At 62.8% G+C, this 113858-nt stretch carries 106 protein-coding genes and 3 pseudogenes (2 of these 109 cut by a window edge); 32 read left to right on the top strand and 77 right to left on the bottom strand.

What is annotated here, in order from left to right:
• From BVH01_RS11520 to msuE, 7 genes are all read right to left on the bottom strand, one after another.
• A protein-coding gene (locus tag BVH01_RS11520) for an ABC transporter substrate-binding protein (RefSeq protein WP_075930439.1) crosses the window boundary here: on the bottom strand, positions 1–492 show its 5' end (the start). 834 nt of this gene lie to the left of the window's left edge; only the first 492 of its 1326 coding nucleotides appear in the window; it begins with the start codon at positions 490–492; its stop codon lies off the left edge, out of view.
• A gap of 67 nt (positions 493–559) precedes the next feature.
• Positions 560–1627, bottom strand: a complete 1068-nt coding sequence (locus BVH01_RS11525; RefSeq protein ID WP_075930440.1) for a branched-chain amino acid ABC transporter permease — start codon at positions 1625–1627, stop codon at positions 560–562.
• A gap of 12 nt (positions 1628–1639) precedes the next feature.
• Complete coding sequence (locus tag BVH01_RS11530) at positions 1640–2521, bottom strand: branched-chain amino acid ABC transporter permease (RefSeq protein ID WP_075930441.1); 882 nt, start codon at positions 2519–2521, stop codon at positions 1640–1642.
• Between the two features lie 21 nt (positions 2522–2542).
• On the bottom strand, positions 2543–3325 hold the full coding sequence (locus BVH01_RS11535) for an ABC transporter ATP-binding protein (protein WP_075930442.1): 783 nt from the start codon (positions 3323–3325) through the stop codon (positions 2543–2545).
• Between the two features lie 9 nt (positions 3326–3334).
• Entirely contained in the window at positions 3335–4465 is a 1131-nt protein-coding gene (locus BVH01_RS11540; protein ID WP_075930443.1) for an AMP-binding protein, read from the bottom strand.
• Positions 4466–4476: 11 nt separating this feature from the next.
• Entirely contained in the window at positions 4477–5568 is a 1092-nt protein-coding gene (sfnG, locus tag BVH01_RS11545) for a dimethylsulfone monooxygenase SfnG (protein ID WP_075930444.1), read from the bottom strand.
• Between the two features lie 26 nt (positions 5569–5594).
• Positions 5595–6155, bottom strand: a complete 561-nt coding sequence (gene msuE, locus BVH01_RS11550; protein WP_075930445.1) for an FMN reductase — start codon at positions 6153–6155, stop codon at positions 5595–5597.
• Between the two features lie 337 nt (positions 6156–6492).
• Here msuE and BVH01_RS11555 point away from each other — a divergent pair, with 337 nt between their 5' ends.
• The gene (locus BVH01_RS11555) at positions 6493–7731 is read left to right on the top strand and encodes an acyl-CoA dehydrogenase family protein (RefSeq protein WP_075930446.1); all 1239 of its coding nucleotides are present in this window, start codon (positions 6493–6495) and stop codon (positions 7729–7731) included.
• A 252-nt stretch (positions 7732–7983) separates the two neighbouring features.
• Here the strand turns inward: BVH01_RS11555 and BVH01_RS11560 are convergent, their stop codons facing one another.
• From BVH01_RS11560 to BVH01_RS11610, 11 genes are all read right to left on the bottom strand, one after another.
• Positions 7984–8370, bottom strand: a complete 387-nt coding sequence (locus BVH01_RS11560) for a hypothetical protein (RefSeq protein WP_075930447.1) — start codon at positions 8368–8370, stop codon at positions 7984–7986.
• A 9-nt stretch (positions 8371–8379) separates the two neighbouring features.
• Positions 8380–9612: an SfnB family sulfur acquisition oxidoreductase gene (locus BVH01_RS11565; protein ID WP_075930448.1), complete on the bottom strand. Its 1233-nt coding sequence runs from the start codon at positions 9610–9612 to the stop codon at positions 8380–8382.
• A gap of 159 nt (positions 9613–9771) precedes the next feature.
• A complete protein-coding gene (locus BVH01_RS11570) occupies positions 9772–11124 on the bottom strand; it encodes an OprD family porin (protein ID WP_075930449.1) in 1353 nt (450 codons plus the stop codon).
• 280 nt (positions 11125–11404) lie between these two features.
• Positions 11405–12184 (bottom strand): ABC transporter ATP-binding protein, encoded by a 780-nt coding sequence (locus BVH01_RS11575; RefSeq protein WP_075930450.1) that lies wholly within the window; start codon positions 12182–12184, stop codon positions 11405–11407.
• A gap of 121 nt (positions 12185–12305) precedes the next feature.
• A complete protein-coding gene (locus tag BVH01_RS11580) occupies positions 12306–13640 on the bottom strand; it encodes an ABC transporter substrate-binding protein (protein WP_075930451.1) in 1335 nt (444 codons plus the stop codon).
• A gap of 66 nt (positions 13641–13706) precedes the next feature.
• On the bottom strand, positions 13707–15047 hold the full coding sequence (locus BVH01_RS11585; protein WP_075930452.1) for an ABC transporter substrate-binding protein: 1341 nt from the start codon (positions 15045–15047) through the stop codon (positions 13707–13709).
• A gap of 82 nt (positions 15048–15129) precedes the next feature.
• Entirely contained in the window at positions 15130–16194 is a 1065-nt protein-coding gene (locus tag BVH01_RS11590) for a branched-chain amino acid ABC transporter permease (RefSeq protein ID WP_075930453.1), read from the bottom strand.
• A 4-nt stretch (positions 16195–16198) separates the two neighbouring features.
• Positions 16199–17080, bottom strand: a complete 882-nt coding sequence (locus tag BVH01_RS11595; protein ID WP_075930454.1) for a branched-chain amino acid ABC transporter permease — start codon at positions 17078–17080, stop codon at positions 16199–16201.
• Positions 17077–17847 (bottom strand): ABC transporter ATP-binding protein, encoded by a 771-nt coding sequence (locus BVH01_RS11600; RefSeq protein ID WP_075930455.1) that lies wholly within the window; start codon positions 17845–17847, stop codon positions 17077–17079. The genes BVH01_RS11595 and BVH01_RS11600 overlap by 4 nt, the downstream gene beginning before the upstream one ends.
• Positions 17844–18815, bottom strand: coding sequence for an AMP-binding protein (locus BVH01_RS11605; RefSeq protein WP_075930456.1), 972 nt, complete (start codon positions 18813–18815; stop codon positions 17844–17846). Before BVH01_RS11605 ends, BVH01_RS11600 begins: the two co-directional genes overlap by 4 nt.
• A 20-nt stretch (positions 18816–18835) precedes the next feature.
• On the bottom strand, positions 18836–20245 hold the full coding sequence (locus BVH01_RS11610) for an LLM class flavin-dependent oxidoreductase (RefSeq protein ID WP_075930457.1): 1410 nt from the start codon (positions 20243–20245) through the stop codon (positions 18836–18838).
• A 144-nt stretch (positions 20246–20389) separates the two neighbouring features.
• On the opposite strand from BVH01_RS11610, the gene BVH01_RS11615 reads away from it, so the two are divergent.
• Positions 20390–20662 (top strand): hypothetical protein, encoded by a 273-nt coding sequence (locus BVH01_RS11615; RefSeq protein ID WP_139317826.1) that lies wholly within the window; start codon positions 20390–20392, stop codon positions 20660–20662.
• Positions 20663–20955: 293 nt separating this feature from the next.
• On the opposite strand, the gene BVH01_RS11620 is transcribed toward BVH01_RS11615, so the two are convergent.
• From BVH01_RS11620 to BVH01_RS11685, 14 genes are all read right to left on the bottom strand, one after another.
• Entirely contained in the window at positions 20956–22578 is a 1623-nt protein-coding gene (locus BVH01_RS11620) for a gamma-glutamyltransferase family protein (RefSeq protein ID WP_075930459.1), read from the bottom strand.
• A gap of 11 nt (positions 22579–22589) precedes the next feature.
• A complete protein-coding gene (locus BVH01_RS11625; protein ID WP_075930460.1) occupies positions 22590–23366 on the bottom strand; it encodes an ABC transporter permease in 777 nt (258 codons plus the stop codon).
• On the bottom strand, positions 23359–24117 hold the full coding sequence (locus BVH01_RS11630) for an ABC transporter ATP-binding protein (protein WP_075930461.1): 759 nt from the start codon (positions 24115–24117) through the stop codon (positions 23359–23361). Before BVH01_RS11630 ends, BVH01_RS11625 begins: the two co-directional genes overlap by 8 nt.
• Positions 24114–25421, bottom strand: a complete 1308-nt coding sequence (locus tag BVH01_RS11635) for an acyl-CoA thioester hydrolase/BAAT C-terminal domain-containing protein (RefSeq protein WP_075930462.1) — start codon at positions 25419–25421, stop codon at positions 24114–24116. Before BVH01_RS11635 ends, BVH01_RS11630 begins: the two co-directional genes overlap by 4 nt.
• On the bottom strand, positions 25418–26482 hold the full coding sequence (locus BVH01_RS11640; RefSeq protein ID WP_075930463.1) for an ABC transporter substrate-binding protein: 1065 nt from the start codon (positions 26480–26482) through the stop codon (positions 25418–25420). The genes BVH01_RS11635 and BVH01_RS11640 overlap by 4 nt, the downstream gene beginning before the upstream one ends.
• An 11-nt stretch (positions 26483–26493) precedes the next feature.
• Positions 26494–28029 carry a class I adenylate-forming enzyme family protein gene (locus BVH01_RS11645; RefSeq protein ID WP_075930464.1) on the bottom strand — a complete coding sequence of 512 codons (1536 nt, stop codon included), beginning with the start codon at positions 28027–28029 and terminating at the stop codon, positions 26494–26496.
• Entirely contained in the window at positions 28026–28814 is a 789-nt protein-coding gene (locus BVH01_RS11650) for a VOC family protein (protein WP_075930465.1), read from the bottom strand. The genes BVH01_RS11645 and BVH01_RS11650 overlap by 4 nt, the downstream gene beginning before the upstream one ends.
• A 4-nt stretch (positions 28815–28818) precedes the next feature.
• Positions 28819–29241, bottom strand: a complete 423-nt coding sequence (locus BVH01_RS11655; protein WP_075930466.1) for a PaaI family thioesterase — start codon at positions 29239–29241, stop codon at positions 28819–28821.
• An 83-nt stretch (positions 29242–29324) separates the two neighbouring features.
• Positions 29325–30338: a zinc-binding dehydrogenase gene (locus BVH01_RS11660; protein WP_075930467.1), complete on the bottom strand. Its 1014-nt coding sequence runs from the start codon at positions 30336–30338 to the stop codon at positions 29325–29327.
• A 17-nt stretch (positions 30339–30355) separates the two neighbouring features.
• The gene (locus BVH01_RS11665) at positions 30356–31339 is read right to left on the bottom strand and encodes an ABC transporter substrate-binding protein (protein ID WP_075930468.1); all 984 of its coding nucleotides are present in this window, start codon (positions 31337–31339) and stop codon (positions 30356–30358) included.
• Between the two features lie 26 nt (positions 31340–31365).
• Entirely contained in the window at positions 31366–32130 is a 765-nt protein-coding gene (locus BVH01_RS11670) for an ABC transporter permease (RefSeq protein WP_075930469.1), read from the bottom strand.
• Position 32131: 1 nt separating this feature from the next.
• On the bottom strand, positions 32132–32893 hold the full coding sequence (locus BVH01_RS11675) for an ABC transporter ATP-binding protein (RefSeq protein ID WP_075930470.1): 762 nt from the start codon (positions 32891–32893) through the stop codon (positions 32132–32134).
• The gene (locus BVH01_RS11680; protein ID WP_075930471.1) at positions 32890–33618 is read right to left on the bottom strand and encodes a GntR family transcriptional regulator; all 729 of its coding nucleotides are present in this window, start codon (positions 33616–33618) and stop codon (positions 32890–32892) included. Before BVH01_RS11680 ends, BVH01_RS11675 begins: the two co-directional genes overlap by 4 nt.
• Positions 33619–34068: 450 nt before the next feature.
• On the bottom strand, positions 34069–35199 hold the full coding sequence (locus tag BVH01_RS11685; RefSeq protein WP_075930472.1) for a cysteine desulfurase family protein: 1131 nt from the start codon (positions 35197–35199) through the stop codon (positions 34069–34071).
• A gap of 217 nt (positions 35200–35416) precedes the next feature.
• On the opposite strand from BVH01_RS11685, the gene BVH01_RS11690 reads away from it, so the two are divergent.
• Positions 35417–35878 (top strand): Lrp/AsnC family transcriptional regulator, encoded by a 462-nt coding sequence (locus tag BVH01_RS11690; protein ID WP_075930473.1) that lies wholly within the window; start codon positions 35417–35419, stop codon positions 35876–35878.
• A gap of 242 nt (positions 35879–36120) precedes the next feature.
• Here BVH01_RS11690 and BVH01_RS11695 read toward each other — a convergent pair whose 3' ends face one another.
• From BVH01_RS11695 to BVH01_RS11715, 6 genes and pseudogenes are all read right to left on the bottom strand, one after another.
• Positions 36121–38637, bottom strand: a complete 2517-nt coding sequence (locus tag BVH01_RS11695; RefSeq protein WP_075930474.1) for a TonB-dependent siderophore receptor — start codon at positions 38635–38637, stop codon at positions 36121–36123.
• A gap of 209 nt (positions 38638–38846) precedes the next feature.
• Positions 38847–39680 (bottom strand): FecR family protein, encoded by an 834-nt coding sequence (locus tag BVH01_RS11700; RefSeq protein ID WP_075930475.1) that lies wholly within the window; start codon positions 39678–39680, stop codon positions 38847–38849.
• Positions 39681–39683: 3 nt separating this feature from the next.
• Positions 39684–40220, bottom strand: coding sequence for an RNA polymerase sigma factor (locus BVH01_RS11705; protein ID WP_075930476.1), 537 nt, complete (start codon positions 40218–40220; stop codon positions 39684–39686).
• Between the two features lie 331 nt (positions 40221–40551).
• Positions 40552–40836, bottom strand: a pseudogene (locus tag BVH01_RS25190) (methyl-accepting chemotaxis protein); the annotation flags it as partial.
• Positions 40837–41850 (bottom strand): annotated as a pseudogene (locus BVH01_RS25090) (PAS domain-containing protein); the annotation flags it as partial. It abuts the pseudogene before it with no gap.
• A gap of 469 nt (positions 41851–42319) precedes the next feature.
• Positions 42320–42910, bottom strand: coding sequence for a TetR/AcrR family transcriptional regulator (locus BVH01_RS11715; RefSeq protein WP_075930478.1), 591 nt, complete (start codon positions 42908–42910; stop codon positions 42320–42322).
• 133 nt (positions 42911–43043) lie between these two features.
• Between BVH01_RS11715 and BVH01_RS11720 the strand changes: the two genes are divergently transcribed.
• The 3 genes from BVH01_RS11720 (at position 43044) to BVH01_RS11730 (ending at position 46195) form a co-directional block, all read left to right on the top strand.
• Positions 43044–44267: an MFS transporter gene (locus BVH01_RS11720; protein WP_075930479.1), complete on the top strand. Its 1224-nt coding sequence runs from the start codon at positions 43044–43046 to the stop codon at positions 44265–44267.
• A 123-nt stretch (positions 44268–44390) separates the two neighbouring features.
• Positions 44391–45476, top strand: coding sequence for an MFS transporter (locus tag BVH01_RS11725; protein ID WP_256562771.1), 1086 nt, complete (start codon positions 44391–44393; stop codon positions 45474–45476).
• 170 nt (positions 45477–45646) lie between these two features.
• Positions 45647–46195, top strand: coding sequence for a hypothetical protein (locus BVH01_RS11730; protein ID WP_075930481.1), 549 nt, complete (start codon positions 45647–45649; stop codon positions 46193–46195).
• 115 nt (positions 46196–46310) lie between these two features.
• Here BVH01_RS11730 and BVH01_RS11735 read toward each other — a convergent pair whose 3' ends face one another.
• A complete protein-coding gene (locus BVH01_RS11735; protein ID WP_075930482.1) occupies positions 46311–46736 on the bottom strand; it encodes a hypothetical protein in 426 nt (141 codons plus the stop codon).
• A gap of 297 nt (positions 46737–47033) precedes the next feature.
• On the opposite strand from BVH01_RS11735, the gene BVH01_RS25195 reads away from it, so the two are divergent.
• From BVH01_RS25195 to BVH01_RS11755, 5 genes are all read left to right on the top strand, one after another.
• Complete coding sequence (locus tag BVH01_RS25195; protein ID WP_371915601.1) at positions 47034–47219, top strand: LasR-specific antiactivator QslA; 186 nt, start codon at positions 47034–47036, stop codon at positions 47217–47219.
• Positions 47220–47495: 276 nt separating this feature from the next.
• Positions 47496–48431, top strand: coding sequence for a LysR family transcriptional regulator (locus tag BVH01_RS11740; RefSeq protein WP_075930483.1), 936 nt, complete (start codon positions 47496–47498; stop codon positions 48429–48431).
• A gap of 136 nt (positions 48432–48567) precedes the next feature.
• A complete protein-coding gene (gene tcuA / locus BVH01_RS11745; protein WP_075930484.1) occupies positions 48568–50022 on the top strand; it encodes an FAD-dependent tricarballylate dehydrogenase TcuA in 1455 nt (484 codons plus the stop codon).
• Positions 50023–50026: 4 nt separating this feature from the next.
• Complete coding sequence (gene tcuB, locus BVH01_RS11750; protein WP_075931013.1) at positions 50027–51193, top strand: tricarballylate utilization 4Fe-4S protein TcuB; 1167 nt, start codon at positions 50027–50029, stop codon at positions 51191–51193.
• Positions 51194–51298: 105 nt separating this feature from the next.
• On the top strand, positions 51299–52273 hold the full coding sequence (locus BVH01_RS11755) for a tripartite tricarboxylate transporter substrate binding protein (RefSeq protein WP_075930485.1): 975 nt from the start codon (positions 51299–51301) through the stop codon (positions 52271–52273).
• A 413-nt stretch (positions 52274–52686) separates the two neighbouring features.
• On the opposite strand, the gene BVH01_RS11765 is transcribed toward BVH01_RS11755, so the two are convergent.
• From BVH01_RS11765 to BVH01_RS11780, 4 genes are all read right to left on the bottom strand, one after another.
• Complete coding sequence (locus BVH01_RS11765; protein ID WP_075930487.1) at positions 52687–55110, bottom strand: TonB-dependent receptor; 2424 nt, start codon at positions 55108–55110, stop codon at positions 52687–52689.
• Between the two features lie 107 nt (positions 55111–55217).
• Entirely contained in the window at positions 55218–56141 is a 924-nt protein-coding gene (locus BVH01_RS11770; protein WP_075930488.1) for a FecR domain-containing protein, read from the bottom strand.
• Positions 56138–56653 carry a sigma-70 family RNA polymerase sigma factor gene (locus BVH01_RS11775; protein ID WP_075930489.1) on the bottom strand — a complete coding sequence of 172 codons (516 nt, stop codon included), beginning with the start codon at positions 56651–56653 and terminating at the stop codon, positions 56138–56140. Before BVH01_RS11775 ends, BVH01_RS11770 begins: the two co-directional genes overlap by 4 nt.
• A gap of 164 nt (positions 56654–56817) precedes the next feature.
• Positions 56818–57996 carry an MFS transporter gene (locus tag BVH01_RS11780; RefSeq protein ID WP_075930490.1) on the bottom strand — a complete coding sequence of 393 codons (1179 nt, stop codon included), beginning with the start codon at positions 57994–57996 and terminating at the stop codon, positions 56818–56820.
• 94 nt (positions 57997–58090) lie between these two features.
• Here BVH01_RS11780 and BVH01_RS11785 point away from each other — a divergent pair, with 94 nt between their 5' ends.
• Positions 58091–58642, top strand: coding sequence for a TetR/AcrR family transcriptional regulator (locus BVH01_RS11785; RefSeq protein WP_075931014.1), 552 nt, complete (start codon positions 58091–58093; stop codon positions 58640–58642).
• 248 nt (positions 58643–58890) lie between these two features.
• Here the strand turns inward: BVH01_RS11785 and BVH01_RS11790 are convergent, their stop codons facing one another.
• The 4 genes from BVH01_RS11790 to BVH01_RS11805 form a co-directional block, all read right to left on the bottom strand.
• Entirely contained in the window at positions 58891–59394 is a 504-nt protein-coding gene (locus BVH01_RS11790; protein WP_075930491.1) for a GNAT family N-acetyltransferase, read from the bottom strand.
• A gap of 279 nt (positions 59395–59673) precedes the next feature.
• Positions 59674–60945, bottom strand: coding sequence for a serine hydroxymethyltransferase (glyA, locus tag BVH01_RS11795; protein ID WP_075930492.1), 1272 nt, complete (start codon positions 60943–60945; stop codon positions 59674–59676).
• Positions 60946–61010: 65 nt separating this feature from the next.
• Complete coding sequence (locus BVH01_RS11800; RefSeq protein ID WP_075930493.1) at positions 61011–61841, bottom strand: YggS family pyridoxal phosphate-dependent enzyme; 831 nt, start codon at positions 61839–61841, stop codon at positions 61011–61013.
• A complete protein-coding gene (locus BVH01_RS11805) occupies positions 61841–63082 on the bottom strand; it encodes a benzoate/H(+) symporter BenE family transporter (RefSeq protein WP_075930494.1) in 1242 nt (413 codons plus the stop codon). Before BVH01_RS11805 ends, BVH01_RS11800 begins: the two co-directional genes overlap by 1 nt.
• 106 nt (positions 63083–63188) lie before the next feature.
• Between BVH01_RS11805 and BVH01_RS11810 the strand changes: the two genes are divergently transcribed.
• The 3 genes from BVH01_RS11810 (at position 63189) to tal (ending at position 67244) form a co-directional block, all read left to right on the top strand.
• Complete coding sequence (locus BVH01_RS11810; RefSeq protein ID WP_075931015.1) at positions 63189–64688, top strand: PLP-dependent aminotransferase family protein; 1500 nt, start codon at positions 63189–63191, stop codon at positions 64686–64688.
• Positions 64689–65221: 533 nt separating this feature from the next.
• Entirely contained in the window at positions 65222–66226 is a 1005-nt protein-coding gene (gene dusA, locus BVH01_RS11820) for a tRNA dihydrouridine(20/20a) synthase DusA (protein ID WP_075930496.1), read from the top strand.
• Between the two features lie 91 nt (positions 66227–66317).
• Positions 66318–67244: a transaldolase gene (gene tal / locus BVH01_RS11825; RefSeq protein WP_075930497.1), complete on the top strand. Its 927-nt coding sequence runs from the start codon at positions 66318–66320 to the stop codon at positions 67242–67244.
• 58 nt (positions 67245–67302) lie between these two features.
• On the opposite strand, the gene rssC is transcribed toward tal, so the two are convergent.
• Positions 67303–67788 (bottom strand): anti-sigma factor antagonist RssC, encoded by a 486-nt coding sequence (gene rssC / locus BVH01_RS11830; RefSeq protein ID WP_075931016.1) that lies wholly within the window; start codon positions 67786–67788, stop codon positions 67303–67305.
• 8 nt (positions 67789–67796) lie between these two features.
• On the bottom strand, positions 67797–68981 hold the full coding sequence (rssB, locus tag BVH01_RS11835; protein ID WP_075930498.1) for a two-component system response regulator RssB: 1185 nt from the start codon (positions 68979–68981) through the stop codon (positions 67797–67799).
• A gap of 210 nt (positions 68982–69191) precedes the next feature.
• On the opposite strand from rssB, the gene BVH01_RS11840 reads away from it, so the two are divergent.
• Positions 69192–69491, top strand: coding sequence for a PilZ domain-containing protein (locus BVH01_RS11840; RefSeq protein ID WP_075930499.1), 300 nt, complete (start codon positions 69192–69194; stop codon positions 69489–69491).
• A 90-nt stretch (positions 69492–69581) separates the two neighbouring features.
• Here BVH01_RS11840 and BVH01_RS11845 read toward each other — a convergent pair whose 3' ends face one another.
• Complete coding sequence (locus BVH01_RS11845; RefSeq protein WP_139315561.1) at positions 69582–70283, bottom strand: VacJ family lipoprotein; 702 nt, start codon at positions 70281–70283, stop codon at positions 69582–69584.
• A 198-nt stretch (positions 70284–70481) separates the two neighbouring features.
• Here BVH01_RS11845 and BVH01_RS11850 point away from each other — a divergent pair, with 198 nt between their 5' ends.
• Positions 70482–71159, top strand: a complete 678-nt coding sequence (locus BVH01_RS11850) for a phosphatase (RefSeq protein ID WP_075930500.1) — start codon at positions 70482–70484, stop codon at positions 71157–71159.
• 98 nt (positions 71160–71257) lie between these two features.
• Positions 71258–71524, top strand: coding sequence for a DUF4404 family protein (locus tag BVH01_RS11855; RefSeq protein ID WP_073267804.1), 267 nt, complete (start codon positions 71258–71260; stop codon positions 71522–71524).
• Positions 71525–71614: 90 nt separating this feature from the next.
• On the opposite strand, the gene queF is transcribed toward BVH01_RS11855, so the two are convergent.
• The 3 genes from queF to BVH01_RS11870 all read right to left on the bottom strand — a co-directional run bounded on the left by queF (position 71615) and on the right by BVH01_RS11870 (position 74072).
• On the bottom strand, positions 71615–72442 hold the full coding sequence (gene queF, locus BVH01_RS11860) for an NADPH-dependent 7-cyano-7-deazaguanine reductase QueF (RefSeq protein WP_075930501.1): 828 nt from the start codon (positions 72440–72442) through the stop codon (positions 71615–71617).
• Between the two features lie 61 nt (positions 72443–72503).
• Positions 72504–73202 carry an orotidine-5'-phosphate decarboxylase gene (gene pyrF, locus BVH01_RS11865; protein WP_075930502.1) on the bottom strand — a complete coding sequence of 233 codons (699 nt, stop codon included), beginning with the start codon at positions 73200–73202 and terminating at the stop codon, positions 72504–72506.
• 114 nt (positions 73203–73316) lie between these two features.
• Positions 73317–74072: a sulfite exporter TauE/SafE family protein gene (locus tag BVH01_RS11870; protein WP_075930503.1), complete on the bottom strand. Its 756-nt coding sequence runs from the start codon at positions 74070–74072 to the stop codon at positions 73317–73319.
• Between the two features lie 107 nt (positions 74073–74179).
• On the opposite strand from BVH01_RS11870, the gene BVH01_RS11875 reads away from it, so the two are divergent.
• Positions 74180–75145: a LysR family transcriptional regulator gene (locus tag BVH01_RS11875; protein WP_075930504.1), complete on the top strand. Its 966-nt coding sequence runs from the start codon at positions 74180–74182 to the stop codon at positions 75143–75145.
• A 245-nt stretch (positions 75146–75390) separates the two neighbouring features.
• Here BVH01_RS11875 and BVH01_RS11880 read toward each other — a convergent pair whose 3' ends face one another.
• On the bottom strand, positions 75391–76911 hold the full coding sequence (locus BVH01_RS11880; RefSeq protein WP_075930505.1) for an aldehyde dehydrogenase family protein: 1521 nt from the start codon (positions 76909–76911) through the stop codon (positions 75391–75393).
• Positions 76912–77187: 276 nt separating this feature from the next.
• Here BVH01_RS11880 and BVH01_RS11885 point away from each other — a divergent pair, with 276 nt between their 5' ends.
• Together BVH01_RS11885 and mqo are read left to right on the top strand one after the other, a co-directional pair.
• Complete coding sequence (locus tag BVH01_RS11885; RefSeq protein WP_075930506.1) at positions 77188–77610, top strand: hypothetical protein; 423 nt, start codon at positions 77188–77190, stop codon at positions 77608–77610.
• Positions 77611–77951: 341 nt separating this feature from the next.
• Positions 77952–79571, top strand: a complete 1620-nt coding sequence (mqo, locus tag BVH01_RS11890; RefSeq protein ID WP_075930507.1) for a malate dehydrogenase (quinone) — start codon at positions 77952–77954, stop codon at positions 79569–79571.
• A 94-nt stretch (positions 79572–79665) separates the two neighbouring features.
• On the opposite strand, the gene BVH01_RS11895 is transcribed toward mqo, so the two are convergent.
• Entirely contained in the window at positions 79666–80394 is a 729-nt protein-coding gene (locus BVH01_RS11895) for an amidotransferase (protein ID WP_075930508.1), read from the bottom strand.
• A 189-nt stretch (positions 80395–80583) separates the two neighbouring features.
• Here BVH01_RS11895 and BVH01_RS24660 point away from each other — a divergent pair, with 189 nt between their 5' ends.
• Positions 80584–80754, top strand: coding sequence for a hypothetical protein (locus tag BVH01_RS24660; protein WP_168177280.1), 171 nt, complete (start codon positions 80584–80586; stop codon positions 80752–80754).
• Positions 80755–80834: 80 nt separating this feature from the next.
• Positions 80835–81101, top strand: a complete 267-nt coding sequence (locus BVH01_RS11900; protein WP_075930509.1) for a PepSY domain-containing protein — start codon at positions 80835–80837, stop codon at positions 81099–81101.
• 538 nt (positions 81102–81639) lie between these two features.
• Here BVH01_RS11900 and BVH01_RS11905 read toward each other — a convergent pair.
• The 4 genes from BVH01_RS11905 to BVH01_RS11920 form a co-directional block, all read right to left on the bottom strand.
• Complete coding sequence (locus BVH01_RS11905; RefSeq protein WP_075930510.1) at positions 81640–82527, bottom strand: AEC family transporter; 888 nt, start codon at positions 82525–82527, stop codon at positions 81640–81642.
• Between the two features lie 101 nt (positions 82528–82628).
• Positions 82629–83426 (bottom strand): transglutaminase family protein, encoded by a 798-nt coding sequence (locus BVH01_RS11910; RefSeq protein ID WP_075930511.1) that lies wholly within the window; start codon positions 83424–83426, stop codon positions 82629–82631.
• Entirely contained in the window at positions 83423–84373 is a 951-nt protein-coding gene (locus BVH01_RS11915) for an alpha-E domain-containing protein (RefSeq protein WP_027905209.1), read from the bottom strand. The genes BVH01_RS11910 and BVH01_RS11915 overlap by 4 nt, the downstream gene beginning before the upstream one ends.
• A gap of 3 nt (positions 84374–84376) precedes the next feature.
• Positions 84377–85786: a circularly permuted type 2 ATP-grasp protein gene (locus tag BVH01_RS11920; RefSeq protein ID WP_075930512.1), complete on the bottom strand. Its 1410-nt coding sequence runs from the start codon at positions 85784–85786 to the stop codon at positions 84377–84379.
• A gap of 364 nt (positions 85787–86150) precedes the next feature.
• Between BVH01_RS11920 and BVH01_RS11925 the strand changes: the two genes are divergently transcribed.
• Together BVH01_RS11925 and BVH01_RS11930 are read left to right on the top strand one after the other, a co-directional pair.
• On the top strand, positions 86151–87185 hold the full coding sequence (locus BVH01_RS11925) for a M4 family metallopeptidase (protein ID WP_075930513.1): 1035 nt from the start codon (positions 86151–86153) through the stop codon (positions 87183–87185).
• A complete protein-coding gene (locus BVH01_RS11930; protein ID WP_075930514.1) occupies positions 87182–87499 on the top strand; it encodes a protealysin inhibitor emfourin in 318 nt (105 codons plus the stop codon). Before BVH01_RS11925 ends, BVH01_RS11930 begins: the two co-directional genes overlap by 4 nt.
• Before the next feature lie 12 nt (positions 87500–87511).
• On the opposite strand, the gene BVH01_RS11935 is transcribed toward BVH01_RS11930, so the two are convergent.
• Positions 87512–87859: a ribonuclease E inhibitor RraB gene (locus tag BVH01_RS11935; protein ID WP_075930515.1), complete on the bottom strand. Its 348-nt coding sequence runs from the start codon at positions 87857–87859 to the stop codon at positions 87512–87514.
• A gap of 320 nt (positions 87860–88179) precedes the next feature.
• On the opposite strand from BVH01_RS11935, the gene BVH01_RS11940 reads away from it, so the two are divergent.
• Together BVH01_RS11940 and BVH01_RS11945 are read left to right on the top strand one after the other, a co-directional pair.
• A complete protein-coding gene (locus tag BVH01_RS11940; protein ID WP_075930516.1) occupies positions 88180–88458 on the top strand; it encodes a hypothetical protein in 279 nt (92 codons plus the stop codon).
• Positions 88459–88640: 182 nt separating this feature from the next.
• Complete coding sequence (locus BVH01_RS11945; protein ID WP_075930517.1) at positions 88641–89192, top strand: hypothetical protein; 552 nt, start codon at positions 88641–88643, stop codon at positions 89190–89192.
• A gap of 54 nt (positions 89193–89246) precedes the next feature.
• Here the strand turns inward: BVH01_RS11945 and BVH01_RS11950 are convergent, their stop codons facing one another.
• The gene (locus BVH01_RS11950) at positions 89247–91325 is read right to left on the bottom strand and encodes an LTA synthase family protein (RefSeq protein WP_075930518.1); all 2079 of its coding nucleotides are present in this window, start codon (positions 91323–91325) and stop codon (positions 89247–89249) included.
• A 184-nt stretch (positions 91326–91509) separates the two neighbouring features.
• On the opposite strand from BVH01_RS11950, the gene BVH01_RS11955 reads away from it, so the two are divergent.
• Both BVH01_RS11955 and BVH01_RS11960 read left to right on the top strand, forming a co-directional pair.
• The gene (locus tag BVH01_RS11955) at positions 91510–92388 is read left to right on the top strand and encodes a DNA-3-methyladenine glycosylase (RefSeq protein ID WP_075930519.1); all 879 of its coding nucleotides are present in this window, start codon (positions 91510–91512) and stop codon (positions 92386–92388) included.
• A gap of 2 nt (positions 92389–92390) precedes the next feature.
• Complete coding sequence (locus BVH01_RS11960; protein ID WP_075930520.1) at positions 92391–92888, top strand: methylated-DNA--[protein]-cysteine S-methyltransferase; 498 nt, start codon at positions 92391–92393, stop codon at positions 92886–92888.
• Here BVH01_RS11960 and BVH01_RS11965 read toward each other — a convergent pair.
• From BVH01_RS11965 to aroC, 3 genes are all read right to left on the bottom strand, one after another.
• Positions 92885–93430: a hypothetical protein gene (locus BVH01_RS11965; RefSeq protein ID WP_075930521.1), complete on the bottom strand. Its 546-nt coding sequence runs from the start codon at positions 93428–93430 to the stop codon at positions 92885–92887. The genes BVH01_RS11960 and BVH01_RS11965 overlap by 4 nt on opposite strands.
• A gap of 46 nt (positions 93431–93476) precedes the next feature.
• Positions 93477–94622, bottom strand: coding sequence for an MFS transporter (locus BVH01_RS11970; protein WP_075930522.1), 1146 nt, complete (start codon positions 94620–94622; stop codon positions 93477–93479).
• 68 nt (positions 94623–94690) lie between these two features.
• The gene (gene aroC, locus BVH01_RS11975) at positions 94691–95782 is read right to left on the bottom strand and encodes a chorismate synthase (RefSeq protein WP_075930523.1); all 1092 of its coding nucleotides are present in this window, start codon (positions 95780–95782) and stop codon (positions 94691–94693) included.
• A gap of 164 nt (positions 95783–95946) precedes the next feature.
• Here aroC and BVH01_RS11980 point away from each other — a divergent pair, with 164 nt between their 5' ends.
• Together BVH01_RS11980 and BVH01_RS11985 are read left to right on the top strand one after the other, a co-directional pair.
• Complete coding sequence (locus tag BVH01_RS11980; RefSeq protein ID WP_083659462.1) at positions 95947–96927, top strand: S9 family peptidase; 981 nt, start codon at positions 95947–95949, stop codon at positions 96925–96927.
• Positions 96928–97032: 105 nt separating this feature from the next.
• Positions 97033–97815: a hypothetical protein gene (locus BVH01_RS11985; RefSeq protein ID WP_075930524.1), complete on the top strand. Its 783-nt coding sequence runs from the start codon at positions 97033–97035 to the stop codon at positions 97813–97815.
• Between the two features lie 308 nt (positions 97816–98123).
• On the opposite strand, the gene BVH01_RS25200 is transcribed toward BVH01_RS11985, so the two are convergent.
• The 11 genes and pseudogenes from BVH01_RS25200 to zwf all read right to left on the bottom strand — a co-directional run bounded on the left by BVH01_RS25200 (position 98124) and on the right by zwf (position 110957).
• Positions 98124–99017 carry a methyl-accepting chemotaxis protein gene (locus tag BVH01_RS25200; protein ID WP_371915602.1) on the bottom strand — a complete coding sequence of 298 codons (894 nt, stop codon included), beginning with the start codon at positions 99015–99017 and terminating at the stop codon, positions 98124–98126.
• Between the two features lie 9 nt (positions 99018–99026).
• Positions 99027–99941, bottom strand: a pseudogene (locus BVH01_RS25205) (methyl-accepting chemotaxis protein); the annotation flags it as partial.
• A gap of 376 nt (positions 99942–100317) precedes the next feature.
• Positions 100318–100977: a ligase-associated DNA damage response endonuclease PdeM gene (pdeM, locus tag BVH01_RS11995; protein WP_075930526.1), complete on the bottom strand. Its 660-nt coding sequence runs from the start codon at positions 100975–100977 to the stop codon at positions 100318–100320.
• Positions 100974–103553: a ligase-associated DNA damage response DEXH box helicase gene (locus BVH01_RS12000; RefSeq protein WP_075930527.1), complete on the bottom strand. Its 2580-nt coding sequence runs from the start codon at positions 103551–103553 to the stop codon at positions 100974–100976. Before BVH01_RS12000 ends, pdeM begins: the two co-directional genes overlap by 4 nt.
• Positions 103550–105289 (bottom strand): ATP-dependent DNA ligase, encoded by a 1740-nt coding sequence (locus BVH01_RS12005; protein ID WP_075930528.1) that lies wholly within the window; start codon positions 105287–105289, stop codon positions 103550–103552. Before BVH01_RS12005 ends, BVH01_RS12000 begins: the two co-directional genes overlap by 4 nt.
• A complete protein-coding gene (locus BVH01_RS12010) occupies positions 105286–106299 on the bottom strand; it encodes a ligase-associated DNA damage response exonuclease (protein ID WP_075930529.1) in 1014 nt (337 codons plus the stop codon). Before BVH01_RS12010 ends, BVH01_RS12005 begins: the two co-directional genes overlap by 4 nt.
• Positions 106300–106406: 107 nt before the next feature.
• On the bottom strand, positions 106407–106565 hold the full coding sequence (locus BVH01_RS12015) for a DUF3309 family protein (protein WP_004373322.1): 159 nt from the start codon (positions 106563–106565) through the stop codon (positions 106407–106409).
• 630 nt (positions 106566–107195) lie between these two features.
• A complete protein-coding gene (locus BVH01_RS12020; protein WP_075930530.1) occupies positions 107196–108014 on the bottom strand; it encodes a shikimate 5-dehydrogenase in 819 nt (272 codons plus the stop codon).
• A gap of 94 nt (positions 108015–108108) precedes the next feature.
• Positions 108109–108768, bottom strand: a complete 660-nt coding sequence (locus tag BVH01_RS12025) for a bifunctional 4-hydroxy-2-oxoglutarate aldolase/2-dehydro-3-deoxy-phosphogluconate aldolase (protein ID WP_075930531.1) — start codon at positions 108766–108768, stop codon at positions 108109–108111.
• A gap of 19 nt (positions 108769–108787) precedes the next feature.
• On the bottom strand, positions 108788–109501 hold the full coding sequence (gene pgl / locus BVH01_RS12030; protein WP_075930532.1) for a 6-phosphogluconolactonase: 714 nt from the start codon (positions 109499–109501) through the stop codon (positions 108788–108790).
• Positions 109488–110957, bottom strand: coding sequence for a glucose-6-phosphate dehydrogenase (gene zwf, locus BVH01_RS12035; protein WP_075930533.1), 1470 nt, complete (start codon positions 110955–110957; stop codon positions 109488–109490). The genes pgl and zwf overlap by 14 nt, the downstream gene beginning before the upstream one ends.
• A 177-nt stretch (positions 110958–111134) precedes the next feature.
• Between zwf and BVH01_RS12040 the strand changes: the two genes are divergently transcribed.
• The gene (locus BVH01_RS12040; RefSeq protein WP_177344614.1) at positions 111135–111995 is read left to right on the top strand and encodes a MurR/RpiR family transcriptional regulator; all 861 of its coding nucleotides are present in this window, start codon (positions 111135–111137) and stop codon (positions 111993–111995) included.
• Positions 111996–112205: 210 nt separating this feature from the next.
• Here the strand turns inward: BVH01_RS12040 and BVH01_RS12045 are convergent, their stop codons facing one another.
• A complete protein-coding gene (locus BVH01_RS12045; protein WP_371915603.1) occupies positions 112206–113408 on the bottom strand; it encodes a maltoporin in 1203 nt (400 codons plus the stop codon).
• Positions 113409–113511: 103 nt separating this feature from the next.
• On the bottom strand, positions 113512–113858 hold the final stretch of the coding sequence (locus BVH01_RS12050) for an ABC transporter ATP-binding protein (RefSeq protein ID WP_075930536.1). 802 nt of this gene lie beyond the right edge of the window; the window shows 347 of its 1149 coding nt (coding positions 803–1149); the start codon falls outside the window, past its right edge; it ends in the stop codon at positions 113512–113514.

Raw genomic sequence — 113858 nt, forward strand, 5'->3', positions numbered from 1 at the left:
TTGGCCGATCCAGTTGACGATGGCCGAGACCTCGGAATACGGATTGAGCTGCAGCGGGAAGGCATAGGGAAACACGCTGCCGTCGGTGGAGTCGGTACGCCCGTGGTTGATGGTGATCAGCGGCAGCTTGTCGGCCGTGGAGCGATCCAGCGTGGCGTAGGCGATGCCCACCGACAGCGGATTGGTGGCCGCAGCCGGCGCACCGTTGAGCCCACCCTTGAGGCGCTCGTAGCACTCCACACCCTTCTCCACCACGTATTCGGTTTCGCACTCGCTCCAGGTCAGCTTGACCCCATTCACACCGCCGTTGGCATTAACGTACTTGAGATAGTCGATGAAACCGCCGAAGAATCCGGTGCCGCCAGCGGCATAAGGCCCGACGCGGTAGCTTTGCAGCGGGAAGTACTGTTCGTTGGCCGCCTGCACGTGGAGTGCGCCAGCGGCGAGGGTTACGGCCAACGCAAGGCGGCCGAGGACGGATCGGGTCGACATCGTGGTTATCCTTTGCAAATCAGAGGGCAGTGTTTTTCGCGGACGGGCGTCCGCTTCGAGGGTTCGCTCAGTAGCGCAACGGCCACCGCCGCGCGCGCTCGCGAAAACGGTGCCAGAGGCGCGCCAGGCCCTCCGGCTCTTTGATCAGGAAGACGATGATCAGCGTGCCGAAGACGATCTTCTGCAGGTTCTCCACCTGCCCGGCATCGATCAGCCCGGCCGGCAGTTGGGAGGCCAGGTTCGACAGCAGCACCGGGAACAGCACGATGAAGGCAGCGCCCAGGAAGTTGCCGAGGATGCTGCCCAGGCCGCCGATAATGATGATGAACAGGATCTGGAACGAGCGGTTCAGGTCGAAGCCGTGGGGCTCCACGGTACCCAGATAGGTGAAGGCCCAAAGCGAGCCGGCAACGCCGAGGAAGAAGCCGCTGATGGCGAAGGCCAGCAGTTTGGTCTTGAGCAAGGGAATGCCGATGACCGCGGCGGCGGTATCCATGTCGCGCACCGCCATCCAGTTGCGTCCAAGTTCGCTGCGTACCAAATTGGTTCCCAGCCAGAACAGCGCACTGACCACCGCCAGGGTCAGCAGGTAGCGCCCCGCCGGTGAAGAAAAGTCATGCCCGGCCACCACCAACGGCGGTGCGCTGATCACGCCAGAAGCACTGTCATTGCTGAACCAACTGAAGCGGGTTAACGCCCATTGCACGAAAAATTGCGCTGCCAGAGTCGATACCAGCAGATAGAAACCCTTGATACGCAGGCTCGGCAGGCCGAAGACGATGGCCACCAGCGCCGCCACCAGGCCACCCAGCAATAGACTGACGATCAGCGGCAGCCCGGCAATGCGCAGCTCGAAGTTGTAGGCAGCAAAGGCGCCAACTGCCATGAACGCCGCCGAACCCAGCGACAATTGCCCGGCGTAACCGGTCAGCAGATTGAGCCCGAGACCGGCCAGCGACAGCACCAGGAATGGAATCAGGATGGCGCTGAACCAGTAGTCATTGCCCAGCAGCGGCACACCGATGAAGACGAATGACAGCAACGCGGCCAGGCCCAGGCGATCCTGGCGCAGACGGAAGAATCGGCGGTCGTTGGCGTAGCGCACGCTGAACTGGCCAGCTTCTTGGTACAGCATGATCGACTCTCCTCAGACCCGCTCGATGGCGCGTTCGCCGAACAGCCCCGCCGGACGCACCAGCAGAAACAGCAGGGCCAGCACATAGGGGAACCAGTTTTCGATGCCGCCGCCGATGATCGGCCCGAGGTAAACCTCGGCGACTTTTTCCGAGGCGCCGATGATCAGCCCGCCGACGATCGCCCCGCTGATCGAGGTGAAGCCGCCGATGATCAGCACCGGCAGAGCCTTGAGCACCACCAGCGAAAGCGAAAACTGCACCCCCAGGCGTGCGCCCCAGAGCAACCCGGCGACCAGCCCGACGAAACCGGCGACGGCCCAGACCACCGCCCATACCCTCGGCAGGCGGATACCGATAGCCAGCGCCGCGCGCGGATCGTCGGCTACCGCCCGCAATGACAGGCCGATGCGCGTGCGGTTGAAAAGCAGCGACAGCAACAGCACCAGCGCCGCGGCAGTACCGGCGGCGAACAGGTCGAACTGCGACAGCAACAGACCGCCCAACTCCAGTGGCTCGTCGCTGATGCCCAGTTCCAGGCCATGCACCTGGGCGCCCCACAGCGCCTGCGCGGCGCCTTCGATGATGTAGGCCAGGCCCAGAGTGGCCATGAATAGGGTAATCGGCGAACGCCCTACCAGCGGTCGCAGCACCGCCCGTTCGATGGCCAATGCCAAGGCCACCATCACCGCCAAGGTGACGATGAACGCCAACCAGAACGGTACGCCGCGTTCCAGCAAACTGACGAAGGTCAGGGCGGCGAACAGCACCATCGCCCCCTGGGCGAAGTTGAATACGCCGCTGGCCTTGTAGATCAGCACGAAGCCGATGGCCACCAGGGAATACATCACCCCCGCCAGCAGGCCGCCGATCAATACCTCAAGAAAAAATTCCATGCAGCACTCCTGGGCGCGGCGCTAGGCTGCCGCCGGGCGGACACCTAAATAGGCAGCGATAACATCGGGGTCATGGCGAACCTGATCGGGCGTGCCATCGCCGATCTTGCGGCCGTAATCGAGCACTACCACATGATGGGAAATACCCATGACCACGCCGATGTCGTGCTCGATCAACACCACCGTGGTGCCGAACTCACGGTTGATCTCGACGATGAAGCGGCTCATCTCGCGCTTCTCCTCGGCATTCATCCCGGCCATCGGCTCGTCGAGCAGCAGCAGACGGGGCTCGGCAGCCAACGCGCGGGCCAACTCAACACGCTTTTGCAGGCCATAGGGCAAGGTGCCGACGACTTCATCACGCCAGGGCTGGATGCGCAGGAACTCGATCACCCGCTCCGCCGCCGCGCGCTGACGGTCGTCCTCACCTGGCGCGCGGCCGATGCGCAGCGCCTGCTCCAGCCAGGAGCTGCGGCGTTTGAGGTTGCGCCCGGTGAGCACGTTGTCGAGCACGCTCATGCCCTTGAAGAGCGCGATGTTCTGAAAGGTGCGCGCGATGCCACCCAGCGCCGCCGCATGCGGGCGCATCACGCGGCGCTCCTTGCCGGCAAAGCGAATGCGCCCCTGCTGCGCCCGGTAGACGCCGTTGATGATGTTCAACAGCGAGCTCTTGCCCGCCCCATTGGGGCCGATCAGCGCACAGATCTCGCCTTCGGCAACGCGAAAACCGATGTCGCTGATGGCCTTGACGCCCTTGAAAGACAGGCTGATGCCTTCCAGTTCCAACAAGGGAGAATTCGACATGACGACGCCTCAGGCTGGCTGCTCATGGCCTTGCGGCCAGGCAGCGATGGATGGACGCAGAGTGCGCGTAGCCTGCCAACGGGGCGTTTCCGGCCAGGCACGTGGCGCAACGCCGAGGGCGGCAAAGAACGCCTGCGCCTCACTCGGCAGCGCTTCGCCGACCAGCAACGGCACACGGGTACGGCTCAGGCCCAGGACATCGCGCAATGGCCTGAGCAGTAACCAGTGGCCAAAGCTGTAGCGCAGCACGCCTTCACGCGCCGTGAGCGCCCAATCCAGCCAGCGCCGCAGCAAGCTGCCAGGCAGCGGTAGGCGCTGCTGCGCCAAGGCATACAGACGGCCGTAGCTCTCATGGGTACCGAGCACCAGGGTCGGCCCCAGCTCCCGGCGATCGTTGTCGCGGGTCGCCAGGCTCTCCGGGAAATTCAGCCGAAAACCTGCCAGCAGCCAGGGCGCCAGCAAGTAGCGAGCCTGGCCGCTGGCAGCGAAGGTACGTGCAGCCAGAGCCTCCTCGGCCGCGGTCAGGCGCTCCTGCTCGATCAGCCCGTGTGCCTCACCGAGCAGTTCGATATGGCTGAGGTATTGCTGCTGAGCCTGCCCTTCACCATCCAGCCGATGGAAACTGAACGCCGGGCGTTCGCCTTGCGCAAGAATCGACAACGCCGAATCAGGCTGCTGCGCCGCCAGCCGGGCATAACTCTGCACGCCGGCATCGGCCAGGCCACGGCCATCGGCATAGAACAGCAGTCGCGGCAACGAATCAGCCTGGCGAACTCGCTCGACCTCCTCCTGGCCTTCGGCGAGTACGAAGCCGGCTTCGAGTTCGCGCAGCAGCGTCAGTTGTTCTTCGGCCGGCGCAAGCGGATCGAGCAGCGCCGCAGTACCGCCCAGCCACTGCGCCGCCAGGCTCGCCAGCAACGCCTCGGGACGCGGTCGGCTGAGGATCACCAGGCTGTCGCCGACAACGAAACCGGCCTCGCGCATGCCGCTGGCCAGCCCCTGCACCTCAGCCAGCAATTGCTCCCAGGTGCGTTCCTGCCACAACCCCAGGCGCTTGTGCCGCAGCGCTACATCACCTCCGCGCTGACGCGCGCGAGCAAGCAGGCTGGCCGGCAGGTTGCTGGCAGATTCCTCGTGCATGACGGCGCCCCTCAGGCCACGGCCAGTGACGCGAGCTTCTCCTGCTCCAGTTCGCGCACCAGCGGAAGTACATGCTTGCCGAAGTACTCGACCTCTTCCTGGAAATGCAGGAAGCCGGAGAGGATCAGGTCGACGCCGACGGCCTTGAGCGCGACGATGCGCTCGGCGATCTGCCGTGGCGTGCCGATCAGGTTGGTCTTGAAGCCATCGTTGTACTGCACCAGGTCTTCGAAGGTGGATTTGGCCCAGTTGCCCTCGCCCTCCGGGCTGGCCGCGCCGGCGTTCTTCACTTCACTACCGAAGCCGTTGACGGCCTCCGGGTCGGCCTTGGCGATGATCTCGGCCAGCACCGCACGGGCCTCTTCCTCAGTATCGCGGGCAATGATGAAGGCGTTCACACCGACCTTCACCGAATGACCGTTGGCTGCCGCCTTGGCGCGGATATCGTCGACCTGGGCCTTGATGCCCTCGACGCTGTTGCCATTGGTGAAGTACCAGTCGGAAACCCGTGAGGCCATGTCGCGCGCGGCTCGCGAGCTGCCGCCCTGAAAGATTTCCGGATGCGGTTGCTGCAGCGGCTTGGGCTTGAGGGTGTAATCGTTGAAACGGTAGAAATCGCCGTGAAAGCTGAAATTGTCCTGCGTCCAGATGCCCTTCAGGGCGCGGATGAACTCCTCGGAGCGGCGATAGCGCTCATCATGATCCAGCCACGGCTCGCCGATGGCGCGGAACTCGCCCTTGAACCAACCGGACACCACGTTGATGGCGACGCGACCAGCGGTGAACTGGTCGATGGTCGCCAGTTGCTTGGCCGCCAACGCCGGTGTCCACGGCCCAGGCAGGATCGCGGCGATCACCTTGAGCGTCTCGGTGGCGGCCAAGAGTGCGTGGCTGATGGTCACCGACTCATGCTGATTATCAGCGCCATAGCCAGCCGTGAAGCGGATCTGCGACAACGCGTACTCGAAGCCTGAACGTTCGGCGATTTGCGCCAGTTTGCGGTTGTAGTCGATATCCCAACTGGTGCGTTGCTCGATCTTGCTGACGACGAGGCCGCCGCTGACGTTGGGTACCCAGTAGGCGAATTTGATCGGTTGGCTCATGACGGTGTCTCCTGTAGCTCGGAAAGTCAGGCCGCGCTGGCGACCGGGATTTGAAAGAACGCCGCAACGGTGTCGAGCACACGCTCGATACGTTCGAACTGCGCAACTTCAGCAAGGCGGTAGTCATCGAAGGCCTCGACGCTGGCGTACAACCCATACGGCAGCGTGTGGGCCTGGAAGAAGGCGAACAGTGGGCGTAACTGGTGATCGATCATCAGCGCATGGCGCTCGCTGCCACCGGTAGCCGCCAGCACCACGGGGACGCCCTTGAGCGAATGGTGGTCGACCAGATCGAACAGGTGCTTGAACAACCCCGTGTAGGAGGCGCGATAGACCGGGCTGCCGACCAGCAGCAAGTCAGCCTGTTCGATGGCCTGCAAGTGAGGCAGCAGATCGGCAGAGGCCGTGTCGCGCTCGAGCGAACCGGACAAGGTGCTGGACAGCTCGGCGATACGCACCCAATGCACGTGCAGATTCGGCAACCTTGCCTGCAGCCTTTGCACCAGGGCCTCCAGCAGCCCGTGAGTGCGCGACGGCACACGCAAACTCCCCGACACCACCACAACCTTGATAACGCTTGCGCTCATACTCACCCCTCCTGCCCCTAGGGCATTGTTCGAGAGAGGTTGAGCAGCAACCGTGCCAACGAATAAATTCTATTTAATTCAATGAGTTGAAATTACTCACCAACAACTTCCACTGCTCCACCGCACGCAAGCTGTTAAAGCACTGACCGTAGACCAACAGCAGCGCCAGAAAGCAGAACTGCCCGCCTTCCAACAGCCATTCAACAAGCTGTTGGTTCAGCTACAGCTCGGCGCTCCGGATCAATCACAATTCATTGATTTATATGCAATTTCATACAGGGCACGGAGTTTGCGAGGGATACGCCGTCAGCAATCGCAACAATCGAGGAGAACTGCGATGACCGCTCAAGCCCACGTGCCACACCTGTCTACCGGCACCGACTACGAACCCCTTGCCGCCCGCTTCCGGCCCATCTTCGCGCGCATCGCCGAAGGTAGCGTGGAGCGCGAGCGCAACCGCAGCCTGCCGTTCGAGCCCATCCGCTGGCTGAAGGAGGCCGGCTTCGGCGCCGTGCGCGTCCCCGTCGAACACGGCGGCGCTGGCGCGTCCTTGCCGCAACTGTTCCAACTGCTGATCGAGCTGGCCGAGGCCGACTCCAACGTGCCGCAAGCGCTGCGCGGGCACTTCGCGTTCGTCGAGGATCGCCTCAATGCCCACGCCAGAGCGCCGCAGGACATCTGGTTCAAGCGCTTCGTCGAGGGTGATCTGGTCGGCTGCGCCTGGACGGAAATCGGCGCGGTGAAGATTGGCGACGTCATCACCCGCGTCTCCCGCCAGGGCGAGCAATGGGTGGTCAATGGCACCAAGTACTACAGCACCGGCAGCATCTTCTCCGACTGGATCGACCTGTTCGCCCGTCGCGATGACACCGGCGCCGACGTGATCGCGGCAATCCGCACCCAGCAACCGGGCATCACCCAGAGCGATGACTGGGACGGTTTCGGCCAGCGCACCACCGGCAGCGGCACCTCGGTGTTCGTGAATGCCGTAGTCGAGGAAGAGAACATCATCGACTTCGCCACCCGCTTCAAATACCAGACGGCCTTTTACCAACTGGTTCTGCTGGCCGTCATCGTCGGCTCCGGCCGCGCCGCCGTGCGCGACTTCAGCCAGGAAACCAGCAAGCGCACGCGGATATTCAGCCATGGCAACGCCCCTGCCGTGAGCCAGGATCCGCAGGTGCTGCAGGTGATCGGCAAAGCCAGCGGCCTGGTCTACGCCGCAGAAGCGGGCACCCTGCGCGCCGCCGAGGCGGCTCAACAGGCCTATCTGGCGCGCTTTAACCATGACGAAACGGCCGAACAGCAGGCCAACAGCGCCGCCGAACTGGAGTCGGCCCAGGCCCAGGTGGCCGCCGTGGAACTGGTACTGCGTGCCACCAGCGACCTGTTCAACACGCTCGGTGCTTCCGGCGCCAGCACCGCCAAACAGCTCGATCGCCACTGGCGCAACGCCCGTACCGCCGCCTCGCACAACCCGGTGATCTACAAGGAACGCATCATCGGCGACTGGCATGTGAACGGTACCGAGCCACCCTATGTCTGGCAGATCGGCGGCGGTGCCAAGCAGTCCTGACGGCATGCATAGGCCTGGAGAGCACTCTCCAGACCTTGAAACCTGATCACGATCCTTTAGTTAGCACAGATCAACGAATAGGCCGGGGCAGCCGGTCGCACGACTCGTGGCAGGGGCTTTAGCCGTCAGCTCTTGACGCCCAAGCAGCGCCAATGGCGGCTAAAGCCCCTCCCACAAATCACCACGCTTTGGCTTGCACCAAGCCGCCAGCCAGCGCCAGCATCAGCCCGGCGAACAACGCCGGGACCCGATTCATGCCTGCCCTCCCAATTCATCGGCCAGGGCGGCGCCGTTTAAGTAATGGTCACCGAGCAGCCGCCGTTGCGTCGGCAATGCCGGCTCGGCACTGTCCGGCTGCGGTCGTGGCAGGCTGCTGCCGACCAGTTCGAAATGCGTCTGCGCTGCCAAACGAGCCGCCTCGGCTGCGGCAAGACGGAAGACAATGGCTGCCGATTGCGAGGTGCCAGCGTGCTCCAGCAACGCGTCGGCAGCATCGATGCGAATGCGCAGTTCGCCGACTGCGGCAATCACTAGCGCTTCGTGACGGGCACTCTGCCCCCGCAGGTAATCGAGCAGCGACGCCTCGGCATAACGGGCATGAGCCAGGTCGCCCTGGCCTTGGGAATGGGGAGTGGACATGGCGTAACCTCAGTTCCAGGAATGACGTTGCGGCTTGATGCCGTTGAGCAGTTGATTGCCGACCAGGTGGTACTTCCAGCGCACCGGGTCATGCAGGGTGTGAGTGCGCGCGTTGCGCCAGAACCGATCCAGCCCCTGGCTGGCCGAGACGCTACGCGTACCGCCCAGCTCCAGCAGGCGGCTGGACGCCTCGAGGGAAATCTCGGTGGACAGCACCTTGGCCTGGCCGACCACCACCGAGGCTTCGGCAACGTGCTCTTCGCTGGGCTCGGCGACGGCGCGGTCGACCGCCTGGCCAGCACGCTGCAAGATCGCTTCGGCCGCTTGCAGGCGCCAGGCCAGCTCGCCAATCAGCGCCTGGCCAAGCGGGTCCTGCCAGCCGTGCTGCAACCCGCTGTCGACCCAGGGCCGTGCCCGGCGCGCCACGCGCAAGGTTTCGGCGAATGCGCCACGGGCGATGCCGGTGTCCACGGCGGCCTGAATGATCTGCGAGATCGGGCCGTCGGCGGTTGGCTGGTCGTAGGCCTTCCAGGCGGGTATCACATCGCTGGCTGGCACGCGTACACCTTCGATACGCACCTGGCCGCTGGCAGTGATGCGCTGGCCGAAGCCGTCCCAACTGTCTATCACCGTCAGGCCGGCGGCATCGCGCGGAACGAAGGCGATGTACGGGCGGCCTTGCTCGTCGACACCCGCGACCGGAACGATATGCGCGAACAGCGCACCGGTGCAGTAGGCCTTCTCGCCGTCGAGCACCGCCGTATCGCCGTCGAAGCGGATCTGCGTCTGGAAGGTGGTGACGTACTGGCTGCGCGCTTCGGAGAAGGCGTTACCGAAACGGTAGCCTTGCAGCACCTTGGCGTAGTAGCGGCGCTTCTGCTCCTCACTGCCGGTCAGGCCGAGGTTGCTGAGCACGCCGAAGTGGTTCTGTGGCAACTGGCCAAGCGACGAATCGGCGGCGGAGATGGTTGCGATCACCTCGCTGAGGGTGACGTACGAGACCCCGGCGCCTCCGTATGCCTTCGGTACGCTGATCGCCCACAGACCGCTTTCGGAGAAGCGTTCCAGCTCCTCCCAGGGTAAGCGTCGCTCGCGGTCACGCAAGGCCGCCTCGCGGGCGAAATCCTCGGCCAGGCGCTGCGCCACTTCGATGGCTTCGGCGTCGTTACGGATGATATGGGCCTCACGCTGCGGTGCCGGGCGAACCTGCGCAGGCAGGTCGGCTGACTGTGTCTGGGTCATGTGCTACTCCATGTGTGACGGATTCCCCAGGGCTACAGCACAGCCCGTACCAACCTGGGAAATCCTTTTGATTCAGCGAGTTGGTGAACCTTTCCGGGCATCGGGAAAGCGCCTGGCGGGGCAAACTGCGGATTGGCTGTTGCCGAGCGAACAGTGATTTCAAAAACTGATATCCAGCGGGTACTCGACGATCAGGCGCAGCTCGTCAACGTTGGATTCGGCGACGTGATCGCCACCGACGCGATGAGTGGCCTGCATCAGGTTGAACGAGAGATTCTTGGCCGGCCCGCTCTGCAGCACGTACCGCAGCCACAGGTTGCGCTCCCAGTGGCGGCCGTCCTCGGTGGCATTGAAATAGCCGTAGGCGCCACCGGCGCGTGTGCCGTCGATGTCGGTACCGCGCACGTAGCGCGCCGTCAGGCTCAGACCGGGCACGCCGAGCGAGGCGAAGTTATAGTCGTAACGGGCTTCCCAGGCGCGCTCGTTGGGGTTGTTGAAGTCGGAAACCTGCGAGGCGGCATCCAGTTGCAGGTCATAGGTGTTCCACACGTAGTCGAACGGCGTGTCGCCATCGATGCGCGTGTAGGACAGCTTGAAGCCATGTGCGCCAGCAGCCAGACCGGCATGCACGCTCCAGGAGTCGTTGTCGATCTTGCCGGCCAGGGCCTGGCCGCTGTCACGGGTGCGGTAATAGTTGAGGCCGGTCTTCAAGCTCAAGTCGTCGCTCAGCGGCTGTACGTAGTCGACGCTGAAGAACGACTGGTTCCAGACGTCGTCAAGACGACTGCTGTGCAGACGGAAATCAAGCTGCTCGTTGAAACGGTAATCGCCGCCCAGGTACACCACATCGTTGGCACCCTTGATGCGCCCGGCATAGACGGTGCCGAGGTCGCCACGGTGGCTGCTGGCGTTGCGGTCACTGCTCGACTCCAGCTTGCCGCCCTGCAGACTCAGGCCATGCAGCGAGTTGTTGTTGAAAATGAAGCCACGCAGGGTCTGCGGCAACAGGCGGATATCGCTGGCATGCAGCACCGGGCTGGTCGGGCTGACATCGCCATAGCGCAGCTCGGTATCGAAAGCGCGCACCTTGAGCGCTGCGCCAACCTTGCCGTAACTGTCCTTCGGCTCACCGTCGAAGTTGCTCCCCGAACGAGACACGATGCCGGGCACGCCGACACCATTGCCAACCGCTCCATTGCCACCATCGAGCTTGAGGCCGACCAGCCCCTGCACGTCCACGCCGAAGCCGACAGTGCCATGGGTGAAACCGGATTGCAGGTTGGCGATGATGCCGTGGCCCCATTCACGATGAAGGCTTTGCCGCTCGCCATCATTGGGGTTGATGGTGAAGTCGCCGTTGCGATAATCCTGGCTGAAGAAGAAGTTGCGGTTGATCACTTGGATCTGCGCGCCGTCGATGAAACCTTCACCATCATCGTTGCCGGCAAAGGCAGGGCTGGCCGACAGGATGGCCAGGGAAAGAGCAGTTCTGCAGTAGGTTGTAGAGCGCATGGCAGTGATCCTTGGAATGATGAGGTCGGCGCCTTTCCAGGCGCTGCAAGTCCAGTTATTCCAACAACCATGCCAAACCATAAAATCATTGCTATTCAATAACTTGAATCAAAAACCCAACAGCCTGGCGCTAGGTCTTGGGAGCAGTCTGCGCAACCGCTGTTGCCGGCGCCACAGCAGTTTCGTCAGGACGAAAAAAACGCGGCCTAGGCCGCGTCAGGTAGAACGTTACACAGTAAGCAAACATTGGGTTAATGCAGGTTTCTCAAGGTATCGCCGCCTACCCGCCGGCCTTGCCGCCCAAGTAAAAATGCTGGATATCTTCCCGCGCTGCCAACTCGGCAGCACAACCCTCTTCCACCACCCGACCGTTCTCCAGGATATAGCCGTAACTGGCATGGCGCAGGGCGACGTTGATGTTCTGCTCGGCAACCAGAAAGCTCACGCCCTCCTGCGCATTGAGCTGGGCGACGATGGCGAAGATCTCCTCGACGATGATCGGTGCCAGGCCCATCGAGGGCTCATCGAGTAGCACAAGACGCGGTTTGGTCATCAGCGCACGGCCGATGGCGAGCATCTGTTGCTCACCACCTGAGGTCAGCCCGGCCTGGGTCTTGCGCTTGGTCTTCAAGCGCGGGAACCAGGCGTAGATCCGCTCCAGATCCTGCTCCAGCTCACGCCGTGTCGGGTTGCGCAGAAAGCCACCACTGCGCAGGTTTTCCTCGATGGTCAGGTGGGCGAACACATGCCGCCCCTCCAGCACATGGACGATGCCCTGGCGCGCCAGCACATTGGCCGCGACACCAGCGGTGTTCTGCCCCTGGAAACGAATCTGGCCTCGGCTGACCTGTGCCCGGTCGGCCTGAACCAATCCGGAAATGGCTTTTAGCGTGGTGCTCTTGCCAGCGCCGTTGGCGCCGAGCAGCGCGACGATATCGCCCTGCCCGACCCGCAGGGAAACCCCGGCCACGGCGAGGATCGCGCCGTCGTAGATCACTTCGATGTCGTTTACCGCAAGCAGCTCCTGGCTCGCGGCGCTCGCTTGGGGCGCACTGCTCATGTCGTCATCCTCCGTTGGGCACCTTCGCGCCCGGTTGTCTTTCGCACCACAAGGCCCTGCGAGGCTCCTGGCAACGCTCATGGTCGCAGCGCACACCTCGCACCCTGCTCACGGCAAGCGGCTACTGCACGCTGCAATCGCGAGGCGTCACACCCTTCTCTTTCGCATACTCGGCCGACTTGGCGTCGATCAACGGACGCAGGGTGACGCGGTCGGCCTGAACCCAGTCGGTGATCAGCTTCCACTGCTGCCCATCCCACTGCTGCACCTTGGCGGCCCCGCCACCCTCGTGGTCGCTGCACGAAAGCTTCAGTGGCTGCATCAGGCCAAGGAAACCGATCTCCTTGAGGCGCGCATCGTCGAGATCGAGGTGCTCGAGGCCCCAGCTACCTTCCTCGCCGTTGAGTGGCCGGTTGCCAAATTTCTTCTGCCCTGCGCGAATCGCTTCGACGGCGATGGCGGCGTTCACCAGGCCGGAGTTGTAGTACACGCTGCCGAAGCTTTTCGGATCCTTGAGGTCGCTCTTGCCCTTGTCGAGGATGTGTTCCTTGATCCGTTGGTGAATGTCGAAGTCGGCACCGCCCGGATAGGGCGTCAGCGCCAGGTAGCCTTTGCCCGCCTCGCCGGCCGGCAGCACGTCCTCATTGGAGCTGGCCCAGATGTCGCCGATGATGCGATCGACCGGGAAGCCGAAACGTGCGGCGGTCTTGATCGCCACCGGAGTAGACACGCCCCAGGTGCGCAGGAATATCCAGTCCGGCTGGAGCTGCCGTACCTGGCGCCATTGCGAAGCCTGTTCATTACCCGGATCGGCGATGGGGATTTGGATGTTCTCGAAACCGTACTTTTCTGCCAGCAGCTTCAACGGCCCCTGTGTTTCCCGACCGTAGGCCGAGTCGTGGTAGACGGTGGCGATTTTCTTGCCCTTGAGCTTGTCCAGCCCGCCTTCGCGCTCGGCCACGTAATTGATGAACGCCGAAGCCTCGCTGTAGAACGTCAGCATCACCGGGAAGTTGTAGGGGAACACGCTGCCGTCGGTGGCTTCGGTGCGGCCGTAGCCAAGGGTGATCAGCGGGATCTTGTCGGCTGCGGCCTTGTCCGCCAGGGCATAGGCAGCCGGCGCGCCATTGGGCTGGTAGACCGCCACCGGTGCGCCATTGAGACCATTCTTGAAGCGCTCGTAGCACTCGATGCCCTTCTCCGCCGTCCACTCGGTCTCGCACTCCTGCCAGACCAGCTTGACGCCATTGATGCCACCTTCCACCTCGTTGACGTAGCGCAGGTAGTCGATCATCCCGGCCCATACTGGAATGCCGCTGGAGGCATAGGCACCGACCCGGTAGGTGGCCAGCGGGAAGAACTGTTCATTGGCCGCCTGGACCGTCACCGGCAGCGCGGGGCAGGTTGCGAGCGCCAGGCCGAAGGCAGCGAAGCTACGTTTCAGGGTTGCATTCATGGTGTCTTCTCTACTCACGTGCCCGACCTGCACAACGGCGGCCAGGCGCTGGTTGTCGATAGGGTCTTATTGCTCGTTGCCGCAGTCGCGTGGGGTGATGCCTTTTTCCTTGGCGTAGGCAGCGGACTTGGTCTCGATCAGCGGACGCAGGGTGGCGCGGTCGGCCTGGATCCAGTCGGTCACCAGCACCCACTTATCGCCATCCCACTGCTGGACACGGGCAGCACCGCCGCCCTCGTGGTCAGAGCAGGACAGTTTCAGCGGTGGCAACAGCCCTTCGAAACCGCTGGCCTTGAGCCGCGCGGCGTCGATGTCCAGATGCTCGAAGCCCCAGCGTGCTTCCTCGCCGGTCAGCGGGCGGTTACCAAATTTGCCCTGGGCAGTGCGCAGTGCCTCGACGGCAATCGCGGCGTTGATCAGGCCGATGTTGTAGTACACCTTGCCGAAGTAGCGCTTGTCCTTGAGGTCGCTCTTGCCGGCATCGAGGATGTGCTGACGCAAACGCTGGTGGATCTCGAAACCGTCGCCACCGGGGAATGGCGCCAGCGCCTGGTAACCCTTGGCCGCCCCGCCTGCCGGAATCACATCAGCCTCTGAACCAGCCCAGACGTCGCCGATGATCCGATCCACCGGGATGCCAAAGCGCGCGGCAGTCTTGATGCCCACGGGAGTGGACACACCCCAGGTACGTAGGAACACCCAGTCCGGTTTGATCTGCCGCACCTGACGCCACTGCGCGGACTGCTCGTTACCCGGATCGGCCACCGGAATCTGGATGTTCTCGAAGCCGTATTTTTCCGCCAGCAGCTTCATCGGCGCCTGGGTTTCACGACCGTAGGCCGAGTCGTGGTAGACGGTGACGATCTTCTTGCCCTTGAGTTTTTCGAAACCGCCCTCGCGCTCGGCGATGTAGTTGATGCCCACCGAAGCCTGACCGTAGTAGTTCAGCAACAGCGGGAAGGCATAGGGAAAAACGCTGCCGTCGGTGGACTCGGTACGCCCGCCCGCGCCATCGATCAACGGGATGCGGTCGGCTGCGCCCTTCTCCATCAGCGCGTAGGAACCTGGCGTACTGTGGGTGAAGAAGAACGCCGTCGGCGCGCCGTCCTTGCCGCCCTTGTGACGCTCGTAGCACTCGACGATACGGTCGACGTTCCACTCGGTCTCGCACTCCTGCCAGACCAGCTTGACGCCATTGATACCGCCCTCCACCTCGTTGATGTAGCGGAAATAGTCGATTTCCCCGGCCCACCAGGGAATGCCACTGGAGGCATAGGCGCCAACCCGGTAGGTGGCCATGGGAATGAACTGCTGGTTATCGGCGGCCTGGGCGATGGCCGGTAACAAGACCTGAGCGCCGAGTGCGAAAAGGCTGGCGAGCAGGTTGCGATGCAAGGTTTTGCGCATGATGTGTACTTCTTGTGCAGTGCTGGAAACCTCCTTTCCCGGAGTCGGGTCAAGGTTCGTGGTAGCGTTCAAATCGTGGGGTTCAGAATCTCAGCGGCCACACCCTGATGCGTTCGCGCAGGTCGCCGAGCAGGCGTACCAGCCCCTCCGGCTCCTTGATCAGGAACCAGATGATCAGGCTGCCGAAGAGAATCTTCTGCAGGTTCTGCAATTGCCCGGCATCGACGTTGCCGTCGAACAGCCATTGCCCGGCGTGGCTGAGCAGAATCGGTGTAAGGCTGATGAAGGCCGCGCCGATAAAATTGCCGGCGATGCTGCCCATGCCACCGATGATGATGATGAAGAGGATCTGGAACGACCGGTTGATATCAAAACTCCCGGCGCTGGCGGTGCCCAGGTAGGCGAAAGCCCAGAGCGCCCCGGCGATTCCCAGGTAGAAAGAGCTGACGGCGAAGGCCAGACGCTTGTAACGATCCACCTCGATGCCGATCACTGCCGCAGCGGTATCCATGTCGCGGATCGCCATCCAGTTGCGGCCGACCTGGCTACGCACCAGGTTGACCGCCACCCAGGTCAGCAGCACCACGCAACTCAGGGTCAGCAGGTAACGGCCGACCGGCGTGGCCACGCTGTAGCCGAACAATTCCAGACGGGGCGCGCTGATGGTGCCGGACGAGGCGTAGTTGTAGAACCAGGGAAACTTGGCGAACACCCACTCCAGAAAGAACTGCGCAGCGAGCGTGGTGACCATCAGGTAAAACCCCTTGATCCGCGAACTGGGAATGCCGAACAGCAAGCCAACCAGACCTGCAATCAACCCACCGCCGACCAGCGCCAGCGGCAAGGGCAGCCCAGGTACACGCAGCAGCAGGCCGTAGGTGGCAAAGGCTCCAACCGCCATGAAACCGGCAGCGCCGACCGAGGTCTGCCCGGTGTAGCCGGTCAACAGGTTCAGCCCCAGCCCGGCCAGCGACAACACCAGAAAGGGAATCAGGATCGCGTTGAGCCAGTAATCGTTGCCCAGCAGGGGTAGCCCGACGAAAGCCACCAGCAGCAACAACGACAACCCCAGCGGCCAGCGGTGGCGTACCAGAATCAGAGGCGCTTCGTCGAAGCTGGTGCGCAGGCGCGAAACGGTAGCGGTCATGGCGTCATACCCGTTCGATGGCCCGGTCGCCGAACAGGCCAGCCGGACGGATGTAGAGGAAGATCAGGGCGAGGAAATAGGCGAACCAGGGCGTGATGCCACCACCTATCAGCGGGCCGATGTAGGCCTCGGCAAGGTTCTCCGCTGCGCCGACGATCAGGCCGCCAACGATGGCTCCGCCAATCGAGGTGAAACCACCGATGATCAGCACCGGCAGCGCCTTGAGCACCACCAGCGAGAGCGAGAACTGCACGCCCTGGCGCGCGCCCCAGAGCAAGCCGGCAACCAGACCGACCACCCCGGCCACAGCCCAGACGATCTGCCAGATGCGGTTGAGGTTGATGCCCAGCGACAGCGCCGCACGGGTATCGTCGGCCACCGCACGCAGCGCCACGCCGATACGGGTCTGGTTGAACAGCAGCGCCAGCACCACCACCAGCAGTGCGGAAACGCTCGCGGCGACCAGGTCGAACTGGCTGATCATGATCTCGCCGACGAACAGCGGGATGTCTTCGATACCCAGATCCAGCGCACGCACCTGGGCACCCATCAGCCCTTGAGCCAGGCCCTCGATGACGAACGACAGGCCGAGGGTGGCCATGAACAGGGTGATCTGTGAGCGATTGACCAGTGGCCTTAGCACCAACCGCTCGATCAACAGCGCGCCGATGATCATCACCAGCACCGTCACGGCCAGCGCCAGGGCGAAAGACAGCCCCTGCTCGTGCAGGCTCACGAAGGTCAGCGCGGCAAACAGCAGCATCGCACCCTGGGCGAAATTGAACACACCGCTGGCTTTGTAGATCAGCACGAAGCCGATGGCCACCAGCGAATACATGGTGCCGGCGAGCAACCCGCCGATCAGGGTTTCCAGAAAGAAGATCATCCGTTTGGCGTCCCCAGATAAGCGGCGATCACATCGGGATTGACCTGAACCTCGGCCGGTGTGCCATCGCCGACCTTGCGCCCGTAGTCCAGCACCACCACGTGGCTGGACAGCCCCATGACCACCTGAATGTCGTGTTCGATGAGAATCACCGTGGTGCCGAGATCGCGGTTGATATCCGCAATGAAGCGGCTCATGTCCTGTTTCTCTTCGGCGTTCATCCCCGCCATCGGCTCATCGAGCAGCAGCAGGGTCGGTTGCGCGATCAGTGCGCGGCCCAGCTCCACGCGCTTCTGCAGGCCGTAAGCCAGGCTGCCCACGGCAACGTCGCGCCAAGGCTGCAGTTCGAGGAACTCGAGCACGCTCTCGGCGCGTTCAGCGAAAGCGCGCGCTTCACGCCGGGCACGTGGCAAGCCCAGCGCCTGCTCGAGAAAAAAGCTGCGCTGAAAACGCGACAGGCCAGTGAGCAGGTTGTCCAGCACGCTCATCTTCTTGAACAGCGCGTTGTTCTGGAAAGTGCGGCCAATCCCGAGCCGCGCAGCCTTCAGCGGGTGTGGCCGGCGCAACGGTTCGGCAGCGAAGTACAACTGCCCGGTATCGGCCTGGTAGACCCCGTTGAGGATATTCAGCAGCGAGCTCTTGCCAGCGCCATTCGGCCCGATCAGGGCGCAGATCTCGCCGCGCCTGACGCTGAACGACAGATCGGAAATCGCCTTCACGCCCTTGAACGACAGCGACACATTGCGTATCTCCAGCAAGGCGCTCATGCCACCCGCTCCAGATGGTCGTGCAGCCACGACAGGCGAGCCGGGCCTTGTAACGCCACACCGGCAGGCGCACTCGGCACCTCGATCCGGCGCAAGCGATGAAAGCCGAGCAAACGCCGCACCCGCTGCTTCAGCCTGCGACGCAAGCCCTGGTGCGAATTCTCCAGCGTCCAGTCGCACAGGCGCCGCCGCCAAGTGCCCGATGGCGCTAAACGCGCATCGATTTCACCAGCCAGCGCCTCGGCGCGCGCAACAGACAGCAGCAACCCGGTCGGGGCGATTTCGCGGCGGTCGCGAGCGGCAGATTCGCTGGTCTCAGGAAAGGCCAGGCCTTCGCCCTGCTCCAACCAGCGGCTCAGCAAATGCCCCAATCCTTCATGCCATTCGGTGCCTTCATCGATCCACAGCACGTCATCCTCAGACACCTGCGCCCAACCCTCACGCTGCGCTACCGGCGCCTCACCGACAAACAGCGCCGACAGTGGCTGCACCTGCCACAAGCCGTTGCTCATGGCATTGGCCTGGGCGGAAAACAGACGCAGTGGCCACTGCTCGACAAGGCCGCTGCCTATCCAGTGCGACACGTTTTCGCGGCGCTGGACGAACGCAAACGTAGGGCGCACCCGGTGCAGTTGCCGTTGCAGCTCATCGCCACGGCTATCGCGGCCAATCACCAGGCTCTGGCCACCAAGCTGGTGGGCAGCCAACGCCAGGATCAGCAAGCTCGGCTCATAGGCGCCGCACAAGGCCAGCCGCGCGCCAGGAGCAAAACCTTGCTGACGCAAGCCATCGGCAACCCGCTCGACCTCGCGCTGCACGTCGATCCAGCGCCAGGCCTTCCACGCACCGAGGCGGCGATGACGCAGGGCGATTTGTGTCGGTCGTTCTCTGGCCCAGCGCTGCAACGCCGTCAGGGCGCTGCCGTCCACCACATCAGGCACCGGCGGATTGAGTTCATGAATGCTCATGCGATGACTCCTCTGCCGACTCAGGCGGGCTCGGCCAGGCTGGCACTGAGGGTTTTGCGCTGCTGGCTGAGGTCGCGATAACCGGCACCAGGATGGCTAGCGGGCAGTCGCGGGCCATCACCGAACAATTTCTCGCGCAGGGTTCCGGAGCGATAATCGGTCTTGTACGCGCCGCGTGCCTGCAACTCGGGCACCAGCAGCTCGACCACATCACGGAAGGTTTCGTGGGCCAGGGCATATGCCAGGTTGAAGCCGTCCACGTCGGTCTCCTCGACCCAGGCCTGCAGCTCGTCGGCAACGGTCTGCGCACTGCCGACGATCAGCGGACCGAAGCCGCCAATGCCAACCCAGTCAGCCAGTTCCTGGACCGTCCACTGCTTGTCCGGGTCGGCGGTAGAGAAGGTTTCCACTGCCGATTGAATGGCGTTGGTGTGGATGTGCTTGAGCACCTGATCCGGCTGGTACTGGCCAAAGTCGATACCGGTCCAGCCGGAAATCAGCGCCAGCGCCCCCTCGTAGCTGCTATAGGATTTCAGCTCCTGCCACTTGGCCTGGGCTTTGGCGTCGGTCTCGTCGACGATCACCGTCTGCAGGTTGAAGATCAGCACCTTGCGTGGATCGCGCCCGGCTTCGGCAGCCCGACGGCGGATGTCTGCCACGGTTTTTTTCAGGATCGCCTTGGACGGTGCGGCGACGAACACGCACTCGGCGTGCCCGGCCGCGAAGTCCTTGCCGCGGCTCGATGCGCCAGCCTGGTAGAGCACCGGCGTGCGCTGCGGCGACGGTTCACAGAGGTGGATGCCAGGCACCTGGAAATGCTCTCCCTGGTGACGGATTTCATGAACCTTGCTCGGGTCGGTGAAGATCCCGCGTTCACGATCACGCACCACCGCCCCCTCCTCCCAGCTGCCTTCGAACAGCTTGTAGAGCACTTCAAGGTATTCATCGGCGTAGTCGTAGCGCGCATCGTGATCGCTCAGGGCCTTCTGCCCGAGGTTGCGCGCACCGCTGTCGAGGTAGGACGTGACGATGTTCCAGCCGATGCGCCCCTTGGTCAGATGATCCAGAGTCGACAGGCGCCGGGCGAAGGGATATGGGTGCTCGAAGGTCAGCGAGGCGGTGAGACCGAAGCCCAGGTGCTCGGTAACCAGCGCCATCGGGGTGATCAACGCCAGCGGATCGTTCACCGGAACCTGGGTCGCCTGGCGGATGGCCGCATCGCCATTGCCGCCCAGCACGTCGTAGATACCGATCACGTCGGCGATGAAGATGCCGTCGAACTTGCCACGCTCCAGCAACCTGGCCAGATCCGTCCAGTAATCCAGATCCTTGTATTGCCAGGCGCGATCCTTGGGGTGCCTCCAAAGGCCGGGCGACTGGTGGCCGACACAGTTCATCTCGAAGGCGTTCAAACGAATTTCACGTGGCATGGGGACTCCTGCTCGATAGGCTCGGCACCTGTCGCGGTGCTGCTTGTAGCTCTATCAACACGATTCATGCCAACTGATAACTCTTTTATTTACATAGAGTTAGATAAAACCAGAAACAAGAGAAATGCATAGACGACCACAGCAATGCTGATTGACTGTTCAGTGGTAAACAGTCAAACGCTTCTGGTCTATTCGATCAGGAACAGCGCTTTGCAGATCGACGGCTCGCACGTGCGCGGTGCCAACCAGCCGGAACACACCACCTGGAACGAAAACGCCACAACTCTAGCTCTTTGCACCAAGACCAATGGCGACATCATCAGCTTGCAGCTCAACTGTGTGCAGTCGCTGGAGCGTCGCGAGATGGTCGAAGCAGCTTTCCGGTGGCCAACTGCAGGTACCGCTGGAGCAGATTAGCGATCAGCAACTGCCGCGTGACATACAGGGCCCAATCGGACTGGCGCAGCGGGCCGCGAGCATCCGCTGTTCATCTGCGCACGGCAGCGAGACCAATCACGGGTATGCACGTCCATCTGGTTTGTGCGACTGAGCAATAGCCTTTGGCCCACCAGATGCCAAAGGCTGAGCAGAGTTACGGCCTGACAGCCGCTCTATGACTCAAGCGCCCACGTGCACGTCTATACGTTTTCTGGGCATGCACCCTTGTGCCGATCAACATCCCTGCACGCGAGTGCTGCCCTGCTTCTGAACTAGAACCCCACAGCCTGTCCGTCTCGCCGACTGTCGCTGGCAGCCACATAGCCATGGGCAGGATCATCCGACAGCCGCCAGATGAACTGCCCGGAACCGAAGTCCATGTATGGGTCTTCCACGGATTTCAGACGGTTGCCCAATCCCTCCAGCCCGCGTACGGCATCGGCATTCATGCTGGCCTCCAGGTCCACCGAGAAATCCCGGTTGACCTTCCAGCGTGGCGCATCGCAGGCCGCCTGGGGCTGCTGCTGGTAATCGAGCATGCGCACCAGGGTCTGTACATGGCCCTGGGGCTGCATGTCGCCGCCCATCACGCCGAAACTCATCTGCGCTACACCGTCACGGGTGAGAAATGCCGGGATGATGGTGTGGAACGGCCGCTTGCCGGGCGCCACCACGTTGGCCGAAGCCGGGTCGCTGGAGAAACCGGCACCGCGGTTCTGCAAGCTGACGCCATAACCCGGCACCACGATGCCGGAACCGAAGCCCATGTAGTTGGACTGGATAAAGGACACCATCATGCCGTCCTCGTCGGCGACGCTGAGGTACACGGTGCCGCCCGACCTGGGCAGGCCGAAGCCCGGGTGGCTGGCCTTGTGCGGGTCGATGGCCCTGGCGCGCTGCGCGAGGTACGCCGGCTCGAGCATCTGCTCGGGCGTGACCTCCATGCTGCGTGGGTCGGCGACGTAGCGGTAAACGTCGGCGAAGGCCAGCTTCATGGCTTCGATCTGCAGGTGCTGAGACGCCGCCGAGTCGACCGGCAGAGCCGCCAGGTCGAAGTGCTCGAGAATGCCCAGCGCGATGAGTGCCGCAATGCCCTGGCCATTCGGCGGGATCTCGTGCACGTCGTAACCACGGTAACGCTGTGAAATCGGCGCGACCCACTCAGGGCGATAGCCCCGTAGATCCGCTGCGGTGAGGTTGCCACCCGTGGCCCGGGCATGGCCGATGATGGCCTCGGCGATCTCACCCTCGTAGAACGCCCGTGCGCCCTGCTCGCCCAGCAGTCGCAAGGTGCGCGCAGCGTCGGCGAAGACGAATTTCTCGCCAGTCTGCGGCGCCCGACCATGGGGCATGAAGGCCTCGGCGAAACCCGGCTGGCCCTGCAGCTCGGGAACCGCTGCCGCCCACTTGTGCGCCACGATCGGGGCGATGGTGATGCCGCGCTCGGCCACCTCCACCGCCGGCGCCAGCACCTCGGCGAAGGGACGTTTGCCGAAACGCTCGTGCAACGCGCCCCAACCGGCTACCGCACCGGGTAAGGTGATCGAATCCCAACCGCGTACCGGCCGTTTCGCATGGCCATGGCCGTCCTCGCCATAGCGCTGGCGGAAGTACTCTGGCGTCCAGGCGCCGGGCGCGGTACCGGATGCGTTGAGCCCGTGCAGCGAGTCGCCGTCCCACACCAAAGCGAAGGCATCGCTGCCCAACCCGCAGGAAACCGGTTCGACCACGGTCAGGGTGGCAGCCGCGGCGATGGCCGCATCCACGGCGTTGCCGCCGGCCAGGAGCAGGCGCAGCCCGGCCTGGGCCGCAATGGGGTGGGAGGTCGACACCACGTTGCGGGCGAACAACGGGATACGGGTCGTTGGGTAGGGGTTGCGCCAGTCGAACGACATGAAACTCTCCTTCAATGTTTACGGGCCCGGGCGGCGCCCGGCTCCCAGAAGATCACGCGGCGCTGAAGCCAGCGCACGCTCTGTGCCCCGCACAGGCCGATGAAGGCCAGCAGGATGACTCCGGCGAACATGGTCGCGAGGCTCATGCTGACCGAGCTTGAAGCGATCAGATAACCGAGCCCGCGTTGGGCCGACAGGAATTCACCGACCACCGCGCCGATCAGCGCCAGCGACACGCCGATCTGCAGGCCGGCGAATACCTCGCCGGCCGCGGCCGGGAACTTCACGTGGACCAGCAGGTAAAGTCGCGAGGCGGAAAAGGAACGGCAGGCGTCGAGCAGCTCCGGGTCGGTACGCCGAATGCCGTTTACCGTGTTGACGAACAGCGGGAAGAAGCAGACCAGCGCCACCAGCACGATCTTGGAAGTCATGCCGAAGCCGAACCACACCAGAATGATCGGCCCCAGGGCGACCTTGGGGGTTGCCTGCAGGCCGATCAGCAACGGGTAGACGAACCGCTCGAAGGTCTGCGATTCGGCCAGCAAGGCGCCCAAGGTGATCGCCAGCAGGCAACCAATGGCATAGCCGCTGAGCGTCTCGCCCAGGGTGACGCCGATGTGTGGCCACAGGCTGCCATCGGCGAAACCGCCAGCCAGCGCCTGGTAAACCGTCAACGGCGCGGGCAGCAGGTAATCGGGAATCTCCAGCAGGCGTACGGACAGGTCCCAGATCAGGATCAACACCGCCAGGCTGGTCAGGGGGTAAAGCACGGGCAGCAGTCTACGCATGGGTGAAGTGCCTTCTCAGCTGTTGGCAGAGTGCGGTGAAGGTTGGATCGACCAGGGTCTCCAGGCTACGGGGCCGGGGCAGCGTGATCGCCACATCGTCGATGATGCGGCCGGGGCGCGGCGACATGACCAGCACCCGATCGGCCAGGAACACCGCTTCCTGAATGCTGTGGGTGATGAACAGCACCGATTTACGCTGCTGGCTCCAGATGTGCTGCAGCTCCAGGGTCAGCGCCTCGCGGGACAGCGCATCGAGGGCCGCGAACGGCTCGTCCATCAGCAGCAGGCGCGGGTCGTGCAGCAGCATGCGGGCGATACCGACCCGCTGCTGCATGCCACCCGACAGCTCGAACGGGTAATCGTTGGCGAACGGCGCGAGGCCCACAAGCTCGAGCAATGCCCGTGCCCGCTGACGCGCCTCGGTGATGGGCAGGCCGAGGGTGCGTGCCGGCAGCAGCACGTTGTTCAGCACGGTTTTCCAAGGCAGCAGATTGGGCTTCTGGAACACCACGCCTGTGTGCCGGCTCGGGCCGTCGATGCCCTGCCCGGCCACGCTGACCTGCCCGGCGCTGGCCTCGAGAAGGCCCGCCGCGAGCTTGAGGATGGTGGACTTGCCGCAGCCAGACGGCCCGAGCACGGCCACGAACTCACCGTCTTCGATGCACAGGTTCACCTCGGCCAGGGCCTGGATCTCGCCACGTCGGGTCTGGTAGGTCAGCCCTGTGTCCTGCAGGGTCAGGGCCGCGCTCATGACTGCGCCTCTTGGGCGCGCAGCGCATCGGCAAGGAAGGCGAGCACGGCGTGCCAGCTTTCGCGGTTGGCCCGGGCATTGGCGACAGGAGTGCCGCCACCACTGATTAGTACCCCGGCGACCGGATGAATCCGCGCGATCTGAGTGGTCGGCACGAACGGAAAGCCGATGGCATGGCCCGCCCCCTCACCGCGCACATGGGTGACCGGCCAGGCATGGCCGGCCGCCTGCAGATCGGCCTGGATGCGCTCGCTGTAGGCGCTGGACGGCCAAAAGCCATCGTCGCTGCCCGAGATGAGCAACACCGGCCCCTTGATACGCTCAACCGGGATACGCGCCGCCTCGACACTGGCAGCATGTGCCTCCACCGCCACGAATGCCGGCGCCTGGCGAATCGCTGCGCCGGGCTCGGAAGGCTGGTCGAAGGCCCGCCAGTCGGCTGCCGGGTTGTCCCGCCAGACATTGCGCAGCGGCTGGCCGCGCCAGGTCCAGGCATCAGCGTCGCGGGCTTGCTCCGGGCGCCCGGCGCGCAAGGTGCCGTGGATCACCGCACTCGGCACGTAGCCGATCACCGCCGATACCCGCTCGGGGAAGGTGGCGCCCAGCAGCAACGCCAGCTCACCACCGCGCGACAGCCCGGCGACGGCGATGAAACCGTGTCGCGGCTGCAGCGTGCGCGCCGCCCAGTTCAGCGCCTGCTCGAAGTACTCCAGTGGCGTGTCGCTGATGTGCTCGGGCAACCCCGGCGCCTTGAAATAGGCCAGCGCCAATGCCGCGTAACCCTGTGCGGCATACAACGCTGCACGTTGTTCCGGCGTGCCGCCGCCCGAGCCATTGAGCACGATGACCAAAGGATGAGGGCCTGCAGCCTCGGGGCTGAACAAGGTTGCGCTGAGTCCCTCTTCGCGAATTTCCCGGCGGCTTACGCCGGGGGCGAGAAAGCGCTGGGTGAGCGTGGCCGAAGCACTGGCCCCTGCGGCGTCGCGGACCTGCAAGCGAATCGACAACGGCTCCAGTCCTTCACTGGCTTGCGGCCTACAGGGCGGGCTCAGTTGCCGCAACGCCCATACGGGTGCCAGCGCTTCCAGCTCGCTCCAGTCGCCATCGAATGGTAGCTGTGCATCGATAGCCAGCGCACCGTCGGCCCCGATGTCGAAGCGGGCTTCGCTCTGCCACAGGCTGCCATCGGGGTGCTCCAGGGTGGTGGTCAGGCGCGCCAGCCCTGGGTTCAGCCCCCCTATGCGAATGCGCCGTGGCTGGTCGATCAGGCCATCGGCAATGTCGATCTCGAACGCCGGGCTCATTGCGCCGCCTCTGCCCGCTTGTGTAGTGCATCACGGTCGAAGTCGTTGAACGCCGGCACGAACTCGTTGGAGAACACCTGCGCCACCGGCACCTCGGCGCTGGGGAACTCGCCGGCTTCGGCCATGGCCTTGACCGCCGCGCGGATCGCCTGCAGGTCGTATTGCCCCGGCACACGCGGGCTGCCGTCCGGGAAGTACAGGGTACGTTGCAGACGCCGACTGAGCAGCGTCTTGGCATCTTCCAGGCCCTTGCCCTGGGCATCGGCAGGCTTGCTTTCCGGGTGCTGGCGCCAGAACGCCTGCACGCAGAACGCCGGATTCACCTCGCACACGAACTGCGCCTCGGTATAGGCACGACCAAAGCGGCGCATCAGGTCCGGGTTTTCGCTGAAGGTGTCCTGGTGCGCGATGAAGCCATTACCGGGGTTTTCCTGAAACACCTCGGGGTACTGGATGCGCCGGGTTTGCGTGCCGGAAAGCTCGAGCATGTCGCCCCAGCTGTTGTTGAAGTTGAGCGCATCCACCTGGCCGCTGCGCAATGCCTGAAAGCCCGCACCGAGCGCGCCGACGGCGACGAACTCGACGTTCTTGCCAGGCTCCAGCCCGGCAACGCGCAGGGCCGCGCGACTGTTGGGCAGCGTGCCCCAGGTCAGGGCGCCGACGCCGATCTTCTTGCCCTTGAGATCGGCCAGGGTCTTGATCGGCGAATCGGCGAGCACCTGGTACTCCAGGGTCTGACTGGGAACACCGTTGTAGAAATAGCGCAGCGGCAAGGGGTTCTTGTTGAAGTGGCTGGAGAGCACCGGTTCAGCCACCGGAAAACCAAAGGTCACCCGCTTGCTGGCGACCTGCGGAAGCAAGGCGCCGGCGCCCTGGAACACCACGGTACTGACACTCAGCCCCTGTTCCTTGAACAGGCCCAGCTCCTGGGCTGCAGCGTAAGGCGCGCCGTCGTGGACGGCTGGTGGAATGGCCAGGGCGACGGTGACCTCGTCGAGGGCATGGGCTTGGCTGGCAACGGCCAGCGTCAGGGGCAGCAAGGAACGGATAGCGAAGCGCATGGTGGTAGGTCCTAGGCAGATTGCGATTCAGACGGTCCGGTGGTCCGGTCACTGTCCAGGAGGTTTCGCCGAGCCCTGTCGAGCAAGGCCTTGCGGTCGATCTTGTGGGTGGAGGCCAGCGGCAGGCTGTCGAGGAACCACACCCGACGCGGATGCTGGTAGGCCGGTGCATGGGCCAGGGCGAAATCCTTGATGGCCCCCTCACCGACAGCACTGCCCTGGCGCCGGACGACGAAGGCCATGGGCTTGAACCCTTTGATCTCGTCCTCGACCGGCACCACACAGGCCTGCTGCACCTCGGGGTGACGCTCGAGAAGCTTTTCCACCTCACCGGGGTAGATGTTCTCGCCGCCACTGACGAACATGTCGTCACGGCGGCCGACGAAGGTATGGAAGCCGTCGGCATCACGGTGAAATACGTCGCCGGTAACATAGAAACCATCGACCGTGAACGGTACGGCCAGATCCGCGCGGTTGTGATAGCCGGACATCAAGCCCAGGCTTTTCAGTTCCAGCACGCCCTCGTCGGCCAGCGCGCCCGCCTCGTCACGCAGGCGCACCTGCACGTCCGGATGGGCATGCCCCACCGACAGCGCCGGGCTGGGCAGGCCCTGGGGGTGAGGCCCGAACACCACCGGCCCGCCTTCGGTGGTGCCGTAGGCATTGATGACCCGCGCATTGGGCAGCAAGCGGTGGATCTGCGCCAGCAGGCTGGCACTCACCGGCGCCGAGCCCATACGCACCACCCGTACCGAGGACAGATCGGCATGCGCCAGCAGCGCCTGCTCGCGCAGCATCATGGCGATCATCGGCGGCACGGCGGTCAGCCAGGTGCAACGGTAGCGCTGGATCGCCTCGATGTAGGCCGCAGCGCCGAACTGCGGCAGCAGCACCGCGGTGGCCCCGCTGGCCAGCACCAGCAGCGCCAGGGCCAAGGCATTCATGTGATACAAGGGCGCGGCGATCAGCGTGCGCTCATCGGCCAGCGGCGTGGCCTGCAATCGGGTGCGCACGATCCACAAGTGGGCGCGGTGGCTCAGCACCACACCCTTGGGTTTGCCGGTGGAACCCGAGGTGTAGAGCATCATCGCCGGCTCGTCGCCCTCGGGCTCGAAGGCGCTGAACGCCCCGGGCTCGGTGAACGCCTCGAGGCCCTCCGCCTCCAGCGACACCCAGGCCCTGCCCGCGGCAACCTGTTCATGGGGCGCATCGCAGAACAGCAGGCGCGCACCACTGTCGGCGATGACGAAGTCGATCAGCGCCTTGGGGAAGCGGTGGTTGACCGGCACCGCCACCAGCCCGGCACGCATGATGCCCAGCAGCGCAGCGATCGATGCCGGCGAATTGAAAGCCAGCAGCGCGACACGCTCTCCGGCCACCAGCCCACGGGCCAGCAGGCCATGGGCGATACCATCGGCCCGTGCATCCAGCTCGGCATAGGTGCAACGCGACTCGTTGAGTTGATTGTCCAAACCGATGAACGCCAGTCGCTCGCCAGTGGCCTGCGAGTCGAGCACGCGGCCCAGGTTACGGGTCTGCGGACTCATGCCAGGCACTCCAGTACGGTGGCGAACGCCGGGATGGCAATCACCACCCGGTCTGCCGCCTGCCGATGGGGCAAACCAAGGCTCGCCGCACGCTGCGCCAGATCCGCCGGGTCACCACCGCGCAAGCCGATCGACACGAAACGCTCCGGCCGCGCTTGTGCGGCCTCGGGCGCCTGAATATCCCGGGTGCGCCAGGCCTGCTCGTCGATGACCTCGAGTGCGAAACGCCCATCGAAGCGCCCCAGGCGCCCGAAGAGTTCGCGCATGTGCACCGGCTGCTCGCTGACCACCGTCAAGCGCTCGATGCTGTGCACGCCATTGGCATGGCCCAGCCACTCGGGCCGCCATACCAGCTCGGGTGTTTCGTGGTGGCAGAAATACACGCGGCCTGCCTCGAACTGCCCAGGCAGCAGCCGGACGGTACCGAAGCGTGCTTCAACAGAGGCCCCATCGACCTCCACCGGCCTGGAGAAATGCTGCACCGGCTGCACCAGAAAACCGGCCTGCACCAGAGCCGCATGGGTGCGGCGCGGGTCTTCACTGGCCAGCACCACGCCATCGATGCCGAGGGGGCTGTCGAGAATTTCCTGCCGCAGACGCTCGCCCCCGACCGGCAAGCCGATCAGCTCCAGGTAGCCCTCGGCGAACATGATCAGGTTGTTGATCGAGCCGAGGGAATGATGCCCACGCGGCGTGAGGGTGAACCCCAACCCCGCGAAGACCTCTGCCGCCCCATCGAGATCGAAGCGCGCGTTGATGACCAGGTGATCCAGTACCGCACTCATGGAATCACGCCTTCGGTGCAGGCGTGGCATAGACCCCGCGGCCACTGGCGACCAGGTTGCCTTCGCCATCGAAGACCTGCGCCTCGGCCACCGAGAACTGCTTGCCGAACTTGATGACCGTGCCCTTGGCACGCAGATCGCCCTTGGCCGGGCGGTGGTAATCGACTCGCAGGTCGATGGTCGGCACGCCCTTGCCGGTCCTGGACACCAGCGCCCAGTCCGCGGTCAGGTCGACCAGTGCGGCAAGTATGCCGCCATGGGTGTAACCACCCTCGACGTTGACCACCCACTCTTCGCGCCATGTCGCACTGAGTTCGATGCTGCCCTCGCCCACCGCTTGAACCTGCAGGCCCAGCCATTGGTGATAGGGGCCCTTGAGCAGTTTGGCCTGAATGTCGGCAGCGCTCGGAAGTGTCGTTTCGGTCATGAGATCAATCCTGTTGAGTGTTCAGAAGGTCGTGCAGTCGCCCGCAAACGGGCGACTGCAAGGTGCTGATCGATGCAAGCCGATCAAGGGGTGACGACCACCTTGCCCAGCACTTCCCGGTCACGGATCAGCGCCAGGCCTTCAGCGGCCTGTTCGAGGGGCAGGACGCGGTCGATGATCGGGTCGATCTTGCCCTCGGCGATCAGGTCGAGCAGGCCGACCAGGTTGTCTTCGTAGAAGCTGTTCGAGCCTTTGATGTTGAGCTCGAAACTCCACACGTAGCGCAGGTCTTCCTTGGGGTCGTGGCCGGCAGTAGCGCCGCACACCAGCAGCGTGCCGCCACGCTTGATGCACTTGAGCGAAGGCAGCCAGGTGTCGCCGCCGGTGAAGTTGATCACCACGTCCACGCCGCCTTCGTAGTTGCGGCGCTGCGGCTTGCCGTACTGGCCGATGGCCCACTTGGAGAAGTCGGTATCGCGGTAGTTGATGACGTGGTCGGCACCCAGCGCCTTGAGGCGCTCGCCCTTCTCGTCGCTGCCGGCACAGGCGATCACCTCGGCGCCCAGCAGTTTGGCGAGAATCACGCAGGCGGTACCCACACCGCCGCTGGCACCGAGGATCAGCACGCGGTCCCCGGCTTTCACGGTGTTGTGGGTGATCAGCATGCGGTGGGCGGTGCCGTAGGCCACCGGCAAGGCCGCTGCCTGTTCGAAACTCACCGCATCGGGAAGGCGGATCAATTGCCGTGCATCGACGCGAGCGTACTCGGCCATGCCGCCATCGACCATTTCGCCCATCAGGCCGACATCGGGTTTCAGCGGGTTGATCAGTACGCGGTCACCGACATTCCACCCCTCCACGCCTTCACCCAGTTCGCTGATGGTGCCGGCCAGGTCGAGGCCGATGACCACCGGCAGCGGCACCTTGATGCCGGGCATGCCCTTCACGGTGAAGACGTCGTGGTAATTGAAGGACGATGCGCCAACGCGAATTACCACGTGTCCGCTGCCCACTGCCGGTATCGGCCTGGTCACGACGCGCAACTGGTCGAGGTCGCCGTGTTCGTCGAGTACCAGGGCTTTCATGGTCTTGCTCACAGTCGTTGTCTCCGTGATTACTGGATGTGTTTGGCTTGGGTGTAGGGTTCGGTGGCGAACAGGTCGTCCTTGAGTTCACCCTTGATCAGGCCGCCTTCGACGAACACCTGATGCTGGCGTCGCAGGGTCTCGATGTCGGCCGGTTCGAAGGCGATACGATTCATGGCATCCCACTGGCCGACGTACACACGGGCATCCTTCTCGGGCAGGTTGGCGCTCTTGCGCAGGATGCGGACGACCTCATCCGGATTCGCCTTGCCCCAGGCGAGCGTGTCGCGCAGGCCGGCGATGACGCGGGCGACAACCTCCGGCTTGTCGTCAACCAGCTTGGCGGCGACCGTGCCGACGCCTATGTACGGCACCGCTTCGGAGTGCGTGAGGGTCTTCCATTCCTCGGCGAAGCTGCCCAGGCGCTTGACCTTCAATTCGTCTTCGAGCTGGGCGATGGTGACCGAACGCAGGGCCGCGCCATCGACCTGCTTTTGCGCCAGGAACTGCGCCAGGCGCGACTCGTTGCCGCCGACCAGGGAGAAATCGTTGGTCTTGATGCCATGGTTGCCGGCCAGCACCGCGCCAGCGATCACCGCCACCGACGAGCCAGCTGGCGACATGCCGATCTTCTTGCCCTTGAGCTCGGCCAGCGAGGTGATCGGCGAGTCGGCCGGCACCACGAACTGCACGTCGGCCGGTTGGGTCGCAGCGAAGATGCGGATCGGCACCCCTTCGGCGGCGGTTGAGAACACCCCGGCCAAGGGAGCGCCGAACGCCAGATCGATGGAGCCGGCCGCCAGTGCGCGAATCGGCGCATTGACGTCGGGGAAGTGCACGAACTCGGCCTCGATGCCGCGCTTGGCGAGGAAATCCTTGGACTCGAGAACCGAGCCGTAGCCCAGGCTCACGCCGCTGGTCCAGTAACCGATGCGGACCTTGTCCGCCGAATGAGCAGCAAGAGGCAGCACCGCGCTCGCGGCGAGGGCCGCGACGGCAATCAACTTACGCATGGAGTGATCCTTGATAGAGGGAGGAACTAGGGGGTTTTCCAACGGAACAGCCGACGCTCAAGAGGCTTGAGAACACCCGCCTCGAGCGACAACATCAGGGCAACCAGCAGCACGGTCCAAGCGAATACCTGATCGCTCTGCACCAGATCCGCGGCTTGGCGCAGGCGATAACCGATGCCATCGGAGGCACCGAGCGTCTCGGCCACCAGCGATACCCGCCAGCCAAAGCCGAACGCCAGGCGTGCGCCGGAAAAGAAGTACGGCAGAATGCTCGGCAGAGAGATCTTCAACAGGATCTGCAGCCGCGACAGGCGAAACGAACGCGCCAGCTCCACGTATTGCCGTTCCACGGTTTTCGCGCCCTGCCAGACGTTGGTCAGGATCAGCGGCATGGCGGTCATGAACACCACGAACACCGTGGTGGCGTCGGAGATGCCGAACCAGATGATCGCGAAGATCGCCCAGATCGCCGACGAAACGGTGTTGAACACTGACAGCACCGGTTCGAAAAAACGCGCCAGTGCCGGGCTGCTGCCCAGCGCCAGCCCCAAGGGCGTGCCCACCAGCGTGGCCAGGGCGAAGCCACTGAACACGCGCCCGAGTGTGGCACTCAGGTCATGCCAGAAGGTGTCGCTGTGCAGCAGATTGCCGAGCGCGGCGAAGACCTTCTCCGGCCCCGGCAAAACGAACGATGGCAGGCGGCTCGCGGCGTACCACCAGAGCAGACCGACTATGGCGATCAGGGCAAAGCGTTGCAGGGCGAGGCTGGAAAATCGCTTGGCGGTTTCCATGTCAGACCTCCAGGCGCAGGCGGCGAACCTGCTCACTGACGGCGGGCTCGGTGGGCACGCGCGGGCGCGGCAAGGCCATCGAATGAATCGCGCGAATGCGACCGGGGCGCGGCTCCAGTACCACCACCCGGTCAGCCAGGACCACGGCCTCCTCCACATCATGGGTGACGAACAGCACCGTCATCCCAGTGAGTGCCTGCAGGCGCAGCAGCTCATCGTGCATCTGACTGCGGGTCTGCGGGTCGAGCTTTGAAAACGGCTCGTCCATCAGCAACACCTGGGGCTTGACCACCAGGCTGCGCGCCAGGGCCACGCGGCTGCGCATGCCGCCAGACAACTGATGCGGCCAGGCTTTCGCGAAGGCCTCCAGCCCCACCAGACGTAACACTTCGGCAACGCGCTGGTCACGTTCCGCCTTAGCGATGCCGATGCCCTCCAGCCCAAAGGCGATATTGGCCTGTACGGTGCGCCAGGGCAGCAGACGATCCTCCTGAAACAGATAGGCGATGCGTCGCCAGTCACTGAACGCCGCCACGCTTTCACCAAAGAGGCGAAGCTGCCCCTGATCCTCAGCCAACAGCCCGGAGACGATGTTGAGCAAGGTGCTCTTGCCGCACCCCGACGTGCCCAGCAGCGCGACTATTTCGCCCTGCCCGACGTCGAAGGAAATATCACGCAGCACCTCGAGTGCATCGAAGCGCTTGCCCACGCCCTGCAGGCTGATCGCCGCTGTCGAAAGGTGCTGCTGCAGCGCCGCGTTCATCGGGCCAATCTCGCGGCCAACAGTGGCAGCGACGCGCCGGCTTCGCTGAGGCTGGCATAGACCTTTTCCAGCGTCATGGCCTGAAAGGTCTCGATGTGCCGGCGGGCAATCAGCTCGGCGCGCTTGCCGTCGCCGTCTTCGAACGCGGCGATCATCGCGTTGTGATCATGCTTGATCTCGGGTTTGGTGCCCTGGACGTTGAAGCCCAGTGCTACCAGGCGAGTCATCTCGTCCATCAGGCCGGACAGTGTGCGCAACAGACGCTCATTACCCGCAGCTCTGGCGATCTCCAGGTGGAATGCCTTATTGGCGTCCATGAACACGTCGATCTGATCAGGCAGCGGCACCGGGTGGCGAACCCGGCAGGCGGCCTCTAGCTCCCGCAGGCGCTCGATGTCGACGCGGCCGACCGCCAGACGAGCAGCCAGCGGCTCAAGCTGCACGCGCAGGGTGAACACTTCCTCGACATCCTTCACCGTCACCGGCGCAACCTGATAGCCCTTACGTGGCAGCGACTGAATGAAGCCTTCGTGGGCCAGGCGAGTAAGGGCGATGCGGCAGCTGCTCTTGCCAATTCCATAGGCCTCCATCAACCCTGGCTCGGTCATCAACGCACCGGGCATCAGCCGGCAGGAGAGGATGTCGCGACGAATGCGAGCGTAAGCCGAATCACCCTGACTGGTGGTGTCGACTGGCTGGAAAGATGATGCAATGGATAACGACATTCGGCAGCCTATCAAGTGGCAGTGAGCAGCTCACAGGGCCGGCCTGTGGTGCCTACGGATAGCCGCTAACCTAGACTAGAAGAGGTCGATTTCGAACGAATTAATTCCGCTATATATATAAACTGGAGGTATAGACTGAGCTTCTCAAGAAAACTTTAGCGTATATAAAAACCGCTAGGAGCCTTATCGTGCGCGGCCTGAAGCTTTGGTTGAGCATGCCCTCACCACCCTCAGGGGTAGCCTCCAGGCGGCGTCTGATAGCCATATTTTTTAGGTGTGCGCGGTCGGCGCAACCTGAGCGCCAGCAACCGATGCGCCTGACGAACATGACTGAAATACGTCTGCCAGGCGTTCTCGTGTGGAGACTTGGCGCGCCGCTGCCGTCACGACATGGCTGATGGGTACGGTGCTCGAACGGCACAAGAGCAGCGTGAAGTGCTGCTCAGCGCATCACTGCGGCAGGCACTGGCGAATCGCATCCGTGGCAGCCTCGACATCCTCGAGCGTGGTGTAGCGCCCCAGGCTCAGACGGATGCTGCGATAAGCCTGGGTTGCATCCAGGCCCAGCGCGAGAAGCACGTGAGACGGCGCATTGCTGGCCGAATTGCACGCCGAGGTGGACGAAAAAGCCAGGCTGCGGCTCAGGCTTTCGACATTGAACCAGGGGTTATCGATGCGCAGATTTAACGTGTGCGGCACACGTTGAGTACCACAGCCATTGAGCTGCACGCCGGGAAGGCTTAGTAAGCCTTCGCGCATTTGCACGCTAAGCTGCGCGATACGCCGGTTCTCCTCGTCCATTACCTCATTTGCTAATGCGAACGCGCTGCCCATGCCCACGATCTGGTGAGGGGCCAGGGTGCCGGAGCGCAGGCCCTGTTCATGGCCACCACCATGAATCTGTGCTTGCACCAGCGGGCGCGCACGCTCCCCCACGTATAGAGCGCCAATGCCTTTGGGGCCATAGGTCTTGTGCGCCGAAAACGACATTAGATCCACCGCCAAATGGGACAGATCGATCTTCACCTTGCCGGTCGCCTGGGCGGCGTCCACGTGAAACAGCGCGCCACGCTGGCGAACCCGCTCGCCGATCGCTGCAATGTCGGTCAGGGTGCCGAGCTCGTTGTTGACGCGCATCAGCGACACCAGCAGGGTGTCGTCACGCAACGCTGCGTCGACCGCATCAGGCTGGATCAGTCCATCACCATCGGGCTGCAACCAGGTAACGTCGAAGCCCTCTAGCTCCAGCTGCCGGGCAGTATCGAGCACAGCCTTGTGTTCCAGGCTACTGGTCACGATATGCCGGCGTCCCTGTGTTGCGGCTGCCACGCCTTTGAGCGCCAGATTGTTGGATTCGGTAGCACCCGAGGTCCACACCAGGTTATCGGCAGTAGTGCCAACCAATTCGGCAACCTGCCGACGCGCCGTCTCTACTGCAACACGTGCCCGTTGCCCAAACGAATGCGAGGATGAAGCCGGGTTGCCGAAAATGGTATTGCGCCCCATGTGGGCCAGCATGTCCTGAATCACGACATCATCGATAGGAGTGGTGGCAGCGTAGTCGAAATAGCGCTCTGTCATGGGATACGGCCTTCTGGGTCGAAAAAACGCCACCTAAAGCGGCGGATCAGAGCGAATATGCTAGGGGAAAGGTACAAGAATAAATTTGATATTTAGCTGCTACCTTCAAGCAGAAAAGAAATTTAATTCCACTCAAAATCATTTCAACGGAATTTATTTCCAATAATATTTGATTAAGTGCTTTTGTTATTCCTCAATCATCTTAACGAGCTACACCATGGATAAGTTCGATCACGCCATCCTCAGTCTTCTGCAGCACGACTGCACCCTCGCGCTGGGCGAAATGGCCGAGCGCGTAGGCCTGAGCAACACCGCCTGCTGGCGACGCGTTCAAAAGCTGGAAGAGAGCAAGGTGATTCGCGCGCGGGTGGCGCTGCTGGAGTCGCGCCATGTCGGTGTACCGGTCACGGTTTTCGCCTTCGTGCGCACCAATCAGCACAATGCCGACTGGCTCAAGCAGTTTCATGACAAGGTGTCGGCCATTGACGAAGTGGTGGACTTCTACCGGCTGGCTGGCGTCACCGATTACCTGCTGCGTGTGGTCGTACCGGACATCGAAGGCTACGACGCGGTTTACAAGCGGCTGATTGAGATACCCGGCATCGCGGATATCAGCTCCAGTTTTGCCATGGAGCGTATCAAGTCCACTACCGCCCTGCCCCTGCCTGCCGGTATCTAGCCCGAAGTGAATAATTGCACCAGTCGGTTGTCACTTACCGAGCCTGAGATCCAGGCCCTGGTAGCCATGCAAAGCCCAGGGATCGCATCCGCTGCCACAAGGGGTATGCGCCATTGACCATTAACTGCGAACAGCCGTGCTCGCGATTCACTTAGCTCACCAGGTGCTGTGTCGTCGGCCCGTTGGGTACGCCGAGCAATACGCCCGCTGTTCACGGCGGGCGTTACAGCATAATTGCCCGCTTACCAGAAGGTTCCACGTAAGGTCAGTGTGAAGTTGCGTGGCTCACCGTAGTAATTGCCGTATTCGGAGGTACCGACACTGGCGTAATAGGTACGATCGAGAAGATTGCGACCATTGAGGGCCACGGTCCAACTCTCATCTATGTCGTACTCGACCATCGCATCGTAGAGCGCGTAGCCCGATTGACTGAAGTCGTAGTCATGGCTATCGACGGCATTACCAGCATTATCGAAACGATATGCCTTGCCCGATACGTAGGTAGGACTGGTTGCCGTTACACCACCGCCGACGCGCCAATCCGAGAGAGAACCTGGCAGGGTATAGACGCTCCACAGCTTGAGCATGTGCTTGGGCGTGATCGTGCTGTGCAACGTCGACTCAGTGTCATTGCGCACCTGGTTATAGGTGTAGCCGGCCAGCAATTGCCAACCTGGCGCAATTTCCCCGCTGGCTTCCAGGTCGATGCCCTTGCTGGTGATCTTGTCCTGAGCGAGGAAGCAGCAGGATCCGCTATAGCCGAACGGTGGATTGGGATAGGCAGGGTCCGTCACTGCCTGATTCTCACGGGTGATGTAGAACAGCGCGGCGCTGACGTTCATCGCGCCCCCGAACAACTCGCCCTTCAGGCCAGTTTCGTAGGCCTTCCCTGTCATGGGCTCGATGGAGGTCGGTGCATCCTCGGGCGCCTGCATGCTCAGCGATTGCGGTTTGAACATTTGCGAATAGCTGGCATAGGCCGACCATTCGTCATTGAGGGCATAGATCACGCCTCCGTAAGGGATCAGCGTCGTCCCCACTCGATCGTGCACTGGGTCATCCGTCGTCCAGCCACCCGTGCCATCGGTATTGGCAGCCGTACTGTATGCATGCTCGAACTTGTAGCGCTGGGCTCGCGCGCCCAGCACTAGCTTGAGGGGATCGGTGAGTTGCAGACGCAGGGTCGAATACGCCCCATATTGCTCTCGGGTGTTGGGAGCGTAGTCACGCCAGAAACCACGGCTCGTTCCAGTGTCCGGCAGCGGAGTAGCGCTCGGATTCCACAGGTCAATCAACCCACCCTTGCCGTTCACGCCCAGCGCCGCGCGCCAGCGGCTGGTGACTTTCTGGTAATCGGCCCCCAACAGCAATTCATGCCGACGGCCGAAGGCCTCGAAACCCCCAGAGAGATTCACATCGAATACCGATTGCTTGCTCCAGCTGGACACGTAGCTGCCCCACCAGTAGGTGCCGGTATCCGTTGTTTCATCCACCGAACCGTAGGGGATGATGCCCTCGGTGCTGGCCGTATTGAAGGAGTGGGTGTAGGAAGTATTGAGTGTCCAATCCTCGTTGAAGTGGTGATCGAGCTTGGCGAACCACTCGCGAGATTCACTATCGCTCCACGCACGGTTGTTGGTGAACCAACGGTGCCGCGGCAACTTCAGGTCACCGCCAGTGCTGTAACGCGGCAAGCCGTCACCCGTGCCATTTTCTTTTACCTTGTCGTAGCTGCCGCCGAGGGTCAGCAGGGTGTCGTCGGTCAGATCGGCTTCGACGATGCCGTACAGGAAGGGCTTCTCGGTGCTGCGGTTGTCCATGAAATACTGGCGATCGGTGTAGGCTGCCACGGCACGACCACGCAAGCGGCCTTCGAATCCCAACGGGCCGGTCAGGTCGACCTCGCTGCGGTAGTTGTCCCAGGAGCCGGCGGAGGTATTGAACTTGAGTTGGTAACTGTCCAGCGGGCGCTTGCGTACCAGATTGACGATGGCGCCTGGATCGCCGCTACCGCCCAGCAGTGCACTGGCGCCTCGCAGCACCTCGACATGATCGTAGGCCGCCATGTCGTACTGCCGCTCACTGTAAAAGGTCCCCACGCCAGTACCGATATCCATGGGCGCGGCGCCGTCTATCTGCAAGTTGTCGATGCCGAAGCCGCGGGAGTAGAACGCCAGGGTGTTGTAGTTGGCATTGCGTAGCGTGATGCCGGGTGTCCACTTCATCGCGTCGGCCAAGGCCGTCATGCGCTGGTCCTCGATCATCTGCTGGCTGATGATCGATACCGCCTGTGGCGTATCCTTGAGGCTGACCGGCGTCTTGGAACCCACGCTGACCAGGCCTGTGGTGTAGGAACCGCTATTCTCGGTGGCCTCCCCCATGCCCTGCCCCTGAATCAGCGTCGCGCCAAGATCCAGTGCATTGCTCGCTGAAACCGGTTCGGCCACCACAAAGCTGCCATCTGCCGTTTTCTCCACGCTCAGGACCGAGCCGCGTAGCAGCTGTTGCAAGGCCTGCTCGACGCTCAGCTCGCCACTCAACGCTGGAGCCCGCAGGCCTTCGGCGCTATCGGTGGCGAACAGTATGCGCGTGCCGGTCTGTTCGGCCAGGGCATTGAGAGCCTGGTCCAGCGGCTGGGCGGACAAATTGACGCTGTGCCTGGCCTCTTGGGCATGCAGGCTGGAAGCCAGCAGGATGCTGGCAGTCAACAGTGACAGCCGGCCAAACCGCGAGCGGCGCGATGGTGCGTTGTTGTTCATGGAGCTCCCCAATGACGCGATCAGAAATGACGTTCACGGGAGAAGGCGGATGAGCGTCGCGGGATGTTGAGGTCGGAATGTGAAAAATTCTCGTTTATTGTTGATAGCACTGTGGCGAGAGCGAACACGGGTCCGATTTATAGGAACGGGCATGCCCGTGATTTAGCGCCCATTGCGCTCACACGGTAGTTCGCAGAACGCTTGTTTCTCTATCGCCCGCTCACCACAACGCTGCCATCGCCACCGCGGCTGAGCATCACCGGCAGGATGGCCGGCAACAGGTCGATCAGTGATTCCACCGCCGCACTGTCGAACTCGCCGGACACCCGCAGCTCGCCAAGACGCGGATCGGCCAGGCGAATCGGTGCCTGGCGGTAACGGCGGATATCGGCGAGCACGTCACGCAACGGTGTGCCATCGAAGCGCAGCTTGCCCTGCTGCCATGCGGTCGCGCGGAGCGGGTCGAGCGAGGTCACAGAGCCCAGCCGCTCGCCACTGGCCAGCAGTTGCTGGCCACCATTCAGGCGCTGCGGTGCAGCCTGAGCCGTCGATACGTCCACCGCGCCGTCAATGACGGCGACAGCCACCCCGCGGCTGTCGCTGCGCACGTTGAACACAGTGCTGATGTCGCGCACCGCCACGCCCTGGCTGCGCACGATGAAGGGCTTGTCGCCCGGCGCCACGGTGAAGGTCGCCTCGCCGTCCAGCAGCTCGAATTGCCGGCTGCGCAAGCGCTGTTCGATACGCAGATGGGTCGCGCTATTGAGGGCGATCCGGCTGCCGTCGGCCATCAGCAAATGGTCACGCTGGCCGTAGGCCGTACGAATCTCGTCGCTATGCCAGGCCGGATCGACGGCCCATAGCAACGCAGCCACTGCAACTAGCGAAAGGCTACCGCCGAGCAGTTGCTTACGCCGCCGCTGGCGGGCCGTCTGCGCCTTGGCCTCCGCCAGCAGCGCTTCGCGAGACGGCACTCGATTGCGCAGTGCCTGCTCGAATGGCGTCAGCGGGTCATTGCCATCAGGGCGGTGGGGTTCGGTCATGACTCAGCGACGTCCTGCCAGGGCTTGGCGCGCCGGTTCCCAGTTCTGGGCGATGCTGCGCATGGCTCGGGCGAAGTGTTGAGTGACCATGTTTGCCGAAATGCCCAGTTCGTCAGCGATCTCACGCTGTGGCATACCGTGGATGCGGTGCAGCAGAAAGACTTGTCGCGCCCGGGCCGGCAGCGCATCGATGATGGCCAACAGCGCCTCGAGTTGCTGTTCGAAATCCAGCGCCGCCGCACCGTCGAGCCCATGCACATGCAAATCGGGTACGTCGGCAGTCGGCTCGAAATAGGCGTCACGGGTGATGTCCGCACGCCGACGGTCGATGGCGCGATTGAAGGATGTACGGCGCAAGAAAGCGAACGGCAGCTTGACCGCCTGCTGGGGTGGCTTCTCCAGTAGCTGCAGGCAAACGTCGTGCACTACATCTCGGGCGAATTGGCTGCCGTGAAAGCGCCGACGAATATAGGCGACCAAGTCATCGTAGTGCAGCGCCAGAGCGCTGATGAGTTCCGAGTTGGGAGGAGACTTGGCCATGAGAAGAATGCGGCTAACTGAAAGTGAGTCGCATTATATATAAACACCCGCAGTTGCCTATCCTGGGCAGACCTTGATTTCGGCCTTTGCAAACATGCATGGTCCTACGGAAGTGAATTTCGTTTTTTCGCTCGTTTGATCAGATTTCGGAAGCGTCGCCGCCCTGCTTTTGGGCAATCTAAGCGCCCGCGCGACGATGGTCCTCGGCCAGAAGATGACCGTCCACGTTCTGCGTGCGCTTGAGCATGACGGCCACAGGCCCCATCAAAGCCGATCAGCAGGAAACTAGGCAGCCGTCGATTCACCCGGCAACGCTTGCCGATCAGGAACGCATCATCTGCGCCGCCTGCTCGGTGGCTTCCGTCGTCCGGGTCGCTAGCTTTCGCACCTCATCGGCCACCACAGCGAAACCTCTTCCCGCCTCCCCGGCTCGGGCCGCCTCGATCGCCGCGTTCAACGCGAGTAAGTTAGTCTGGCTGGCAATGCTCTGGATGGTGCCGACAATCTGCGTGAGCTTCACGATGTTGGCTTCCAGACTGCGCTGGTGAGCTGCCTCGGTCTCGCGCATGGCGTTCTGCTGATGCTCGAGATCAACGTCCACCAAGGCACCGACCACACGCAGCGGCGCGCCTGCGGCGTCACGCTTGGTCTGCCCGCGAGCCCGGAACCAGCGGTACTCACCACTCTTCATCTTCAAGCGGTATTCGATGTCGAAAGGTGTCTTGCCTGAACGGTCGTTCAGGTGGGCCTGGAACGCTTCGAGGCTGTAGGCCTTGTCCTCTGGATGCAAGCGCGATGCCCAGCTGTCCAGCACATCAGGGAACTCCTCAATCGTCTCGAAGCCCAGCAGGCGACGGAACTGCGGCGACCACCAGAACGGGTTCTTCGGGTTGACCGGGTCACCGGCGATCACCTCCATGTCCCAGAGGCCGTCCGAGAGCATTTCTCGGGCAAGCTCGAAGCGAGTGATGATTACATCGTGCTCCTCCTCACGCTGCAGCTCATCGTGGATATCCCGTAGCGCCCCGGCGACACGCAGCGGTACGCCACGGCTATCACGAAGGGTTTCGCCCTGGGCGAAGAACCAGCGGTAGGTGCCATCCTTCATGGCCAGGCGATTTCTGACCCGATAAGGGGTCATGCCGGACTTGTCGTTCAAGTGCCGAGCGAAGGCATCCAGCGTCGCCGCCTTGTCCTCGGGATGCAGGCGGTCGGCCCAGCTGGCCAGTACGTTGGGAAAGTCTCGCTCATCACGAAAACCCAGCATGGCCCTGAGCTGCGGCGACCACCAAAACTGGTTGCGCGGGTTCACTGGGTCCCCTGCTACCACCTCCATATCCCAGAGACCTTCGCTGGAAGCTCTGTTGACCAGATCGAAGCGCGTCTCTGAGGCGCGCGCGCCAGCATCTGCTTCAGCCAACATGCGCCGCGCGGCCGCCAGCTCGCGTTCAAGCTCGGCAATGCGTGCGTCATTCTGCACAGCTTTCTGTTCGCGTGAGGTCCATTCACGCTGCACTTCTACCCAGTTGGCGGCCCTACGGCTGGCCGCGCCTTTGGCGGAGATCGGGAGCGAAGCGCTCAGTTGCTTGAGAGCCTGGAGCTCACTGCGCGGACGAAAGAGATGGAGCATGGTTCGGTACTCGGAGGAAATGCTAGAAATGCCGAATCCATGGCGAACGGGGGTGCTTTTCAGCTGGCTGGCAACGCTGTGCCGGAGATAGATGAGCTGTCAGCGTCGGATAGGACTGACGTGGCAGCGGAAAGGTTGCGCCTTTTTTGCCATCATTATGATATCGAACTTCGCGGGCAGCGCGTGCGACATCGCTAACCGACTTTGCAACTCAGCCTTGAAATGGCGAGCAGGCTCAGCGCCCGGATAGCAAGCGCTGAACTACCCCCTTCAGCTCCATCACAGAGAAGGGCTTGAGCAGCAATTCAGTCTGGCCGCACTTATTACAGCGATTCGAGCTAGCTGTAACTGATGCTGAGTGCGCCGCACCTGCGTGCTTGCGCCCGAGGCGATGTCGAATGGCCAGCCGTCGCCCCTCGACCATCAAGGCATTGGCGAGCACAGCACTGTGGTTCGGTCGACTCGGCTGCTACTTTGAAGTCCGTACTAATAATCCGCGCAGCAGAAGATCCAGAGCGCTGATTCCTCGTTCCAATCGCTTGGAGCTCTCTCGCTCGGCAATCCAGAACGCCGCCTCGGACAAACTGCCATAAATCAGCGATGCCAAAGCCTCGGCATCCGCTTCAGCAACAACACCCTGCTCAATCAGACCTTCGATCAAGCGTTGCATGGACTCGATGCAATGCCGTTGCGCCTCGGGCGAAGCCCCGCCAAGGACAGATCTGGCATCTCGCAGAACCAAACGTTGGATTTCCGGTTCAAGCGCCATTTCCAAGTAGGCCTGGCAGCGTTCTCTGAAACCTTCCCAGGGATCAGCAGCATTGTTGGAGATGGCTCGCAGGCGAGCATCCATTTCCGCGTCGATCTGCTCAACCACCGCGGCCAGTAACCCCCTCTTGTCACCGAAGTGGTGGTATAGCGCGCCGCGGGTAAGACCTGCCTGGGCAGTCAGGTCATCCATTGAGGTATCAGCATAGCTGCACTCGCTGAATACCTTTCGTGCCGTGGCCAACAGCGTGGCCCGGGTTTGTTCCATCTCGGCGCGAGTTCGGCGAGCCATCAAAACTCCTTACATACGGAATGCACGACTGTTTACATACGCGGCGTATGTATATACGATCTTATTCATACACCTCGTATGTATTTTCCGTCCCACTGCGATGCTTTTGCAAGCTGGCTCCATGGAGGGCTTGATGGCTACCCCCTATCGCGAACTTTTCCAAGCACCCGGCACCAAGGCTTTCACGCTCGCGGGATTGGTTGCTCGAGTACCCCTGCCTATGACGGGTATTGGCATTATCACAATGTTGTCCCAGCAATACGGCAGCTACGCGCTGGCTGGAATTGTGTCAGCCACTTTCGTGCTCACTTACGCCCTGGTATCACCGCAGATCTCACGCTTGGTCGACCAGCATGGGCAGCGTCGTGTGCTTCGTGTAGCAACCTTCATCAGCGTCACTGGATTGCTGATGCTCATCAGTTGCTCGTTCTATGGAGCGCCCTATTGGAGCCTCTTCATCGGCGCGCTTTTGGCCGGTTTCATGCCGAGCATGTCGGCGATGGTGCGGGCTCGCTGGTCATGGCTGTATCGGGGCCAGCCCCGTCTGCAAGCTGCTTACTCGCTTGAGACGGTCTTCGATGAAGTGACCTTCATTGTTGGCCCGCCGTTGTCCGTGGGCTTATCGGTCATGGTTCAGCCGCAGGCAGCCTTGGTTGTCGCTGCACTGATTTTGCTGCTCGGTGCGTCCGCGCTCTCTGCACAGCGAGCCACGGAGCCACCAGCTCAGCCTCACGAATCACATGCACATTCGCGATCTGTCATTCGAATGGCGAGCGTACGGCTCCTGACCTTATTGATGGTGGCCATGGGTGTAATCGTCGGGACAGTTGATGTAGTCAGTGTGGCCTTCGCGCAGGACCTCGACCGTCCTGCGGCGGCCAGCTTCGTGTTGTCAGCCTATGCCATCGGTTCCTGTGTATCAGGACTGGTTTTCGGCGCTCTTCAGCTAAAAGCCCCACTTCACCAGCAACTGCTGTTGGGGACTCTGGCCACCACCGCTACCACAGCACCACTGATAGTCGTAGCGAGCATCCCGAGCCTGGCCGTAGCAGTGCTTGTAGCGGGGCTGTTCTTTGCGCCCACCATGATCGTAGCGATGACTTTGATCGAGCGCTCGGTGCCCGAGCAAAACCTGACAGAGGGAATGACTTGGCTGTTGGCTGGACTGAATGTTGGTGTCGCACTGGGGGCTGCCGTATCCGGCCAGCTTGTCGATGAGATCAGCGCTAGAGCCGGATTCTACCTTTCGCTAACCGCAGGCGCCGCCGTGCTGGCCATAGGGCTGCTGGCATGGATGCGACTCCGCGCCGATGCACGGCCCCCATCAAGACAGTGTGACTCCACCCTTTCTATTTAGTCGATTTCAAGGATTCGAATCATGGCTATCTGCTCAGAAACATCCAGAACACGTGCTGCAGAGAACTCGTGGCCGGCGGTAATCGCAGTGGGCTTGGCAACCTTCGCTGTGGTGACTACAGAAATGCTTCCGGTCGGACTGTTAACCTCCATCGCGGCAGCATTGCAGACTACAAATGGAACGGCCGGCTTGATGATTTCGCTGCCAGCACTCTTGGCCGCGGCATTTGCAGCCTTGGTCGTAATCGCCTCTGGGAGCATAGACCGGCGAAAAATCCTATGTGGGTTATTGGTGCTGTTGTTGATCGCCAACATCGCGTCTGCTTTAGCACCCAACATGACATGGATGCTGGCGGCACGTGCATTGGTAGGTTTCTGCATGGGGGGTATCTGGGCGATTGCTGGAGGACTCGCGGCCCGGCTCGTCCAAGCCAATGCGATCGGCCTGGCGACGTCCATCATATTTGGTGGCGTTTCTGCGGCCTCGGTACTGGGTGTGCCACTCGGCGCGATTGTTGGGGAGCATCTGGGATGGCGCTGGGCATTTGCGCTGATGGCCCTCCTGAGCGGATCGATCCTGGTGCTGCACCTTGTCGTTATCCCAGCGCTCCCCGTAATCGGCTCGACAACTGCGCGCCAATTCGTGGAGCAGTTTGGTAATCCCAAGCTGCAAACGGGGCTGCTACTGACCGTACTTCTGGTGGCCGGACACTTTCTTGCATTTACATTCGTTCAGCCCCTCCTTCTCGACGTATCCGGTCTGGATGCACGTTGGATAGGTACGTTACTTTTCGTTTATGGGGCGGCTGGGCTCGCCGGAAACTTTTTAGGCGGCACCAATGCCACTAGCAATACGACCTTGACTTTGGTGGTGATCGCAGCCGGATTGGCACTGACATCAGTAATATTTCTCAGCCTTGGGCACAAGCCGTCTGCAGGAGTCATTGCACTGCTGTTATGGGGCCTGGCTTACGGCGCAGTGTCGGTCTCGCTGATGACACTAATGATGAAAGCGGCGCCGCAGGCAATCGAGACGGCCTCCGCTCTATACGTGGGTACATTCAACATCGCCATCGCCTTGGGATCGTGGATGGGGGGACAGTTGATTGACACCACTGGGCTTACGGGAAACCTCTGGGTGTTTGGCGCATTGGCCACTGCCGCGCTTCTTTTGTCCTTGAGGCTCCACAGGACAGAGAATGCCCCCTAACGAACCTGAGACCTATTCGATCATCACCCATGCGGTTATTGCTTGAATCAGTAAAGCGAGGGCAGCCCTTACCACTCACGAATTAATAGCAATGTATCCAGCTGCTCAGGGTCGACTTCCATAGCGGGCGCTCAATTGGTGGGCGCCCAATACCAGGATCAGTTTTTCCCATGCGATACGCAGCACTTCATCCGCTCAATTTGCTCAACCGGATCAATCGCAACGCCTGCATCGCCCTAACCGCTGTAGCTGGTTTTACGATTTTAGCTGGCTGCGTAGCCAATGATGAAAGCGAGAGCGGCGCTATATCTACCAGCTCTCCGATGGTCTCAACCAGCACCAAACTGTCGCCCCTTAACGAAAGCGACATCACGGGCAACCCGGTGAAGGGAGAGCTTGTATGCACCTTCTCCGCCGGGCGCAGCACGTTCTTTTACGTTGCAGGAAACGTGGCAACCAAGGGTGCCTCAGAGGGGATTCTGAAGTTCGGCGACCGGGTGATGAAGGTCCACGCTCCGGGTGGGTTCGACTCCATGCAACGTGGAAACCTGTTCAAGGGAGAGCGGGTGGTGGCCGAAGTGAAGCTGAAGGAGAAAGCCGATCAGCCTGAGAAAGCTGGAACTAAAGGAGCGGCCTCCTTCCCTGCCGCAACCCTCACCTACATCCGAAATGACAGTGCGATGCGTGCCATTGAGGGCAACTGGGAATGCGGGCCTTGAGCAGGATCGAATTGGCTAGCGGCTCGTATTTTGGGAATGTAGCGTTCTAGCTCCACTGAGCTGCTGAAAGATATACAAAAACAAGAAAGCCCGCGTCAGCGGGCTTTCTTGTTCATTATGGCTCAAAGCGCGTACCGCACGCATGGCAAAGCCAAGTGCGGCGCCACTCTTGCAGCTTGTCATACTGGGAGACGTTGAAATTCCAGTGGCGGACAAAGCCGATCACGCCGACGGCCGCAAGCACCAATCCCATGAGGGATTTGCTCCAGTCAATTTGAGTCAGCTTCAGGCCATCGTACGCAATGATCGCACCGATAACCGTCATGATGACGGGCCCCAGCAGACGCTTGCCCGGGGGCGGGCCTACGCTCGCCGCCAGATCGGTCTGGTGACGAGCATTCGTTTCGACCCTGACAGGGCCGTAACCGGTGTGAGTTTGGTGAGTCGACTGGGTGCGAACAGTACCTGCGGCATGAATAACTGACAGGAGCTGGACATTTTGTCCCTGACAGTGCGGACAGCAGATGGGGTTGTTGCTCATCTCGTGCTCATTCCTTTGATGGGCGGAAAAGCTCATTCTAAAGCAGTTCGCCCATACAACGCACCAATTGGGGTCACTCTATTGCCCCTAGAATCCGATCTCCATCACGCGGTATGCCCCCACGGGAGGAGGTGCATTATTTCCCCCCGCACACCAGTTTGCTCGACTGTTAGGCAGCAGCAAAAATGTGCCTGGCTGGCGACGCTAGGCTATTAAAAATGACCCGGTGATGATATTGACGCCCTTGAGGCCGCCCCATAAGTCAAGCATCAGGCGCTTGCAGACCAGCGGCAGTAGCTGAGCAGCCTCAGCCCTGGGCCAGAAGACGTTGAACCATGCCCTTCAGCTCCTTTACCGCGAAGGGCTTCAGCAGTAGTTCGGTCTGTCCGCTTTTCAGCGCGATCGCCGAGCCCAGGTACTGAAATCGCCTGGGCAGCCGATTGCAGGGAGGCAATCAACCGAAGCGTGAAGCGGGCCCACTAGAAGACGTATCTCGTGCTGAACATCACGTTGCATGGTTCACCGTAATAGCCGGTGAAAAAGGTCGGGGCCGGAGAGCTGAAGTACTGCTTGTCGAGTACGTTCCAACTACGGCTTCTAGCGAGTTGCTTTAGCTGGCTGCAGATGCTGCTTCTCCCATTGCATCGTGGATGTTTGAATGACGAGGTCAGCGTCAGTAGGGAGAGCGCGTTTCTTGTCTCATTCCACGTCCTGCACAAACCGTATTTCCTGCATTTCCCACAGACCGGCGGATAGGCGATGGAGCTTAGACAACTGCGTTACTTTCTCAAGGTGGTCGAGCACGGCAGTCTGGGCCGTGCGGCCCTGGAGCTGAGCGTAGGAACCTCGGCCCTGAGCCAGCAGATAAGCAAGCTGGAGAACGAGCTCAGCACCCGCCTGCTGACACGCAGCAGTACCGGTGTCTCACCCACCTCGGCTGGCATCGCCTTTCAGCACCATGCCCAACTCACCCTGCGCCAGGCGGAGAATGCCGCCCAGGCTGCCCAACGAGAGCGCATGAGCGGCTACGTAAGCGTCGGCTTCGCACCCAGCACGTCCTCAGTGCTGGCTCTGCCGCTGATTGCAGTAATGCGCCAGCGTTATCCGAACATCCAACTTCACCTAGTGGAAATGCTTTCCGGCTATTTGAGTAGCCAGCTGCACGCACGCCAGCTGGATATGGCGATACTTTTCCACGGTGATTCGGGTAGGCGCTGCCGCGTCAGGCCACTTCTCGACGAGAAGCTCTTCTTGATAGCAGCCCCGAACCTGCCTGGTATGCCCACCAGCGACAACGTCAAGCTCGATGAACTTGCACAGTTGCCACTGGTGCTGCCGAGCGTCCAGCACGGCCTGCGCACCACCATCACCAATGCCTTCGCCCATTCGCGCTGCGAACCCACCGTGGTGATGGACATAGATGGGCTGGCGCTTCTGATGGACGCGGTCAAGGCCGGCTATGCCGCCACCATTCAGCCAGGCTCGGTTGCCGCCAGGGCTCGCGAGCAAGGGCTGCACGTCGTGCAGATCAGCGATGCTCACGCAGGCCGGCGCAACCTGCTGGTGTCCCTCCCCGACGACGAGCTGTCACCCGCTGCACTGGCCGCACGCGTAGCGATTCTAGATACCACTCGCGAGCTGGTCGGCAGTGCTCGCTGGCCCGGCGCCCAGTTGCTGGATGAGCATGGCGCCTGACCTCGGAGTGGGTGTTTAGAAATACTGAACACCCCACGCCATTCCTGGCCTTTCGAGCCACCGTGCGCCCTCCTAAAGTCCCTCGCCAGACGGGGAGCCCTATCGTGTAGCGCTCCTCTGCCAACGAGGAGACACGATGATCGATGTTCTGGTTATAGGCGGTGGCAACGCCGCACTATGTGCCGCGCTGATGGCCCGAGAGGCCGGGGCCAGCGTACTGCTGCTGGAAGGCGCCCCACGCGCCTGGCGTGGCGGCAATTCGCAGCACACCCGCAACCTGCGCTGCATGCACGAGGCCCCTCAGGATGTTCTGGTCGATGCCTATCCTGAAGAAGAATTCTGGCAAGACCTGCTCAAAGTCACCGGTGGGCAGACCGACGAGCACCTGGCGCGCTTGGTCATCCGAGCCTCGTCCAACTGCCGCGACTGGATGCGCAGCCACGGCGTGCACTTCCAACCACCCCTGTCCGGCGCCTTGCACGTGGCACGCACCAACGCCTTCTTCATGGGCGGCGGCAAGGCGCTGGTCAATGCTTACTACCGCAGTGCTGAGCGCCTGGGTGTCGAGATCCGCTACGACACCCCCGTCGACGACATCGAACTGGACGGTGATCGCTTCGTCGCCGCGCACATTAGCGCGCGGGAAGTCGATGGCAAGCAGTATCCAGCCGAGCGCATAGAAGCGCGCACCTGCGTGCTGGCAGCCGGCGGCTTCGAGTCCAATCGCGAATGGTTGCGCGAAGCCTGGGGCGTCAACGAACGCGGCGAGTGGCCAGCGGACAACTTCCTGATTCGCGGCACCCGCTTCAACAACGGCGTACTGCTGCGCAAGCTGATCGATGCCGGTGCCGAGACCATCGGCGATCCGACACAGGCTCACATGGTGGCCATCGACGCTCGTGCGCCGCTCTATGACGGCGGCATCTGCACCCGTATCGACTGCGTATCGCTCGGCGTAGTGGTCAACTGCGAGGGTGAACGTTTTTACGACGAAGGCGAGGACTTCTGGCCCAAGCGCTACGCCATCTGGGGTCGACTGGTCGCCCAACAACCTCGCCAGGTGGGGTTTTCGATCATCGATCAGAAGGCCATCGGGCGTTTCATGCCACCGGTTTTCCCCGGCACCACGGCCAACAGCCTGGAAGAACTCGCCAGCAAACTCGGCCTACCGGTCGACGCCTTCGTGAAGACCCTGCAGGCCTACAACAGCGCCTGCGTGGGTAACGACTTCGACCATACCCGCCTCGACGGCTGCCGCACCGAAGGCGTTACGCCAGCCAAGACTAACTGGGCACGCCCCATCGATACCCCACCCTTCTACGGATACCCGCTCAAGCCAGGGGTGACCTTCACCTACCTAGGCCTGAAGACCGACGACACCGCCGCCGTGCACTTCGCTGGCAAGCCAAGCGCGAACCTGTTCGTCGCCGGAGAAATGATGGCGGGCAATGTCCTCGGCAAGGGCTACACGGCGGGCGTCGGCATGTCCATCGGCACTGCTTTCGGCCGTATCGCAGGAAGCCAGGCTGCCGCGGCAGCCGGTCATCGCCGCCATACAACAAGCGACGGAGAATCCCGTGCAATCGCCTGAGATAATACAAATCGCCTCTCCAAGCAAGAAAGCGGAGCAGCAAAACCTGATTCCCCTGCTGAACGTCCACGAAGCCGAAGTCGACCGGCAGATGCACATCTGTAACGCATGCCGTTACTGCGAAGGTTTCTGCGCCGTGTTCCCGGCCATGACCCGTCGACTGGATTTCGCCAAGGCCGACGTCCATTACCTGGCCAACCTCTGCCACAACTGCGGCGCCTGCCTGCATGCATGCCAATACGCCGGACCGCACGAGTTCGCCGTGAACGTGCCGCAGGCCATGGCCAAGGTTCGCCTGAACACCTATGTGGAGTACGCCTGGCCAGCCAAGCTCGGCACACTATACGAACGCAACGGTTTAACCCTGTCGCTGGCTCTGGCAGGCTCGCTGGCGCTGTTCCTGCTACTGACCCTGCTGGTCAAGGGCACGCTGTTTCCTGGGCCGCTGGCCGGTAACTTTTACGTGATATTCCCACACAACACCCTGGCCCTGATGTTCGGCAGCGCCTTTGGCTTCGCCATTCTCGCCCTGGCCATCGGCGTCACGCGCTTCTGGCGGGCGATCAGCCCCGCCGCCGCACAAGCGCTCGCCAGTGGAGCCGCCATTGCGGAAGCCTCCGGTGCGGTGCTCAAGCTCAAGTACCTCGACGGTGGCCATGGCGAGGGCTGCAACAACGAAAGCGACCGCTTCACCCTCTGGCGCCGCCGATTCCACCACTTCACCTTCTACGGCTTCATGCTGTGCCTGGCCTCCACCAGCGTGGCCACGCTTTATCACTACCTGCTAGGCCTGCAGGCGCCCTATCCACTGCTCAGTCTGCCGGTGGTGCTCGGCACGCTGGGCGGTATCGGCCTGCTGATCGGACCTGCCGGGCTGCTGTGGCTCAACTATCGCCGTGACCCGGAGCACGGTGACCGCGCCCAGGCGCCCATGGATCGCGGCTTCATCGTGCTGCTGTTTCTGATCAGCCTGACTGGCCTGGCCTTGCTGGCCTGGCGCGATACCGGTGCGATGGCCCTGCTGCTGGCGATCCACCTGGGCATGGTGATGGCGTTCTTCCTGACCATGCCGTATGGCAAGTTCGCACACGGCATCTTCCGTAGCGCGGCGCTGCTCAAGCATGCGATCGAGAAGCGCCAGCCGGACAACCTCAAGCTCGGCAGCGACTGAGCCGCTACCCAATACCGGCGGGGTGCACCGTGCATCCTACCCGTTGCCCCGACGCCGCCAGCGGTGTCACAGCCTGAACCACAATAAAACTCCACAGGAGAACACATGAAAAACCGCCTCACCTGCGCCGCGCTGCTGACCTCCGGTCTACTTGCCGTCGGCATGACGTTCGCAGAACCCAAACGCCCCGAATGCATCGCACCGGCAAAGCCCGGTGGCGGTTTCGACATCACCTGCAAGATCGCTCAAAGCGGCCTTAAAGAAAGCGGTCTACTAAAGGCGCCGATGCGAGTCACTTACATGCCTGGTGGTATCGGTGCCGTCGCCTATAACGCGGTGGTCGCGCAGCGTCCTAAGGAACCAGGTGTAATTACAGCGTGGTCGAGTGGCTCACTTCTGAATCTGGCGCAAGGTAAATTCGGGAGCTATGACGAAAAAGCAGTGCGCTGGCTCGCCGCTATCGGCACAGATTACGGTGCGATTATCGTACGCCAAGACTCACCTCTGAAAACTCTGGGTGATCTGATCAAGCAATTAGAGAACGCGCCGTCGGAGCTCGTCATTGGAGCAGGCGGTACCGTTGGAAGCCAGGATTGGATGCAGGCAGCTCTCATCGCACGCAGCGCTCATGTCGATCCACAGGCACTGCGCTATGTGGCCTTCGAGGGCGGAGGTGAGCCTATGACTGCATTGCTCGGAGGTCACGTACAAGCTGTCGTCAGCGGTTTTGGCGAGGCTACGGCGCAGATGAATGCGGGCAATGTGCGCATCCTCGCAGTTATGGCCGAAGAGCGACTGCCCGGGAAGCTCGCAGATATCCCCACAGCGAGGGAACAAGGCTATGACGTCGTCTGGCCTATCGTGCGAGGGTTCTACATGGGGCCTGAGGTTAGCGATGAGGATTTCACGTGGTGGCAAGAGCGCTTCGAAACACTCCTCGCGGATCAGAGCTTCGACAAGAAGCGCGAACAGTTTGACCTGTTGCCATTTTTCAAGACCGGCGATGAGCTTGAGCAATTCGTTTATGGACAAGTCGCTGAGTACAAGAATCTGGCTGATGAGTTCGGCTTACTCCGTTGATACTTGGAAACTCCTGGCCACACAGGCAATCGCGCGCTACGCCTTCATGGTAGTGGTCTGTCTGCTAGTGGGAGTGCTCGCAGTGTTGCTCAGTTTGGCTAACGCTTTGCGGAGCGGCATACAGTTGCTGAGCTTTGATGCTGTCCTGGTCTGCCAGTAGCCCAGGACAGCATCTTCTAGCCAAATCCAATGCAAGACATCATGCGGACATCACCAGTTTGAAAGGACCATATTCAAATAGCCCTTGATAAATCCTGACTCCACTACGCATGCGATTCACAATCTGGTAGCAAGAAGTGGCTGGGCAGGCAACAGAGATAGCGATAACGCTCTGGAGAGCGTTTTATACGCATACGACGGAGCTGCAGGGAGCGTATGGCGCAGATTGTCTCTCCATTCGGCCCCTACGCGCTCTAGAAGGCGTATCTCGTACTGATCATCACGTTGCGCGGCTCACCGTAGTAGCAGGTGAAAAAGGTCGGGTCCAGGGAGCTGAAGTACTGCTTGTCGAACACGTTGTTCAGATTTGCAGAGGCGCTCAGGTTCTTGGTGATGTCGTAACGCGCCATCAGATTGAACACCGCATACTGCTCCTGGGTAGCCTTGCCCTCGCTGGTGGTCAGACTTACCCCACTCTGCCAGTTCATCCCTCCGCCGATGGTCCACTGCTGCAACTCACCGGGTAGCCGATAGGTGGTCCAGAGCTTGACCAGGTTAGCCGGCGCTTCGGTTCTGATGCGCTCATGTTCGGCGTCCTTGGTGACGCTGTGGCTGTAGCTCGCACTGACATTCCAGTCGGTCAGTACCTCGCCATAGATTTCCATGTCGATACCGCGTGTCTTGGCGCCTGCTACCGCGCGGTAGGCCGACTCACGCACCGTACCCACAACCGTCTCACCGGTGGCCACGCCGAGGTTGTCCTGCTGAATCTCGTAAAGCGCTACGGCGGTGTTGACCCGGCCATCCATGAACTCGCTTTTCAGGCCAATTTCGTAGTTGTCACCTTCACGAGGCTCGAGGGTTTTGCCGCCCTGGTCGCGAATGGACTGTGGCCGGTAGATCTTGGTGTAGCTGGCATAGACCGAGTGGATCTCGTTGAGGTCGTACACCACCCCCGCATAGGGCGTGACGAAGCCGCTTTCGCGCGTCTCGGCGGAGTTGGACGAGCGTGTATACGGCGGGTTGTAGATGGCCTTTTTCTTGTAGCTGTAGTCGCCGACGCGGGCACCGACAATCAGTGATAGGTCATCCGTGGGTTTGAAGCGCGCCACCAGGTAAGCTGCGTTCTGACGAATAGTCGTATCGTCGTTCATCAGCTTGCCTACCGAGATCGGACGATCGGTGTCGTTGTTCCACTCGTGGATGTTGGCCGGCCGCATTTCCAAGTCATCGTCATCCGGGTCGCTGTAGTCGCGAAACTCCGACCCGCTCAAGCCGACTACCAATTCATGCTCGCGCCCCAAAAGCTGGAACGGTCCCTGAGCCATGGCATCGATACCGAGCTGACGCTGGGAGCCGTAGCCGTCCCCACCATACAGGTACGCGCCCTCGCCTGTTTCGCGATCCGGCGTGCCGCCGCTGAGCGATGCCAGGGAATAATCACGGGTGCTGTACATGTTGTTGACGGCCACCTTCAGTGACCAGTCGTTGGCCAGGCCCTGCTCGAGCGTCGCGAAGGTATTGAGCGTGTTCTGCTGGCGATAGCTCCACCGGGCGCCAGCGTTGGTCGAGCGTGAGAAGTCGGTTTGCCCACCGTCGCTGTAGAACAGCGGGAAGCTGGCAAATGACACGCCGCGCGGGTCGTTCTTCTGGTAGTCGAAGCCCACGGTGAGCAGTGTGCTGTCTGTAAGGTCGGCTTCCAAAATGCCGTAGTAGGTCTGTTTTTCCTGCTGATAGTGATCGATGAAACTGTTGCCCTGCTGATAGGCCACGACCGTGCGCCCGCGCAAGCGCGCATCGTCGGTCAGCGGGCCTGACACATCCAGCTGGGTGCGGTATGTCTCCCACGAACCAGCACCGGCGCTGATCGAGCCCTGGAAATCCGCCGTGGGCCGTTTGCGTATCAGGTTGACGCTGCCAGAGGGATCGCCAGCACCAGTCATGAGCCCGGTGGCGCCCCTGACGATCTCGACCCGATCGTAGATCGAGGTGTCGATCATGCTCTGCGGGCTCGCGCTGGTCTGCACGACCAAGGTGGTGGGAATGCCATCGAGCTGGTAGCTGTCGATGGAATACCCACGCGAATAGATGTTCACCCGCTCACTGTCAATGTTCTGCACGGAAAGACCTGGAGCCTGCTTGAGCACATCGCTCAACGTATTCAGCTGCTGATCGTCGATACGCTGGCGAGTCATCACGCTGACCGTTTGTGGCGTCTCACGTAGCGATAGCGCCAGCTTGGTCGCGCTGTTGGTGGATCCCGTGGTGTACGATCCGGTGCCTTCTGTCGTGGTGCCCAGGCCAGCGGCATTGATGCTGATAGGGCCAAGCTCCGTCACTGCACCACCTTCCGCCTTGGCCAGCACGAACCTGTTCTCGCCAGCCTGTACCACACGTAAACCGCTCCCCTGAAGCAGCTGAGCAAAACCCTGCTCCAGCTCGTAGCTGCCTTGCAGCCCTGGCGAGCGCAACCCAGCGGTATCTTCCGAGCTGAAGGTGATCATCACCCCACTCGCCGCGGCAAATTCGCTGAGCGTTGCCGCCAGGCTGCCGGCAGGAATGTCGTAGTTGAGAGGTGTTGCCCACGCCGGCGCAGCCGCGATTATCGAGCCGGCCAGACACAGTGCAAGGGTGGTCGGCCGGGCACTGCTGATGAAAAAGGTGGTGCGTGCTTGCATGGAGATGTTCCTGTCAGCGTTGGCAATGTGTGCGTCTGATGCGCACATGCAGGTAGAGCCGAAACAGGAATGAAAATCTGTTACCCCTCTTCGCAAAAAATCTCCGATTACACCGCCCGAGCTTCCACCCTTACCCAGTAGCGAGTGAGACGGCGAACCCGGACGGGAAGCGAGTCCTCGAGGTTCGCTAGAGCACCTTCGGTGTCATCAAGGAGGAAGGTTCCCGAGAGCCGTAAGCCGGCAATATCCGGCGAACAGCCGAGGAAACCATGGCGATAGCGGGATAGCTCGGCCAGTAGATCGTTCAGGCGCCAGTCCACTGCTACCAGCATGCCGCGCGTCCACGCCGAGCCCTGCTCGTTGGCCGCCTTCAATAGGCCGATGCTTGCGGCGGTAAAGCTCACCGCCTGCCCCGCCTCGGCGCGTATGGCCTGGCCAGAGGCCAATCGCGGCCGTACCGCCACTGCGTGGGCTTCGACGGATACCTGGGTAATGCTGTCGTCCTGACGCACCGTGAAACGTGTGCCCAGTGCCTCGATTTCGCCCTCGGCGGTCTGCACGCTCAATCTGCGAGCATCCTTTGCGGTCTCCACGAGGATGGCGCCTTGGTGCAGGACGATCAGTCGCTTGTACGAGTCGAATTGCACGTCCACCCGGGTGCCGGTATCGAGCACCAGCAAGCTGCCGTCGGGCAGCGTGGCCCCCTTACGCTGTCCGATACCCGTGCTGTAGTCGACGCTAAATGGTGAAGCCCGATAGCCTCCCCACCCTGTAACGCCGACGCCAAGTAGCACGGCAAGTGTTTTCAAGGCTGCACGCCTTTGCTGCCGCGCCGTTTCGATAGTGGCAGCGGCATAGCCTTCTGGTGCCGAACTCAAGCGTTGGCGCAGCGTTTCCACACGCTCCCAGGCTCTGGCGTGCAGCGGGTCAGATTGAAGCCAGACCTGCCACTCGGCACGAGTGACCTCCGTGGCAGCGCTGTCATGCAGCCGTACATACCAGTCAACCGCTTGGGCGAGTGCCTGTTTCATTCCTCATCCATCAACAGGCAATGCATCAGGCCTTTCGCCAGGTGCTTACGCACAGTGGTAACCGACACGTCGAAACGCTCAGCAGCTTTTTCGTAAGTCAGCCCATCCAGTTGCACAGCAAGGAAAATTTGCCGGGTGCGCTGGCCTAGGCCATCGAGCATGCGATCAATGGCTAGAAGACTTTCCAGAATCATTGCGCGGGTTTCTGCAGACGGCGCCTGCACCTCCGGCATGGATATCAACACATCGAGGTAGGCCTGCTCCACGCTGCGCCGGCGATAGAGATCTATCACCAGGCCACGAGCGATGGTTGTCAGGTAGTGCCGGGGTTGCTGCAGAGAGTTGGCAGTACGCGCAACCAGAACCCGTATGAACGTATCCTGGGCAAGGTCGGCGGCGTCCGCCGAATTGCTCAGACGCTTGCGTAACCAGGCGCGTAGCCAACTGCTGTGGTCACGATACAGGGCGTGCAAATGATCATGGTGAGCGACTTCCGTGTCCGATCTGGACATTGACCTTTACCCGAGCCGGAATGCGAATACGAATAGCTCGCGATTTTACGGCGCCTGGGTCTTATTGGGAAGTGAATCTGCGAGCCCCGACCTCTTTGGGCACAGCCAACGCTTTTAACTGCTAGCAGGTAGCACGAGGCTTGCGAAATGCAGACCCTTGGTTTTCAGCCAGGCTGAACGCAAGGACGTGGAGCGCTGTTACGCATACCGAACAGCGCCAACGCGATCACTCCGGCCAGATAGAGCTGCGCGGCACCGTCCAGGCCAAGCCGCGGCACCAGGGCACTGACTGCCAGGGCCGGCAGGCAGAATGCGAGGTAGCTGAGCACATAGAAGGCGGCCAGCAAGCCGGCACGTTGTGCTGGTTCGGCCAGCGGCAGCACGCTGCGGGTAGCGCCGAGAAAGCCACTGCCGAAGCCGATCCCAGTGACAACGGTCCCCACTGCAAAGAGCCCCAGCTCACCGCTGACGACCGCCAGCCAGAGCAATACCGGTCCCGCTACCAGGGTGCCGGCTCCCAGGCGTAGCAGACGACCCGCAGGCCAGAGGCGAAGCCCGTGCAGGCTCGCAGCGCCGCTCAACGTCAGGCCGGCCACTACCCCGCCTCCGATCAGAATCGAGCTTGTTCCGGTGGCCGCTTTGATCAGGCCCGGCATCAATGAGAGATAGAACCCACCCACGGCCCAAACCGCCAGCTCCAACGGCAACACCTTCCAGAGCACGGCACGTGCCTGAGGTGGCACCGCCAGTTGCGGGCGCAGCGCGGCCAGCAATCCCGGGCGGCGAGGCAGTAGGTCAGGCAGGCGCAACATCAACAGCCCTTGCAGCACGAATAGCAACAGGAAAAGCCGGTAGACCAGCTGCAACGGTGCCGGCGCGAACTCAACCAGCAAGCCGCACCCCAGCGCTCCCCCGGCCATACCCAGCAGTGGTGCCAGGCTGTTCAGCCAAGGGCCGCGTTCACGATCCACGTCGAGCAATGCAGCCCCCAGCGCACTGGTAGCGATGCCAGTGGCGAAGCCCTGTAAGGTACGGGCGATCACCAGGTCCATCAGACCCTGAGCCTGATGGAACATCAGCATGGAGATCACCTCCAGCGCCAATGCGCCGAGGATGATGGGCCGCCGCCCCAGATGATCAGAGAGTCGCCCACCCACCAGCAGCGCGGCGAGCAAGGCAAAGGCGTAGACCGCAAACACCCAGGTCAGCCAAAAGGTGGAAAATCCCCAGGCTTGCTGGTAACTGGCGTAAAGCGGCGTTGGTGCCGCCGAAGCAGCCAGGAATGTGAATAGCAGCGTACCGAGCAGAGTGAGGCGCGCGGTAGAAGAACTCGAGAGCGGCATGGCAAGGCCTAAAGCAAATATTTAGCTTTAAAGCCTGAACTCTTTCACTCACTAAAGCAATGCTTTTGCGTTAATCGAGATGTATCCTGTCGACATGAATACCAAGCAAATCCGCCCCGGAGGCCGTAGCGCCCGCGTCCAGCAAGCCGTTCATGACGCTGTGCTGGCGTTGCTGGACGAACAACCGCGTGAATCCCTGACCGTTCCCCAGATTGCTGCGCGTGCCGGCGTTACGCCCTCTACCCTCTATCGCCGCTGGGGCAACCTGCCAACCCTGCTGGCCGACGTTGATCTGCGCCAGCTGCGACCTGATCAGCCCCCTGTTGATACCGGCAGCCTACGTGGCGATCTTGAATGCTGGCTGGAGTCCTATGTAGATGACCTTGCTTCCACCCCCGGGCAAGCGATGCTCAGGGACGCGCTGGCATCCACCGATCCAGGTTGCGCGGTACGCTGCACCGAGCCGACCCGAGAGCGCCTCGAATTGCTGCTCGAGCGCGCCCATTCGCGTGGGGAAGCTGCGCCAAGCCTGGACGCTCTCATGGATGGCCTGGTCGCTCCACTGGTCTTCCGAACTCTATTCAGTGCCGAGCGCCCCGATGTAGAACTCTGTCGGCGCCTATTAACGGAAGCACTGAGCGAATAAACTCCTGAATAGCTCCGAATTGCGTCTGTAAGTGTGATCTCGACCGGCTTTGGCTACACGAGAATTGAGACGATACGAAACTGGCGGCCACTTTAGCCACGCAGCTTCAATGGCCCCGACGTCAACTTCCAGCGCCCTACCGGCGAGAAGGTCAAGAAGAGCACTGTCATCGTAGCCGGGGCTGCTACACGAGTGATCACCGAGGAAGTCGACGTGCTTGAGATTCACAGCCCCTGTTCAATCTCCAATTAAGCACCGGCTGTTGTCGAGCTCGCCGCCGCCTCTATGCGCAAGCGCTTGCGCATCGGTACACACTGTAGCTCGAGGCCCGTTGGTGAGAAGTAGATGGCTTGAGCTTGCCCCTCGTAGCCACACCGTCGGTAGAACGCTGCTGCGTTGGGTGTAGCGTCGAGGTGAATATCGACTAATCCGGCTGCGAGGGCTAATTGCTCGAGGTGGGCCAGCACTCTCCTGCCAATACCCTGCTCCATGAAAGCGGGCAGCACGAAAATGGCGCCTATTTCTCCCGACTGAAGATCGATAAACCCCGTAGCGACAGGCTGCTCATCGTCACACGCGATGTGGTAGTTCTGCTCCACAGAATCCCGGTACCCATCAGTGAGCGGCATTTCGGTCCATACGCTGATTTGCTCAGCGGTATACACAGTGCTGCACTGGTGCCGTATTGCCTGGCGGCGGATGTCGAATGCAGCTTCGGCGTCGGACCTTGATGCTGGGCGAATCGATAGCAATGTCAATCTCCTTGGCATTAGGGTAAATGGAAGGGGAATGAAAAAGCCCCGACCATTTCTGGCGGGGCTTTCGGTCAATGCTCTTGCTCTACGCGTGCATCATCCTATGGCCCGCCAAGAGCGGACTTCATAGGGTGCATCACGCGAACAACAGGTTGGGCAGTCATGGCTCGATCATCCGAATACCTGATCATGGTGTCAAGAACCGAAGCGCGCATAAATCAGCCGGAGGAATCGTGACCGTTCTCTCGCGCCTGAATAATCAAGCTCTTCTGCCCTCTAGCGGTACACGGGATGGCGTTGGCACAAGTCCACGACTTGGCCTCGCACCCGATCCCGCGCTGTCGTCAGGGTGCTACCGCCCGCCTCCATGGCATCCAGCACATCGCATATCCACCCCGCGAGTTGCGCGCACTCCTGCTCACCAAAGCCTCGCGTTGTCACCGCCGGGGTACCAATGCGTACGCCTGAGGTCACGAACGGCGAGCGTGGGTCGTTGGGTACCGAGTTCTTGTTGGTGGTGATGTAGGCGTCGCTCAGCGCGGCGTCTGCATCCTTGCCGGTGTAGGGTTTGGTGGACAGGTCAATCAGCATCAGGTGGTTGTCGGTTCCACCAGAAACGATCTTGTAGCCGCGCGTCTGAAGTGTGGCGGCCATGATGCGCGCGTTGGCCAAGACCTGCTTCTGGTAGGTCTTGAAATCCGGCCGGAACGCTTCCTTGAAGGCGATGGCCTTGGCAGCGATGACATGCATCAACGGGCCACCCTGGATACCGGGGAATACGGCGGAATTGAGCTTCTTGTAGAACGCCTCGTCTTGCCCCCTGGACAGGATGATGCCGCCACGCGGGCCACGAAGCGTCTTGTGCGTGGTACTGGTGACCACATGGGCATATGGCAGTGGATTGGGATAATCGCCCGTTGCGACCAAGCCGGCCACATGCGCCATGTCTACCCAGAAAAATGCGCCGACCTTGTCGGCGATGGTGCGCATTCGCGCCCAATCCATGTGCCGCGAGTAGGCAGAAAACCCGCCAATCAGCATCTTCGGGCGAGTATCCAGCGCGATGCGCTCCATCTCGTCGTAGTCGATCAGCCCCGTCTCCGGATCGAGACCATAGGGTACGATCTTGTAGTGGCGACCAGAAAAGTTGGACGGGTTACCGTGGGTCAGATGGCCGCCTTGGGCCAGGTTCATGCCCATGACCGTATCGCCTGGACTGGTGAGAGCCAGGAATACTGCGGCGTTGGCCTGGGCGCCCGCGTGGGGCTGGACGTTGGCATAGTCGCAACCGAACAACTCCTTGGCCCGCTCGATGGCCAGCCGCTCGGCCACGTCCACATGCTCGCAACCGCTGTAATAGCGCTTGTCCGGATAGCCCTCTGCATACTTGTTGGTGAACACCGAGTTCTGGACGGCCATCACCAGGGGGCTGGCGTAGTTTTCCGAGGCAATGAGCTCAACATGGTCCTCCTGACGGCGCGCCTCGCTCTGCAGGGCTAGCGCCAACTCGGGATCGAAGTCCATAAGCGCGTGGGATGTGTCGTACATGGCGGAGCGTCCTGTCGTCGGTTTCATTTGATTTGGGAATTGGGTCTGTAGCGTGCAACTTGGACTCATTCCAGAGGATGAGCACTGCCGCCACCGCCTAAGCTAGGCTCTGAAGGCCAGTAGTGGCTGTCTGGCAGAACACGTGCGCCGAAGATCGCCTGACCGACGCGCACGACCGTGGCGCCCTCCTCGATAGCGATCTCGAAGTCACCGGACATGCCCATGGACAACTCGTCTAGACCGATACTGGCAGGCGCGCTTTGCCGCAACTGATCGCGTAGTGTGCGTAGCAGGATGAAGCACTGCCTTACCCGCTCCGCCTCGGCCGAAAAGAGCGCCAGCGTCATCAGTCCCTTCACGCGCAGCGCCGAATAAGCGGACAATTTGCTGACGAATGCCGGCACCTCTTCCGGAGGCAGTCCGTACTTGCTGACTTCACCCGAGGTATTGACCTGAATGAATACGTCCAGCCCTCGCCCTTCAGTCTGCAAGCGCCGCTCCAACGCCTCGGCCAGACGCAGGCTGTCCAAGGCCTGAAACTCACTGGCGAAACGCGCCACTACCTTGGCCTTGTTGGTTTGCAGGTGACCGATGACCGACCAGTGCAGATCGGTCAGATCCTGCATGCCCTGCCACTTGCTGAAGGCTTCCTGCACCTTGTTTTCGCCCAGATACCGGCAGCCCGCCGCGTAAGCCAGACGCAGGCTCGCCTCGGGCTTGGTCTTGCTGACCGGCAGCAGGCGCACCGTGGCGGGGTCGCGTCTCGAACGATGACAAGCAGCAGCTATACGTGCCTGCACTGCGGCCAGGTTACGCTGGAAATCCGCGACCGTTGTCGCCTCAGGGTAGAGTCCGTGCCGGTCATGGCCGGTCTGCGTGTCGAATCTCGTTGGCATCAGCTCGCACTCTTTTTGAGGGGCGTGGAAGCGACAGCAGGTGCGGATGACTTTTGAGGCAGGCGGCCGTTGAGTACCGCATAGGCGATCAGCCCAAGCACCAGCCCCCAGAAAGCACCGCCAATGCCGAACAGATTGATGTTCGCGGCGGCGGCCAGAAACGTGATCAGCGAAGCCTCACGTGTCGCTGCATCGGCAAGGGCCGTGGCCAGGCTCCCGCCGATGGTGCCCAACAGGGCCAGCCCGGCGAGCGTGGTGATGAAAGTGGCCGGGAACGCCATGAACACGGCTGCCAGGGTCACGCCGAACGCGCCTACCAGGATGTAGCACACGCCTGCAGCGATGCCCGCGACCCAACGCTTGGATGGATCCTCATGGGCTTCTCGGCCCGTGGCGATGGCGGCGGTGATCGCCGCGATGTTGAACGCATGCGAGCCGAACGGCGCCATCAGCAGGGACCCCAGCCCCGTGACCGTAAGGATCGGGTTGGCGCTGGTCTTGAAGCCGTCATTGCGCAGCACCAGCATGCCGGGCATGTACTGGCCCGTCAGCGTGATCAGGAACAGCGGTAAAGCAACGCTCAGCAAGGCATTTAGGGAAAACGCCGGCGTGGTGAAAACAGGAGCGGCGAAACTCAGTGTCAGTCCCGACAGGTCGACGCGATCCTGTATGAGCAGAAAGCTCAGCCCCAGCACCAGGATGCCAATCACGGCATAGCGTGCGCTGAATCGTTTGAACACCACGTAGGCCACGATCAACAGGCCCGCCAGCACGGGATCGAGACTCACACCAGCGAACGCCTGGATACCAAACTGCAGGAGGATGCCTGCGAGCAGACCTGCCGCCACGCCTGGGGGAATCAAGCGAATCACTCGCTCGAACCAGCCCGATAGCCCCAGCACAACAAACGCCAACGCTGAAATCAGGTAGGCACCCACCGCTTCTGCATAGGGTGTGGTCGCCAGCGCCGTGACCAGAAACGCCGCTGCTGGCGTGGACCAGGCGGTGATGATTGGCTCGCGCGTGCGCCAGCTCAGGAGCAACCCGGTCACCCCTACCCCAATCGACACCGACCACACCCATGAGGCCGTCAGTTCCGGGCTGAGACCGGCCACCTTAGCGGCGTGAAATACCAGGATGAACGTCCCCCCATAGTTGACGATCACCGAGATCAGGCCTGCCACGCTGGGATGGATGAGGTCGTTCCAGCGAACGGATGAAGATGCAGAAACGGTAGGCATGCTCGGCGGTACTCCTGACAACGCGGCTAACTGGCTTGTGAAAAGCCTTTATAGATTTAAAATGGCCGGATTTACCCAGCCACTTTTCGCACTGGATACAGACCAATTGTTCAAGCATGCCCAGCTCGAATCCGTGAAGGCCTGGATTGGCGATCCAGCGCAAGGCGCCCTGCCCCTTCATGCCCGCGTGCAGCGGGCCATTCGCCAATTGATTCTTGATGGCGTGCTCGATGTAGGCAGACCACTGCCCGCTTCTCGAGCCTTGGCGAAGTCTCTGGAGATCTCACGCGATACGGTCGAGTCCGCTTACAGCCAGTTGCACGCCGAGGGTTTCATCGAGCGCCGGGTGGGCAGCGGCAGCTTCATATCAGAGCGGGCAAAGCGCCTGCCGGGGCGCGGTAAACCTCGGCAAACCAATGCGAATTCAGATGCGACGCCGCGCCTGAGCCAGCGTGGAAGCGCCATGTACCAGAGTGGCGGCGTACGCGACTTTCTCAAGCCACGTCCTTTCGCTCCTGGCGTACCCGAGACACGCAGCTTTCCGCTGCAGATCTGGGAGCGGTTGCAGCGGCAGGTACTGAAGGAACACGGTACCCAGGCGCTACTGCATAGCCCGCCTGAGGGTATGGAGCCATTGCGGCGTGCTATCGCCGATTACGTCAGCCTGGAACGAGGTGCGCGGGCTACGCCTGAACGTGTCTTGGTGCTAACGAGTTCTCAGCAAGCCCTGGCCTTGTGTGCCACGGTCCTGCTCGACGCGGGTGACCAAATATTCGTCGAGGACCCTGTGTACCACGGTGCACGCAAAGCGTTCGACGCAGCCGGGCTGAAGTGCTTGCCCGTGCCACTCGATGGAGACGGTTTGCAGGTGCAGCACCTACTTGAATCGAGCAAGACACAGGGTGGGCCTCCCCGGGCCGTATTCCTGACGCCCTCACATCAGTTCCCCACTGGCGCGACCCTCTCGCTGGATCGGCGCCTGACCATCATCGAATGGGCAAGAGCGAACCAGGGCTGGATCATCGAAGATGACTACGACAGCGAGTTTCACTACGCGAGCAAACCCACTGCCTGCGTGCAGGGGCTCGACCCAAATGACCGCACGATCTATATCGGCACCTTCACCAAGTCGCTGTTCCCCGGCTTGCGCATCGGCTACATGGTGCTCCCAGCGCCTTTGGTGGCGCCGATGACCGCCGCCCGCACCCTTCTGGACGGCCACAGTGCACCGATCCCCCAACTCACACTCGCGCGCTTCATCGAGGGCGGCCACTTTGGCGCCCATGTGCGGACCATGCGCGCTGTCTACGCAGAACGACGTGACGTACTCGCTAGGCTGGTGCGCGAACATCTGTCCGATTTCGTGGAAGCAAAGGTTCCAGCAGGTGGCATGCAAATGCCCTGCGTGTTCACTCGGGACATTGCGGAGCCTGAGGCCGTTGAGGCAGCCCGCAGGGCGGGCATCGACTTGCTGGGGTTAACGGCACTGCACTCTTCGAACCAGCCCAGGGGAGGCTTTCTTATGGGGTTCGCTGCTCACGCTCCGCATGAGCTGGAAACTGCCATAAAAAAACTCGCAAAAATTCTGCGCGAGCTTTGCCGCTAGTAGCAAGGCTCCAACTCATGTCGGTGCGACGATCTAGCGTGTAGTGTCGACCACTACACAGCACCTGGCTGGTTAACTCAGCAGGTGTCATCTCGCCCAAGTACGAATCCGCGATACGCTCCAGGGTGCTTTCCTTGGCTTCGTACGCCCCAATGGCTGCGCCTTGCCAACCTCCTCTAGGTACTGCTTTATCACATCCTTAAGCTGCGACTTGATCTCGTTGGCCCACTCCAAAGCGCCGGGCTCGCTAAGCTCGGTCTCCCTCCGTTTGGCCCAAGCCTTTGCAGCCTTCTTGCGGGCGAACGTCTGGCTCTCCGTGTAGACTTGCGCCCCATTCTTTTTGATTCGTATCTGAGCGGTGTTACTCGGCGCGCCGTCAGCGCGCTTGCGCCCTCTGACCGTTGCCAAGGTGGTACATCCTTTTTCAGCGCCAGTACAAACAAGATATCAAGTGGTACGCCCTACCACCCTAGCTCAGAAAACACCGTCAAACGCGCAGAAATACGTTGGCAACACGCACCTCCGGAGCCCCCATGATAGAGCCATCCAAGCCAGACACCACGCGACCTGAGCCCTCTCGACGGTTCTCCGTGGCGCCGATGATGGATTGGACCGATCACCATTGCCGCTACTTCCTGCGCCAGCTGTCACAGCACGCGCTGCTGTATACCGAGATGGTCACCACCGGTGCATTGCTGCATGGCGATACCCAGCGTTTTCTGCACTACGACCAGAGCGAGCACCCCGTGGCGCTGCAATTGGGCGGCAGCAACCCTGCTGATCTGGCGGCCTGCGCACGCCTTGCCGAGCAGGCGGGGTACGACGAGGTGAACCTCAATGTCGGCTGCCCCAGCGATCGGGTGCAGAACAACATGATCGGTGCCTGCCTGATGGGCCATCCGGCGCTGGTGGCCGACTGCGTCAAGGCCATGCGTGATGCGGTGAGCATCCCCGTGACTGTCAAGCATCGCATCGGCATCGATGGGCGCGATAGCTACGAGCAGCTCTGCGATTTCGTCGGCCAGGTCCGCGATGCCGGCTGCCGCAGTTTCACCGTGCATGCGCGCATTGCCATCCTGTCGGGCCTGTCGCCCAAGGAAAACCGCGAGATTCCGCCGCTGCGCTACGACGTTGCCGCCCAGCTCAAGGCGGATTTCCCGGAGCTGGAGCTGGTGCTCAACGGCGGCATCAAGACCCTGGAAGCCTGCCAACAGCATCTGCAGACCTTCGACGGCGTGATGCTGGGCCGCGAGGCCTATCACAACCCGTACCTGCTGGCCGAAGTCGATAGCCAACTGTTCGGCAGCGAGCGCCCCCCGGTCACTCGTTATGACGCGATGCTTGCCATGCGCCCCTATATCGAGCGGCACATGGCTGCAGGCGGCCTGATGCACCACGTTACGCGGCACATGCTAGGCCTGGCCCAGGGCTTTGCGGGGGCGCGTCGCTTCCGCCAGTTGCTTTCGGCGGACATCCACAAGAGCGATCAGCCGCTGGCCATTTTCGACCAGGCAGCGCAGATCCTGCAGGGCCGCTGAGTGGGCCAGGCAGATCGACGACCGTGCCACCAGTTGAGCGCCAACTGAGGCTCAGGTAAGGTCGTGGCACCCGAATCGACAAGGCCGTGCCATGACCTCCAAGCTGGATCAACTCAAGCAGTTCACCACCGTGGTTGCCGACACCGGCGACATCGACGCCATCGCCCGCCTCAAGCCGGTGGACGCCACCACCAACCCGTCGCTGCTGCTCAAAGCTGCCGCACTGCCCCGCTACGCCGAACTGCTCAAGCAGGCAATCGCCGTCAGCAAGGGCGATGTCGATCTGGCCAGTGATCGTTTTGGCGTCACCGTGGGCCGCGAAATCCTGCAGGTGATCCCCGGGCGCATTTCCACCGAGGTGGATGCGCGACTGTCGTTCGACACCCAGGCCACCCTGAGCCGCGCCAAGCGCTTGGTCGAGCTGTATGAAGAGGCTGGCGTCAGCCGTGAGCGCATCCTGATCAAGATCGCCTCGACCTGGGAAGGCATCCGCGCTGCCGAACAGCTGGAAAAGTCCGGCGTGCAGACCAACCTCACCCTGCTCTTCTCCTTCGCCCAGGCGCGTGCCTGCGCCGACGCCGGCGCGTTCCTGATCTCGCCGTTCGTAGGCCGCATCTACGACTGGTACAAGAAGGCCGAAGGCCGTGACTACGTAGGCAGCGAAGACCCCGGCGTACAGTCCGTGACGCGCATCTACGACTACTTCAAGGCCCAAGGCCACAAGACCGTGGTGATGGGCGCCAGCTTCCGCAACGTCGGGCAGATCGAGCAATTGGCCGGCTGCGACCGCCTGACCATCAGCCCCGAGTTGCTGCAGCAACTGGCCGACGACAACGGGCCGCTGCAGCGCAAGCTCGACACCGAGGTGTCCGGGCAGAGCGAAGCGCGGATCAGCGAAAGCCAGTTCCGCTGGGACATGAACGAAGACGCTATGGCCACCGAAAAGCTCGCCGAAGGCATCCGTGGGTTCGCTCGCGACCAGGAAAAACTGGAAAAGCTGCTCGTTACCAACAGCTGACGCTAAAGCAAAAACGGGGCGCCGATCATGTCGGCGCCCCGTTTTTTATGCCCGCATTTCAGGGATGCTGTTCGAGCGCGCTCACCAGGTCATGAAAGGCCGCGCGGTTCGACTCGTTAAGGCCCATCAGGATGCGATGCGCCTCCAGTACGTGGGCCCGCACCACGTCTTCCGACTGGTCCTGCGATGGCAAGTCGGCCAGGCAGTCCGGGCACTCGTAGGGCTGGTCGATGATGTTGAACACCTGATCGAAGCCCATCGACTGCAAAAGCCGCGTGATGTCGGCGTGGGTGGTCACCACCGTCGGTAGCAGGCCGACCTTCTGCCGCGACAGAATCGACAGCTTGGCCAGCAGCCCGAGGGTGGTGCTGTCGATGCTGCGCGTTTCCGTTAGGTCGATGACGATGGCGGAGAAATTCAGCGCGGTGAAAATCTTTTCGATCGTGGAGTCCAGTGCCGAACACAGGGTCAGGCGCACTTCGCCGATGAACTTCAGGACGAAGGTGCCATCCTGCTCGGCAAACTGGATTCTACCGGGGCTTATCCCAGGATTCATGCAAGGTTCCTGCTTAACACCAGCAAGGCGATATCATCCGGCATCTCCGCCAGATTGGCCAGTCCAAACACGCTACGCAACCCATCCAGGGTTCCACCTGCCTCACTGACCAGCTTGGGCAGCAAGGCTTCTTTTTCCTGCAGGTTGTCGCCGTCGAGCAAATCGAGAATGCCGTCGGACAACAACGTCAGGCTGAATGATTCGGGAAGGTCGATTTCCAGGTTGTTGTAATCGGCCTCCTTGAACAGGCCGACGGGCAAGCCACGGCCTTCCAGGTAATAGGCCTGGCCACCGGTGTACATCACCGGCAGCGGCAAATGGCCGCCGATGCTGTAGGTCAGCCGATTGGATTCTTCGTCGATCACCCCGCCGAGCATGGTCACGTGCTTGCCCAGCTTGCAGTTGATCAGGCCGCGGTTGATGTGGCTGAGCACGTCAGACGGTTTGAATTCGGGCAGCATGCCGTTGCGCCGCGACTCGTATAGCAGGCGCGTGGTCATGAACTTGAGCAGCACGGTGACGAAGGCCGACGAGGCGCCATGGCCAGACACGTCTGCCAGGTAGAACGCCACGCGGCGCTCGTCGACCCGGAAGTAATCGACGAAGTCACCGGACAAATACAGCGATGGAATGATCTGGTGAGCGAACGACAGCCCTTCGTCTTCCCACGGCGTGACCGGCAGCATGTTCATCTGCACCTGACGGCCAGCGTTCTGGTCTTCCTGCAGCAGATGCAGGCTGGCCTGCAGCTCGCGATTGGCGGTTTCCAGCTTTTCGCGGTAACGCTCGTTCTCCTGGCGCAGGTGCACGCGATCCAAAGCGCGCCGCACCGAGTGCTCGAGCACGGCCAGGTCTTCCAGGGGCTTGATCAGGTAATCGGCAGCGCCAAGGCGCAGCGCTTCGACCACATCGGTCATCACGCCAGCACCGGAAACCACGATGATCGGCGCGGAGACCTTCAGCGCATTGATGCGGCGGATCAGTTCGAGGCCATCGACCTGGGGCATGCGCAGGTCGCAAATGACCAGGTCCGGCCGTTCGCGTTCGAACACTTCGAGTCCTTGCAGGCCGTTGCTGGCCAGCAGGATGTTGAAGCCGCTGTCTTCCAAGTAGGCTGCAATACTGGCGCGGACGACTTCGTCGTCATCGATCAGCAGCAACGTGGCACTGGTTTTGTGCATGGGGTGTCCAGGCAAACTGCGCCGGGGATGGTTAGCGTAAACGCAGCCAACGACCTGCGCGGGTACACGGTTCGCGTCAAGGCGCAGACGGTACTCCCATCCTCAGCGCGATTCAACAGGCGCCGTTAGCCGCCGAGCGGCTTTACACCTCAAATGGGCGGGGGTTATAAGAATCGCAGCACAGCCCCGACCTTCAATGAGGATAGCCTGATGAGCCAGAATGATCGTGATTACACGGAAAAGCGCGATTACATTCGCATGCGCCTGGAGACCCAGGTAACGCTGACTCATGGCGGCCAGACGGTTCCTGCGCTCTGCCGGGATCTGTCGAGCACCGGCATGCAGCTCGAAGCGCAGTGCCAGGCGAAGGTGGGCGACAAGGTGAGCGTGCTGATCCCGTCCACCCATGATTCGCTCAAGGGACTGGAAACCGACGCTGAAGTGGTACGCGTGACGGACATCGGCGATGGCCGGCAAATTCTCGGTGTCGCCGTGACGTCCATGAACTGAAATACGCTGTAACGTGATGGAGCCGGACTCCATCACGCCTGCCTCTGGCCTTCAGGCCAGCTGCCTTAAGGCAGCCGCCCCTGCCGATTCCTAGAAATCGTCTTCCACATCACCATCGCGCACGCGGAACTCACGGTTCTGCAGGTAGGCATTGCGGATGAAGATGTACTTGTCGCCACTGATCATGCGCTCGGCGTCCAGCAGGCTGGCGCGGGTGTCGACCACATTGACGCCACGCAGCACGTTTCGCGTCGGCACATGATCGATATGGGGATACGGGGTCAGGAAGCTATCTGGAATCCTGGCCGGCGCGTCGCGCAGCGAGCTCGGACCGAGCAGCGGCAGTACCAGGTACGGGCCACTTTGCACGCCCCAGACACCGAGGGTCTGGCCGAAGTCTTCGTCGCTGCGCTGCAATCCCATAGGGGTGGCAACATCGAAGAAACCCAGCACACCGATGGTGCTGTTGAGCAAAAGGCGGCTGGTATCCACGCCGGCGTCATGGGCCTTGCCCTGCAACAGGTTGTTGGTCAGGTTACCGACCTCCCACAGGTTGCGAAACACGTTGTGTACGCCGGTTTCCAGGAACTGCGGCGTCACGGCCCGGTAGCCCTGGGCCAGTGGTTTGAGGGCGTAGGTGTCGACGGTGTCGTTGAAGCGAAAGATAGGACGGTTGAACGATTCCCACGGATCTTCCGTTGCCGCCTGGCTTGCCAGCGGTAGTGCCATCAGGCCGGCACAGGCCAGCATGCGGCCGAAGCTCGCGATCCAATCGGGTCCAATCAAGCGCATTGCTGTTCTCCTAGGCTAATGAGCGCGGCCTGTCGGCGGCAGCGGCGTAGTATAAAGCCGTCCGCCGCCAATAGGCAGCGCACCGCGATATCCGGGCGCCGCATCACGCCACCGCATGTCTGAAGATCGCAGCGTGTCACGCCATCGTCACATTGCCTTGGCAAGGTCGAAGCGATAATCGCCAGGGAACGACATCGCATGCCCCAGCCAGCGTTTTGCGCCGCCTCCTCTTCCTTTACGGCCATCCTTTTCGGCCTGTCCGGCTGCCTGGTGGATTTCGGCGCACGAAGCGCGTCTCTGAACCGCCAGCGACACCTGGCGCTGGTGCGCGAAAGCGGTGGCCTGGCCCGCCAGCCTGCAAGCAACCTGGAACTGGACGGTTGCGCCGAGCCGACTCCCGGGGCGCTGAGCACCCTGCGCAACCTGCATGAGCAAAACGTGCCCTGTGCCTGGATGGACGAGCTGCCAGAAGCGCTGACCGAAAAACTGGCCAGTCGCCTGCCCGACTGGCTGACGGCCTCGCCGGCCTGCACCCAGCGCACCTGGCCAGCACCGGATGCCTGCTGGCAAGCCCTGGCGGCCTTGCGTATCGAGCGCCTCGAAGGCTGCGTGCTGGTCAGTGGCGAACCGCGCCTCTTGCAGGCTGGCTTGAATGCCGGAATGTGGACGGTGGGCCTGGCCGCCTGCGGTTCACTGGCAGGCCACGCGCTAGCCGATTGGCAGCAGCTCGACGGCGCGCAGCGTGACCGCCTGCGCGCCGACGCGACGCTTTCACTCTATCGGCTCGGCGCTCACTCGGTGATCGACCAGCTCACCGACCTGCCAGCCTGCCTCGACCACCTGCAGATTCGGCGTAGCAAGGGCGAGAAACCCTGAAGCCAGCCCGCCCCGACTGGCCTGGTTGGACAAGAAGTACTGACCTTTCGTCGCGTCGTACGGTCAATTGTCTTGCCTATCAAGAAAGGGAGAGTCCCATGCCTGCGAACCATCTGCAGCAGCAACTGGAAGAGCTGCGCAAGCAACTGGTCGAACATCCGCCGGAAAACGAAGAGGATCGCGAATCGCTCGAACTGATCGCCCGCGACATCGAGCTGCAGTTGGCAGCGCAGCCGGTGACCACACCCGATGCTTCGCTGGTTGACGGCGTCAACCTGGCGGTCGAGCGCTTCGAGGTGAGCCATCCGACGCTCGCCGGCAGCCTGCGCAACATCATGCAGACCTTGGCCAATATGGGGATCTGATCCCAGGCGCAGAAACCAAAAACCAGCCACGAGGCTGGTTTTTTTATGCCCGCCCTTGCGACTGGGAGAGCGCGCGAATCAGATAGACGCTTACTGACGGACCAGACGCCGGTTCGGCGGCACCTCATCCCGCGTGGTGCGGTAAGGGTTGATATCCAAACCACCACGTCGCACATAGCGCGCGTAGACGGTCAGGTACTCCGGCTTCAGTAGTTTTTGCAGATCCAGAAAGATGCGCTCCACGCACTGTTCGTGGAAGTCCGCGTGCTGGCGGAAGCTCACCAGATAGGCCAGCAGACTTGCCGGCTCCAGGGCCGCTCCGCGGTACTCGACCACCACGCTGCCCCAGTCCGGCTGGCCAGTGACCGGGCAATTGGATTTGAGCAGATGGCTATGCAGGCTCTTTTCAACGACACGGGCCGGGTCGCACGCGAGCAGCTCCGGTTGAGGCGCGGCGTAATTGCTGATGCTGACGTCCAGGTCGTCGATGCAGGTGCCCGGCAATGCGACCAGGCCTTCCCGGGCCGCTTCGTCCAGACTGCGGATCCGCACGGCCACCGTTTTACCAGCCGTGGCGGACAAATCCTTCTCAAGCACACGGACCAATTCTGCCGAGTTGGCGAACACCGACTGGTTGAGCGAATTGAGGTACAGCTTGAAGGATTTCGACTCGATGATATTCGGCGAATCGGCAGGAATCGCGAATTCGCCGATGGCCACCACTGGCTTGCCGGAAGGCAGCAACCAGGACAGCTCGAAGCAGTTCCAGTAGTCCACGCCGCGATACGGCAACGTATCGGCGCTCAAGCCCAGCTCAGCCCACTTGGTGGCGCGGGGAATGGGAAACAGCAACTCGGGCGAGTATGTGGCGATGTACTCGCTGCTCTTGCCCAGCGGCGAATGTTCCACGGAATTCATGAGGCGTTACCTGCAATGCAACGGGTGCGGCAGCGAGCGCCGCACGAAAATGAAAGGCTGGTCAACCCAGCTCGGCGACCAGCTTGGCCAGGGCGGCGGCCGGATCCGCGGCCTGGCTGATCGGACGGCCGATCACCAGGTAATCGGAGCCGGCATCCAGGGCCTGACGCGGCGTGAGAATACGGCGCTGATCGTCCTGGGCACTGCCGGCTGGACGAATGCCTGGCGTCACCAGTTGCAGCGCGGGCTGCGCCGCCTTGAGCGCAGGTGCTTCGAGCGCCGAGCAGACCAGACCATCCATGCCGGCCTTATGAGCCAGCGCGGCCAGGCGCAGCACCTGCTCCTGGGGCTCGATGTCCAGGCCGATGCCGGCCAGGTCCTCGCGCTCCATGCTGGTCAGCACGGTCACGCCGATCAGCAGCGGCACCGGGCCGTTGAAGGCGTCCAGCACCTCGCGACAGGCGCTCATCATGCGCAGGCCACCGGAGCAATGCACGTTAACCATCCACACACCCATTTCCGCGGCGGCCTTGACGGCCATGGCGGTGGTATTGGGGATGTCGTGGAATTTGAGGTCGAGAAACACCTCGAAGCCGCGATCGCGCAAGGTGGCGACGATGTCCGACGCACAACTGGTGAACAGCTCCTTGCCCACCTTCACCCGGCACAGTTTCGGATCGAGCTGATCGGCCAGGGCAAGTGCCGCCTCACGGGTCGGGAAATCCAGGGCGACGATGATGGGTGTCTGACAAACGGACATGGGGGTAACTCTCGAGCGGGCCAAATTCGGCGCGCATTGTAGCGCAATGCCAAGGCGATTGGCGGCAAGGCACGCCAGCGCGGCGTGCAGGCTCGTCGGACGGCGCGTGACGCCTCAGGTCTTCAGCCCGAGCATCAGCGCGCAGATCAGCAGGAAAGCCGTGAACAGCACGCGCAGGATGCGCTCGGGCAAGGCGTGAGCCAGGCGCACGCCCCAGCTGATGCTGAGCAGCCCGCCGATCGCCAGTGGAATGGCCAGGGCCCATTGCACGTGGTCATGCAGGGCATAGGTGGCCAGCGTCACCCCGGTACTGGGCGCCGCCAGCGCCAGCGAAAGGCCCTGAGCCACCACTTGGGAAGTACCGAACACGCTGGTGAGAATCGGCGTGGCGATGACGGCGCCACCGACACCGAAAAGCCCGCCCAGTAGGCCCGACCCGCTTCCCAGCACGGTCAGCCAGGGCCAAGGATGGCGCAACTGGCCCGACGCAGCCGGCGGGCGCATCAACATGCGCAGCAGGTTGTAGAACGCCAGCGCGACCAGAAAGCCGACGAACGCCAGGCGCATCGATTCGGGGTCGAGATTGACCGCCCAACTCGCCCCGAACAGCGCGAACACGAAACTGCTCAATGCCAGCGCCAGGGCATGACGCAGGTCGATGCGGTTGCGCTGGTGATAACGCCACAGCGCCAGCAGCACGTTGGGCACCACCATGACCAGCGCGGTGCCCTGGGCCAGCTGCTGATCCAGGCCGAACAATACGCCCAGCGCCGGAATCGCGATCAGACCGCCGCCAATCCCGAACAGCCCGCCAAGGGTGCCGAGGGCCAGGCCGAGCAGGATATTCAGGGCGAATGCGAGCAGATCCATGGTTCATCTCGTTCAAACAGGATGAGCGCATGCTACCCATCGGCGGCTGGATGGGTAACGCATAGCCCGGCATAATGGCTGTGCGAAATACGCACAGCGAGATCCCCATGAATCCTGATGCCTTAACCGACCAGCTCAGTCTGTTTCTCGATGTGCTGGAAAGCGGCAGCTTCTCCGCTGCAGCCCGCCTGCACCCGCTGACGCCTTCAGCGGTTTCGCGGCGTATCGACGCCCTGGAGCGCTCCCTCGATTGCAGCCTGTTCAGCCGTAGCACCCATGCGGTGCGGGCAACGCCAGCCGGCTTGGCGTTCGCCGAGCGGGCCCGGAGGATTCTCGCCGAGCTGCACCTGGCGCGTGCCGAGGCCGTGTCGCTGAGCAGCGCGCCGGAGGGGCTGATTCGCATCGACTCCCCGGCGCCGTTCGGCCGTCGGCACCTGGCGCCGGCGATTGCCGACTTTCTCACCGCCTACCCCGGCCTGGACGTGCAACTGCGGCTGATCGACAGCTTCATCGACCTGCATGGCGCGCACCTCGGCGAGGTAGACCTGGTGCTGCGCATCGGCCCCCTGGCCGATACCCGCCTGGTGGCGACGCCGCTTTCGCCGATGGTTCGCGTGGTATGCGCTAGCCCGGCGTACCTGGAGCGCCGGGGTGTGCCGCGAACCCCGGCAGAACTGCTGGAACACGATGGGCTGGACTGGGATGGCCTCGCCCCCGCCTATGCCTGGCGTTTCGAGAATGGCGGCAAGCTCGCCATGTACCGCCCTCGCCGCCTGCGCATGACGGCCAACAATGCCGAGACGCTGGTATTCAGCGTGCTCGCCGGCCTGGGCGTGGCGCATCTGCCGACCTGGCTGGTCAGCGAATACTTGGTGCGTGGCGAGCTGGTGGCACTGTTCTGCGACAACGGCCTGCCGGCGCCTGAGCCCAGCGGCATCTATGCGCTGCGCTTGCAGCGCGATACCGACTCACGCAGCCGGCTACTGCTGGAGTTCCTGAAAAACCGCTTTGGCCCGACCCCGCCCTGGGATCTGCCGCTGCAAAGCGCCTTGCAACGCGGCGCTGGCAACTAAATGAAAACGCGGCCGAGGCCGCGTTTTTGGTCTTCGGCTCAGCCAGCCTGCACAGTGACCTGGGAAGGCCACCGGAGCCCATGCGCGTAGGAGCGTCGACCCCGGCGCGAAACGATGGCGGCCTTGCTGCCGGACCGACCCATCCGCCGCGGGGTGCGGCCAATCATAGCAACGTCGTTCGCGGCCCGAACCTTAGACAGAATGGCATTAAGTCCAGGCCGCGTTCTTCGTAATGCTTGAACGATTTAAAAGAAGCCCAGCGGGTTGATGTCGTAGCTGATCAGCAGGTTTTTGGTCTGCTGATAGTGGTCGAGCATCATCTTGTGGGTTTCGCGCCCGACCCCGGACTTTTTATAGCCGCCGAAGGCAGCGTGCGCCGGGTACAGGTGGTAGCAGTTGGTCCACACGCGCCCGGCCTTGATGCCGCGGCCCATGCGGTAGGCGCGGTTGATGTCGCGCGTCCACACGCCGGCGCCCAGGCCGAACTCGGTGTCGTTGGCGATGGCCAGGGCTTCGGCTTCGTCCTTGAAGGTGGTCACGCCCACCACCGGGCCGAAGATTTCCTCCTGGAACACGCGCATCTTGTTGGTGCCCTTGAGCAGGGTCGGCTGGATGTAATAACCGCCCGCCAGGTCGCCCTCCAGCTTCTCGGTCGCGCCGCCGGTGAGCAGCTCGGCGCCTTCCTGCTGGGCGATCTCCAGGTAGCTGAGGATCTTGTCGTACTGCTGCTGCGAGGCCTGGGCGCCGACCATGGTGTCGGTGTCCAGCGGGTTGCCGCGCTTGATCGATTTGATCTTCTTCATCACCTCGTTCATGAACGGCTCGAAGATCGACTCCTGCACCAGCGCCCGCGACGGGCAGGTGCACACTTCGCCCTGGTTGAAGAATGCCAGCACCAGGCCTTCGGCCGCTTTCTCGATGAACGCCGGCTCGGCCTGCATGATGTCTTCGAAGAACACGTTCGGGCTCTTGCCGCCCAGCTCCACGGTGCTGGGGATGATGTTGGCGGCGGCGCATTTCATGATGTGCGAGCCCACCGGCGTGGAGCCGGTAAAGGCGATCTTGGCGATGCGCGTGCTGGTGGCCAGCGCTTCGCCGGCTTCACGGCCGAAGCCCTGGACGATATTGAGCACGCCCGGCGGCAGCAGGTCGCCGATGATCTCGGCCAACAGGGTGATCGACAGCGGCGTCTGCTCGGCGGGTTTCAATACCACGCAGTTGCCGGCGGCCAGAGCGGGAGCGAGTTTCCAGGCGGCCATCAGCAGCGGAAAGTTCCAGGGGATGATCTGCCCGACCACGCCCAGCGGCTCGTGGAAGTGATAGGACGCGGTGTGTTCGTTGATCTCCGCCGAGGTGCCTTCCTGGGCGCGGATGCAGCCGGCGAAGTAGCGGAAGTGATCGGCGGCCAGCGGCACGTCGGCGTTGAGGGTTTCGCGTACGGCCTTGCCGTTGTCCCAGGTCTCGGCCACGGCGAGCAGCTCGAGGTTGGCTTCGATGCGGTCGGCGATCTTCAGCAGGATCAGCGCGCGGTCCTGCACTGCGGTCTTGCCCCAGGCATCGGCGGCGGCATGGGCGGCGTCCAGGGCCTTGTCGATGTCCTTGGCATCCGAGCGCGGGAATTCGCCGATGGCCGAGGCATCCACCGGGCTGGTGTTGGTGAAGTACTGACCGCCCACCGGCGCGACGAACTCGCCGCCGATGTAGTTGCCGTAGCGCGATTTCAGGGTGACGACGGCGCCTGCGGTACCGGGTTTGGCATAGATCATGTGAGCGACCTCTTTATTGTGGGGGCCTGACTTCTGAGGCCAGAGACAGGCCGGGGTTGGATTCCGACTGCCAGCAACCTGCCGCCTGCTACCGAATCGCCGTAAACCGGCGTGGCAGAGCCTGGGGCCGCCGAGCTGCTATCAGGGTAGACGCCTTCCCGGACTTTCGCCGCCGGCCACTCGAAGTGCTGCGGGCGCTCACCACCCACCGGATTCCCTGAACATTGGTTGCGTGCAGACAGTCACCTGATCACAGGCAATCATCAGGAGCAGGACATGAACAAAGTAACGGGATCGGCGCTGCTGCTCGCAGCCTTGTTCAGCGCTGGCGTGCAGGCCGATGACGACGGGCTGACATTGCAGCAGCAACGCGACAGGATCGGCGACGAGATGGTCCGCGATCGTACCGGCGCCCCGCCTGCCAGCGAGAGTGGTTCGGGCCAGGCAATGGATCCTCAGCAGCAACAGCCTGGGCAGCAGCAGCCCCGTAGCACACTCAACTCCCCTGCCAGGAACCAGAATGGCCAGCAGCCAGGCAACCAGAATAGGCAACGCCAGCCCTCTACCACTGCACCGGGTACTGGCACTCAGGGCGGCTCTACCCCGGAAGCCGGTTCGTCCGGCAGCTCCACTGCGCCGGCCACACCCGGCACTGGCGGCGGTAGCCAGGGAACTGGCGGCGCGGTGATGAGCAATTGAGGCGAGAATCCGCCACCAACGAAGCGTTTTGCGGCGAATGCGCGGCGAGATCTCGCCACCTGCATCACAAAAAGGTAATGCGAAAATTGATACAGATCACTAGTTCAGTCTGATCCAGTGATGTGGCGACACTCCCGGCATGGATATTGCCTTTCGGGCAGCCTGCGACGAAAGCGCGCACTGGAAGGTAAATGCCCGGCGTTTCAAAAAATCACCGGGACTGACCGGTTTCGCAGAACGAAACCTGATCGCATGCAACAGGCGCTGTCCCTCCATCACCCGGAGCGGCATGAACGTCGGTCTTGCGGTCATGCAATCACATCACTGGAATGGTCTGTCTAATGAAAAAACTCTTGTTGTCCCTACTGTGCTTGAGCGCGCTCGGTTGCGCCAAGCAACCCGAACCGGAAAAATCCGTGGACGTCCTGCTGATCGGCGGGGGCATCATGAGTGCGAGCCTCGGCACCTACCTCAACGAACTCGAGCCGACCTGGAAAATCGACCTGTACGAGCGTCTACCGCAGGTCGCCAGCGAGAGCTCCAATGCCTGGAACAACGCCGGTACCGGTCACTCGGCGCTCGCCGAGCTGAACTACACCCCGGAAAAGGCTGACGGCACCATCGACATCAGCAAGGCCGTGGCGATCAACGAATCCTTCGAGATCTCCAAACAGTTCTGGGCCTATCAGGTCGAGCAAGGCGTTCTGAAGAACCCGAAGTCCTTCATCAACGACGTTTCGCACATGAGTTTCGTGTGGGGCGACAAGAACACCGAGTTCCTGAAGAAGCGCTATGACGCGCTGCAACACAGCTCGCTATTCCGCAACATGGAGTTCTCCGACGACCCTGCGCAGATCGAGGAGTGGATTCCCCTGGTGATGGAAGGCCGCGAGCCCGGCCAGAAGATCGCCGCGACCCGCGTGCAGACGGGCACCGACGTCAACTTTGGTGAAATCACCAACCAGTTGCTGAACAACCTGTCGCAGAAGAAAGACGTGTTCAACGTTCACGTGCAGCAGGAAGTGCGCGACATCACCCGCGCCGACGACGGCACCTGGAACGTGACCATGGCCGACTTGGCCAATGGCGACAAGCTGAGCACCGTGAATGCCAAGTTCGTGTTCATCGGCGCCGGTGGCGGCGCGCTGAAGCTACTGCAGAAATCCGGCATTCCGGAAGCGGAAGGCTATGCAGGCTTCCCGGTCGGCGGCTCCTTCCTGGTTACCCGTAATCCGGAAGTCGCCGCCAGGCATCAGGCCAAGGTCTACGGTCTGGCATCGGTAGGCTCGCCACCCATGTCGGTTCCGCACCTGGACACCCGCGTTATCGATGGCGAGAAAGTCATCCTGTTCGGGCCGTTCGCCACCTTCTCCACCAAGTTCCTGAAAAACGGTTCGTTGTTGGACATGTTCGGCACCATCACCACCCACAACATTTCGCCGATGTTCAATGCCGGCGTCGACAACTTCTCCCTCAGCACCTACCTGATCGGTCAGCTGATGCTCAGCCAGGAAGACCGCATGCACTCGCTGCGTGAATACTTCCCAGAAGCACAGGACAAGGACTGGGAACTGGTCCAGGCCGGCCAGCGCGTGCAGATCATCAAGAAAGACCCGGAGAAAGGCGGCATCCTGCAGTTCGGCACCGAAGTGGTCAGCTCCGAAGACGGCTCCATCGCCGCCCTGCTGGGCGCCTCGCCGGGCGCATCCACCGCCGCGCCGATCATGCTTCACCTGATGGAGCGCACCTTCAAGGACAAGATCAAGACCCCCGAGTGGCAGGCCAAGCTGAAGGAAATCATTCCCTCCTACGGACAGACCCTGAACAACGATCTAAATCTGACCAACAAGACCCGCGCCTGGAGCAGCGAGCGTCTGCAGCTGAACTTCGTGGAAATCAAGCCCGAGCAGCCGCAAGCCGAAGAAGCTGCGCAGCCCGAGGCCCCAGCCGAAGCGCTGTAAGGCCTACCGGCAGGCGTCTCCACGCAAGGCGCCACGCTGAAACGAAAAACGGCCCGCAAGGGCCGTTTTTTTATGGGCAGCTTTCCCGAGGAGATCAGGCCGGCTGGGCCGCCCTGCCATTGGCCACGAAACGCAGTATCCACTCGCCGACCGTGCGCCCATGGTGATCCTGATGCAAGGTATCGACCGCTGCACGGTAGGTGGTTTCGCCGATGTGTTGCTGGCGAATGTCCAGCAACGCGCGGGAATACTCGGGCACGAACTCCGGATGCCCCTGGAAGCACAGCACCTGATCACCGATGCGATAGGCCGCGTGGGCGCAGAACGGGCTGGTGGCCAGCAGCGTGGCGTTTTCCGGCAGCCGGGTGACCTGATCCTGATGGCTGATCAGTAGCGTCAGCTCATCCAGGGCTGGCGTCATCCAGTCAGGCTGCTCGGTCAGTTGATAGCGATGGATGCCCACGCCCCAACCGCCACTGGCGCGTTCGGCCTTGCCGCCAAGCAGCAGTGCCAGCAACTGGTGTCCGAAGCAGATGCCCAGCAACTTGTCGCCTGCCTGATAGCGCTCGAGCAAGTAGGTCTTGAGCGTTTCGATCCACGGATCGGTGGCGAACGAATCGGCCTTGCTGCCGGTGACCAGATACGCATCGAAACGTGCATCGGCGGGCGGATAATCGCCCTGCATCACGTTGAATACATGGAAGCTGGCCTCGATGGCCTGGCCAGCGAAAAGACGTTCGAACATCTTGCCGTAGCCCTGATACTGGTCGACCAGCTCGGGGCGCAGGATGTCGGTTTCCAGAATGCAGATCTGCAGCGACATGGCGGTACCTGAAAAAATAACAGAGCAGTCGAAGCCTGCCTGTGCGGATGCATCAAGGCAAGAGGCATGCCGTTATCGCGTCATCAGTCTTTTCGATAGCCGTCATGACCCGCATTCACTTTTACGCGTGCGCGAACGATCCGATGATTGCCTCATCGACCCGCGAGGCCACTGACGAGCGCAATCGCCATGCACAGCCAGACCATCCGCTACGCCCGCAACGGCGCCCTGGGCGCCATCGGCCTTTACCTGATCGTTGCCCTGCCCCTGCTGGCAGCCAGCATGCAGCACCCGGCTCTGCCTATGCCGGCGGCAAGCCGGGCGACGGTGCCGGCACCGAATCAGGGCAGTTTTACCTGAACCCTAAGCGAAGCGCCGGACTCCAACCTGCAGTGCCTGAATGCGGGCGCAATCATCCTAATCAGTGAAGGAGTTCCACGATGCTCAAGAAGACCCTGACTGCCCTTACCGCCGCTGCCGCCATGAGCGCAGGCTTCGCCATGGCCGACCGCCCAGGCGCCGACTGGATCAGCATCGAGCAGGCGCTGAGCAGCGCCAAGCAGGCCGGCTTCACCCAGATCCACAAGATCGAAGCCGACGACGCCGGCTACTGGGAAGGCGAAGGCACCAAGCAGGACAACCGCCTCTATGAATTCCGCGTGGACGGCAAGAGCGGCAAGGTCATCCGCGAGCAACTGGACAACTGATCCAGCCTGCCTGAAGAACCGGCCCAAGCCAGGCGGTGTGAAAACTACTGCGCTCGGTCATGCGGCGTTAAAAACCGGCTCAAAATGCTCATTTACAGCTCGTAAACTGCGCTTTTTCGCCGGTTTTTGCCTTGCCTGACCTTCGCTCGCTACGTTTTCACACGGCCTGAAGCGGCCGGTTTTTTATTAGCGTGAAAAACCCGGACGAACGGTCATTGGCTAACGGTCACCCACCGTAGGGCGTCTAGTGTCTGGCGCCGGGGTTATACGGAAATGAAAAAGGGTTCCATATCCTTGCAGATGCTCTTTGGTATTTCTTTATAAACAAGCGATCTAAAAAACTGATCCGCTCCCTCTACAGTCAATACATACGCCGTCGGGCTTTTGCCGAGGCATTGGGGACGAGCAGCGCCCATCACAACAATCAAAAAGGCGAACGGCCATGTTCAAGAAACCGAAATTCCGCCAGGCAGGGCTGATCCTCTTCGCCACCGCCGTCTTGCTGATTCTTCCCAACCTGAGCAGGATGATCGGCTGATCAGGCCACCTGTGGCATCCACCAGGCCAGGATCAGTGGCAACCAGGCGATCGCCAGCAACGTCGAGCACATCACCAGGCTCGCCACCTGTTCTGGCGAGCGATTAGCGCGTACCGCGAACAGGTAGTTGAATACCGCCACCGGCATTGCCGACTGCACTACCAGCACGGCGTGCGACAGCGGTTCCAGGCCCATCGCCGCACCGATACCCCAGCCGACGCCAGCCCCCAGCACGATACGCAGCGCTCCCAACACCAGCCCGGAACCCAGGTGATGCAGGCGAATGCTGGCCAGCGATACGCCCAGGGTCAGCAGCATCAGCGGAATGGTCATGCCGCCCAGCAGACCCACGGTATTGGCCAGCCAGCGCGGCAATTGCAGATCCATGAAGATCATCGGCAGCGCCAGCAGCAGGCTGACCATGATCGGATTGCGCAGCAGATCCTTGGTGGAGGCGGCGTTGCCCGACAAGGCGATCCCGACGCTGAACTGCATGATCGACAGCGTCAGGAAAAAGGCCACGGCCAGCGCCAGACCGTGTTCGCCAAAGGCATACAGGCTGATCGGCAAGCCCATGTTGCCGGTATTGGGAAACAGGAACGCCGGCACCAGCACCTTCCACTGCTGACGAAACAGGCGACTGAACAGCATCCCGAAAAGCCCCATGCAGCCGGTGACCAGCACGCAGCCCAAGGCCATGCTGGTAAATGCATCAGGGTCGAGATCGGTACGACTCAGGGTGGCCAGCACCAGGCTTGGCGTGCCGATGGTCAGCACCAGGCGAGCGATGAATTCGGTGGGGTAAGTCTGGCCGCTACGGGCCCAGGCATAACCAATGCCGGAGACGATGATCACCGGCGCCAGAACAGCAAACAACTCGGCCAGCATGGCCTATTCCTTAGGGCAAAGCGGACATGCTAGAAGCGATCACCCTCATATCGCAAGCCATGCAGGTATGAATGGGCCCGCAAGAACTACGCCCTCCCCACTCACTGCGCCTGCACGCTCAGCAATGGCTCGACGTCGACCCGCGCCATCATCCGTTCGCTGCCGCCGCCACGGCGCATGCCGCGTACCGGACAGGCGTCCAGGTAGTCCAGGCCGATCGCCAGCTTCAGATGACGCTCGGGCCGGGCCAGGCAGTTGGTCACGTCGAAGCTGTACCAGGCGCCGTCCAGCCAAGCTTCGGCCCAGGCATGACTGGCCAGATGATCCTGATTGTCAGTGACCAGATAGCCGGAAACGTAGCGCGCCGGAATACCGAGGCTGCGCGCGCAGGCGATGAAGGCGTGGGCGTGATCCTGGCAGACGCCCTGGCGCCCGGCGAAGGCTTGCGCGGCACTGGTCTCGACGGCGGTCGCACCCGGCTGGTAGCGAATATGGTCGTTGAGGCCGTGCATCAGATCGATCAACGCATTGCGATCACGACGCTGGGCGCATTGCGTCCAGGCGAAATCACGCAGCGCTCCATCCGCTTCGGTCAGCCGGGTAAAGCGCAGGAACGGCAGTGCCGACTGGCTCTCGAGCTCGGCATCGCTCGACTCATCGATCTCGACCAGCCCCCGAGCGCCAATGACGATCGACTCGTGGGGCTCGTCCAGGGTCAGCACATGGAGGATGTTGCCGTAGGGGTCACGCTGCGCACGAACCGGCCGGGGCAGATCCAGCTGCCAGTCGAGTATCTGCTGGCGAGCGCTGTCATGGGGCGTGAGGCGCAGGTACTGGATGCTGGCCCGCACCTGATCCTCGTAGTGATAACTGGTGTTATGACGAATGGACAGTCTCATGCGACCTCCAGATAAGACGTGTGGATGGCGCTGCCGAGTTCGTGAATCTGCTCGATGAATTCGGTCAGCCAGGCGTGCAGGCCTTCGTCCAGCACCTCATCGATGCTGGTGTAGCGCAGCCGCGCGTTCAGTTCGGCCGCCAGACGCTGCGCCGGGCGGCCGTTGTCGCCGGGTAGCCCGGCGAGCATCTGGTACAGCTCGTCCATGCACGCGCTGAGCGAGCGCGGTACTTCGCGGCGCAGCAGCAGCAATTCCGAGACCTTGCGGGCGCCCGGCGAGCCCCGATAGACCTCGGCGAACGCCTCGAACGAGGACAGCGCGCGCAACAAGGCGCTCCACTGGTAGTAGCTGTGGGCGGGCCGATCATCGGCATCGTCGACGTCCTCGCCGAGCAGCTCGTAGCGCGAGTCGAGCAGGCGCAGGGTGTTGTCGGCACGCTCGATGAAGGTGCCCAGGCGGATGAAGCGGTAAGCCTCGCCACGCACGATGGTGCCGAAGGTCGCACCACGGAACAGGTGCGAGCGCTCCTTGACCCACTCGCAGAAACGGCTGATGCCGTAACGGCCCAGCCCCTGCTCGGCGATGCCGCGGATTTCCAGCCAGGTGGCATTGATGTTTTCCCACATGTCGGCGGTGATGCGTCCGCGCACGGCGTGGGCATTGCTGCGTGCCGCGCCCAGGCAGCTGTAGATGCTCACGGGGTTCTGGGCGTCCAGGGCGAAGAAATGCAGGATGCGCTCGGCGTGCAGCGCGCCATGGCGTTGCTGGTAATCCTCCATGGTGCCGGTGATCAGCAGAGGCATCGCCAGTTCGTCGAGGCCATCACGGCGCCCGTCCTGGGGCATCAGCGACAGCGAGTAGCTGACGTCCAGCATGCGCGCCAGGTTCTCTGCGCGCTCCAGGTAACGGGACATCCAGTACAGGTCGGAGGCGGTTCTACTCAACATGGCTCAGTCCTCCACCACCCAGGTGTCCTTGGTACCGCCGCCCTGCGACGAGTTGACCACCAGCGAGCCTTCGCGCAGCGCCACCCGAGTCAGGCCACCGGGCACGATGCGCGTTTCCTTGCCGGACAGCACGAAGGGGCGTAGGTCGATGTGCCGTGGCGCGATGCCGTTCTCGACGAACGTCGGGCAGGTCGACAGGCATAGGGTCGGCTGGGCGATATAGGCGTCCGGCCGGGCGATCAAGCGCAGGCGAAAGGCCTCGATTTCCGCATTGCTGGCCGCAGGACCGACGAGCATCCCGTAACCGCCCGAGCCCTGGGTTTCCTTGACCACCAGACCCTTGAGATTGGCCAGCACGTGGGACAGCTCGGCCGGCTTGCGGCATTGCCAGGTCGGCACGTTCTTGAGGATCGGCTCCTCGTCCAGATAGAAACGAATCATCTCGCCGACATAGGGGTAGATCGATTTGTCGTCCGCCACGCCGGTGCCGATGGCATTGGCCAGCACCACGTTGCCCGAGCGGTAAGTGGAAAGCAGGCCGGGCACCCCGAGCATGGACTCCGGGTTGAAAGCCAGCGGATCGAGAAAGGCGTCGTCCAGACGGCGATACACCACGTCGACCTGCTTGGCGCCGGCGGTGGTGCGCATGAACAGCTTGTCGTCACGTACGAACAGGTCGGCGCCTTCCACCAGCTCGACGCCCATCTCCCGCGCCAGGAACGCGTGCTCGAAATAGGCGCTGTTGAACCGCCCTGGCGTGAGCACCACCACGGTCGGGTTGTCGAGCGGGCTGGAGCTCTTCAGGGTGTCGAGCAGCAAGCTGGGATAATGATCGATGGGCGCGATGCGCTGGTTGGCGAAAAGCTCAGGGAACAGGCGCATCATCATCTTGCGGTCTTCGAGCATGTAGCTCACACCGCTGGGGGTACGCAGGTTGTCCTCGAGCACGTAGTAAGTGCCGTCGCCATCGCGTACCAAGTCGACGCCGGCGATATGCGCATACAGGTCACGGTGCAGATCGAGGCCCTGCATCGCCAGCTGATAGCCCTCATTGGCCAGCACCTGTTCAGCCGGAATCAGACCAGCCTTGATGATCCGCTGATCGTGATACAGGTCGGCGAGGAACATGTTGAGCGCCTGCACGCGCTGGATGCAGCCACGCTCGACGATGCGCCATTCGCTGGCAGGAATGCTGCGCGGAATGATGTCGAAAGGAATCAGTCGCTCGGTGCCTTGCGCGTCGCCATACAGGGTGAAGGTGATGCCGGCACGGTGAAAGAGAAGATCCGCTTCGCGGCGACGCTGGTCCAGCAGGTCCTGGGGGGTTTCCTGCAGCCAGCGGGAAAAGGCCTGGTAATGGGGGCGGCAGGTACCATCGGGCAGGTGCATCTCGTCATAAAAGGTGCGGGTCATGCTGTACTCCTTGCAGCCCAGTTCGACCCGATCACTGCAAGCGCCGAGCCAGCGGTTTTATTCTTTTAATATCAACTACTTATTTTTAAACCGAAACCGCTTTGCACCATCTTGAGGCGTGTTCTGAAGACTCAGGCGAACCGCGTGCGCGATTCCCATGCATCACGTTCAATCAGGCTGGCGGGGCATGTCTGCCCCCGTGAAATCTCAGACAGGCGAGACGGCAAAGCATTGCACTTTTCTCTCATGCCCTTCTGTCCAGAAATGTCGGTGCGGCAGAAACATTGCCGGCGCATTGCGTTCCCACCTCTGAGAGGTCAGTTTTCCACCTGGCCTACCCGCTTTTCCGGACAAGGAATGCACGATGAACAGCTTGATACCGCCCTACATCCTCGACCGCATCATTGGCCACGGCTCCGAGCGTCAGCGCGACTGCGCACGCAATACCCTGCAGCACGTCAGCTCGCTCAGGCACAACAACGGCAAGCCGCGCGTGGCCAGTACGCGTCGCGCGGTAGCGGCCGGCCAACCCGAGCGCAGCATCTTCGATGCCGGGCAGCAGATGCAGCTACCCGGCCAGCTCGCCCGCGCCGAGGGCCAGCCAGCCAGCGGCGACGAGGCCGTCGACGAGGCCTACGATGCGCTGGGCGCCACCTACCGTTTCTTCTGGGAAGTGCTCGGCCGCCACTCCATCGATGGCAATGGCATCCCGCTGCTGGGCACCGTGCATTACGGCCAGCGCTATGAGAACGCCTTCTGGAATGGCGAGCAGATGGTATTCGGCGACGGTGACGGCGAAATTTTCAATCGCTTCACTATCGCGCTCGACGTGGTCGCCCACGAGCTGACCCACGGCGTCATCGACAGCGAGGCAGCGCTGGTATACGTCAACCAGTCCGGCGCCCTCAACGAATCGCTCTCCGACGTGTTCGGCATCCTTACCAAGCAGTACGCCCTGCAGCAGACTGCCGAGCAGTCGGACTGGATCATCGGTGCCGGGCTGCTGACCGAATCGGTGAGCGGCCAGGGGCTGCGCTCGATGTCGGCGCCCGGTAGCGCCTACGATGACCCACTGCTGGGTAAGGACCCGCAGCCAGGGCATATGCGCGACTTCGTGCAGACCCGTGAGGACAACGGTGGCGTGCATATCAATTCGGGCATTCCCAATCGTGCTTTTTACCTGGCTGCCAAGGCATTGGGCGGTCATGCCTGGGAGAAAGCCGGGCCGATCTGGTACGACGCCCTATGTGACCCGCGTCTGGGCAACGACGCCGACTTCATCGACTTCGCGCGCCTGTGCGTAGACCGTGCCGAGCAGCGCTTCGGCAAGGGCTCGCCGGAGGCCGCTGCGGTGGCCAAGGCCTGGAGCGACGTAGGTGTCGAGGGCGCCGCACCATGAACAAGCTACCGCCACTGAGCGACGAGGCGCTGGTACGCATTTCCCGACAAGGCGGCTTCGCGGCGGTCGCTGCGCTGAGTCGCCCTCGAGAGATCGATTTCGCTCAGTGCGACCCGAACCAGCGCGGGCAGGTATGTTCATTGCTGGAGGCTTGCCTGCCCGTTGCCAGCGATGCGGTGGGCCGTGGCGACCAGCGTTTCTATCGTATCGAGCTGCAGACCTGCGCACGCCGTGCGCAGGAGGAACTGGTGCTGAACGTTCCCGAGGAGCAGGCTCCCCGGGATCTGGTGACGCTCTGGGAAAAAGGTCTATAGCGCTGCCCGACGCTATTCCTGAGCGCTGGCGGCGCTGATCTGCTGGGTTACCCCCCAGCCGTCCAGCTCGCCGCCAAGGGGAATCACCACGGATTCAAGATCCTGGGCGAAGTCGCCGATGCCGGCGGGCGTGACATGCATGACCTTGCTGACCTGCAGATACCAGTCACCCTCGTCACGCTCGGTGACCTGAGCATGCAGGCTTTCGCCACGAAAGTTACGAGTGGCCTTCAAAGCCTGATCCTGATCGGGAAAAATGGCATAGAACTCGATGGGATGGACGCTGGCGAAATCGAATCCGCCCTCCTTCATGCGGCGCAGAATGCCGCTACCAACATCTTCGTGCAGAATCGTGCTCATAGTTGATCTCCATCGGACGAGGAATTGATACGCCGTCGAACCGGCGATCTGTCTCAACATGCAACACACGGCGCACCGTGATGACGCGAAGGCCGGGGCCTCTGGTACGAGCTGACTTGAAGGTACGTACTCGATCAACGCAGCACGCCCTCAAAGAATAGACCGCAGTGCGCGCCGGGTCATGCAACTATCTTCGGCGCAGCTCGTCGGCCTGCCGCGCCGGCCCACATCAGCGTGCTATACCCGAGAGTGAAGCCACGCCCTGCCGGCAGCGCCAGATCATCGTGCTGCCCGGGGCCAGACCCACGAGGTACCACACCATGAGTACGCTGCAGTGCACCTACCGCGATCATCACATCAGTGCCGAGGTCATGGAGCACCCCGGTATTCCCACGCCCTGGGCAGGCGGTTGCCGCATCACCACTCCAGATGGGCGCACCACGCGCCGCCTGGCCTTGCCCGTCAACGGCGCCTTTCTCGACGACCTCACCAAGGCCCAACAGGCCTCGATTGCCCACGGCAAGTGGCTGGTCGATCAGCATCTGGATAAAAGCCGGGATCTTTTTCCCGAAAATGTGGCCAAACGCCACGCAGCATGAGACTGCGATGGAAAGCCTGCATACGCAGCGGGCTTCCTGACTGATAACCCGGCATGCAAATGCCCTGATTCAACCGGTCTCATGCCTCACAGATTCGGCCGCACCCAGGTGCGGCCGTTCCCATTCGAGACGAAGGTTGGATTTTCATGGCGAACCGTACGCTTTCAATTTCCGCTGTTGTGATGACCAGTATTCTGGCGCTGAGCGCCTGCAGCGACGCCAGCAATACCCCCGCCAAAACCGCCTCCGCCGCCCAGAGCAGTCCGCCCAAGCTGCAGGAAAAGGAGGATCTCAGTCCGTTCACCGGCTTTGCCAGCGCCCGCTTCGGCAGCGACGAAACCGCCGTGCGCGCCGCCTGGAAAGGTTCGCTGCGTGATGGCGGTGGTTCGGACACCTGCCGCCAGCTGTTCCAGGAACCGCGCCCAGCCAAGGGCTTCGGCACCTCGTTCATGCTCGAGAACGGCCAGTTCGTGCGCTACGACATCGACAGCCGCGAACGCAAGGCACCGCGTGGCCTGCAGGTAGGCAGCAGCTCCCAGCAGATTCGCGCCACCTACCCGGGCCGTTTCGAGGAGCAGCCCAACAAGTACGAGCCAGGTGCCACCGATTTCATCGTCACGCCCTATGTCGATAGCGACGCGCGGCTGGTGTTCGAAACCGATAGCAATGGCGTGGTGACCCGTTGGCGCATCGGCCTGCCGCCTGCGGTGTTCTACGTAGAAGGTTGCAGTTGACACTCACCTGCCCCAATGAAAACCGGCGCCTAGGCGCCGGTTTTCATTTCTGCCTCAGGGCTTTGGCTTGTCAGGCATGCCGTTCACCACGCCAGCCGTATTGTCCAGCAAGCTTTTGGTGGCGGTTTGCAAGAAGCCTTCCAGGCGTTTCTTCAGCGCGTCATCGATAGGGCCTTCGATGCGCGTGGCGGTCGGCTTGGCGCCAAGTTGATATCGGTACAGACGCGGCTCGAAGTCCTTGGGCTGCACCAGCACCTGCTCGGCCGTGACGATAGCAACGGTCTGGTCGCCGCCAGAGGGCTTGATCACACCGACACCGCCGTCGCCCTCCGGCAGGTTGAGCAGATCGCGGCCCCAGCACTGATGACGCGTCTCGCCACCGAGGCGACCCATGATGGTCGGCACGATATCCACCTGGGTGCCGACGGTGTGGCTGACCTTGCCGAACTTCTCCTGGATACCGGGCGCGATCAGCAGCAGCGGCACATTGAAGCGCTGCAGGTCCATCTCGGTAACCTGGTCGAAACCACCGAAGCCGTGATCACCCACCACCACGAACAGCGTCTCGTTGAAATACGGTTCCTTGCGGGCCTTCTCGAAGAACTGCCCCAACGCCCAGTCCGAATAGCGCATGGCGGTGCGGTGCAGGTCTTCCTTGCCATCGATCATTACCGGCTCTACCGGCAGATCCTCCGGCAACGCGTACGGCGTGTGGTTGGAAAGCGTCTGCAGCAACGCATAGAAAGGCTTCTGGCCGTAATTGCTCTTCAGTTCCAGGGCACCGCGGTCGAACATGTCCTGGTCGGACACGCCCCAGGTCGGGTCCATGAACACCGGGTCGACGAAATCCTCGCGGCCGATGAAATGGGTCATGCCCTGGTTGCTGAAGAAGCCGGACTGGTTATCCCACTGGAAGTTGCCGTTGTAGACGTACAGATTGTCGTAACCCCGGGCGCCGAGCAGCTGCGGCAAGCCGGAGAACTTGTGGGAGCCTTCCGGCGTGCGCATCAAGTACTCGAAGCCTGGCAGATTCGGAAAGCACGCCATGGTGGCGAACATGCCCTGGTGGGTATGGGTGCCGTTGGAGAAGAAGCGGTCGAACAGCAGCCCCTCCTGGCTCAACTTGTCGAAATACGGGGTGATGTTGCCGGGTGCGCCGAGGGCGCCGACCGAATGCCCGGCAAAGCTTTCCATCAGGATGACCACCACGTTGCGGATCGGCAGGGTCTTATCGCTCGGCGGCGTGTAGACGCGGCGCACGGCAGCGCTGTCGGCATCGACCAACTGTTCGTCCGGAGTGAGCAGCATGTCGCGGGTGATCTGCCGGGCCTGGGCGTCTTCCATGGTCGACTGCCAGGTGTTGTCACGGTGCGGGCCGAAAGTCGCCTGAGCGGCGGTGAACAGCGTCAGGGTTCCATTGAGACCCAGCTGGTTGGCGAACATCGATTCGGTCGTGTAGGCATCGCCCCAGCGCAGCGGCGGGCCCTGGCGCAGGTGGCCGCGAGCGGCGATCACGGCGATCAATAGGCACAGAAAGAACACCGACACCCGCCAGTACCAGGCGACCTTCGGCCGAGCGACGCCCGCACCGGTCTGCACCTTGGTGCGGCTGGCCCGATCGAAGCGGCTGAACATCCACCACAACAGGCCGGTGATGACGAACCAGGCGACCAGGTAGCGGGCTACCGGAAACCCGTTCCAAAGCATGCTCATCACGGTGGCCTGGTCTTCCTGCAGGTACTGGAACACCAGGCTGTTGAGGCGCTGGTGGAATTCCTTGTAGAAATCCAGCTCGGCCAGGCCGAGAAACAGCGTGATGCTGGCGAAGACCGTCAGCCACAGGCGCTGCCAGCCGCGGGCCAGCATGGCGCGGGTGCTGAGTAAGGCGATCAGCAGTGGCGCGCAGGCGTAGACCACCACGCGCAGGTCGAAGCGCAGGCCGTTGTAGAAGGCCTCGACGAAGGCGGCGCTCGGGGTGTCGCCGATCAGTTCGCGGTTGTAGGCCAGCAAGGCGACGCGCAGCAGCGTGTACATCACCAGCAGGGCCAGGCCGCTGAACAGAGTGAAGAGCAACTGGCTGCGTATCGGCTGCAAGGAGTTGGACGGGGTGCCCTGAACTGCTGTAGGGGTCATGTTCGATCATCCGCAAGAAACGTTTACTGCGGGCTCGGCCTGTATCGGCGAGCGGCGCGGCGGCAGTCTGTACGTTCGGATGTGAAAAATTTGTCGATAGCGGTTCTCGGCAAGTTGGACGTGAGCAGGTTTGAAAGTCACTTTACACGCTGACAAGGCGCCACCCCGGCGTTATCGTCACGCCATGACAAACACCGAATCCATCCTTCTGCCCTACCAGGCGCCCTGGGACTGGCAACAGTTCCACGCCCACTTCAGGCTGCGCGCCATCGCCGGGCAGGAATACCTGGGTGAGCGCGATTACTGCCGCAGCTTTCGCCTTGGAGAAACCATCGGCTGGTTTCGCGTCACCGCACTGCCCGATGAGCATGCCCTGCGGCTGGAGCACAGCACCTCGGCATCCGCCTGCCTGCCGGAACTCACGCAGCGAGTACGGCGCATGTTCGACCTGGATGCCGACCCGGCGCTGATCGCCGCACATTTTGCCGTCGACCCGCATCTGGCAGCGATGCTCGCGCGCCACCCCGGCCTGCGCCTGCCCACCGCCTTCGATGCGTTCGAACAGGCGGTGCGCGCCATCGTTGGTCAGCAGGTCACGGTCAAGGCGGCGGTCACCATCACCGGGCGGCTCTTGGCGCGGCTCGGCGAACCACTGGCGGGCGCTCCCGCCGGTATCGACCGGTTGTTCCCGACCCCGGCGGCCATCGCCGCGGCCAATCTCGACGGCATCGGCATGCCCGGCAAACGGGTGCAGACCCTGCAGCATTTCGCCGCCCAGGTGGCCAGCGGCAAATTGCGCCTGGACATCAGTCAGGGCGCCAGCGAGCTGATCCAGCGCCTGTGCGCCCTGCCCGGCATTGGCCCGTGGACGGCCGAATACATCGCCCTGCGTGCTTTCGGCGATGCCGACGCCTTCCCCGCCAGTGACCTGGGCCTGCTCAAGGCGCCGATCTGGGGCCCGGCTGGCATCAGCGCCCGGCAACTGCAATTGCATGCCGAGGCCTGGCGGCCGTGGCGCGCCTATGCCGCCGCGCATCTGTGGCACAACTATTCGGGAGGCTGAGGATGCTCTATCGCTATCAGGAAAGCCCTATCGGCCGCCTGTTCATGGTCGGCGACGAGCGCGGTCTGCAGCAGTTGCTGATGGACGTGGAGCGCACGCCCTGGCAGATCGGTGATGGCTGGCGCGAGGCTGGCTCACAGCTCGATGACGCCAGCCGCCAGCTCGATGAATACTTCGAAGGCCGCCGGCAACGCTTCGAGCTGCGCCTCAACCCGCAGGGCACGCCCTTCCAGCAGGCGGTATGGCAGGCGCTGCAGCAGATTCCCTTCGGCAAGATCGACAGCTACAGCGCCCTCGCCCAACGCATCGAGCGGCCCAGGGCAGTGCGCGCCGTGGGCGCGGCCAATGGCGCCAATCCGATCTGCATCATCATTCCCTGCCACCGGGTGATCGGCCGTGACGGCAGCCTCACCGGCTTTGCCGGCGGCCTGCCGCGCAAACAGCTGCTGCTGGAACTCGAAGGCGCGGTGCCGCGGCCCCAGGCCAGCCTGTTCGACTAGTCTTCCATGCGCGGGAAGTCGCCAGCGATGGCAGCACCGCTTGGCCGCGCCGCCACGGCGTTGGCGGCAGACAGACGAATCGCCGCGCAGTGGGGAAATTCGCCCAGATCGAACCAGTGACGCGTGCCGGCCGGCACGTTGATCAGCGCATTGCGCTCACCGACCAAGGCATAGACGTAGTCATCGACATGCAAGCTCAGCATGCCCTGCCCGGCCAGGAACAGGTAAAGCTGCGCGCCGTCGGCCACCACTTCGACCGGCGCTTGAACCGGCTTGTCGCCCTCACGGGGCCAGTGGCGCTGGTCGATGCTGATCACCTCGGCCTGGCTCAGGTCGCCGGCACGCTTGAGCGGCTCCAGCGCCTCGCCCAGGGCGGCGAGAATGGCCTCGCCGGCATCGCCGGCCTGCACCCGCGCCTGGAGCGGCAACTCGCGGTATTCGATGCCGACGGCCGCCAGGGTACTGGCGATGTCCTCGGCATGGCCCAGCACCTTGTTGGGAATCTGCGGGCTGGACTGGTGGTGAACGCTCAGGCGACTCATGGGTAGTTCCTGTCTGGTGTCGGCCACCTTGCGGCGGCCTGATGGGTCATGTCGGCTCGGCCGTGCGTCGGGCCATGATAACGGCTGCGACCAACGCGGCCAGCCCCGCCAGGGCGAATGTCCACTGCGGGCCAAGGCCGTTCCAGCTATAGCCGGCGTACAAGGCACCCAGCGCGCCGCCGATGCCGGCCAGCGAAGCGTACAGCGCCTGCCCCTGGCCTTGCTGGCGTGCGCCGAAACTGCGCTGCACGAAGGCGATGGATGCAGCGTGGAAACTGCCGAAAGTGGCGGCATGCAGCACCTGGGCGAACAGCAGCACGCTCAGGTGCTCGGCCAGAAAGCCCATCAGCACCCAACGCAGCGCCGCGATGGCAAAGCTGGCGATCAGCACCTGGCGTAAGCTGAAGCGTTGCAGCAGGCGCGCCATGGCCATGAACACCAGCACCTCGGCGACCACCCCCAGCGCCCACAGCATACCGATCAGCCCACGGCTGTAACCGAGCTGTTCCAGGTGGATGCTCAGAAAGGTGTAATACGGCCCGTGGGACAGCTGCATCAGCGCGACGCACAGGTAGAAGGCCAGCACCCCAGGCTGCCTGAGCTGCCTCAGCAAACCACCCTGACCCGCCGCCTGCGAGGACGCCAACGGCTGCGCATCCGGCACCCAGAAGCTGCTCAGGGCGATACCGGTGATGATCAGCAGCAACGCCCAGGGATAGACGTCCAGGCTCAACAGGTCGAAGGCCTTGCCCAGGCCGACCACGCTGAGAATGAAACCGATCGAGCCCCACAGGCGGATTTGCGCATAGCGCGCCGATTGTTCGCGCAGATGCGCCAGGGTGATGACCTCGAACTGCGGCAGCACCGCATGCCAGAAGAACGCATGCAGGGCCATCACCAGTGCCAGCCAGGCGTAACTCTGGCTGACGAAGATCAGACTCAGGCTGAGCAAGGTGCACAGGGCGCCCAACCGCACGATGAGCAGGCGCCGCCCGCTGTAATCCCCCAGCCAGCCCCACAGGTTCGGCGCGATGCAGCGCATCAGCATGGGAATGGCCACCAGCTCGCCGATACGCGCCGGCGAGAAGCCAAGGTGCGCGAAATACAGGCCGAGAAACGGCGCCGTGGCGCCGAGCAACGCGAAGTAGAAGAGGTAGAAGCCGGACAGGCGCCAGTACGGCAGTGTAGCCATGGGCGGCAAGCCTCAGGCTGCCGGCGCGAACAGAGCGCCGGCCCTGCTACCGGCGCGCACCGGTATGCTCACAGCTGCGGCAGCACCGGCGTATTCACGCGCACGTCGGCGTTCTGCCCGCGATGACGCAGCAGGTGATCCATCAGCACCATGGCCATCATCGCTTCGGCGATGGGCGTGGCGCGAATGCCGACGCAGGGGTCGTGGCGACCCTTGGTGATCACGTCCGCCGGGTTGCCATTCACATCGATGGAGCGGCCCGGCGTGGTGATGCTGGAGGTCGGCTTGAGCGCCAGGTGAGCCACGATCGGCTGGCCGCTGGAGATGCCGCCAAGAATTCCGCCGGCGTGGTTGGACACGAAGCCCGCCGGGGTCAGCTCGTCACGATGCTCGGTGCCGCGCTGGGCAACGGCCGCGAAACCGTCACCGATTTCCACGCCTTTGACCGCGTTGATGCTCATCAGCGCATGGGCCAGCTCGGCGTCCAGGCGGTCGAAGATCGGCTCGCCGAGGCCCGGCATCACACCTTCGGCCACCACGGTGATCTTCGCGCCCACCGAATCCTGGTCACGGCGCAGCTGGTCCATGTAGGCCTCCAGCTCCGGCACCTTGGCAGGATCAGGGCTGAAGAAGGCGTTCTCTTCCACCGAATCCCAGGTCTTGAACGGGATTTCGATAGGCCCGAGCTGGCTCATGTAGCCGCGAATGACGATGCCCTGGCTGGCCAGGTACTTCTTGGCGATGGCGCCCGCCGCCACGCGCATGGCGGTTTCACGGGCCGAGCTGCGGCCGCCGCCACGGTAATCGCGGATGCCGTACTTGTGGTGGTAGGTGTAGTCGGCGTGGGCCGGGCGGAACAGGTCCTTGATCGCCGAGTAGTCCTTGGACTTCTGGTCGGTGTTGCGGATCAGCAGGCCAATGGCGCAGCCGGTGGTCTTGCCTTCGAACACCCCGGAGAGGATTTCCACCTCGTCGGCTTCCTGGCGCTGAGTGGTATGTCGGCTGGTACCGGGCTTGCGCCGATCCAGGTCGCGCTGCAGGTCGTCCAGGGAAATCTCCAGGCCGGGCGGGCAGCCGTCGACGATGGCGACCAGCGCCGGGCCATGGCTCTCGCCTGCCGTGGTGACGGTGAACAGCTTGCCGAAGGTATTGCCGGACATTGCGCGAGGCTCCAGAGAAGTTCGATCCGCAGCCTGCGGCGAAAAGGCAGGCCCATGAAGAAAGCCGCTGAGTATACTCCCAGCCAACCGCCGAGATCACCCGCGCGCGAACCTTTGGCCAAATGCCAGCGTCCAACAGAGCCCATCAAAGACCCGTTTACATCATGCTGCGAGCCTTGCTTTTGACCCTTTCCCTCTTCACTGGCCTGGTTCAGGCCGCCCCCATCCTGCGTGAACCGGTCAGCCTGGATACCGGCCAGGGCGAGTTGCACGGCTCGCTGGTACTGCCGCAGCGCAGCGAAGCGGTGCCCGTGGTACTGCTGGTGGCCGGTTCCGGGCCGACCGACCGCAATGGCAACAACCCCGGTGGCGGGCATAACGACGCGCACCGCAAGCTGGCTCAGGCCCTGGCCCAGCAAGGCATCGCCAGCGTGCGTTACGACAAGCGCGGCATCGCCGCCAGCTTTGCCGCCACGCCCCATGAGCGAGACCTCAGCGTGGAACGCTATGTGGCGGACGTAGTGGCTTGGGTGCATCAGTTGCGCCAGGACAAACGCTTCAGCCAGGTGATTCTGGTCGGCCACAGTGAAGGCGCACTGATCGCCACCCTGGCGGCCAATCAGGTAGGCGCGGATGCTCTTGTATCGATCGCCGGCAGCGCACGCCCCATCGACCAGCTACTGCGCGAACAACTGCGCAACCGCCTGCCGCCTCGCCTGCGTGGTGAGGCCGAGGCGCTGCTCGAAGCCCTGCACGAGGGCCGCCAGGTGCCGCATGTGTCGGACGAGCTGACCGTGCTGTTCCGCACCAGCGTGCAGCCCTACCTGATTTCCCTGTTCCGTCAGGACCCGGCCGCTGCCTTCGCGCGGGTCAAGGTGCCGGCGCTGATTCTGCAGGGCGATCACGACATTCAGGTCAGCGTGCAGGACGCCGAGGCGCTGCACGCTGCCAACCCGCGTGCCGAGCTGCAGATCGTCACTGGCATGAACCACGTGCTGCGCATCGTGCCGCTGGACATGGAGGCGCAACTGGCCTCCTACGATAACCCCGACCTGCCCCTGGCCCGCGGCCTGACCACGCGCCTGGCCAGCTTCATCAAAGCACTGCAGCCTGCAGAGACGGCCAACGCTGCCGATAACCCTTAGAACCGCTCATGACCTGCTGCGCAACGACCGCTGGTTGCCCCTCGGAATCATGAGTCCGCCCAGACTGCCCTGCATCGAGCAGTGCGGCTTGTCGAGGAACGCCAGATGACCGACAGCGAAACCACCGCCGTCGCCACGCCGGAGGGCGAACAACCCCAGCCGTCCCATCCCTGGGCCGGCCTGGCCGCGGAACATTTTCGCCTGCTGCGCCTGTCGCCCCTGCCGGTCGACCGCCACACAGGCGCCCGCCCGCTGCGCTTCGTGCAGTTCGGCCGCGTCGAGCGGCATAGCAAGGAGCACAGCCTGCTGCGCCTGAGCCTGCAGTTGCCCGGCCAGAAGGTGCGCAAGGAACAGAACGTGCTGGAACTGTGGCTCGACCACCGTACCAAGGAAGCCCGCTTCGGCCCCGACAGCGGGCTGAGCCTGGAGCCGCAGAACCGCGGCCTGGGCCGCTTTCTGCTGGCTCAGGCCGCAGCCTGGGCCAAACAGCACTGTGCTCACTACACCCTGGAAAGCGGCCCCCTGCCCAGCCGCGACGCACTCAACGACGAAGCTCGCGCGCGGCGTGATCACTGCCTCAAGGCACAGGGTTTCAGCGTCGATTACCAGGAGAATCAACTCAAGGCGCAATACAGCGCCCCGCGGCTCAGCGCCCTGCACAGCGACTGGAACAACGAGAAGGTCAGGTTCATCGAACAGCTCGACGCCGCGCAGATGTTGCAACTGGCCGACCAGAACCTGCAGGAACAGGACGCCCAACTACGCAAGCAGCATGAGCGCCTCGAGCAGCTCAAGCGTGAAGACGGCGGCCTGCGTTTCACCATTGCCTGCCTGGTGGCCTTCTGTTTGTTCCAGGCGGGATTGCTGATCTGGATCGCCACGCACTAGCCGCCTCTTCACGACCTTCGTTTTGCCTGCAAAGTGGCGGAAGCAGCCGTTATCCGAACCGTTGTGGGAGCCGCGACCTCGCGGCGATTCGCTCAGGCACCGCCGAAATAGGCAGTCAGACTGCAATCGTTTCGCCCCGAGGTCGGGGCTCCCACAGGCTGGTTTGAGTGTCTGCTTCTGCCTTGCAGCAGCCACCTAAAAAGATCGTGAACAGGTAATAAGCCACCGCAACATCGCCGCCGCCAAAACGGAAAAGGCCGTAGCTCTTGGGAGCTACGGCCTTTTCATTTGTCAGCGAAGCTTCCCGATCACACGCGGAAGTGGCTGACCATCTGCTGCAGCTGGCTGCCCAGGCGGGCCAGTTCGACGCTGGAGGCGGCGGTTTCCTCGCTGGCGGCCGCGGTCTGCTCGGAGATGTCGCGCACATTGATCACGCTGCGGCTGATCTCCTCGGCGACTGCGCTTTGCTGCTCGGCAGCGGCAGCGATCTGCTGGTTCATCGACTGGATGTTGGACACCGTGCGGGTGATGCTTTCCAACGAACCACCGGCCTTGCGGGTCAGCTCCACGGTGCTGTCGGTCAGCTCGCGGCTACTGTGCATGATGTTGGCGACCTGCTGGGTGCCATGCTGCAGGCCGGCGACCAGCTCCTCGATCTCCTCGGTGGATTTCTGCGTGCGCTGGGCCAGGCCACGCACCTCGTCGGCGACCACGGCAAAACCACGGCCTGCTTCACCGGCACGGGCGGCTTCGATGGCGGCGTTGAGGGCCAACAGGTTGGTCTGCTCGGCCACGGCCTTGATCACGTCCATCACGCTGCCGATCTTGTTGCTTTCCTGCTGCAGGTGGCTCATCGCTTCGGTGGAGCGCGTCACTTCGGCAGCCAGGCGTTCGATCTGCGCGATGGCCTCGCCGACCACGCGGTCGCCCTGGTTGGCTTCGCGGTCGGCATCGGAGGCGGCGCGCGAAGCGTCGGCGGCGTTGCGCGCGACTTCCTGTACGGTGGCGGACATCTCGTGCATGGCGGTGGCCACCTGATCGGTTTCCACCTTCTGGCTGTTGACCCCAGCGCTGGTCTGCTCGGTCACGGCCGACAGCTCCTCAGCAGCGCTGGCGATCTGGGTGACGCCATCGCGGATGCCGCCAATCAGGTCCCGCAGGGTGCTGCCCATACGCTGGATGCCCTGCTGCAGCACGCCCATTTCGTCGCGACGGGTCACCTGCAGGGTCTGGCTCAGGTCGCCACCGGCGATGCGCTCCACGGCGACCAGGGTTTCCTGCAGCGGGCGGGTGATCTGGCGAGTGATCAGCCACGCAGCCAGGATGCCGACCAGCAAGGCGATCAGCGTGGTGCTCAGTTGCAGGGTGCGGGCCGAGGCCGTTTCGCTATTGCGGCGCTCCAGTTGGATGGCGGTCAGCTCCTTGCTGATGCGCACGATCTCGTAGCCTTCATCGGTCAGTTCCTTGCGCGCCACGGCGATGGTTTCGGTGGCGTTCTTGAAGGCCATGACGGCGTTGCGATAGTTATCCAACGCACTGGTGACCTGGCTGACGCGCTGAGGGTGCTCGGCAGCGAATGCCTGGCGGAAGAACTCCATATCCTTGATGGTGGCATCGATCTGGGCGATGGCTGCGCGCTCGGCATCGGCGTTTGGAGTGCCGGTGTAGCCACGCACCTGATAACGCACCAGTTGCCAGTCTTCCTTGGCCTTGGTAATGGCCTGGAACTGCGCAGCGCGACTGTCATCGTAGGGCGGCAGGTTCATTACCGCGGTGTTGATCTCGTCGATCGCCTCGCCAGCGGTCACCGCATTGCGGGTCATTTCCTGGCGGGCGTCGTTACTGGCACGGTAGCCACTACGCATCTTGTTCAGCGACAGCTGGTACGCGTCGATCTGCGCCCCCTGGGCCTGCAGCAGGCGCACGTTTTCCGGGCTCTTGAAGCTGGAAAGAACCTGGCCGTGTTGAGCCTTGAAGCCATCGAGGGACTTCTGCACGGTTTCGGCGATTTGCTCGTCGCCGTTGGCCAGCATGTATTGCAGGCGAGTGATGCGCAGGTCGGTCAGCGTGTCGTTCAGGCGCGCGATGTCGGCCGTCCAGTCACTGCGCTGGATGAGGCTGCCCATGCTGGTCCAGCCGGTCAGCGCGAGTATGCAGGTGAGTGCGAGCACGAGGCCGAAGCCCAAGGCAAGTTTCAAGGTAACGCTGATGTTCGAAAACCAGCTGTTCATTCAATCGTTCTCCGACTTTTATAACCGAGTTAGAGCAGCTGGAGAGTTATTGTTGGACCAGGCTGATTTTTTGAGCGGCACGCATTCTATCGGCAGGCCGATAAATAACTAGAGGCAGGTGAATCGTTTCATCTGACGGGTGAACATGCGGGCGAAAAGTTGACGCTCGTAGTGGGAGATAAATCACGATTGTTCAACGATGTATCGCCGACAAACAGCAAATCGCCAGTATTCCGACTACCCGAGACGTGACGATCTGTCGCACGAAAAATCAGGCCAAGCGCCACACCGAACCATCCAGCGCCCCATAAATGGCCCGCTGGATGGTAGCCTCGATGGCCAAGCCGCCAGTGAACTCACCGAACGCCGGTAGCAGGGTTGCCGCCGGCTCGATGCAGAAGCACGGCATGCGCAACCGATCCCGCCCTCGCCCACGCAGCACGAACACCGGATGCAGGTGCCCGGCGAGCACGTGGCGGCCCGGGCAGCTCGTCAGCTCATGACACAAGGCAAACGGCCCCATCGGCCAAGGCTCGCCCACCACCTCGATACCCAGCTCGGCCGGGGGATCACCGGCACTGCGATCATGGTTGCCACGTATCAGCAGGATCTGCAGGGCGGGATTACGGGCTCGCCAGGCCTGCAAGGCGGCCAGGGTGCTGCCACCGCGCGCCGGCCTGGCATGCAGGAAGTCGCCGAGAAAGATCAGTTGCCGGGTGGGATAGCCCTGCAGCATCCGGTCGAGGCGTTGCAGGTTGCGCGCCGTGGTGCCCTGGGGTACCGGCTGCCCAAGTACGCGGTAGGTGGCCGCCTTGCCGAAATGCGCATCGGCGATCAGCAGCGCCTGGCGGGCCGGCCAGTACAGCGCCTTGTCGGCCAGCAGCCAGAGGGTTTCCTCGGCCAGCTCCACTGCCAGATGAGCTGCACTCATGCAGATCCGGCCTTGGCCTTGCCTCGCGGGCGTCCATCCTTGCGCTTGCGTTCGCGGCGGCGGCTTGCCGGTTCGACCTCGACCAGAGGAGCGTCCGCCACCTGCGGGCCAGGCCCGGCGGCGCGCTCCAGTTCGCCGAGCATGCGGGCGATGCGGTCGGCGAGCTTTTCCGAGCTGAGCCGCTCGCGAAAGCGCTCGACCATCAACGGAAACGCCAGCGGCGTAGCGCGGCGCAAGGCGTGCAGGTTCAACTGCGCGGCGCGCATGTCGGCCAGGGTGTGGCGCAGTAGCTGCACGTCCAGTTCCTGGCTCAGCACTTCGTCATGGGCCTGGGCGAGCAACAGGTTGCCGGGGTCGTACTGGCGGAACACGTCGAAGAACAGGCCGCTGGAAGCCTGTACCTGGCGCAGGCTCTTGCCCGCTCCGGGATAGCCGCCGAACACCAGCCCGGCAATCCGCGCGATCTCGCGAAAGCGCCGCTGTGCCAGCTCTCCGGCATTGAGGCTGGCGAGCACGTCATGCAACAGATCGCGCTCGTCGAACAGCTCGCCGTCGAACAGTTGCCCCCACTCCACTTCACTGGCGCACAGCAGCTCCAGGCCGTAGTCGTTGACCGCGATGGAAAAACTCAACGGCCGCCGCTGGCCCAGTCGCCAGGCCAGCAGGCTGGCCAGCCCAAGATGCACGTTGCGCCCGGCGAAGGGATAGAGAAACAGGTGCCAGCCTTCGCGCGAATGCAGGGTTTCGGCCAGCAACGTGCCGGGCGACGGCAATGCCGACCAGTTGGCCTGCACCTCGAGCAGCGGCTGCAGCAGGCGCATTTCCGGGCCCTCGAAACGGCCTTGAGCAGCCTCGCCGAAGCGCGCCACCAGCGCTTCGGCCAGGGTGTTGGAAAGCGGCATGCGCCCGCCATTCCAGCGCGGTACGCTGGCTTTGCCGGCAGCGCTGCGCTTGACGTAGGCGGTCATGTTCTCGACCCGCACCAGCTCCAATGGGCGGCCGCCGAACAGGAACACGTCGCCGGGCCGCAGGCGGGCGATGAAACCCTCTTCCACGCTGCCCAGGGAACCGCCACCGCCGCCCTTGCTCCACCATTTCACGGTCAGGCTGGCATCACTGACGATGGTGCCCACGCTCATCCGGTGGCGCCGCGCCAGGCGCGGGCTTGGCACCCGCCACACGCCCTCTGCGTCCGGCTCGACACGCTGGTAATCCGGGTAGGCACTCAGGGACTCGCCGCCCTGGCGCACGAAGGCCAGTGCCCAGCGCCACTGCGCCTCGTCGAGGTCGCGATAGGCCCAGGTGCTGCGTATTTCGAGCAGCAGATCGTCAGGCCGGAAGCCACCGCCGAGCGCCATGCTGACCAGGTGCTGGACCAGCACGTCCAGCGGCTGATGGGGGGATTCACGGGCCTCGATCCGCCCGGCCGCTACCGCATCCTGCAGGGCCGCCGCCTCGAGCAGTTCCACGGCATGGGTCGGTACCAGGGTGGCGCGCGAGGTGCGCCCGGGCGCATGGCCGGAGCGCCCGGCGCGCTGCAGCAAACGGGCGACGCCCTTGGCCGACCCGATCTGCAACACCCGCTCGACCGGCAGGAAGTCGACCCCCAAATCCAGGCTGGAGGTGCACACCACCGCCTTGAGCTTGCCCTGCTTGAGCCCGTTCTCGACCCAGTCGCGCACCTCGCGGGCCAGCGAGCCGTGATGCAGGGCGATCAGCCCGGCCCAGTCCGGCCGGGCCTCGAGCAATGCCTGATACCAGAGCTCCGACTGCGAGCGGGTATTAGTGAACACCAGGCTCACGCTGCTGCTCTCCAGCTCTTCGACCACTTGGGGCAGCAACCGCAAGCCCAGGTGACCGGCCCAGGGAAAGCGCTCCACCGCCGGCGGCAACAGGGTGTCGATCAGCGGTTTGCCGCCCTGCTCGCCGTGCACCAGACGCCCGTTGCCGTCGGGCAGCAAGACCTCCAGAGCGTGAGGCTGATTACCCAGCGTCGCCGACAGCCCCCAGACGACCAATTGCGGATTCCACCGGCGCAGCCGCGCCAGGGCCAGCTGCAACTGCACACCGCGCTTGTTGCCGAGCAGCTCGTGCCACTCGTCCACGACCAGCATGCCGACATGGGCGAACTGGTTTTTCGCGTCGGCGCCAGTCAGCAGCAGCGTCAGGCTTTCGGGGGTGGTGACCAGCGCCGTGGGCAGGCGCCGCGTCTGGCGCTGGCGCTCGGCGCTGCCGGTGTCGCCGGTACGCATGCCCACCGTCCAGGGCAGTTCCAGGCCGTCGACCGGCGCCTGCAAGGCGCGCTGCGTATCGGCAGCCAGGGCGCGCATCGGGGTGATCCACAGCACCGTCAACGGCGCCGCTGGCGGCGCTCGTTTGCTGCCTTCGGCCTTTTTCGGCGGCGCCTTACCAGCGAAACGATTGAGCGCGGCCAGCCAAACCGCGTAGGTCTTGCCGGCGCCGGTGGAGGCATGCAGCAAGCCGCTATGGCCATCGGCGACCGCCTGCCAGACCTCCTTCTGGAAATCGAAAGCCTTCCAGCCGTTACGCCGCAGCCAGGTGCTGGCCAGGCTCATGGCAGCAATTCCTGCAGCAGCTCCAGGGTATCGGCCTCCTCCACACCTTTGTCATGGCGCCAGCGCAGCATCCGCGGAAAGCGCACGGCGATGCCACTCTTGTGCCGGGGCGAACGGGCGATGCCTTCGAAGCCCAGCTCGAACACCAGGCTGGGTGTGACGCTGCGCACCGGGCCGAATTTCTCCACCGTGGTCTTGCGCACGATGGCATCGACCTTGCGCATCTCCTCGTCGGTGAGCCCCGAATAGGCCTTGGCGAAGGGCACCAGGCGCCGTTCGGGATCGCCCGGTGCGCCGTCCCATACGGCAAAGGTGTAATCGCTGTACAAGCTGGCACGCCGGCCATGGCCGCGCTGGGCGTAGATCAGCACGGCGTCGACGCTCAACGGGTCGATCTTCCACTTCCACCACACGCCGACGTCCTTGCTGCGCCCAACGCCATAGGCCGACTCACGGGCCTTGAGCATCATGCCCTCGACGCCCAGCGAGCGTGAGGCTTCGCGCTGCTCGGCCAGCGCCTGCCAGGTCTCGCCGTGCAGCAGCGGCGACGGCATCAGCCGAGGGCTGGCACAATTGGCCACCACCTGTTCCATCTGCGCACGGCGCTGGTGCTGCGGGTGGCTGCGCCAGTCCTCGCCCTGCCACTCCAGCAGGTCGTAAGCGAGCACCGCCACCGGCACTTCCTCGAGCAGCTTGCGGCTGAGGGTCTTACGGCCGATGCGCTGCTGAAGCAAGGCGAACGGCTGAATGCCGAATCGTTCGAGCTGCTCCTCGACCTGACCATTGAGGCGCTCGGCAGGCTCGTGCGCCGCTGCGGCCATCAATTCGCCCTGCCTGGCGGTGGCTTCCGGCGCGTGCCGCCAGACCACCAGCTCGCCATCGATCACCGTGCCGTCGGGCAGCAGCGGCGCCAACTCCTGCAGCTCGGGAAAGCGCTCGCTGATCAACTCCTCGCCCCGCGACCAGACCCACAGCTGGCCGTCGCGCTTGACCAGTTGCGCGCGAATGCCATCCCACTTCCACTCGATCAGCCAGTCGCCGGGCGAGCCCAGGCTGGCGTCGAATTCCTCGAGCGGGCGCTGTAGCGGATGGGCGAGAAAGAATGGATAGGGCTGGCCGCCGCGCTGGGCGTGCTCGTCTTCGGATTCAGCAGCGATGAGCCGTTCGTAGGATGCCGCCGTGGGCCGGTTCGACAGGTCGGTATAGCCGACCAGGCGCTGGGCGACGCGCTTGGCGTCGACCTCGGCGATGGCTGCCAGGGCGCGGGTGACCAAGAGCTTGGAAACCCCGACCCGGAACGCGCCGGTGATCAGCTTGATGCTGACCATCAGCGATTGCCGGTCGAGCTGTGCCCACAGGGCGTCCAGGCGCATCGCCAGTTCATCGGGCGGCAGGCCGCGCAACGGCAGCAGCTTCTGCTCGACCCACACCGCCAGGCCGTCTCCGGAGGTCGAGGTGGCCTCGGGCAACAACAGCGCGATGGTCTCCGCCAGGTCGCCCACCGCCGAATAACTTTCCTCGAACAACCAGTCGGACAGGCCAGCACGCTGCATCGCCAGTTCGCGCAGCTGCCGCGAAGGCACCAGTTGCCGAGGCCGGCCACCGGCCAGAAAGTAGACGGCCCAGGCGGCATCGGCCGGCTCGGCATCGCGCAGGTAATCCTGCAGGGCAGCGAGCTTGGCGTTGCTCGAGGTGGTGGCGTCGAGGCGCGCATACAGCTGCGCGAAGGCGATCATGAAGTCGACTCCGCAGCGGCGTCGTCTTCCTCGCCGTATTCGGTGGCGAACGCCTGAGCATCCAGGCCCTGCTCACGCAGATGGCGAACGAGGATGTTCACCGAGCCGTGGGTGACCATCACCCGCTCGGCACCGGTCTGCTCGATGGCCCACAGCAGGCCCGGCCAGTCGGCATGGTCGGACAGCACGAAACCGCGGTCCACGCCGCGGCGCCGACGCGTGCCGCGCAGCAGCATCCAGCCACTGGCGAAGGCATCGCTGTAGTCGCCGAAACGGCGTATCCAGGTGCTGCCGCCAGCCGACGGCGGTGCCAGCACCAGCGCCTGGCGCAGCAGCGGGTCGCCCTTGGGCACATCACCGGCGTAGCGCGTTTCGGGCAGGTAAACGCCAGCATCGCGATACACCTGATGCAGCGGTTCCATGGAGCCATGCCCGAGGATCGGCCCGATGCTTTCGTCGATGCCATGAAGGATGCGCTGCGCCTTGCCGAAGGCGTAGCAGAACAGCACGCTGGCGCGCCCGGCCTGCTGGTTCTGTCGCCACCAGTCATTGATGCCGGCGAAGATCTGCGCCTGGGGCTGCCAGCGGTAGATCGGCAGACCGAAAGTCGATTCGGTGATGAAGGTATGGCAACGCACCGGCTCGAACGGGTCGCAGGTGCCGTCCGGCTCGACCTTGTAGTCGCCCGAGGCGACCCAGACTTCGCCCCGGTACTCCAGGCGCACCTGGGCCGATCCCAGCACGTGCCCGGCAGGATGGAAGCTCAGGGTCACGCCGTGGTGGTCGATGGTTTCGCCGTAGGCCAGGGTCTGCAGGTTGATATCACGCCCAAGGCGCGTGCGCAGGATGCCCTCACCCGGCGCTGCGGCCAGGTAATGGGCGCTGCCGGTGCGCGCATGATCGCCATGGCCGTGGGTAATGACGGCGCGTTCGACGGGGCGCCAGGGGTCGATATAGAAATCTCCGGGAGGACAGTACAGGCCTTCGGGCCGCGCAATCACCAGATCCAAGCAGGCGACCTCCGGAGTGGAAAATGAGGGGATGTTGCGGGGCTGGGCCACCGTCAGCGGCGGGAACCGCCGACGGCGACGCCTGCATCAACGATGCAGGCGCTGGCTCATATGTAGCCCAGTAGCAGCAGTACCAGCACGATGACCAGCACCAGCCCGAGGCCGCCGGTAGGCCCGTAGCCCCAGCTGCGGCTGTGCGGCCATGCCGGGATGGCACCAATCAGCATCAGGATCAGAATGATCAGCAGTATGGTTCCCAAGCCCATGGCTATCTCCTTGCTCGTCTGTCGGCGGCCGCCGGTTAGCGACGCACCTGGCTTCGGAAGCCTGGATAAGGCGTTCCGTTCGGATGCAGGGCATGGCGCTACGGCGAAGCCAGCGTCTGGCAGAGCGCTCGACGCAGCGCCATGCCCTACACCTTTTACGACTTGGCGGGGAAACGGAAAGTGCAAACTTTAATGACACCGTTTTGCAAAGTGCCGGTACGGGCATCTTGGCTCACCAGCGCGCAGAGGGTTCGCGCCGGGGCGGCGCGCCCACGCGATTGCCGGTGCATCCGCGGCCACGTAGGAGCCGCGACCCGCGGCGAATCGTGTGTACGACATCGCTCTTTCGGTAAGGCTACGATCGTTCGCGCCGAGGGCGACGCTCCTACATGATTGGTTGTGCACCCGCTACCGCGTAAGAGCGGCGACCCGCGGCGAATCGTGTGTACGACATCGCTCTTGCGGTAAGGCTATGATCGTTCGCGCCGAGGACGACGCTCCCACCCGATTCGCGTGATGTCGCGATCGCCGTGTGCGAGCCGCGACCCGCGGCGAAAGGTGCTTGCGCCGCCGGTTTTACGGCACGGCCACCGTCGAATTCGCGCGGGGCGAGACGGCGACCTGAGCGTCTTACTCGGCCAGGGCGAAGCGCGCCGCGCGTTCGATCAGCTCGTCATCTGGGCGCACGCCGGTGTACAGCACGAACTGCTCGACGGCCTGCAGCACGATCACTTCGCCGCCGGTGATCACTGGCTTGCCCAGGGAACGGGCCAGGCGAATCAGCGGGGTTTCCACTGGCACGGCGACCACATCGAAAACCCACTGCGCCGCCGCCACCGCCCGCTCGCTGAAGGCCAACTGGTCGGCCTCGGCGCCACGCATGCCAAGCGGCGTGACGTTGACCAGCAGCTGCGCTGGCTCGTCGTCCAATGCCTCACGCCATTGCACGCCGCACTGCTCGGCCAGTGCCCTGCCCGCCGCTTCGTTACGGGCGACGATGCAACCGTCGGTGAAGCCGCTGTCGCGCAACGCGCAGGCCACGGCCTTGGCCATGCCGCCGCTGCCACGCAAGGCATAGCGGCTGGCCGCCGGCACGCCGTGTTTCTGGAGCAGCTTCACCACGGCGCTGTAGTCGGTGTTGTAACCCGTTAGGCGGCCTTCGTCGGCAACGATGGTGTTGACCGACTGCAGCGTCGCCGCCGAGTCGTGCAAGCCATCGAGGTGCTCGATGCAGGCCTCCTTGAACGGCATCGACACCGCACAGCCGCGCACGCCGAGAGCGCGGATGCCGCCAATGGCCGCCGGCAGATCGGTGGTGGTGAAGGCCTTGTACAGGTAATCCAGCTCCAGCTCGCGGTACAGGTAGTTCTGGAAACGCGTGCCGAAGTTACCGGGCCGCCCGGACAGCGACATGCACAGGCGAGTGTCTTTGCTGATGCGCAGGGTCATTCGCGAACCTCGGAAAATAGAGACGCCGGCGCGACAGAGGCATCGAGCCGGCGACGGAAACGTTCAAGCACGCCCGCACGTGGCGGGCCGTGATTCAGCCCAGCAGTGCCAGGGCGTCGGCACTGGCCTGGCGTACGGCGTCCCAGCCTTTGCTGCTGTCGAGCATCCAGCTGCCGCCCACGCACATCACGTTCGGCAGCGCCATGTAATTTTGTACGTTGGCTGGGCCGACACCGCCAGTCGGGCAGAAGCGAATGTCACCAAACGGGCCGCCCAGCGCCTTGAGCGCGGCGGTACCGCCACAGACTTCGGCCGGGAACAGCTTGAAGCGGCGATAGCCCAGGGCATAACCGACCATGATCTCCGAGGCACTGGCCACGCCTGGGAGCATCGGCACCTGGCTCTGCAGCGCAGCACGCAGCAGTTCGTCGGTGGAGCCGGGGCTGACGATGAACTGGGCGCCGGCCTCCTCCACCGCTTCGAGCATATGGCGATCGAGCACCGTGCCGGCACCCACGCACAGGTGCGGGCGCTCTTCACGCAGGCGGCGAATGGCGGTCAGGCCATGGGGCGAGCGCAGAGTGATTTCCAGCACCTGCAGGCCGCCGGCATCCAGGGCGTCGGCCAGCGGCAGAATATCTTCCTCACGGGCAATGGTGATCACCGGCATGATCCGCGCACGGGCGCAGAGCGCGTCGATGCTTTCGATCTTTTCCGCCATGGTCGGGGCTGGACGGCTGATGGCTTGTGTCATGGTCGTGTTCCTTTCGGGCCTAAGGGCACCAGTAGATTTCGAGCGGCGCGCGCAGAAACGCGCTGATCGGCATGTTCTTATGATTGTCTTGCTGCAAAGCCTGCTCGAGCACCGCGAGCTTGCCCGCCCCCTCGATCGCCAGCAGCGGCAGGCGGGCCGCCCTGAGCAGCGGCAGGGTCAGGGTCAGGCGCTGGTGCGGCACGCTCGGCGCCAACATCGGCAAGCAACGACGCGGGCATTCGTCGCTGAGCGCCTGCTCCAGGTTCGGGCTGCCTGGAAACAGCGAGGCAGTATGCCCGTCGGTACCCATGCCCAGTACCAGCACGTCGATGACTGGCAAGTCACGCAGCGCCTGTTCGGTGAGTTCGGCCGCCTCCTCGAGGCTGCCTGCACTGTGATACAGCCCCAGCACCCGGGCCTCGGCAGCCGGCCCCTGCAGCAGGTGACGGCGCACCAGCGCCTCGTTGCTGTCCTCGTGGCTGGTTGGCACCCAGCGCTCGTCTGCCAGGCTCACCAGCACCTTGGCCCAGGGCAACGGCTGTTGCGCGAGCGCCTTGAAGAAAGCGATCGGGCTGCGCCCACCGGATACAACCAAGGTCGCCTGGCCGTGGCTGTCTATGGCAGCGCGCAGCGCGCCAGCCACGTTCTCGGCCAGCGCGCTCGCCAGGTGCTGCGCGTCGCTGTGACTGCGGGCGACCACGCCCACGGGAAATTCGAGGTCAGAGATCGCCATACCAGGCCCTCCCATCGCGAGTGATCAGGGCGATGGAACTCATCGGCCCCCAGGTGCCGGCGACGTACGGCTTGGGCGGGTCGCCGAGTTTCTTCCAGCCGGCGATCAGCTGATCGCACCACTGCCAGGCGTGCTCGATCTCGTCCTTGCGCACGAACAGGTTCTGGTTGCCGCGCATCACTTCCAGCAGCAAACGTTCGTAGGCATCGGGAATCCGCGCACTCTTGTAAGCGGTGGAAAAATTCAGTTGGAGCGGGCCGCTGCGTAGCTGCATGCCCTTGTCCAGCCCCTGGTCCTTGGTCATCACCTGCAAGGAAATGCTCTCGTCTGGCTGCAGGCGGATGATCAGCTTGTTGCCGATCAGCTGGCGTTGCTCCGGCGCGAAGATGTAGTGCGGCGGTTCCTTGAAGTGGATGACGATCTGCGACAGCTTCTGCGCCATGCGCTTGCCGGTGCGCAGGTAGAACGGCACGCCGGCCCAGCGCCAGTTGCGGATGTCGGCGCGCAGGGCGACGAAGGTTTCGGTGTCGCTCTGGGCGTTGGAATTTTCTTCTTCCAGGTAGCCGGGAACGGCCTTGCCATCGCTGGTGCCGGCCACGTACTGGCCGCGCACAACGTGGCGCGAAAGCTGCTCGGCGGTCATCGGCTCGAGGGCCTTGAGCACCTTGACCTTCTCATCACGGATGGCATCGGCGGACAGGTCGCCCGGCGGATCCATGGCGATCAGGCAGAGCAACTGCAGCAAATGGTTCTGGATCATGTCGCGCAGTTGGCCGGCCTTGTCGAAGTAGCCCCAGCGGCCTTCGATACCGACCTTTTCCGCCACGGTGATTTCCACGTGGGTGATGTGGTTCTGGTTCCACTGGGTCTCGAACAGGCTGTTGGCGAAGCGCAGGGCAATGAGGTTCTGCACCGTTTCCTTGCCCAGATAATGGTCGATCCGATAGACCTGGCTTTCCGGGAAATAGGCCGCCACCGCATCGTTGACCGCACGCGAAGAATCGAGGTCATGGCCGATGGGTTTCTCCAGCACCACCCGGGTGTTCTCGGCCAGGCCGACCGCTGCCAGGTTGGCGCAGATGCCGCCGTACACCGAGGCCGGTGTGGCGAAATAGGCGATCAGCTGGCGACCGCTGCCGACCATTTCGGCCAGTTGCGGGTAGTTGTCCGGCGGCAGGAATTCCATACTCAGGTAACGCAGGCGCGCCTGGAAGCGCTGCATCGCTGCCTCGTCCAGCTCGGTGGCCGGCAGGTAGCGACGCAGGTGCGCATCGATGGTGCTCAGGTGCTTGTCAGGGTCGCCGCCATCGCGCGCCAGCGCGAGCAGCTGAGTATCCTCGTGCAGCAAACCGGCGCGGTCGAGCTGGTAGAGGGCGGGAAACAGCTTGCGCAACGCCAGGTCGCCCAGGGCGCCGAACAGAGCGAGTGTACAAGGCTCAACGGGAATCATCGACATGATCTTTGTTCTTCTATCAAGTTGCCCTATTGATAGCGGGTAACCCGGCATCGCGCAACCAAAAATGTAGTAATAAACACAACATATTCGTAGAGTGCACGGTACCGGTAGCCAGTTGACCAGCCCCGGCTTAGGATTAACCCGGCATTTTATCGGACAAGGACAACAATGGATCGCGTGCGCAATCTTCTCGAACAGATCCAGGGCCGCCTCGAGAGCCTCAACAAGGCCGAACGCAAGGTCGCCGAAGTGATACTGCTCAATCCGCAGCAGGCCACCCGCCTGAGCATCGCTGCCCTCGCCCAGGCCGCCCAGGTCAGCGAGCCGACGGTCAACCGTTTCTGCCGCTCGTTCGGCGTCAACGGCTACCCGGAATTGAAAATGCAGCTGGCACAGAGCCTGGCCAGTGGCGCGGCGTACGTGAGCCGTGCGGTGGAAGCAGACGACGGCCCCGAGGCTTATACGCGCAAGATCTTCGGCAGCGCCATCGCCTCGCTGGACAGCGCCTGGCAGAGCCTGGACGCCAACCTGGTCAGCCGCGCCGTCGACCTGTTGATCCAGGCCCGGCAGATCCACTTCTTCGGCCTAGGCGCCTCTGCGCCGGTGGCTCTGGATGCCCAGCACAAATTCTTTCGCTTCAACCTGGCGGTGTCCGCCCACGCCGACGTGCTGATGCAGCGCATGCTCGCCTCGGTGGCGCATACCGGCGATCTGTTCGTGATCATCTCCTACACCGGGCGCACCCGCGAACTGGTCGAGGTGGCCCGCCTGGCCCGGGAAAATGGCGCCTCGGTGCTCGGCCTGACCGCCGCCGGCTCCCCGCTCGACCAGGCCTGCAGCCTCAGCGTGCACATCCCGCTGCCCGAGGACACCGACATTTACATGCCGATGACCTCGCGCATCATTCAATTGACGGTGCTGGACGTACTGGCGACCGGCATGACCCTGCGCCGCGGCGCGGATTTCCAGCCGCACCTGCGCAAGATCAAGGAAAGCCTCAACGCCAGCCGTTATCCAGCCAGCGAAGAGCAAGACTGAACCCGAACGGCATCAGGATTCGAAGCCCTGGCATCGCGGGTCGCCCAAGCGGAAACCGTGCCGTCGTCAGCTGCGTGCTCCGTAAAGCAGACCAACCGCCAGGCAAAGACAGAGCCCCACTCACCCTGCGCGATGGGAAGTACGCAGGGTAAGTGAAGTGCTGCAAAACGCCGTTGCTCCGGCCTCCGGGGAGCCGCTCAGCCTAGCGCCCTACTTCCACCAGTACTCCACCTGCACACCGAAGTTGGAGCCATTGCGCGCACTGCCAAAGGCACCGGTGTCGGACAGCGCCGAGCCTTCGGCCAGCAGGTTCGCCGCTTCCTGCGCCGCCTTGTTCCAGGTGGCGTAGGTGTAATACAGGCGAATTTCCGGACGCTCGAAGAAGCCGGGGCCGTTCGGCGACCAGGTCGGCGCGATGGTGAACTTGCTCAGTTTGCGGGTGCCGCCAGAAGCGTCAACCTGGTCATGGCCGATCTCGCCGACCAGCTTGAACTGCTGGGTGAAGGCGTAACTGGTGCGCCCGCCCACCGACCACCAATCCTGGTCGCCGCCGTCTTCACGCTTGTCCTTCTGGTACACGGCCTGCACCTGACCGCCCAGGCGCGGGGTCATCTGGAAGTCGAAGAACTCGACCACGCGCCAGCTCTTGGCGCTGCGATCCAGGGTCGGGTCGCCGGTGTAGCCCAGGCCGGTGCCCGGCCCCTCGCCGTACTGCAGGGCAAACTTGTTGTCGCCGCCCAGGCCGAGGAAGTTCTTCTGCACGTGCTGCCCGGTCACCGCCCAGCCGCTGTGAGAGTCGTCCACCGAGGATGGCTTGTCGACGTAGCTGACGCCCACCTCGATCTCGCCGCCCGGGTTGGTCACGAAGCCGCCGACGTTGAAGTCATGGCGGTTGATGTATTCCTTCTGGTCGTAGCTGTCCTTGCGCGAGAACACGTAGCTGTACTTGTAATCACCGATCTTCATCTCGTCGATACCGAAACCGGTGGCGCTCTGGTTCCAGTAGTAGAAGTCGGAGATGTGAATGTCGTTACGCTTGTAGAACCGCCGCCCGGCCCACAGCGAGCCGCCGTTGAGCGCCGGCATGTTGCTCCACTCGGCGTACATCTGGTTCATCCGCGCGGTACCGTGGTCACCGGTGAATTTCGGCGTGTGCCCGTACTCGTTGAACAGCTGCGCCATGCCTTCGATGCTCAGCACCGAGCCGTCGTCGAGCGTGAACAGATCCTGACGCAGATCCAGCTCGGCGTACTGCTCGCACTCATTACCCAAACGGTACTTGGAGCGTGCGCCCGGCAGCTGGAAGCACGACTGTCGGCCATTGCCATCGGCCGTGCCGGCACCACTGCGCACGTAGCCGCTGAACTCCAGCGCCATACCCGTGACCGGCAGAGTCAGGGAGCCCAGCGCCATGACCAGGCCGAAACCCGTTGATCGTTTCATATCCTCTCCTGCTGTTTTTATTGTTGTTACCGCTTTGCAATGCCGGCATCAGGACTACGAGGCCGACTCCTTTTCAACGATTCGTTAACGAGGTGACGTTGCCTGGTTGCGCCGTACGGGCCAGGGGCCGTACGCGCTCGCCGCTCTTGGCATCGAACAGCAGTGCCCGCGCCGCATCGATGTGCAGCTCCAGGCGCTGGCCCACCGGCGGCGCCTGATCGGGCGCCAGGCGGCAGCACAGCTTGCTGTCATTGACGGTGACGAACACCAGGGTGTCCGGCCCGGTAGGCTCGGTGACTTCTACCTGGGCGGCCAGCGTATGGGCCTGCGCCAGGCCGCTCGCCAGTTGCACCTGCTCGGGGCGCACGCCGAGCAGCAATTCGCCCTGCTCCGCGCCCTCGGGCAGCTCGCCCAGAGGCA

This window comes from Pseudomonas sp. PA1(2017) (assembly GCF_001945375.1).
Taxonomy (GTDB): Bacteria; Pseudomonadota; Gammaproteobacteria; order Pseudomonadales; family Pseudomonadaceae; genus Aquipseudomonas.

Coding starts and splice junctions, on each gene's coding strand:
- BVH01_RS11905 (WP_075930510.1), bottom strand. CDS start 82,527: ATGCTGGCCGAGTTGTTTGCTGTTCTGGCGCCGGTGATCATCGTCTCC.
- BVH01_RS11910 (WP_075930511.1), bottom strand. CDS start 83,426: ATGAGACTGTCCATTCGTCATAACACCAGTTATCACTACGAGGATCAG.
- BVH01_RS11630 (WP_075930461.1), bottom strand. CDS start 24,117: ATGAGCGCGGCCCTGACCCTGCAGGACACAGGGCTGACCTACCAGACC.
- BVH01_RS11580 (WP_075930451.1), bottom strand. CDS start 13,640: ATGAATGCAACCCTGAAACGTAGCTTCGCTGCCTTCGGCCTGGCGCTC.
- BVH01_RS11930 (WP_075930514.1), top strand. CDS start 87,182: ATGAACAAGCTACCGCCACTGAGCGACGAGGCGCTGGTACGCATTTCC.
- tcuA (WP_075930484.1), top strand. CDS start 48,568: ATGATCGATGTTCTGGTTATAGGCGGTGGCAACGCCGCACTATGTGCC.
- pyrF (WP_075930502.1), bottom strand. CDS start 73,202: ATGTCCGTTTGTCAGACACCCATCATCGTCGCCCTGGATTTCCCGACC.
- BVH01_RS11780 (WP_075930490.1), bottom strand. CDS start 57,996: ATGCCGCTCTCGAGTTCTTCTACCGCGCGCCTCACTCTGCTCGGTACG.
- BVH01_RS11880 (WP_075930505.1), bottom strand. CDS start 76,911: ATGATCTATGCCAAACCCGGTACCGCAGGCGCCGTCGTCACCCTGAAA.
- BVH01_RS11720 (WP_075930479.1), top strand. CDS start 43,044: ATGGCTACCCCCTATCGCGAACTTTTCCAAGCACCCGGCACCAAGGCT.
- BVH01_RS11885 (WP_075930506.1), top strand. CDS start 77,188: ATGAACAAAGTAACGGGATCGGCGCTGCTGCTCGCAGCCTTGTTCAGC.
- BVH01_RS11920 (WP_075930512.1), bottom strand. CDS start 85,786: ATGACCCGCACCTTTTATGACGAGATGCACCTGCCCGATGGTACCTGC.
- msuE (WP_075930445.1), bottom strand. CDS start 6,155: ATGAGCGCAAGCGTTATCAAGGTTGTGGTGGTGTCGGGGAGTTTGCGT.
- BVH01_RS11840 (WP_075930499.1), top strand. CDS start 69,192: ATGAGCCAGAATGATCGTGATTACACGGAAAAGCGCGATTACATTCGC.
- BVH01_RS11555 (WP_075930446.1), top strand. CDS start 6,493: ATGACCGCTCAAGCCCACGTGCCACACCTGTCTACCGGCACCGACTAC.
- BVH01_RS11715 (WP_075930478.1), bottom strand. CDS start 42,910: ATGGCTCGCCGAACTCGCGCCGAGATGGAACAAACCCGGGCCACGCTG.
- BVH01_RS11935 (WP_075930515.1), bottom strand. CDS start 87,859: ATGAGCACGATTCTGCACGAAGATGTTGGTAGCGGCATTCTGCGCCGC.
- BVH01_RS11700 (WP_075930475.1), bottom strand. CDS start 39,680: ATGACCGAACCCCACCGCCCTGATGGCAATGACCCGCTGACGCCATTC.
- BVH01_RS11730 (WP_075930481.1), top strand. CDS start 45,647: ATGCGATACGCAGCACTTCATCCGCTCAATTTGCTCAACCGGATCAAT.
- BVH01_RS11945 (WP_075930517.1), top strand. CDS start 88,641: ATGACCAGTATTCTGGCGCTGAGCGCCTGCAGCGACGCCAGCAATACC.
- BVH01_RS11735 (WP_075930482.1), bottom strand. CDS start 46,736: ATGAGCAACAACCCCATCTGCTGTCCGCACTGTCAGGGACAAAATGTC.
- BVH01_RS11665 (WP_075930468.1), bottom strand. CDS start 31,339: ATGCGTAAGTTGATTGCCGTCGCGGCCCTCGCCGCGAGCGCGGTGCTG.
- BVH01_RS11615 (WP_139317826.1), top strand. CDS start 20,390: ATGCTGATTGACTGTTCAGTGGTAAACAGTCAAACGCTTCTGGTCTAT.
- BVH01_RS11575 (WP_075930450.1), bottom strand. CDS start 12,184: ATGAGCAGTGCGCCCCAAGCGAGCGCCGCGAGCCAGGAGCTGCTTGCG.
- zwf (WP_075930533.1), bottom strand. CDS start 110,957: ATGTCGATGATTCCCGTTGAGCCTTGTACACTCGCTCTGTTCGGCGCC.
- BVH01_RS12015 (WP_004373322.1), bottom strand. CDS start 106,565: ATGGGCTTGGGAACCATACTGCTGATCATTCTGATCCTGATGCTGATT.
- BVH01_RS24660 (WP_168177280.1), top strand. CDS start 80,584: ATGCACAGCCAGACCATCCGCTACGCCCGCAACGGCGCCCTGGGCGCC.
- BVH01_RS11680 (WP_075930471.1), bottom strand. CDS start 33,618: ATGTCGTTATCCATTGCATCATCTTTCCAGCCAGTCGACACCACCAGT.
- BVH01_RS11675 (WP_075930470.1), bottom strand. CDS start 32,893: ATGAACGCGGCGCTGCAGCAGCACCTTTCGACAGCGGCGATCAGCCTG.
- BVH01_RS11775 (WP_075930489.1), bottom strand. CDS start 56,653: ATGTCCAGATCGGACACGGAAGTCGCTCACCATGATCATTTGCACGCC.
- BVH01_RS12020 (WP_075930530.1), bottom strand. CDS start 108,014: ATGACCCTGCGCATCAGCAAAGACACTCGCCTGTGCATGTCGCTGTCC.
- BVH01_RS11650 (WP_075930465.1), bottom strand. CDS start 28,814: ATGAGTGCGGTACTGGATCACCTGGTCATCAACGCGCGCTTCGATCTC.
- BVH01_RS12025 (WP_075930531.1), bottom strand. CDS start 108,768: ATGACACAAGCCATCAGCCGTCCAGCCCCGACCATGGCGGAAAAGATC.
- glyA (WP_075930492.1), bottom strand. CDS start 60,945: ATGTACGACACATCCCACGCGCTTATGGACTTCGATCCCGAGTTGGCG.
- BVH01_RS11605 (WP_075930456.1), bottom strand. CDS start 18,815: ATGAGCATTCATGAACTCAATCCGCCGGTGCCTGATGTGGTGGACGGC.
- BVH01_RS11640 (WP_075930463.1), bottom strand. CDS start 26,482: ATGCGCTTCGCTATCCGTTCCTTGCTGCCCCTGACGCTGGCCGTTGCC.
- BVH01_RS11970 (WP_075930522.1), bottom strand. CDS start 94,622: ATGGCTACACTGCCGTACTGGCGCCTGTCCGGCTTCTACCTCTTCTAC.
- BVH01_RS11895 (WP_075930508.1), bottom strand. CDS start 80,394: ATGTCGCTGCAGATCTGCATTCTGGAAACCGACATCCTGCGCCCCGAG.
- BVH01_RS11600 (WP_075930455.1), bottom strand. CDS start 17,847: ATGAGCGCCTTGCTGGAGATACGCAATGTGTCGCTGTCGTTCAAGGGC.
- BVH01_RS11725 (WP_256562771.1), top strand. CDS start 44,391: ATGCTTCCGGTCGGACTGTTAACCTCCATCGCGGCAGCATTGCAGACT.
- BVH01_RS11980 (WP_083659462.1), top strand. CDS start 95,947: ATGCTGCGAGCCTTGCTTTTGACCCTTTCCCTCTTCACTGGCCTGGTT.
- BVH01_RS11765 (WP_075930487.1), bottom strand. CDS start 55,110: ATGCAAGCACGCACCACCTTTTTCATCAGCAGTGCCCGGCCGACCACC.
- BVH01_RS11850 (WP_075930500.1), top strand. CDS start 70,482: ATGCCCCAGCCAGCGTTTTGCGCCGCCTCCTCTTCCTTTACGGCCATC.
- BVH01_RS11705 (WP_075930476.1), bottom strand. CDS start 40,220: ATGGCCAAGTCTCCTCCCAACTCGGAACTCATCAGCGCTCTGGCGCTG.
- queF (WP_075930501.1), bottom strand. CDS start 72,442: ATGAATTCCGTGGAACATTCGCCGCTGGGCAAGAGCAGCGAGTACATC.
- BVH01_RS11585 (WP_075930452.1), bottom strand. CDS start 15,047: ATGCGCAAAACCTTGCATCGCAACCTGCTCGCCAGCCTTTTCGCACTC.
- BVH01_RS11530 (WP_075930441.1), bottom strand. CDS start 2,521: ATGGAATTTTTTCTTGAGGTATTGATCGGCGGCCTGCTGGCGGGGGTG.
- BVH01_RS12045 (WP_371915603.1), bottom strand. CDS start 113,408: ATGGCGCTGGGCTCCCTGACTCTGCCGGTCACGGGTATGGCGCTGGAG.
- BVH01_RS11645 (WP_075930464.1), bottom strand. CDS start 28,029: ATGAGTCCGCAGACCCGTAACCTGGGCCGCGTGCTCGACTCGCAGGCC.
- BVH01_RS12005 (WP_075930528.1), bottom strand. CDS start 105,289: ATGATCGCCTTCGCGCAGCTGTATGCGCGCCTCGACGCCACCACCTCG.
- BVH01_RS11525 (WP_075930440.1), bottom strand. CDS start 1,627: ATGCTGTACCAAGAAGCTGGCCAGTTCAGCGTGCGCTACGCCAACGAC.
- sfnG (WP_075930444.1), bottom strand. CDS start 5,568: ATGAGCCAACCGATCAAATTCGCCTACTGGGTACCCAACGTCAGCGGC.
- BVH01_RS11595 (WP_075930454.1), bottom strand. CDS start 17,080: ATGATCTTCTTTCTGGAAACCCTGATCGGCGGGTTGCTCGCCGGCACC.
- BVH01_RS11540 (WP_075930443.1), bottom strand. CDS start 4,465: ATGCACGAGGAATCTGCCAGCAACCTGCCGGCCAGCCTGCTTGCTCGC.
- BVH01_RS11755 (WP_075930485.1), top strand. CDS start 51,299: ATGAAAAACCGCCTCACCTGCGCCGCGCTGCTGACCTCCGGTCTACTT.
- rssB (WP_075930498.1), bottom strand. CDS start 68,981: ATGCACAAAACCAGTGCCACGTTGCTGCTGATCGATGACGACGAAGTC.
- BVH01_RS11690 (WP_075930473.1), top strand. CDS start 35,417: ATGGATAAGTTCGATCACGCCATCCTCAGTCTTCTGCAGCACGACTGC.
- BVH01_RS11900 (WP_075930509.1), top strand. CDS start 80,835: ATGCTCAAGAAGACCCTGACTGCCCTTACCGCCGCTGCCGCCATGAGC.
- mqo (WP_075930507.1), top strand. CDS start 77,952: ATGAAAAAACTCTTGTTGTCCCTACTGTGCTTGAGCGCGCTCGGTTGC.
- dusA (WP_075930496.1), top strand. CDS start 65,222: ATGATAGAGCCATCCAAGCCAGACACCACGCGACCTGAGCCCTCTCGA.
- BVH01_RS11915 (WP_027905209.1), bottom strand. CDS start 84,373: ATGTTGAGTAGAACCGCCTCCGACCTGTACTGGATGTCCCGTTACCTG.
- pgl (WP_075930532.1), bottom strand. CDS start 109,501: ATGGCGATCTCTGACCTCGAATTTCCCGTGGGCGTGGTCGCCCGCAGT.
- BVH01_RS11955 (WP_075930519.1), top strand. CDS start 91,510: ATGACAAACACCGAATCCATCCTTCTGCCCTACCAGGCGCCCTGGGAC.
- BVH01_RS11855 (WP_073267804.1), top strand. CDS start 71,258: ATGCCTGCGAACCATCTGCAGCAGCAACTGGAAGAGCTGCGCAAGCAA.
- BVH01_RS11770 (WP_075930488.1), bottom strand. CDS start 56,141: ATGAAACAGGCACTCGCCCAAGCGGTTGACTGGTATGTACGGCTGCAT.
- BVH01_RS11800 (WP_075930493.1), bottom strand. CDS start 61,841: ATGCCAACGAGATTCGACACGCAGACCGGCCATGACCGGCACGGACTC.
- BVH01_RS11685 (WP_075930472.1), bottom strand. CDS start 35,199: ATGACAGAGCGCTATTTCGACTACGCTGCCACCACTCCTATCGATGAT.
- pdeM (WP_075930526.1), bottom strand. CDS start 100,977: ATGAGTGCAGCTCATCTGGCAGTGGAGCTGGCCGAGGAAACCCTCTGG.
- BVH01_RS11635 (WP_075930462.1), bottom strand. CDS start 25,421: ATGAGCCCGGCGTTCGAGATCGACATTGCCGATGGCCTGATCGACCAG.
- tal (WP_075930497.1), top strand. CDS start 66,318: ATGACCTCCAAGCTGGATCAACTCAAGCAGTTCACCACCGTGGTTGCC.
- BVH01_RS11740 (WP_075930483.1), top strand. CDS start 47,496: ATGGAGCTTAGACAACTGCGTTACTTTCTCAAGGTGGTCGAGCACGGC.
- BVH01_RS11960 (WP_075930520.1), top strand. CDS start 92,391: ATGCTCTATCGCTATCAGGAAAGCCCTATCGGCCGCCTGTTCATGGTC.
- BVH01_RS11785 (WP_075931014.1), top strand. CDS start 58,091: ATGAATACCAAGCAAATCCGCCCCGGAGGCCGTAGCGCCCGCGTCCAG.
- BVH01_RS11695 (WP_075930474.1), bottom strand. CDS start 38,637: ATGAACAACAACGCACCATCGCGCCGCTCGCGGTTTGGCCGGCTGTCA.
- BVH01_RS25200 (WP_371915602.1), bottom strand. CDS start 99,017: ATGGGCGTGCTGCAGCAGGGCATCCAGCGTATGGGCAGCACCCTGCGG.
- BVH01_RS11655 (WP_075930466.1), bottom strand. CDS start 29,241: ATGACCGAAACGACACTTCCGAGCGCTGCCGACATTCAGGCCAAACTG.
- BVH01_RS11560 (WP_075930447.1), bottom strand. CDS start 8,370: ATGTCCACTCCCCATTCCCAAGGCCAGGGCGACCTGGCTCATGCCCGT.
- BVH01_RS11950 (WP_075930518.1), bottom strand. CDS start 91,325: ATGACCCCTACAGCAGTTCAGGGCACCCCGTCCAACTCCTTGCAGCCG.
- BVH01_RS11940 (WP_075930516.1), top strand. CDS start 88,180: ATGAGTACGCTGCAGTGCACCTACCGCGATCATCACATCAGTGCCGAG.
- BVH01_RS11965 (WP_075930521.1), bottom strand. CDS start 93,430: ATGAGTCGCCTGAGCGTTCACCACCAGTCCAGCCCGCAGATTCCCAAC.
- BVH01_RS11985 (WP_075930524.1), top strand. CDS start 97,033: ATGACCGACAGCGAAACCACCGCCGTCGCCACGCCGGAGGGCGAACAA.
- aroC (WP_075930523.1), bottom strand. CDS start 95,782: ATGTCCGGCAATACCTTCGGCAAGCTGTTCACCGTCACCACGGCAGGC.
- BVH01_RS11870 (WP_075930503.1), bottom strand. CDS start 74,072: ATGGATCTGCTCGCATTCGCCCTGAATATCCTGCTCGGCCTGGCCCTC.
- BVH01_RS11670 (WP_075930469.1), bottom strand. CDS start 32,130: ATGGAAACCGCCAAGCGATTTTCCAGCCTCGCCCTGCAACGCTTTGCC.
- BVH01_RS12000 (WP_075930527.1), bottom strand. CDS start 103,553: ATGAGCCTGGCCAGCACCTGGCTGCGGCGTAACGGCTGGAAGGCTTTC.
- BVH01_RS11875 (WP_075930504.1), top strand. CDS start 74,180: ATGAATCCTGATGCCTTAACCGACCAGCTCAGTCTGTTTCTCGATGTG.
- BVH01_RS11805 (WP_075930494.1), bottom strand. CDS start 63,082: ATGCCTACCGTTTCTGCATCTTCATCCGTTCGCTGGAACGACCTCATC.
- BVH01_RS11925 (WP_075930513.1), top strand. CDS start 86,151: ATGAACAGCTTGATACCGCCCTACATCCTCGACCGCATCATTGGCCAC.
- BVH01_RS11610 (WP_075930457.1), bottom strand. CDS start 20,245: ATGCCACGTGAAATTCGTTTGAACGCCTTCGAGATGAACTGTGTCGGC.
- BVH01_RS11620 (WP_075930459.1), bottom strand. CDS start 22,578: ATGTCGTTCGACTGGCGCAACCCCTACCCAACGACCCGTATCCCGTTG.
- BVH01_RS11590 (WP_075930453.1), bottom strand. CDS start 16,194: ATGACCGCTACCGTTTCGCGCCTGCGCACCAGCTTCGACGAAGCGCCT.
- BVH01_RS11570 (WP_075930449.1), bottom strand. CDS start 11,124: ATGCGCTCTACAACCTACTGCAGAACTGCTCTTTCCCTGGCCATCCTG.
- BVH01_RS11845 (WP_139315561.1), bottom strand. CDS start 70,283: ATGCGCTTGATTGGACCCGATTGGATCGCGAGCTTCGGCCGCATGCTG.
- BVH01_RS11565 (WP_075930448.1), bottom strand. CDS start 9,612: ATGACCCAGACACAGTCAGCCGACCTGCCTGCGCAGGTTCGCCCGGCA.
- BVH01_RS11625 (WP_075930460.1), bottom strand. CDS start 23,366: ATGCGTAGACTGCTGCCCGTGCTTTACCCCCTGACCAGCCTGGCGGTG.
- BVH01_RS11535 (WP_075930442.1), bottom strand. CDS start 3,325: ATGTCGAATTCTCCCTTGTTGGAACTGGAAGGCATCAGCCTGTCTTTC.